The organism is Pseudomonas sp. Leaf127, from assembly GCF_001423155.1.
Taxonomy (GTDB): domain Bacteria; phylum Pseudomonadota; class Gammaproteobacteria; order Pseudomonadales; family Pseudomonadaceae; genus Aquipseudomonas; species Aquipseudomonas ovata.
Map to the genome: position 1 here is coordinate 690320 of NZ_LMOA01000023.1, position 115343 is coordinate 805662.

92 protein-coding genes, 1 tRNA gene and 4 pseudogenes (2 of these 97 running past the window's edge) are annotated in these 115343 nt (G+C 63.3%); 39 read left to right on the forward strand and 58 right to left on the reverse strand.

Annotated elements, in window-relative coordinates; genetic code table 11:
- The 4 genes from msrA to aceE form a co-directional block, all read right to left on the reverse strand.
- Positions 1–141 carry the 5' portion of a peptide-methionine (S)-S-oxide reductase MsrA gene (gene msrA, locus ASF84_RS24145; protein WP_056841392.1) on the reverse strand. The gene continues 507 nt to the left of window position 1, outside the view, so the window shows 141 of its 648 coding nt (coding positions 1–141); it begins with the start codon at positions 139–141; its stop codon lies beyond the left edge, outside the window.
- 100 nt (positions 142–241) lie between these two features.
- The gene (locus ASF84_RS24150; protein WP_056841522.1) at positions 242–2929 is read right to left on the reverse strand and encodes a putative bifunctional diguanylate cyclase/phosphodiesterase; all 2688 of its coding nucleotides are present in this window, start codon (positions 2927–2929) and stop codon (positions 242–244) included.
- Positions 2930–3326: 397 nt separating this feature from the next.
- Complete coding sequence (aceF, locus tag ASF84_RS24155; protein ID WP_056841393.1) at positions 3327–4973, reverse strand: dihydrolipoyllysine-residue acetyltransferase; 1647 nt, start codon at positions 4971–4973, stop codon at positions 3327–3329.
- A gap of 135 nt (positions 4974–5108) precedes the next feature.
- Entirely contained in the window at positions 5109–7754 is a 2646-nt protein-coding gene (gene aceE / locus ASF84_RS24160; RefSeq protein WP_056841394.1) for a pyruvate dehydrogenase (acetyl-transferring), homodimeric type, read from the reverse strand.
- A 381-nt stretch (positions 7755–8135) separates the two neighbouring features.
- Here aceE and glnE point away from each other — a divergent pair, with 381 nt between their 5' ends.
- From glnE to creD, 9 genes are all read left to right on the forward strand, one after another.
- Positions 8136–11090 (forward strand): bifunctional [glutamate--ammonia ligase]-adenylyl-L-tyrosine phosphorylase/[glutamate--ammonia-ligase] adenylyltransferase, encoded by a 2955-nt coding sequence (gene glnE, locus ASF84_RS24165; protein WP_056841395.1) that lies wholly within the window; start codon positions 8136–8138, stop codon positions 11088–11090.
- Positions 11091–11352: 262 nt separating this feature from the next.
- The gene (gene waaF / locus ASF84_RS24170; RefSeq protein WP_056841396.1) at positions 11353–12387 is read left to right on the forward strand and encodes a lipopolysaccharide heptosyltransferase II; all 1035 of its coding nucleotides are present in this window, start codon (positions 11353–11355) and stop codon (positions 12385–12387) included.
- A gap of 2 nt (positions 12388–12389) precedes the next feature.
- Entirely contained in the window at positions 12390–13454 is a 1065-nt protein-coding gene (gene waaC / locus ASF84_RS24175) for a lipopolysaccharide heptosyltransferase I (protein WP_056841397.1), read from the forward strand.
- Positions 13454–14578, forward strand: a complete 1125-nt coding sequence (locus tag ASF84_RS24180) for a glycosyltransferase family 4 protein (protein WP_056841398.1) — start codon at positions 13454–13456, stop codon at positions 14576–14578. Before waaC ends, ASF84_RS24180 begins: the two co-directional genes overlap by 1 nt.
- Positions 14575–15381, forward strand: a complete 807-nt coding sequence (gene rfaP, locus ASF84_RS24185; RefSeq protein ID WP_056841399.1) for a lipopolysaccharide core heptose(I) kinase RfaP — start codon at positions 14575–14577, stop codon at positions 15379–15381. The genes ASF84_RS24180 and rfaP overlap by 4 nt, the downstream gene beginning before the upstream one ends.
- Complete coding sequence (locus tag ASF84_RS24190) at positions 15381–16115, forward strand: lipopolysaccharide kinase InaA family protein (protein WP_056841400.1); 735 nt, start codon at positions 15381–15383, stop codon at positions 16113–16115. Before rfaP ends, ASF84_RS24190 begins: the two co-directional genes overlap by 1 nt.
- Positions 16112–16870, forward strand: a complete 759-nt coding sequence (locus tag ASF84_RS24195) for a lipopolysaccharide kinase InaA family protein (protein ID WP_056841401.1) — start codon at positions 16112–16114, stop codon at positions 16868–16870. The genes ASF84_RS24190 and ASF84_RS24195 overlap by 4 nt, the downstream gene beginning before the upstream one ends.
- Entirely contained in the window at positions 16870–18312 is a 1443-nt protein-coding gene (locus tag ASF84_RS24200) for a lipopolysaccharide kinase InaA family protein (protein WP_056841402.1), read from the forward strand. The genes ASF84_RS24195 and ASF84_RS24200 overlap by 1 nt, the downstream gene beginning before the upstream one ends.
- 124 nt (positions 18313–18436) lie before the next feature.
- Positions 18437–19840, forward strand: a complete 1404-nt coding sequence (gene creD / locus ASF84_RS24205) for a cell envelope integrity protein CreD (RefSeq protein WP_082481796.1) — start codon at positions 18437–18439, stop codon at positions 19838–19840.
- Positions 19841–19942: 102 nt separating this feature from the next.
- On the opposite strand, the gene ASF84_RS24210 is transcribed toward creD, so the two are convergent.
- The 7 genes from ASF84_RS24210 to ASF84_RS24240 all read right to left on the reverse strand — a co-directional run bounded on the left by ASF84_RS24210 (position 19943) and on the right by ASF84_RS24240 (position 26533).
- Positions 19943–20575: a glutathione S-transferase family protein gene (locus ASF84_RS24210; RefSeq protein ID WP_056841403.1), complete on the reverse strand. Its 633-nt coding sequence runs from the start codon at positions 20573–20575 to the stop codon at positions 19943–19945.
- 290 nt (positions 20576–20865) lie between these two features.
- Entirely contained in the window at positions 20866–21045 is a 180-nt protein-coding gene (locus ASF84_RS24215) for a hypothetical protein (RefSeq protein ID WP_056841404.1), read from the reverse strand.
- Positions 21042–22163 carry a PepSY-associated TM helix domain-containing protein gene (locus tag ASF84_RS24220; RefSeq protein WP_056841405.1) on the reverse strand — a complete coding sequence of 374 codons (1122 nt, stop codon included), beginning with the start codon at positions 22161–22163 and terminating at the stop codon, positions 21042–21044. Before ASF84_RS24220 ends, ASF84_RS24215 begins: the two co-directional genes overlap by 4 nt.
- A 92-nt stretch (positions 22164–22255) precedes the next feature.
- Entirely contained in the window at positions 22256–23248 is a 993-nt protein-coding gene (locus tag ASF84_RS24225; protein WP_056841523.1) for a FecR domain-containing protein, read from the reverse strand.
- A gap of 7 nt (positions 23249–23255) precedes the next feature.
- Positions 23256–23774, reverse strand: a complete 519-nt coding sequence (locus tag ASF84_RS24230; RefSeq protein WP_056841524.1) for an RNA polymerase sigma factor — start codon at positions 23772–23774, stop codon at positions 23256–23258.
- A 114-nt stretch (positions 23775–23888) separates the two neighbouring features.
- Entirely contained in the window at positions 23889–24602 is a 714-nt protein-coding gene (locus ASF84_RS24235; RefSeq protein ID WP_056841406.1) for a 3'-5' exonuclease, read from the reverse strand.
- Complete coding sequence (locus ASF84_RS24240) at positions 24599–26533, reverse strand: putative nucleotidyltransferase substrate binding domain-containing protein (protein ID WP_056841407.1); 1935 nt, start codon at positions 26531–26533, stop codon at positions 24599–24601. The genes ASF84_RS24235 and ASF84_RS24240 overlap by 4 nt, the downstream gene beginning before the upstream one ends.
- A gap of 190 nt (positions 26534–26723) precedes the next feature.
- Here ASF84_RS24240 and ASF84_RS24245 point away from each other — a divergent pair, with 190 nt between their 5' ends.
- Positions 26724–27170 (forward strand): response regulator, encoded by a 447-nt coding sequence (locus ASF84_RS24245; RefSeq protein ID WP_056841408.1) that lies wholly within the window; start codon positions 26724–26726, stop codon positions 27168–27170.
- 448 nt (positions 27171–27618) lie between these two features.
- On the opposite strand, the gene ASF84_RS24250 is transcribed toward ASF84_RS24245, so the two are convergent.
- Positions 27619–29796 carry a malate synthase G gene (locus ASF84_RS24250; protein WP_056841409.1) on the reverse strand — a complete coding sequence of 726 codons (2178 nt, stop codon included), beginning with the start codon at positions 29794–29796 and terminating at the stop codon, positions 27619–27621.
- 354 nt (positions 29797–30150) lie between these two features.
- Between ASF84_RS24250 and ASF84_RS24255 the strand changes: the two genes are divergently transcribed.
- Entirely contained in the window at positions 30151–30675 is a 525-nt protein-coding gene (locus ASF84_RS24255) for a glycine cleavage system protein R (protein WP_056841525.1), read from the forward strand.
- Between the two features lie 212 nt (positions 30676–30887).
- Here ASF84_RS24255 and rarD read toward each other — a convergent pair whose 3' ends face one another.
- The 5 genes from rarD to ASF84_RS24280 all read right to left on the reverse strand — a co-directional run bounded on the left by rarD (position 30888) and on the right by ASF84_RS24280 (position 36551).
- Entirely contained in the window at positions 30888–31775 is an 888-nt protein-coding gene (rarD, locus tag ASF84_RS24260; RefSeq protein ID WP_056841410.1) for an EamA family transporter RarD, read from the reverse strand.
- A 73-nt stretch (positions 31776–31848) separates the two neighbouring features.
- The gene (locus tag ASF84_RS24265) at positions 31849–32823 is read right to left on the reverse strand and encodes a serine/threonine protein kinase (RefSeq protein ID WP_056841411.1); all 975 of its coding nucleotides are present in this window, start codon (positions 32821–32823) and stop codon (positions 31849–31851) included.
- A gap of 204 nt (positions 32824–33027) precedes the next feature.
- Positions 33028–34929, reverse strand: coding sequence for a PhoX family protein (locus ASF84_RS24270; RefSeq protein ID WP_056841412.1), 1902 nt, complete (start codon positions 34927–34929; stop codon positions 33028–33030).
- Positions 34930–35011: 82 nt separating this feature from the next.
- Positions 35012–35776 carry a TOBE domain-containing protein gene (locus tag ASF84_RS24275; RefSeq protein WP_056841413.1) on the reverse strand — a complete coding sequence of 255 codons (765 nt, stop codon included), beginning with the start codon at positions 35774–35776 and terminating at the stop codon, positions 35012–35014.
- A gap of 40 nt (positions 35777–35816) precedes the next feature.
- The gene (locus ASF84_RS24280; RefSeq protein ID WP_056841414.1) at positions 35817–36551 is read right to left on the reverse strand and encodes a ComF family protein; all 735 of its coding nucleotides are present in this window, start codon (positions 36549–36551) and stop codon (positions 35817–35819) included.
- 112 nt (positions 36552–36663) lie between these two features.
- Here ASF84_RS24280 and bioB point away from each other — a divergent pair, with 112 nt between their 5' ends.
- The 10 genes from bioB (at position 36664) to ASF84_RS28760 (ending at position 47712) form a co-directional block, all read left to right on the forward strand.
- Positions 36664–37722 (forward strand): biotin synthase BioB, encoded by a 1059-nt coding sequence (gene bioB / locus ASF84_RS24285; RefSeq protein ID WP_056841415.1) that lies wholly within the window; start codon positions 36664–36666, stop codon positions 37720–37722.
- A 15-nt stretch (positions 37723–37737) separates the two neighbouring features.
- Positions 37738–38928, forward strand: a complete 1191-nt coding sequence (gene bioF, locus ASF84_RS24290) for an 8-amino-7-oxononanoate synthase (protein ID WP_056841416.1) — start codon at positions 37738–37740, stop codon at positions 38926–38928.
- Positions 38921–39652 (forward strand): alpha/beta fold hydrolase, encoded by a 732-nt coding sequence (locus tag ASF84_RS24295; RefSeq protein WP_056841417.1) that lies wholly within the window; start codon positions 38921–38923, stop codon positions 39650–39652. Before bioF ends, ASF84_RS24295 begins: the two co-directional genes overlap by 8 nt.
- Positions 39645–40457 (forward strand): malonyl-ACP O-methyltransferase BioC, encoded by an 813-nt coding sequence (gene bioC, locus ASF84_RS24300; RefSeq protein WP_056841418.1) that lies wholly within the window; start codon positions 39645–39647, stop codon positions 40455–40457. Before ASF84_RS24295 ends, bioC begins: the two co-directional genes overlap by 8 nt.
- Positions 40454–41143 (forward strand): dethiobiotin synthase, encoded by a 690-nt coding sequence (gene bioD, locus ASF84_RS24305; protein ID WP_056841419.1) that lies wholly within the window; start codon positions 40454–40456, stop codon positions 41141–41143. Before bioC ends, bioD begins: the two co-directional genes overlap by 4 nt.
- 137 nt (positions 41144–41280) lie before the next feature.
- Complete coding sequence (locus ASF84_RS24310) at positions 41281–41577, forward strand: hypothetical protein (protein ID WP_056841420.1); 297 nt, start codon at positions 41281–41283, stop codon at positions 41575–41577.
- 329 nt (positions 41578–41906) lie between these two features.
- A complete protein-coding gene (locus ASF84_RS24315; protein WP_056841421.1) occupies positions 41907–43712 on the forward strand; it encodes a phenylacyl-CoA dehydrogenase in 1806 nt (601 codons plus the stop codon).
- A 222-nt stretch (positions 43713–43934) separates the two neighbouring features.
- Positions 43935–45227: a GGDEF domain-containing protein gene (locus ASF84_RS24320; RefSeq protein WP_056841422.1), complete on the forward strand. Its 1293-nt coding sequence runs from the start codon at positions 43935–43937 to the stop codon at positions 45225–45227.
- Positions 45228–45423: 196 nt separating this feature from the next.
- A complete protein-coding gene (locus ASF84_RS24325; protein ID WP_056841423.1) occupies positions 45424–47202 on the forward strand; it encodes an acyl-CoA dehydrogenase C-terminal domain-containing protein in 1779 nt (592 codons plus the stop codon).
- 348 nt (positions 47203–47550) lie between these two features.
- Entirely contained in the window at positions 47551–47712 is a 162-nt protein-coding gene (locus ASF84_RS28760; RefSeq protein WP_082481798.1) for a YqaE/Pmp3 family membrane protein, read from the forward strand.
- A 15-nt stretch (positions 47713–47727) separates the two neighbouring features.
- On the opposite strand, the gene pqqD is transcribed toward ASF84_RS28760, so the two are convergent.
- The 7 genes from pqqD to ASF84_RS24360 form a co-directional block, all read right to left on the reverse strand.
- A complete protein-coding gene (gene pqqD, locus ASF84_RS24330; RefSeq protein ID WP_156684359.1) occupies positions 47728–48057 on the reverse strand; it encodes a pyrroloquinoline quinone biosynthesis peptide chaperone PqqD in 330 nt (109 codons plus the stop codon).
- A gap of 381 nt (positions 48058–48438) precedes the next feature.
- Entirely contained in the window at positions 48439–49224 is a 786-nt protein-coding gene (locus tag ASF84_RS24335; RefSeq protein ID WP_056841425.1) for a carbon-nitrogen hydrolase family protein, read from the reverse strand.
- A 12-nt stretch (positions 49225–49236) separates the two neighbouring features.
- Positions 49237–50916: a flavin monoamine oxidase family protein gene (locus tag ASF84_RS24340; RefSeq protein ID WP_056841426.1), complete on the reverse strand. Its 1680-nt coding sequence runs from the start codon at positions 50914–50916 to the stop codon at positions 49237–49239.
- Positions 50917–51063: 147 nt separating this feature from the next.
- Positions 51064–51531: an Lrp/AsnC family transcriptional regulator gene (locus ASF84_RS24345; RefSeq protein ID WP_056841427.1), complete on the reverse strand. Its 468-nt coding sequence runs from the start codon at positions 51529–51531 to the stop codon at positions 51064–51066.
- A gap of 42 nt (positions 51532–51573) precedes the next feature.
- Positions 51574–52485 (reverse strand): substrate-binding domain-containing protein, encoded by a 912-nt coding sequence (locus ASF84_RS24350; protein ID WP_056841428.1) that lies wholly within the window; start codon positions 52483–52485, stop codon positions 51574–51576.
- A gap of 108 nt (positions 52486–52593) precedes the next feature.
- Positions 52594–53652 (reverse strand): FUSC family protein, encoded by a 1059-nt coding sequence (locus ASF84_RS24355; RefSeq protein WP_056841429.1) that lies wholly within the window; start codon positions 53650–53652, stop codon positions 52594–52596.
- A gap of 161 nt (positions 53653–53813) precedes the next feature.
- Positions 53814–54689 (reverse strand): MBL fold metallo-hydrolase, encoded by an 876-nt coding sequence (locus ASF84_RS24360; RefSeq protein ID WP_056841430.1) that lies wholly within the window; start codon positions 54687–54689, stop codon positions 53814–53816.
- Positions 54690–54790: 101 nt separating this feature from the next.
- Between ASF84_RS24360 and ASF84_RS24365 the strand changes: the two genes are divergently transcribed.
- On the forward strand, positions 54791–55687 hold the full coding sequence (locus ASF84_RS24365; RefSeq protein ID WP_082481800.1) for a LysR family transcriptional regulator: 897 nt from the start codon (positions 54791–54793) through the stop codon (positions 55685–55687).
- A 41-nt stretch (positions 55688–55728) separates the two neighbouring features.
- Here ASF84_RS24365 and ASF84_RS24370 read toward each other — a convergent pair whose 3' ends face one another.
- The 12 genes and pseudogenes from ASF84_RS24370 to ASF84_RS24425 form a co-directional block, all read right to left on the reverse strand.
- Positions 55729–57012, reverse strand: coding sequence for a glycosyltransferase family 4 protein (locus ASF84_RS24370; protein ID WP_056841431.1), 1284 nt, complete (start codon positions 57010–57012; stop codon positions 55729–55731).
- A gap of 29 nt (positions 57013–57041) precedes the next feature.
- On the reverse strand, positions 57042–58130 hold the full coding sequence (locus tag ASF84_RS30350) for a calcium-binding protein (protein WP_056841432.1): 1089 nt from the start codon (positions 58128–58130) through the stop codon (positions 57042–57044).
- An 11-nt stretch (positions 58131–58141) separates the two neighbouring features.
- A pseudogene (locus tag ASF84_RS30355) lies at positions 58142–58591 on the reverse strand (calcium-binding protein); the annotation flags it as partial.
- A 23-nt stretch (positions 58592–58614) separates the two neighbouring features.
- Positions 58615–59582 (reverse strand): annotated as a pseudogene (locus ASF84_RS30360) (calcium-binding protein); the annotation flags it as partial.
- 4 nt (positions 59583–59586) lie between these two features.
- A complete protein-coding gene (locus tag ASF84_RS30020) occupies positions 59587–60495 on the reverse strand; it encodes a DUF4347 domain-containing protein (protein ID WP_056841435.1) in 909 nt (302 codons plus the stop codon).
- A 200-nt stretch (positions 60496–60695) separates the two neighbouring features.
- A complete protein-coding gene (locus ASF84_RS29315; protein ID WP_056841436.1) occupies positions 60696–65195 on the reverse strand; it encodes a beta strand repeat-containing protein in 4500 nt (1499 codons plus the stop codon).
- A 420-nt stretch (positions 65196–65615) separates the two neighbouring features.
- Positions 65616–66614, reverse strand: a complete 999-nt coding sequence (locus ASF84_RS24400; RefSeq protein WP_056841437.1) for an NADP-dependent oxidoreductase — start codon at positions 66612–66614, stop codon at positions 65616–65618.
- A 57-nt stretch (positions 66615–66671) separates the two neighbouring features.
- A complete protein-coding gene (locus ASF84_RS24405) occupies positions 66672–67454 on the reverse strand; it encodes an SDR family NAD(P)-dependent oxidoreductase (protein ID WP_056841438.1) in 783 nt (260 codons plus the stop codon).
- A gap of 48 nt (positions 67455–67502) precedes the next feature.
- Positions 67503–68603 (reverse strand): alkene reductase, encoded by a 1101-nt coding sequence (locus ASF84_RS24410; RefSeq protein ID WP_056841439.1) that lies wholly within the window; start codon positions 68601–68603, stop codon positions 67503–67505.
- 627 nt (positions 68604–69230) lie between these two features.
- On the reverse strand, positions 69231–69776 hold the full coding sequence (locus ASF84_RS24415; protein ID WP_056841440.1) for a hypothetical protein: 546 nt from the start codon (positions 69774–69776) through the stop codon (positions 69231–69233).
- 108 nt (positions 69777–69884) lie between these two features.
- Complete coding sequence (locus tag ASF84_RS24420) at positions 69885–70691, reverse strand: putative hydro-lyase (RefSeq protein ID WP_056841441.1); 807 nt, start codon at positions 70689–70691, stop codon at positions 69885–69887.
- A 123-nt stretch (positions 70692–70814) separates the two neighbouring features.
- Positions 70815–72050: an NRAMP family divalent metal transporter gene (locus ASF84_RS24425; RefSeq protein WP_056841442.1), complete on the reverse strand. Its 1236-nt coding sequence runs from the start codon at positions 72048–72050 to the stop codon at positions 70815–70817.
- 322 nt (positions 72051–72372) lie between these two features.
- Between ASF84_RS24425 and ASF84_RS24430 the strand changes: the two genes are divergently transcribed.
- Positions 72373–72978, forward strand: a complete 606-nt coding sequence (locus ASF84_RS24430; RefSeq protein WP_056841443.1) for a GntR family transcriptional regulator — start codon at positions 72373–72375, stop codon at positions 72976–72978.
- 11 nt (positions 72979–72989) lie between these two features.
- Here the strand turns inward: ASF84_RS24430 and ASF84_RS24435 are convergent, their stop codons facing one another.
- Positions 72990–74372, reverse strand: a complete 1383-nt coding sequence (locus ASF84_RS24435; RefSeq protein WP_056841444.1) for an MFS transporter — start codon at positions 74370–74372, stop codon at positions 72990–72992.
- Positions 74373–74647: 275 nt separating this feature from the next.
- A complete protein-coding gene (locus ASF84_RS24440; protein WP_156684364.1) occupies positions 74648–75160 on the reverse strand; it encodes a hypothetical protein in 513 nt (170 codons plus the stop codon).
- A gap of 196 nt (positions 75161–75356) precedes the next feature.
- On the opposite strand from ASF84_RS24440, the gene ASF84_RS24445 reads away from it, so the two are divergent.
- Positions 75357–75575 carry a helix-turn-helix domain-containing protein gene (locus tag ASF84_RS24445; RefSeq protein ID WP_330219674.1) on the forward strand — a complete coding sequence of 73 codons (219 nt, stop codon included), beginning with the start codon at positions 75357–75359 and terminating at the stop codon, positions 75573–75575.
- A gap of 337 nt (positions 75576–75912) precedes the next feature.
- Here the strand turns inward: ASF84_RS24445 and ASF84_RS24450 are convergent.
- The 6 genes and pseudogenes from ASF84_RS24450 to rpsU all read right to left on the reverse strand — a co-directional run.
- Positions 75913–76131: pseudogene (locus ASF84_RS24450) on the reverse strand (DUF4172 domain-containing protein); the annotation flags it as partial.
- Between the two features lie 162 nt (positions 76132–76293).
- Positions 76294–76370: transfer RNA gene (locus ASF84_RS24455), tRNA-Ile, on the reverse strand.
- A gap of 16 nt (positions 76371–76386) precedes the next feature.
- A pseudogene (locus ASF84_RS24460) lies at positions 76387–78123 on the reverse strand (putative bifunctional diguanylate cyclase/phosphodiesterase); the annotation flags it as partial.
- A gap of 263 nt (positions 78124–78386) precedes the next feature.
- Positions 78387–80228 carry an RNA polymerase sigma factor RpoD gene (rpoD, locus tag ASF84_RS24465; RefSeq protein ID WP_056841449.1) on the reverse strand — a complete coding sequence of 614 codons (1842 nt, stop codon included), beginning with the start codon at positions 80226–80228 and terminating at the stop codon, positions 78387–78389.
- 67 nt (positions 80229–80295) lie between these two features.
- Entirely contained in the window at positions 80296–82269 is a 1974-nt protein-coding gene (gene dnaG / locus ASF84_RS24470) for a DNA primase (protein WP_056841450.1), read from the reverse strand.
- Between the two features lie 397 nt (positions 82270–82666).
- Complete coding sequence (rpsU, locus tag ASF84_RS28795; RefSeq protein ID WP_002551877.1) at positions 82667–82882, reverse strand: 30S ribosomal protein S21; 216 nt, start codon at positions 82880–82882, stop codon at positions 82667–82669.
- Between the two features lie 199 nt (positions 82883–83081).
- On the opposite strand from rpsU, the gene tsaD reads away from it, so the two are divergent.
- Positions 83082–84107 carry a tRNA (adenosine(37)-N6)-threonylcarbamoyltransferase complex transferase subunit TsaD gene (tsaD, locus tag ASF84_RS24475; protein WP_056841527.1) on the forward strand — a complete coding sequence of 342 codons (1026 nt, stop codon included), beginning with the start codon at positions 83082–83084 and terminating at the stop codon, positions 84105–84107.
- Between the two features lie 45 nt (positions 84108–84152).
- Here tsaD and plsY read toward each other — a convergent pair whose 3' ends face one another.
- Positions 84153–84722 carry a glycerol-3-phosphate 1-O-acyltransferase PlsY gene (gene plsY, locus ASF84_RS24480; RefSeq protein ID WP_056841528.1) on the reverse strand — a complete coding sequence of 190 codons (570 nt, stop codon included), beginning with the start codon at positions 84720–84722 and terminating at the stop codon, positions 84153–84155.
- A 75-nt stretch (positions 84723–84797) separates the two neighbouring features.
- Here plsY and folB point away from each other — a divergent pair, with 75 nt between their 5' ends.
- Together folB and folK are read left to right on the forward strand one after the other, a co-directional pair.
- Positions 84798–85151: a dihydroneopterin aldolase gene (gene folB, locus ASF84_RS24485; RefSeq protein WP_056841451.1), complete on the forward strand. Its 354-nt coding sequence runs from the start codon at positions 84798–84800 to the stop codon at positions 85149–85151.
- Entirely contained in the window at positions 85142–85660 is a 519-nt protein-coding gene (folK, locus tag ASF84_RS24490) for a 2-amino-4-hydroxy-6-hydroxymethyldihydropteridine diphosphokinase (protein WP_056841452.1), read from the forward strand. The genes folB and folK overlap by 10 nt, the downstream gene beginning before the upstream one ends.
- Before the next feature lie 154 nt (positions 85661–85814).
- Here folK and ASF84_RS24495 read toward each other — a convergent pair whose 3' ends face one another.
- From ASF84_RS24495 to ASF84_RS24545, 11 genes are all read right to left on the reverse strand, one after another.
- Positions 85815–86978: a multifunctional CCA addition/repair protein gene (locus tag ASF84_RS24495; RefSeq protein WP_056841453.1), complete on the reverse strand. Its 1164-nt coding sequence runs from the start codon at positions 86976–86978 to the stop codon at positions 85815–85817.
- 74 nt (positions 86979–87052) lie between these two features.
- Positions 87053–88618: a SpoVR family protein gene (locus tag ASF84_RS24500; RefSeq protein WP_056841454.1), complete on the reverse strand. Its 1566-nt coding sequence runs from the start codon at positions 88616–88618 to the stop codon at positions 87053–87055.
- Positions 88615–89886 (reverse strand): YeaH/YhbH family protein, encoded by a 1272-nt coding sequence (locus ASF84_RS24505; RefSeq protein ID WP_056841455.1) that lies wholly within the window; start codon positions 89884–89886, stop codon positions 88615–88617. The genes ASF84_RS24500 and ASF84_RS24505 overlap by 4 nt, the downstream gene beginning before the upstream one ends.
- A gap of 156 nt (positions 89887–90042) precedes the next feature.
- The gene (locus tag ASF84_RS24510) at positions 90043–91965 is read right to left on the reverse strand and encodes a PrkA family serine protein kinase (protein ID WP_056841456.1); all 1923 of its coding nucleotides are present in this window, start codon (positions 91963–91965) and stop codon (positions 90043–90045) included.
- A gap of 287 nt (positions 91966–92252) precedes the next feature.
- Complete coding sequence (gene glpE / locus ASF84_RS24515) at positions 92253–92573, reverse strand: thiosulfate sulfurtransferase GlpE (RefSeq protein WP_056841457.1); 321 nt, start codon at positions 92571–92573, stop codon at positions 92253–92255.
- Between the two features lie 27 nt (positions 92574–92600).
- Complete coding sequence (locus ASF84_RS24520) at positions 92601–93461, reverse strand: symmetrical bis(5'-nucleosyl)-tetraphosphatase (protein WP_056841458.1); 861 nt, start codon at positions 93459–93461, stop codon at positions 92601–92603.
- Entirely contained in the window at positions 93461–93841 is a 381-nt protein-coding gene (apaG, locus tag ASF84_RS24525) for a Co2+/Mg2+ efflux protein ApaG (RefSeq protein ID WP_056841459.1), read from the reverse strand. Before apaG ends, ASF84_RS24520 begins: the two co-directional genes overlap by 1 nt.
- Before the next feature lie 105 nt (positions 93842–93946).
- Positions 93947–94753, reverse strand: a complete 807-nt coding sequence (gene rsmA, locus ASF84_RS24530) for a 16S rRNA (adenine(1518)-N(6)/adenine(1519)-N(6))-dimethyltransferase RsmA (RefSeq protein WP_056841460.1) — start codon at positions 94751–94753, stop codon at positions 93947–93949.
- Positions 94753–95739 (reverse strand): 4-hydroxythreonine-4-phosphate dehydrogenase PdxA, encoded by a 987-nt coding sequence (gene pdxA / locus ASF84_RS24535; RefSeq protein WP_056841461.1) that lies wholly within the window; start codon positions 95737–95739, stop codon positions 94753–94755. The genes rsmA and pdxA overlap by 1 nt, the downstream gene beginning before the upstream one ends.
- A complete protein-coding gene (locus ASF84_RS24540) occupies positions 95736–97058 on the reverse strand; it encodes a peptidylprolyl isomerase (RefSeq protein WP_056841462.1) in 1323 nt (440 codons plus the stop codon). The genes pdxA and ASF84_RS24540 overlap by 4 nt, the downstream gene beginning before the upstream one ends.
- Positions 97039–99810 (reverse strand): LPS-assembly protein LptD, encoded by a 2772-nt coding sequence (locus ASF84_RS24545; RefSeq protein WP_056841463.1) that lies wholly within the window; start codon positions 99808–99810, stop codon positions 97039–97041. Before ASF84_RS24545 ends, ASF84_RS24540 begins: the two co-directional genes overlap by 20 nt.
- A gap of 128 nt (positions 99811–99938) precedes the next feature.
- Here ASF84_RS24545 and ASF84_RS24550 point away from each other — a divergent pair, with 128 nt between their 5' ends.
- From ASF84_RS24550 to ASF84_RS24560, 3 genes are read left to right on the forward strand one after another with little or no spacing between them, the layout of a single operon-like run.
- Positions 99939–100964 carry an aminoglycoside phosphotransferase family protein gene (locus ASF84_RS24550; protein WP_056841464.1) on the forward strand — a complete coding sequence of 342 codons (1026 nt, stop codon included), beginning with the start codon at positions 99939–99941 and terminating at the stop codon, positions 100962–100964.
- 35 nt (positions 100965–100999) lie between these two features.
- Entirely contained in the window at positions 101000–101671 is a 672-nt protein-coding gene (murU, locus tag ASF84_RS24555; protein WP_056841465.1) for an N-acetylmuramate alpha-1-phosphate uridylyltransferase MurU, read from the forward strand.
- Positions 101671–102438, forward strand: a complete 768-nt coding sequence (locus ASF84_RS24560; protein ID WP_056841466.1) for a DnaJ domain-containing protein — start codon at positions 101671–101673, stop codon at positions 102436–102438. Before murU ends, ASF84_RS24560 begins: the two co-directional genes overlap by 1 nt.
- A 77-nt stretch (positions 102439–102515) precedes the next feature.
- Here the strand turns inward: ASF84_RS24560 and ASF84_RS24565 are convergent, their stop codons facing one another.
- A complete protein-coding gene (locus ASF84_RS24565; RefSeq protein WP_056841467.1) occupies positions 102516–103466 on the reverse strand; it encodes an alpha/beta hydrolase family protein in 951 nt (316 codons plus the stop codon).
- A 59-nt stretch (positions 103467–103525) separates the two neighbouring features.
- Here ASF84_RS24565 and ASF84_RS24570 point away from each other — a divergent pair, with 59 nt between their 5' ends.
- From ASF84_RS24570 to trpE, 9 genes are all read left to right on the forward strand, one after another.
- Complete coding sequence (locus ASF84_RS24570; RefSeq protein ID WP_442963084.1) at positions 103526–105565, forward strand: histidine kinase; 2040 nt, start codon at positions 103526–103528, stop codon at positions 105563–105565.
- A complete protein-coding gene (locus tag ASF84_RS24575; RefSeq protein WP_056841469.1) occupies positions 105562–106191 on the forward strand; it encodes a response regulator in 630 nt (209 codons plus the stop codon). The genes ASF84_RS24570 and ASF84_RS24575 overlap by 4 nt, the downstream gene beginning before the upstream one ends.
- Before the next feature lie 318 nt (positions 106192–106509).
- Positions 106510–107634, forward strand: coding sequence for an ABC transporter ATP-binding protein (locus ASF84_RS24580; RefSeq protein ID WP_056841470.1), 1125 nt, complete (start codon positions 106510–106512; stop codon positions 107632–107634).
- Positions 107635–107712: 78 nt separating this feature from the next.
- On the forward strand, positions 107713–108744 hold the full coding sequence (locus tag ASF84_RS24585) for a polyamine ABC transporter substrate-binding protein (RefSeq protein WP_056841471.1): 1032 nt from the start codon (positions 107713–107715) through the stop codon (positions 108742–108744).
- Between the two features lie 89 nt (positions 108745–108833).
- Positions 108834–110081, forward strand: coding sequence for an ABC transporter permease (locus tag ASF84_RS24590; protein WP_056841472.1), 1248 nt, complete (start codon positions 108834–108836; stop codon positions 110079–110081).
- An 11-nt stretch (positions 110082–110092) separates the two neighbouring features.
- The gene (locus ASF84_RS24595) at positions 110093–110917 is read left to right on the forward strand and encodes an ABC transporter permease (RefSeq protein WP_056841473.1); all 825 of its coding nucleotides are present in this window, start codon (positions 110093–110095) and stop codon (positions 110915–110917) included.
- A gap of 472 nt (positions 110918–111389) precedes the next feature.
- A complete protein-coding gene (gene rpe, locus ASF84_RS24600; protein WP_056841474.1) occupies positions 111390–112064 on the forward strand; it encodes a ribulose-phosphate 3-epimerase in 675 nt (224 codons plus the stop codon).
- Positions 112061–112879 carry a phosphoglycolate phosphatase gene (locus ASF84_RS24605; protein ID WP_056841475.1) on the forward strand — a complete coding sequence of 273 codons (819 nt, stop codon included), beginning with the start codon at positions 112061–112063 and terminating at the stop codon, positions 112877–112879. The genes rpe and ASF84_RS24605 overlap by 4 nt, the downstream gene beginning before the upstream one ends.
- 70 nt (positions 112880–112949) lie before the next feature.
- Positions 112950–114422 (forward strand): anthranilate synthase component I, encoded by a 1473-nt coding sequence (gene trpE, locus ASF84_RS24610; protein WP_056841476.1) that lies wholly within the window; start codon positions 112950–112952, stop codon positions 114420–114422.
- Between the two features lie 193 nt (positions 114423–114615).
- Here trpE and estP read toward each other — a convergent pair whose 3' ends face one another.
- A protein-coding gene (gene estP / locus ASF84_RS24615; RefSeq protein WP_056841477.1) for an esterase EstP crosses the window boundary here: on the reverse strand, positions 114616–115343 show its final stretch. It continues 1219 nt past the right edge of the window; the window shows 728 of its 1947 coding nt (coding positions 1220–1947); its start codon lies off the right edge, out of view — the gene reads right to left on this strand; it ends in the stop codon at positions 114616–114618.

Sequence of the window (115343 nt, forward strand, 5' to 3'; positions counted from 1 at the left end):
CATCGAGAACGGCCCCAGCAGCGGGTTGCCGTTCACATAGTGTGTATCAGGCACCTGGATCGGTGTTTCACGACCCGGCAGGGCCTGGTCGGCAGTAGGCAGTACGTTCTTGTTCACTAGAATTTCCGAGCGCAGGGTCATCGACCATATCCTCTGGAGGGGACGGGCCCTTGTGCAAACCGGGGCCGTCACAAAACGGACCGACAGTGTGCCTCAGTGCCAGTAAGCAGGGAAGAGCCGTTCAAACAGGCGGTTTGCGCGGGTAACGATTGAGCTGCTCGATCAGTTGTGAGCTGCTGATCGGCTTGTCGAAGAGATATCCCTGGCCCACATCGCAGCGATGGCGGCGCAGGAAGGCTAGTTGGGCGGCCGTCTCGATGCCTTCGGCCACGACCTTGAGCTTGAGGTTGTGCGCCATGGCGATGACCGCCGAGGTGATTTCCATGTCGCCTTCATCGTCGGGAATATCGCGAATGAAGCTGCGATCGATCTTGATCACGTCGATGGGAAACTTCTTCAGGTAGCTCAGCGACGAATAGCCGGTGCCGAAGTCGTCCATCGCCAGTGACAGGCCCAGGCGCTTGAGCGACTCCAGTTGCAGGCGCGTGTCCTCGGTGGCTTCCAGCAGCAGGCCCTCGGTCAGTTCCAGCTCCAGCAGGGCAGGATCCAGCGCTTCTTCCTTGAGGATCGCCGCAATGGCCGGCACCAGCTCCGGGTCGGAGAATTGCTTGGGCGAGACGTTGATCGCCACCTGCAAGTGCCCGAAGCCTGCAGCCGTCAGGGCCTTGCTCATCTGGCACGACTGGCGCACCACCCACTTGCCGATCGGAATGATCAGCCCGGTTTCTTCGGCCACGCTGATGAACTGGTCCGGGCGGATCATGCCCTTTTCCGGGTGGTTCCAGCGCAGCAGGGCTTCCAGGCCATTGAGGCGGCCGGTCAGCAGGCACAGCTTGGGCTGGTAGAAGACTTCCAGTTCGTTCTGCGCCAGGGCACGGCGCAGGTTGTTCTCGACGAACAGCTTGTAGCTGGCCTCGGCATTGAGGGCCTCGGTGAACACCTGCACCTGATGCTTGCCGTTGGCCTTGGCCTTGTGCAGGGCGAGCCCCGCGTTGCGCATCAGGGTCTGCGGGTCACGGCCATGCAGCGGCGCGCAGGCCAGGCCCACCGAGGCGGTTACGCTGATCAACTGGTTGTCGACAAACATGGGTTTGTCGAGGGTCGCCAGGACCTGGTTGGCGATGCTGTGCCCGGCCTCGGGGCCGGTCTGGTCGAGCAGCACGGCAAATTCGTTGCTGGCAAAGCGCGCCAGCACATCGGCCGGGCTCAGGGTGTTGCGCAAGCGCCGGGCCAGGCTGATCAGCAGTTTGTCGCCGGTCTGGTGGCCGAGGCTGTCATTGATGCGCTTGAAGTTGTCGATGTCGACCAGCAGCAGGCTCATGGGCGTGTCGCTGTCGCGGGCGAAGCGCTCGTCAAGGTGACGAATGAACGCCGGGCGGTTGCCCAGGCTGGTCAGGTTGTCAGTGTAGGCCAGGCGTTCGATACGCTGCTGGGCCAGCTTGTTCTGGGTGATGTCCTCATAGATGCCGATGTAATGGGTCAGCTCGCGGTCGTCGCCATACACCTTGGAGATCGACAACTGGCCCCAGTAAGGCTCCAGGTTCTTGCGCCGGCTCTTGAACTCGCCCTGCCAGCTGTTGCTGTTGGCCAGGCTCGAGTGGGCATCGAACAGGGTGCTGAGGTTTTCCAGCGCCGGCAGTTCCGACAGCTTGTGGCCATTGACCTCTTCGGCGCTGTACTGGGTGATCGCCGTGAAGCTGGGGTTGACGTACTCGACCAGGCCATTGCAGTCGACCAGCAGAAAGGCGTTGGCGCTTTGCTCGACGGCGCGCTGGAACAGGTGCAGGGCACTGGTGGCGGCACGGCGATTATGGTTGTTGATCACCTGGGCGAACTGATCGGCCAGCTCGCCGGCAAAGGCCACTTCGTCGGGCAACCACTGGCGCGCGGTGCCGCTCTGCTCCAGGCACAGGACCCCGACCAACTGGCCGTCGATGCGGATGCTGGCGTCCAGCAAGGCGCAGATGTCCCGGGCCTGCAAGGCTTCGAGCATCTCCAGAGTACGCGGGTCCTGGCGGATATCGTCGGCGTCGATGGCGCGACAATCCTGCAACGCGTTCAGGTAATCGGGGAACTGGCTCAGGTCGAGCGGTTCGGGCTGGCGATGCGCGTCGTTCTGGCGCACATATTCGGTCACCGGATGCAGGATATGGCCGTCCAGGTTCCAGATGCTGGCGCAGGCCACATCATAGATTTCGCAGGCGCTGCGGGTGATCAGCTGTGCCGCTTCGAGCAGGGCGTTGCCGGTGAAACGGTGGCGGGTCAGGCGCAGGATCAGCTCTTGCTGGGCACGGGCGCGCTCCAGGTGCGCCAGCTGGTCGCGCTGGGTGCGCTGGTTGACCTCAAGGGCCGCTTGCAGGCGCGAGTGTCGAATCTGCAGATCAGACTGGCCATCCGGCTCGCGGTCGGCATCCGGCCAGTCCAGCACCGTGAAGTAGCCACGCAACAGCTGGCGATTGTGCTGCTTGAACGCCTCGCCGGTTTCCAGCAGGCCCATGGGGCCGTGGCTGGTGTGCAAGGTATAGCGAATCAGGTAATGCGAAGCCTTGGTCAACTGCAACTGGATATCGTCATGCAGTCTATAGCGTGCTTCAGGTTCCATCAGGCTGGCGTAGGGCGAGCCGATCAGCGAGCACAGTTCGGTCGGCGGCAGGCCGAAGGCTTTTTCACAATTAGGATCGAGATACAGCAGCGCCCAATTGGCTTCGTTAAGCCGCTCGAAACGCAGCATGCCCAGGCGCGAAGGCACAGGCAATTGCGTCACTACCTCGGCTGCCGTTCTGCCGGCAGCATCGGTCTGGCTTTTCATGAACAAACTCGCTTCCGGAATACTGATCGCACGGGCACACCGCCCGGACTATTTTCGCGTGTGGCAAGGTTGCATGATGCCGCCCGGCCTTACAAGAGAGTGCACTGGCTTAATGCCATAAATGTAACGGCCGCAGGCATCCATTCTTGACTGTGCTGTGACAAGGTCGGACAAACGGGGTTCATGTGCCGACACGGTCTCTAATGTGTAGCTCATTGCTACGTTCATGCGTGTGACGCACGGCAGGTTTTGCGTAAAAAAACCGCACAGACGGTGGGTCGGTACGCAGCGCTCAACCGGCAGGCAAAAAAAGCCCCGCCAGGGGCGGGGTTGAGGTTTGAGCGCGGGCGCTCGCAATAGTGGCCGGCCCGCCTGTTGGCGAGCCGGCGCGTGTGGCTTACAGCAGGATGGTACGGATGTCGGCCAGCAGGTCGCTCAGGCGCTTGGTGAAGCGTGCCGCCGCGGCGCCGTTGATGACGCGGTGGTCGTAGGACAACGACAGCGGCAGCATCAGGCGCGGCTGGAAGGCCTTGCCGTCCCAGACCGGCTGGATCGTGGCCTTGGACACACCCAGGATTGCCACTTCCGGCGCGTTGACGATTGGCGTGAAGCCGGTGCCGCCAATGTGACCGAGGCTGGAGATGGTGAAGCAGGCGCCTTGCATGTCGTTGGCGGTCAGCTTCTTGTTACGCGCCTTCTCGGCCAGTGCAGCGGCTTCGGCAGCCAGTTGCAGCAGGCTCTTCTGGTCGACGTCGCGGATGACCGGGACCAGCAGGCCTTCCGGGGTGTCCACGGCAAAACCGATGTGCACGTACTTCTTGCGGATCACAGCCTTGCCGCTTGGTGCCAGCGAAGCGTTGAACTCCGGCAGTTCCTTGAGCAGGTGGGCGATCGATTTGAGCAGCAGTGGCAGCACGGTCAGCTTGACGCCGGCCTTTTCAGCCACGGCTTTCTGCGCGACGCGGAAGGCTTCCAGGTCGGTGATGTCGGCCTGGTCGAATTGCGTGACGTGCGGAATGTTCAGCCAGCTGCGGTGCAGGCCGGTGGCGCCCAGTTGCATCAGGCGGGTCATCGGCACTTCTTCGATTTCGCCGAAACGGCTGAAGTCGACTTCCGGGATCGGCTGGATGCCGGCACCGCCAGTTGCACCGGCAGCCGGCGCTTCCTTGGCCTTTTGCATCATGGCCTTGACGTATACCTGTACGTCTTCCTTGAGCACCCGGCCATGCGGGCCGCTGGCGCTGACAGCGCTCAACTCGACGCCGAACTCGCGGGCCAGCTGACGAACCGCGGGACCTGCATGGACCTTGGCGCCGTCCTTGGCCGGTGCGGCCGGAGCAGGGGCGGCTTCGGCTTTCGGTGCTGGCGCCGGTGCGGCGGCTTCAGCCTTGGCCGGTGCCGCAGCCTCGGCCTTGGCCGGAGCGGCAGCCGGTGCAGGCGCGGCAGCAGGGGCGGCGCCGGCGATTTTCAGGCGCAGGATCAGGTCACCGGTACCGACTTCCTGTTCCAGCTTGACTTCGACACTCTCGACCACGCCGGCAGCAGGCGATGGAATTTCCATGCTTGCCTTGTCGGATTCGAGGGTGATCAGCGACTGGTCGGCTTCGATGGTGTCGCCTGGCTTGACCAGCAGCTCGATGATCTTGGCCTTGCCCGACGAGCCGATGTCCGGCACATGGATGTCCTGGATGCTGGCAGCGGCCGCCGGAGCGGGTTCGGCTGCGGCTGGCGCGGCAGGTGCTTCGGCCGGTTTTGCGGCAGCAGCGGGGGCGGCAGCGGGGGCCGGCTCGGCGGCCGGGGCCGCGGCTTCGCCTTCGACTTCCAGCTCGAACAGCTCGTCGCCTTCTTTGAGGCGGTCGCCCAGCTTGACCTTCAGGGCCTTGATCACGCCACCCTTGGGTGCCGGGATTTCCATGCTCGCCTTGTCCGACTCGAGCGTCAGGACGCTCTGCTCGGCTTCGATGCGGTCACCGACCTTGACCATCAATTCAATGACTTCACCTTCACCGTTGCCGATGTCGGGTACGCGAATCAGCTCACTCACAATGTCTCTCCTTCGCAGAACCTGCTCTTGGCCTGTGGCGCCGGGCCTGTACGACGAAACAGCAGCGGATGCAGGTGGCGCATCAGCGGCTGTCTCGGGGTGCAGGCCCGTGCCAGGGGCGGTTCAGAGCGGGTCTTAGCAGTCCAGTGGGTTGCGTTTTTCCGGGTCGATGCCAAACCGGGCAATGGCTTCAGCCACGACTTTCGGTTCGATGTCGCCACGGTCGGCCAGGGCTTCCAGGGCGGCCAGCACCACGAAGTTGCGGTCCACTTCGAAGAAGTGACGCAGCTTGCGGCGGCTGTCGCTACGGCCGAAGCCGTCGGTGCCCAGCACCTTGTATTCCTTGGACGGGACCCACTGACGGATCTGGTCGGCGAACAGCTTCATGTAGTCGGTCGATGCGATCACAGGACCTTTACGGCCGCTCAGGCATTGCTCGACGTACGTCTGCTGAGGCTTCTGGCCCGGGTGCAGGCGGTTGGAGCGCTCGACTGCCAGGCCGTCGCGACGCAGTTCGTTGAAGCTGGTAACGCTCCAGACGTCGGCGCCGACGTTGAACTCTTCACGCAGGATCTTCGCCGCTTCACGCACTTCACGCAGGATGGTGCCCGAACCCAGCAGCTGGACGTGGTGCGCCGCCGCCTTGGTGTCTTCTTCGAGCAGGTACATGCCCTTGATGATGCCTTCCTCGACACCAACCGGAATGGCCGGCTGGGTGTAGGCTTCGTTCATCACGGTGATGTAGTAGAAGATGTCCTGTTGCTCTTCGGTCATCTTCTTCATGCCGTCCTGGATGATCACCGCCAGCTCGTAGCCGTAGGTTGGATCATAGGTGCGGCAGTTCGGCACGGTGGCGGCCAGGATGTGGCTATGACCGTCTTCGTGCTGCAGGCCTTCGCCGTTGAGCGTCGTCCGGCCGGCGGTGCCGCCGATCAGGAAGCCACGGGTACGGCTGTCGCCGGCCGCCCAGGCCAGGTCACCGATACGCTGAAAGCCGAACATCGAGTAGAAGATGTAGAACGGCAGCATCGGCTGGTTGTGGCTGGAGTACGAGGTACCGGCAGCAATGAACGACGACATGGCGCCGGCTTCGTTGATGCCTTCTTCGAGAATCTGGCCTTTCTTGTCTTCGCGGTAGAACATCACCTGGTCTTTATCGACCGGCTCGTAGAGCTGGCCGACCGAGGAGTAGATGCCCAGTTGGCGGAACATGCCTTCCATACCGAAGGTACGGGCTTCGTCCGGGATGATCGGGACGATGCGGTGGCCGATTTCCTTGTCCTTGACCAGTTGCGCCAGGATGCGCACGAAAGCCATGGTGGTGGAAATTTCGCGGTCGCCGGAACCGTCGAGGATCGCCTTGAGCGTTTCCAGCGGCGGGGTCGGGATGCTGAAGCTCTTGGCGCGACGCTGTGGCACGAAACCGCCCAGCGCAGTGCGGCGCTCGGCCAGGTAACGGGCTTCGGCGCTGCCTTCTTCCGGACGGTAGAACGGCAGTTTTTCCAGGTCGGCATCCTTGATCGGCACGTCGAAACGGTCGCGGAAGTGACGCAGGCTGTCGACGTCGACCTTCTTGGTGTTGTGCGCGGTGTTCTTGGCTTCGCCGGCACCGGTGCCATAACCCTTGATGGTCTTGGCCAGGATCACGGTCGGCTGGTCTTTGTGGTTGACCGCCTGGTGATACGCCGCATAGACCTTGTACGGGTCGTGGCCGCCACGGTTGAGCTTCCAGATCTCGTCGTCGGACAGGTCTTCGACCATGGCCTTGAGTTCAGGCGTATTGAAGAAGTGCTCGCGAACGAACGCTCCGTCCTTGGCCTTGTAGTTCTGGTACTCGCCGTCGATGACTTCGTCCATGCGGCGTTGCAGGGCACCGTTGGTGTCCTTGGCCAGCAGCGGATCCCAGAAGCGACCCCAGATGACCTTGTTGACGTTCCACTGGGCACCACGGAACACGCCTTCGAGTTCCTGGATGATCTTGGCGTTGCCGCGAACCGGGCCGTCGAGGCGCTGCAGGTTGCAGTTGATGACGAAGATCAGGTTGTCCAGCTTCTCGCGGCCGGCCAGGGCGATGGCGCCCAGCGATTCCGGCTCGTCGGTCTCGCCGTCGCCCAGGAAGCACCAGACTTTCTGCTTGCTGGCAGGAATGTAGCCACGGCTCTCCATGTACTTCATGAAGCGCGCCTGGTAGATCGCCTGGATCGGACCCAGACCCATCGAAACGGTCGGGAACTGCCAGAAGTCAGGCATCAGCCAGGGGTGTGGGTAGGACGACAGGCCATTGCCATCCACTTCCTGACGGAAGTTGTTCATCTTGTCTTCGCTGATCCGGCCTTCCAGGAAGGCACGGGCGTAGACGCCCGGCGAGGCGTGGCCCTGGAAGTAGATCAGGTCGCCGCCGTGTTCGTCGGTCGGGGCCTGGAAGAAATAGTTGAAGCCGATGTCATACAGCGTCGCACTGGAGGCGAAGCTGGAGATGTGGCCACCCAGATCCGGGTCGTTCAGGTTGGTCTTGACGACCATCGCCAGAGCGTTCCAGCGCACCAGCGAACGGATGCGGCGTTCCATGAACAGGTCGCCAGGCATGCGTGCTTCGTGCGTCACAGGAATGGTGTTGCGGTACGGCGTGGTGATGGCGTAGGGCAGTTGCGAGCCACTTCGTGTGGCCAGTTCGCCCATGCGGGTCATCAGGTAATGGGCACGGTCTTCGCCTTCTTTGTCGAGAACCGATTCCAGGGCGTCCAGCCACTCCTGGGTTTCGACGGGATCAAGGTCTTGCATGGCTTGCTCCAGAGCGGAAAGGCTTCCAGAATCGGACGCCTGAGTTCGCGACTGGCCTTGTGGGCAGTCGACATAAATTCTTGGATGGCCGGCGGTTGTGCCGGCGGCGTGTAGTTTTACTACAAATCGCCAACCATTTCAGCCTTCGGAATGATCCACCCAGTAGTAAAACTACAGAGAAAGGGGCAAAGCGCCTCTCTGATGTTGTGAAGTAAAACGCTACAGTTGCACGCGGATAAGCTTGCAAGGGCAGAGGCTGCCATTTTCTGCTAATAAAATGATTTTCTCAGCAATTTATTACTTTTGTTCGACAGCCGGTGCTGTCACTGCGATCTTGTATTCATGGCACATAGCCCGTTGTTCGCCGATCAAGGATAGACCATGAGCCTCCCTTTGCTGGCCGCGATTCCGGCCATCCTGCTGCCTGCGGTTACCCGTGCGCAACAGTCCTTTCATGCTGCCGTTACAGCGTTGTCCGAACCTGACCTGGCCCGCCTCCAGGCCTGGCCTGCCGAACGCAAGGCGGCTTTCGAGCGGGTGTGCGCGGCCAGCGATTTTGTCGCCGAACAGGTGGCCCGTGATCCGCAGATGCTGCTGGCCCTGGCCGACAGCGGTGAGCTGGAACGCAGCCTGGGCGCCGGGCAATTGCGCGAACAACTGGCCGAAGCGGTGTCGGCTGCCACGACCGAGGATGAACTGGGGCGTAATCTACGTCGCCAGCGTACACGCCAGCAAGTGCGCATTATCTGGCGCGACCTGACCCGCCAGGCCGACCTGGTCGAAACCTGCCGCGACCTCTCGGACCTGGCCGATGCCTGCATCGACCTGGCCTATCAATGGCTGTACACGCGCCATTGCCAGCAGTTCGGCACGCCCACCGGCCGGCGCAGCGGGCAGGCGCAGCACATGGTCATTCTCGGCATGGGCAAGCTGGGGGCGGTGGAGCTGAACCTGTCATCGGACATCGACCTGATCTTCGCCTACCCCGAAGGCGGCGAGACGGCCGGGGTCAAGCGTCCGCTGGATAATCAGGAGTTCTTCATTCGCCTGGGCCAGCGGCTGATCAAGGCCCTGGACCCGGTCACCGTCGATGGCTTTGTGTTTCGCGTCGACATGCGCCTGCGTCCCTATGGCTCGTCCGGGGCCCTGGTGCTGAGCTTCAATGCCCTGGAGCAGTATTACCAGGACCAGGGCCGCGACTGGGAACGCTACGCAATGATCAAGGCCCGCGTGGTCGGCGGCGACCAGGCCGCCGGCGCGCAGCTGCAAGAGATGCTGCGCCCGTTCGTGTACCGCCGTTACCTGGATTTTTCGGCTATCGAAGCGCTGCGCACCATGAAGCAGCTGATCCAGACCGAAGTACGGCGCAAGGGCATGGCCGAGAATATAAAGCTGGGCGCCGGCGGCATTCGTGAGGTCGAATTCATTGCCCAGGCCTTCCAGCTGATTCATGGCGGCCGCGACCTGAGCCTGCAGCAACGCTCGCTGTTCAAGGTGCTCAAGACCCTTGAAGGCCAGGGCTACCTGCCGGCGGCGGTAACCGACGAGCTGCGCGAAGGCTATGAGTTCTTGCGCTACACCGAGCATGCGATCCAGGCCATCGCCGACCGCCAGACCCAGATGCTGCCCGACAACGAAGCGGACCGGGCGCGCATTGCCTTCATGCTCGGTTTTGATGACTGGGCCCGCTTTCATGAGCAACTGATGCATTGGCGCGGCCGGGTGTCCTGGCACTTTCGCCAGGTGATTGCCGACCCTGATTCGGACCCCGACGACGAACAGGCCGACAGCGAAGTGGCGGTGGGCGGCGAGTGGCTGCCGTTATGGGAAGAATCCCAGGACGAAGAGGCCGCTTGCCGGCAGTTGCAGGAGGGCGGCTTTGTCGACGCCCCCAAGGCCCTCAAGTACCTGAACAACCTGCGCTCCAGCCCGCAACTGCGCTCGATGCAGCGGCTGGGCCGCGAGCGACTGGATGCCTTTATCCCGCGCCTGCTGGCCCAGGCGGTCGAGCACGACAATCCCGACCTGGTGCTGGAGCGCGTGCTGCCGCTGGTCGAGGCCGTGGCCCGGCGTTCGGCGTACCTGGTGCTGCTCACCGAAAACCCCGACGCCCTGCGCCGCCTGCTGACCCTGTGCGCGGCCAGCCCGTGGATTGCCGAGCAGATCGCCCGCTTCCCGTTGCTGCTCGACGAACTGCTCAACGAAGGCCGGCTGTTCAGCCCGCCCCAGGCACCGGAGTTGACCGCCGAGTTGCATGAACGGCTGATTCGCATCCCTGAAGACGACCTGGAACAGCAGATGGAGGCCCTGCGGCACTTCAAGCTGGCCCACGGCCTGCGCGTGGCGGCCTCGGAAATCAACGGCAGCCTGCCCTTGATGAAGGTCAGCGATTACCTGACCTGGCTGGCCGAGGCGATTCTGCAGCAAGTGCTGGCGCTGGCCTGGCGCCATACCGTGGCGCGCCACGGCACGCCGCTGCGCCCGGACGGTACGCCGTGCGATCCGGCGTTCGTGATTGTCGGCTACGGCAAGGTCGGCGGCATCGAGCTGGGCCATGGCTCGGACCTGGACCTGGTGTTCATCCACGACGGCGACCCGCAGGCCGAAACCTGCGGTCCCAAGCCGATTGATGGCGCGCAGTTCTTTACGCGGCTGGGGCAACGGATCATCCACCTGATCACGGCCCAGACCAACTCCGGCCAGTTATACGAGGTCGACATGCGTTTGCGGCCTTCGGGGGCTGCCGGTCTGCTGGTCAGTTCGGTCGGTGCCTTTGCCCGCTATCAGGAAAATGAAGCCTGGACCTGGGAGCACCAGGCGCTGGTGCGCGCCCGGGTGCTGGTCGGCAGCCAGGACGTGGGGACGGCATTCGAACAGGTGCGCGCCGGCGTGCTGGGTCGCGAGCGTGATCTCACCACCCTGCGCACCGAGGTCAGCGAGATGCGCGCCAAGATGCGTGACAACCTCGGCAGCAAGGCCACGGCGGCAGGCCGCGCCGCCAATGCGTTCGAGGCGGGCATGCCGTTCGACCTCAAGCAGGACGCCGGAGGTATCGTCGATATTGAATTTATGGTGCAATACGCGGCCCTGGCATGGTCGCGCGAACACCCGCAACTGCTGCGCCATACCGACAACATCCGCATTCTCGAGGGCCTTGAAGAGGCCCGATTGCTGCCCGGCGCCGATGCCGGCCTGCTGCGCGAAGCCTACAAGGCCTACCGCTCGGCGGCCCACCGCCAGGCACTGCAGAAGCAGGCCGGTGTGGTCGGTGGCGACCAGTTTCACGACCAGCGCCGCGAAGTGATGCGGATCTGGAGCGCGCTGGGGTTGAATTGATGGCTGGACGGGCAACTGGAACGCCTGTGCTGATGCCCGGGTGGTCCACGTTACCCAAGGATCGGCATGGGCTTGTGGGAGGGGGCTCTGCCCGTGACGGCTGCGTACCGGACACTGCAAGTGTGCCGGTCTGACGGGCCTCATCGCGAGCAGAGCTCCCTCCCACAGCTTGCGCACGCAATTTTATAGACAGGGAGGCGGCAGGGTCTGTGTTTGTAGCACGCAGCCTGTCCGGCCTCCCTGATCGTTTGTGGACTTGGCGATGAACATTTTGATCGTAGGACCCAGCTGGGTCGGGGACATGGTGATGGCGCAAACGCTGTTCCAGTGCCTGAAACAGCGTCATCCCGAATGCGCCATCGACGTCCTGGCCCCCGAGTGGAGCCGGCCGATCCTTGAGCGCATGCCCGAAGTGCGTGCCGCCCTGAGCTTTCCTCTGGGCCACGGCGTCCTGGAACTGGCGACCCGGCGGCGGATCGGCAAGTCCCTGGCCGGCCAGTACGACCAGGCCATCCTGCTGCCCAACTCGCTCAAATCCGCGCTGGTGCCCTTCTTTGCCGGTATTCCCAAACGCACCGGCTGGCGCGGCGAATTTCGCTATGGCCTGCTCAATGACGTAAGGCGCCTCGACAAGCAGCGTTACCCGCTGATGATCGAGCGCTTCATGGCCCTGGCCTACGACAAGGACGCCGAGCTGCCCAAGCCTTATCCAAGGCCGGACCTGCGCATCGACCCGACGACCCGTGAGGCGGCCCTGGCCCGTTTTGGCCTGAGCCTCGACCAGCCGGTGCTGGCCCTGTGCCCGGGCGCCGAGTTCGGCGAATCCAAGCGCTGGCCCAGCGAGCACTACGCCAAGGTGGCCGATGCCCTGATCCGCCAGGGCTGGCAGGTCTGGCTGTTCGGCTCGAAAAAGGACCATCCGGTGGGCGAAAGCATTCGCCAGGACCTGATCCCCGGGCTGCGCGAAGAAGTCACCAACCTGTGTGGCGAAACGTCATTGGCCGAGGCCATTGACCTGCTCTCATGTGCGCAATCGGTGGTCTCCAATGACTCTGGCCTGATGCATGTGGCGGCGGCGCTGAACCGGCCGCTGGTGGCGGTCTACGGCTCGACGTCGCCGGGTTTTACCCCGCCGCTGGCCGATGACGTGGAAGTCGTGCGCCTGGGCCTGGAATGCAGCCCGTGTTTTGACCGCACCTGCCGGTTCGGGCATTACAACTGCCTGCGCCTGCTTGAACCCGAGGCCGTGGTCCAGGCGCTGACGCGCCTGACCGGCACGCCGATAGAGGTGACCTGATCTTGCGGGTTCTGCTGATCAAGACCTCTTCGCTGGGCGATGTGATCCACACCCTGCCGGCGCTCACCGATGCGGCGCGGGCCTTGCCGGGCGTGCGTTTCGACTGGGTGGTCGAGGAAGGCTTTGCCGAGATTCCGACCTGGCACCCGGCGGTCGACACGGTGATCCCGGTGGCGATCCGCCGCTGGCGCAAGAACCTCTGGCAAACCTGGAAGAATGGCGAGTGGCAGGGCTTCAAGCACCGCCTGCGCGAGACCGCCTATGACGTGGTGATCGACGCCCAGGGCCTGTTCAAGAGCGCCTGGCTGACCCGCTACGTCAACGCCCCGGTGGCCGGGCTGGACCGTGACTCGGCCCGTGAGCCGGTGGCCAGCCGCTTCTATGACCGGCGCTACCCGGTCGCCCGGGGCCAGCATGCGGTCGAGCGCCTGCGCCAGTTGTTTGCCCAGGCGCTGGGCTATGAGCTGCCGGCCGGCCTGGGCGATTACGGCCTCAAGCCGTTGCAGGTGCCTGAGGCTGGCCTTGAACACCCCTACGTGCTGTTTCTGCACGGCACCACCTGGGCCACCAAGCACTGGCCGGAGCTGTACTGGCGGCAATTGGCCGAGCGTATGGCCGCCCGCGGCCTGGACGTGCGCCTGCCGTGGGGCAACCCGGAAGAAAAGGCCCGCGCCGAGCGCATCGCCGCAGGGCTGGACAACGCCCGGGTGTTGCCAAAACTCAACCTGGCCGGCGTCGCCCGGGTGCTGGCCGGGGCCCAGGCCTGCGTGGCGGTGGACACCGGCATCGGTCATCTGGCCGCGGCGCTGGATGTGCCGACCCTGTCGCTGTTCGGCCCGACCAATGCCGGGCTGACCGGTGCCTATGGCCGCTCGCAGGTGCACCTGGCCAGCGACTGGCCGGCCTGTGCGCCGTGCCTGCAAAAGAAATGCACCTACAACCCGACCCCCGACGACCAGTCGCGGTTCGACCTCAAGCGCGAGTGGCCGTTGTGCTTCACTCGCGTGAATCCCGAGCGAGTAGCGAGCCAGTTGGGCGCGCTGTTGCTGGCAAAGGAACCTGGCTGATGCAACTGGCTTTTGTCCTCTATAAATACTTTCCGTTTGGCGGCCTGCAACGCGACTTCATGCGCATTGCCCAGGAGTGCCAGGCGCGCGGTCACAGCATTCGTGTCTACACCCTGATCTGGGAAGGCGAGGTGCCGCCCGGCTTCGAGGTGCTGGTGGCGCCGGTCAAGGCCCTCTTCAACCACCGGCGCAACGAGAAACTCAGCGCCTGGATGGCGCAGGACCTGGCCCGCCGCCCGGTCGACCGGCTGATCGGCTTCAACAAGATGCCCGGCCTGGACGTCTATTACGCCGCCGATGGCTGCTTTGAAGACAAGGCGCAGAACCTGCGTCACTCGTTGTACCGCAAGTGGGGCCGCTACCGGCATTTCGCCGAATACGAGCGCGCGGTGTTTGCACCCCAGGCCCGGACCCAGGTGCTGATGATCTCCGAGGTGCAGCAACCGCTGTTCATCAAGCACTACCACACCCCGTTGTCGCGCTTTCACCTGTTGCCGCCCGGCATTTCCCAGGACCGTCGTGCGCCGGCCGACGCGCCGCAGATCCGCGCCGCGTTCCGCCAGGAATTCGGCCTGGGCGAGCGTGACCTGCTGCTGGTGCAGATCGGCTCCGGGTTCAAGACCAAGGGCGTGGACCGCAGCCTCAAGGCACTGGCTGCGCTGCCGGCCGAACTGAAAAAACGCACCCGGCTGTTTGTCATCGGCCAGGACGACCCCAAGGTCTTCCAGGTGCAGGCCAAGGCCCTGGGCCTGGGCGAACAGGTGACCTTCATGAAAGGCCGCAGCGACATCCCGCGCTTCCTGCTGGGGGCCGATGTCCTGATTCATCCAGCGTACAACGAAAACACCGGCACGGTGCTGCTTGAAGCGGCCGTCGCCGGGTTGCCGGTGCTGGTCAGCGCGGTGTGCGGCTATGCCCATTACATCAGTGAGGCCGATTGCGGCCGGGTGGCCGATGAGCCCTTCGAACAGGCGCAGTTCAACCGCTTGCTGGTAAACATGCTCGAAGACGACGCCGCCCGGCAGCGCTGGGCCCGCAATGGCCTGGCCTTTGCCGACAGCGCCGACCTGTACAGCATGCCGCAGCACGCGGCCGATGTGATTCTGGCGGAGCATGATCAATGAAGTTGTTTCTCGCTGAGCCCTTCAAGACGCTCTGGGCCGGGCGTGATGCCTTTGCCGAGGTCGAGCGCCTGCAGGGCCAGGTGTACCGCGAACTGGAAGGCCGGCGCACCTTGCGCACCGAGGTCGACGGACGCGGTTATTTCGTCAAGATCCACCGGGGCATCGGTTGGGGCGAGGTGGCCAAGAACCTGTTCAGCGCCAAGCTGCCGGTGCTGGGCGCCGGCCAGGAATGGAAAGCCATCGAGCGCCTGCACCAGGTCGGCGTGGCGACCATGACCGCCGTGGCCTATGGCGAGCGTGGTGGCAACCCGGCTGCCCAGCATTCGTTCATCATCACCGAAGAGCTGGCACCGACCCTGAGCCTGGAAGACATCAGTCTGAACTGGCGTGCCGAACCGCCCGAGCCACGCCTCAAGCGCGCGCTGATTGCCGAGGTGGCCAGCATGGTCGGCGGCATGCACCGTGCCGGAGTCAACCACCGCGACTGCTATATCTGCCATTTCCTGCTGCACACCGACAAGCCGGTCACGGCGGACGATTTCCGCCTGTCGGTCATCGATCTGCACCGCGCCCAGACCCGTCGGGTCATTACCCCGCGCTGGCGCAACAAGGACCTGGCGGCGCTGTATTTCTCGGCACTGGACATCGGCCTGACCCGGCGTGACACGCTGCGCTTTCTCAAGGGTTATTTCCGTCAGCCGCTGCGCCAGATCCTCAAGCAGGAAGCGGCTTTGTTGCGCTGGCTGGAGAAAAAGGCCGACAAGCTCTACCAGCGCAAACTGCGCTACGGAGACGCGCTCTGATGGCGGGCTGGACTCTGGCGCCCGAGTACGCAGCATTGGCAGAGGATTTCGGCAGCCTGGAAGCAGTGTTTGCCCTGCAGGGCGAGCGCCTGACCCGCGACCCGTTGTCCGAGGTGATCCGCGTCGAGCGCGGTGGTGTGCAGTATTACGTCAAGCGCTACCGCGGTGCCGGCAAGGGTTTGCGTCGCTACCTGGGCCGGCCACGGGTCAAGTCCGAGTGGCAGAACCTCAAGCGCTTTGCCAAGTGGGGCATTCCCACCGCCGATGTGGTGGCCTGGGGGCTGGAACGCAATGGCGCGGTGTACGAGCGCGGTGCGCTGATCACCCGCGAGTTGCCCAACACCGAAGACCTCTGGGTGCTGGCCCAGCGCAAGGACCCGCGCCTGGATGATCCGGCCTGGGTCGACGGTATCAGCCGGCAACTGGCGCGCTACACCCGTATCCTGCACGACCACCACTTCACCCATAACGATCTGAAGTGGCGCAACCTGCTGGTCGACGACCAGGCGCGGCTGTACCTGATCGACTGCCCGAACGGCACGTTCTGGTGGGGGTTTCTGTTGCGCTATCGCATCACCAAGGACCTGGCGTGCCTGGACAAGGTCGCCAAATACCAGCTGTCGGTTACCCAGCGACTGCGTTTCTACCTGCAATACCGCGAGCGTTCGCACCTCAATGCCGCTGACAAGAAGCGCATCCGCCATGTACTCAGCTTTTTCGAGGGCCGCGAATGAACCCGTTCATTGCCAGTGCCGAACAGGCACTGCTGGAGCGTCATGGCCTGACCGACTTCCAGGCGCTGTGGAACCTGGCGCTGGAGGCGGTGGACGAGCCCAACACCGGTCGTGGCGGCTGGAGCAGCGTGTTCCGGCTGGACCTGGAAGGCCAGGGCTTCTACCTCAAGCGCCAGAGCAACTACCTGACCCACACCCTGCACCGTCCGTTTGGCGAACCGTCGTTTTCCCGTGAGTTTCGCAACATCAGCCGTTATCGGCAGATGGGCATTCCGGCCTTGCAAGCGGTGTTCTATGGCGAGCGCAAGGTGAACGGCGAGCGCCAGGCCATCCTCATGACCCGTGCGCTGGATGGCTGGACTGACCTGGATGCGTTACTGCAGCGCTGGAGCGAACTGCCCCGGGACCGGCGCCTGGCAATCCTGCGGGCGTGCGGCCTGCTGGCGCGCACTCTGCACGGTGCCGGCCAGATTCATGGCTGCTTCTACCCCAAGCACATTTTTGTGCAGGCTCAGGGCGCAGCGTACAACGCGCAGTTGATCGACCTGGAGAAGACCCGGCCGTCGCTGTTCGGCCAGCGTGACCTGACCAAGGACCTGGAACCGTTGTTTCGCCGTGCGCCGATGTGGACCCCGGCCGAGCAGCGCGAACTGCTGGCGGCCTACCTGCTGGCACCGGTTGACGGCCCGGCGGTGGACGCCTGGCTGCTACGCTTGAGTCGACGCGGTAAACACAAGCAAAGAGAGAACCCTTGATGCGCCTAAGCGAACTCCAGAACGCCGGGCGTTCCCCGGCCTTGCCGCTGACCCTGACCCTGGCCGATGCAGCGGGCACCGCCGAACTGCAACTGCTGAGCCTGCTGCGCGTGCTGCCGGGCCAGCGTTATGTGGGTGCCGGCGTATGGCGCGGTCGCACCGTGCTGGCCAAGTTGCTGGTCGGACCCAAGGCTGCGCGGCACTTTCAGCGCGAGCGCGACGGTGTGCTGCTGCTGGCCGACCAGGGCATTACCACGCCGCTGTTGCTGGCGGATGGCTTGCAGGAAGGCGAGGGCGGCTGGCTATTGTTTGAACTGCTGGAAAATGCCCCGAGCCTGGGCCAGACCTGGGAAAAGGTGCAGCACCTGCCGGCCCTGGCCGATGAACAGCAGGCAGTGCTGGGTGAGGCGCTGACGGCGATCGGACAACTGCACCTCAAAGGCCTGTGGCAACAAGACCTGCATCTGGACAACCTGTTGCGCCATGGCGGCCGGTCGTACTGGATCGACGGCGCCGGTATTTGTGTCGAACAGCCCGGCCAGCCGTTGTCGCGGCAAAAGGTGCTGGAGAACCTCGGCGTGTTCTTTGCCCAGCTGCCCAAGCGTTTCGAGCCGTTTACCGAAGAGCTGCTGCTGCATTACCTGCTCAGCAATGGCGAACATGGCCTGCCCATGGAAGCGCTGCAAAAGCAGATCGACAAGGTGCGCCAGTGGCGCCTGAAGGATTTCCTGGCCAAGAGCGGGCGCGAATGCAGCCTGTTCAGCGTCGTCGACACTGCCTCGGGGTTCCAGGCCATCCGCCGCGAGGAGGTCGAGGCGATGCAGCCGGTGCTGGACCGGGCCGACGACCTGCTCGCCACCGGCCATCTGTACAAGACCGGCGGTGCGGCCAGTGTCGGACGGGTCGAGGTCCAGGGCCGGCCATTGGTGATCAAACGCTACAACATCAAGGGCTTCGGCCACTGGCTCAAGCGCTTCTGGCGCCCGAGCCGGGCCTGGCACTCCTGGCGCGAAGCCAACCGCCTGATGTTCCTCGACATCGCTACGCCCAGACCGCTGGCGGTGCGCGAGGAGCGGGTGCTGGGGTTGCGGCGCCGGGCCTGGCTGGTGACCGAATACATCGACGGTCCCGACCTGATCGAGCGCTTTGCGCCGTACGTCGACACCGCCGCAGTGCCCGAGGCCGAGCTGCAGGCGCTGGACACCCTGTTCGAGCAACTGCGCCGCGAGCGCATCAGCCACGGTGACCTCAAGGGCCACAACCTGTTCTGGCATCAGGGGCGCTGGGTACTGATCGACCTCGACGCCATGTGCCAGCACAGCTCACAGGCCGCCTTTGCCACGGCCTACGCCCGCGATCGCGAGCGTTTGCTGCGCAACTGGCCTGCCGACAGCGCCCTGTACCGGATGCTGGAACAGCGTATCGCGGCCACGGTGGAATAAGCAGGGATCTTCGATGCCTGACAGCTTGTCGGGCCGGATTTCCCCACACAATCTCCACATTCCTCCCATCATCGCTCCACACCGCGCCGGCAGACTTTCCCCATAGCAAACAGGGAGAGTCCCCATGAATCGAAGTCTGGCAATGAAACTGGGCACGATCGCGTTTTTGATCATGCTGTTGATGATTCCGCTGTTGATGATCGGCGGCCTGATCGGCGAGCGCCAGGCGCTGCGCGAGTCGGTGCTCGATGACATCGCGCGCAGCTCCAGCACCAGCCAGTCCCTCAGCGGACCGCTGGTGGTGGTGCCGTACCGCAAGACCGTGCGGGTGTGGAAGACCCATGAAAAAACCGCCGAGCGCTACCAGGACATCAGCCTGGAGCGCGGCTACCTGTTCTTCTTGCCGGAGCGTTTCGACCTCGATGGCAAGGTGCGCACCGAGGTGCGGGCCCGTGGGATCTACGAGGCGCGTCTGTTTCACGCCGACAGCCATATCAGCGGCCACTTCCAGTTGCCGGACCGGCTGGGCCTGGACGAGGATTTCGATGACTATGCCTTCGACCGTCCGTACCTGGCCATCGGCATCACGGATGTGCGCGGCATCGAAAATGCCCTGAAGCTGCAACTCAATGGCCAGGATCTGGATTTCGAGCCGGGCACGCGGGTCAGCCAGCTGGGCGAAGGCGTCAGCGCCAACCTGCCGATGCTCGATGGCAAGCAGGCGGTGCGCCTGGACTTTGGCTTCGACCTGAACCTGCAAGGCACCGGCAAGCTCAATGTCACGCCCATCGGCAAGAGCACCCGGGTGCATCTGACCGCCGACTGGCCACACCCCAGCTTCATCGGCAATTACCTGCCGACGCAGCGCGACGTCTCTGCCACAGGCTTTGATGCGACCTGGCAGACCACGTTCTTCTCCACCAACCTGGAGCAGGCGATGGACCAGTGCCTGAGCAGCAACGAGTGCCTGGAGCTGCAGAATCGCACGTTCGGCGTGAGCTTCATCGACCCGGTGGACCAGTACCTGAAAAGCGACCGCGCCATCAAATATGCGCTGCTGTTCATTGCCCTGACCTTTGCCGGCTTCTTTCTGTTCGAGGTGCTCAAGAGCATGGCGGTGCACCCGGTGCAGTACGCACTGGTCGGTGCGGCGCTGGCGCTGTTCTACCTGATGCTGTTGTCGTTGTCCGAGCACCTGGGATTCGCCAGGGCCTATGCGCTGTCGGCGGGGGCGTGTGTGCTGCTGATCGGCTTCTATGTCAGCCATGTGTTGCGCGGCGTCATCAAGGGGGTGGGGTTTGCTGCGGCGCTGGCCGCGTTGTATGGCCTGCTGTACGGGTTGCTCAGCGCCGAAGACTACGCCTTGCTGATGGGCTCGCTGTTGCTGTTCGGGTTGCTGGGGGTGTTCATGGTCCTGACCCGCAAGCTGGACTGGTACGCCATCGCACCGGGGATCACGGTTGCAGAGCTTGTGGGAGAAACCCCCGCCGCCGAACCGGCCGTCGTGGAGTCGGGAGCGCCGCAATGAGGGAGGAATCGCTGTTGCGCCAGGAGCAACGCCTGGCCCGGGACCTGCTGGTGCAACTGGTCAGCCTGCTGCCGGCACCGCCGCCGGCAGCAGGCCGCAGGCTCAGGCAGAGGGCTGGGTGGCCCGCATCGAAGGCCGCTGGTTGACCTCGAAGTACCAGTTGGCCAGGCGCGGGTAGCTGTTGCGCCAGTTGAGGTCGGGCTGGCGGAAGTCCAGGTAGCCCAAGGCGGCGGCCACGCTGATGGCGGCGACATCGAAGGGCGGTGCGCTCAGCTCGGTGATCGCCTCCTGGTCGAAGTAGCTCAGGGTGCGCTCGATCTTGCCCTGCTGGTTGTCCAGCCACAGCGGCCAGTGCAGTTCCTTGGGCCGCAGGGCGGTTTCGTAGCGGATCAACAGCGCGGCATCGAGCAGGGCATCGGCCAGTGACGCCAGGGTCAGGCGTCGCCAGCGGGCCGAACCTTCACGCGGGATCAGCGGATTGCCGACGTGCTGGTGGTCCAGGTAGTCGAGAATGACCCGGCTGTCATGGATGACATTGCCGTCTGCCAGGCGCAACGCCGGCAGCTTGCCGGCCGGGTTGTCATGGTTGAGTTCGGTGGAGGGATTGACCGGCGTCAGGACCGTCGGCTGCAACTGGACCCTGTCGAACTGGCCGGTTTCATGAAGCAGGATGACCACTTTGCGCACATACGGCGACGCCGGGTTGTAATGCAGGGTCATGGTGGGCGCTGACATGCGTGTTCCTCGATAGGGGCAGGCCCATAGACTAGTCAGCACCCGATGACTGCGCAATGTCTGTGCATGGGCGGCTTTGCCGCCGTAGGAGCGCGCTCTGCCGGAATGCCGGACCACCGCGACCGAGTGCGCAGCGCTCGCAAAATTGTCGAGACGCCAAAAAATCATGACTGCGAACGCATTAAGAATTGGCGAAACGCTGAAAACTTACGACTGCTACGCAGCCGGTCGCGGTGGTCCGGCATTCCGGCAAGCGCGCTCCTACGGCACGGGCAGTGCAGCCTATCCCGTCAGCGGCGTTTCAGCAGGCCGCGCAGGCTCAGGGCGGCGGCGATGCCCATGCCCAGCCACACCGGCATGTCCCACGCGCCATCGCCCAGCAGGGCGCAGAACAGGCCGATGGCGGTCAGCAGGCCGATCCAGGTCGGGGCCGCAAAGGTCTTCCACAGGGTCGAAGGCTTGCCGCTCATGCCGTCACCTGTGCACTTGCACGGCGGGCGCGGCGCTTGACCCACCACAGGTACAGCCCGCTGCCCAGCACGATAATCGTCAGCACATCCAGCGCCGCCCAGAGAATCTTCATCGGCAGGCCGCCGTAGTCGCCAAAGTGCAGCGGCTGCGACATGGCCAGGGCGTCCATGTACCAGGGCCGGGCGATCACGGCGGTGATCTGCAAGGTGCGGGCGTCGATCAACACCGGGGTCCACAGGTGCGAGGTCAGGTGCGTGCTGCCCTTCATGAACACCGCATAGTGGTGCTCGCTGGAAAACCGTGTGCCGGGAAAGGCAATGAAGTCCGGGGTCATGCCGGGCGTGGCGGCCTTGGCAATGGTGACCAGTTCATCGGCCGGGGCACGCCCGGTCAGCGGCGGGGCATCGCGATACGGCGCGATCATGCTGACCAGTGCGTCGTTGCGCCATGAACTGATCAACAGGTCGGCACAGGCGCTGATCACCCCGGTAATCCCTACCACCAGCACCCAGGTCAGGGTGACGATGCCGATCAGGTTATGCAGGTCGAGCCAGCGCGTGCGTGGCGACTTGTCGACCCGCACGCTGGCAAAGCCCAGCTTGCGCATGAACGGCGCATACAGCACGGTGCCGGACACGATCGCCACCACGAACAGCAGCCCCATGAACGCCAGCAGCAGCTTGCCGGGCAATTCGGCATACAGGTCCACATGCAGGCGCAGCATGACCATCATGAAGCCGCCGTTGGCCGAGGGCATCGGCAGGGCTTCGCCGGTGCGCGCATCCAGGGCGAAGGTGTGCGACAGGTTGGGTTCGGTGCCGGCGGTGGCTGCGGTGATGGCCATGACCCCGTCAGGTTCGTCTTCGTCCCAGCCGAAGTACTGCATGACCTCGCCGGGCCGATAGGCTTCGGCCGCCTCGACCAGCCGTTGCAGGTTCAGGTGCGGCGTGCCGGCCGGCATGTCGCGATAAGCGGGTGTGTCGCCCAGGGCGTGGTCGATTTCATGATGGAAAATCAGCGGCAGGCCGGTCAGGGCAAGCATCAGCAGAAACAGCGTGCAGATCAGGCTGCTCCAGGTGTGCACGAAGGACCAGCGGCGCACGGTATGGCTTTTCATGTGGGGTTCCGGCGGCGGGCGGGTCGCAGGTGAGGCGACCCTGAATGCTCCCTAGCCGTATGAAACGACAAAAGTGACAGGGCCGAGGTGTTTCAGGGTTTTACTGTGGCAGCACCCTTGGCGTCTTCACGCGGTTCGACGCGAGTCCACCACGGCGTGTGCTGTTCGATGCGCACCGGCAGGGTCGGCAGCAGCGCTTTGAGCGCCAGGTCAGTGTCGGCCAGCGGGAAGCTGCCGGTGATGCGCAGGTCGGCTACCCGGGCATCACTGCCCAGGTAGCCGGGCCGGTAGCGGCTCAGCTCGGCGAGCAGGTCGGCCAGGCGTACGTTGTCGACCACCAGCATGCCGCGTACCCAGGCGTCGCTGCCGGCCGGCAGGTTGAGCAGCGGTCCCAGCCCGTCGGCCTGGATCAACACCTGCTGGCCTTCGCGCAGCACCTGTTCGCCGCTCATGCGCTGCGGTTGTGCGGCCACCGCCGCTTGCAGCACGCTCAGGCGCGTGCCGGCGCTTTCACGGCGCACCAGAAAGCGCGTGCCCAGGGCGCGCATCTGGCCGTCACGGGTTTCGACGATGAACGGGCGCGGGTCGTCGTGGCTGGCGGTCTCGATCAGGATTTCACCGTCGCGCAGGATCACCCGGCGCTGTTGCCCGTCAAAGCGCACATCGATGGCGCTGTGCGTGTTGAGGCGCACCAGGGTGTTGTCGGCCAGGCGAATGCTGCGTTGCTCGCCGGTGGCGGTGCGCTGGTCGGCCAGCCAGTAGCCCAGGGGCAGGTAGCGGTCGCCGATGAACAGTGCCAGCCCCACCGCCAGGCACAGGCCGGCCAGGCCGCTGCCGAGCTTGCCGACCCGCCGGCGCAAGGCGGTGGGTGATTGCTGCAAGGCGCGGCGTGCCGGGCCTGCCGGCAGTTCGAAGCGCTGGTTGAGCAGGCCCAGCTGGCTCCAGGCCCGGGCGTGCTCTTCACTGGCGCCCAGCCAGCGGGCAAAGTCCTGGCGCTCGGCGGCATCCTCGGCGGTGCTGTCCAGGCTCAGTTGCCAGGCAATGGCCGCCTCCAGCACATGGGCCGGGACCGGACGCGAAGACAGGCTCATCTCAGGTCGGCTCGCCGTACAGGGCGACATAACACTGGCGCATGGCCTGGGCCAGGTACTGGCGGACCCTGGACACCGACACGCCGAGGCGCTCGGCGATTTCGGCATGGTTCAGGCCGTCCAGGCGGTTGTACAGGAAGGCGGCGCGGGCCTTGCTCGACAGCCTGGCGAGCATCGCATCGATGGCTTTCAGGTCTTCGAGAATCAGGTGCTGGTCTTGCGGCGAGGGATGCTCGGCCGGCGGCAGGTGCGCCAGCTCATCGAGCCAGGCCTGTTCCAGCGCGGCGCGGCGGAAGTGATCGAACAGCAGGCCCCGGGCCACAGCGGCAAGAAAGGCGCGCGGCTGCTGGGGCGCCTTGAGCTCGCTGCGCCCCAGCAGGCGCACGAAGGTGTCCTGGCTGAGGTCTTCGGCCCGCTGCGGGCAGGCGACGTTGCGCCGTAGCCAGCCCAGCAACCAGCCGCGATGATCGCGATACAACGCGCCGACAATCTCGCTGCGAGGGTTATGGACTGACGACACGAAAGGCCCCAAACAAGGATGCGTTAACTAACGAGAACGATTCGCGATTCTGTCAGAGCGCTATCGGGCTGGCAATCGACGTTTGTCGCCTGCCGGGGGCATTGCCGTCGTGGGTCAGAACGAAGGCGACTGCTTGCGTCGCCGCCATTGGCTCAAGGCCTGCTCCAGGCGCGCCGGGCTGTCGATCTGCTGGCGGCGGGCATGGCTGAACAGGATCAGTGCCAGTTCGGCGGTGACCAGGGCATCGGCGCTGGCGTGGTGGCGTTCTTCGGCGTGCAGGCCGAAATGTGCGGTCCAGTCGTCCAGCCCGGCCTGGCGCAGGTGCGCCTGCTCGCACAGCATCGGCGCCATCTCGGCCACATCCAGGAACGGATGCAGCAAGCGGTAGCCCAGGCTGTCCTTGAGCGCGCGGGTCAGCATGTGCTGGTCGAAGGGCGCATGAAAGGCCAGCACCGGGCTGTCGCCCAGAAAGGCCATGAAGTCCAGCAAGGCTTCGACCGGCTCGCAGCCAGCGGCGATGGCGCTGGGCGCCAGGCCGTGGATCAGCACGGCGGGGCTGACCTGATGGTCGACGCGCTGGATGGTGCATTCGAACTGCTGGCCCAGGTCGATGGCGCCGTCCTCGATGACCACCGCGCCAATCGACAGCACCTGGTCGCGGCTCATGTTCAGGCCGCTGGTCTCCAGGTCCAGTACCACCCAGCGCTGCTGGCGCAAGGGGTGCTCACCAAGTGCTGTGCAGGCCGGCAGGGCGGCCAGGCGCCGTTGCTGGTCTTCATCCAGCGGTGTTTTCTTGCTGCGTGGCCGCAGCCAGTGGAACAGGTTCATAGTTGGTATCGCAGGCTCAGGCTGGTTTGCAGGCGCTGGGCCTGGCGGAACGACTCGCGCAGGATACGCCGGTCCAGGTGGTTCAGGGTGTCGGGGTCGATCCGGTTGGAATACGGCAGGTTCTGCCGGCTCTGCAACTGGTGCTGCTGCATGCGTGTCTGCTGGATGAAGTGGTAGGCCTCTTCATAGGCGGCGCCGTCGAGCGGATCGATGACTTCACGCTCGACCAGCTGGCGCAGGCGCTCCAGGGTATTGATAGCCTCGATACCGTTGGCCAGCGCCAGCAGCCGGGCGCCGTCGACGAACGGGGTCAGGCCTTCGGTCTTGAGGTCCAGGGTGTCCTTGTCGCTGCCCTTGCGCGCCAGCACGAAATCCTTGAAACGCCCCACCGGCGGGCGATGGCGCAAGGCGTTGTCGGCCAGCATGCGCTGGAACAGGCGGTTGTCGGCCACCTGCCCGAGAATGCCACGGCGCAGGCTGTCGCCGCCGCTTTCCTCGCCCCAGACCACGCGCAGGTCGAAATAGATACTGGAGGCCAGCAGGTTTTCCGGGGTCGCTTCGCGGATAAAGGCCGAGAAGCGCCGCGCCCATTCACTGCGCGACAGGCACAGCTCCGGGTTGCCGGCCATGATATTGCCCTTGCACAGGGTAAAGCCGCACAGCGCCAGGCTCTGGTTGATGCGTTCGGCCATCGGCAGCAGGCGCTCGCGGATCTGGGCGGCTTGTCGGGCATCCTGGGCCTCGAACAGGATGCCGTTGTCCTGGTCGGTGTGCAGGGTCTGTTCGCGCCGGCCCTCACTGCCAAAGCACAACCAACTGAACGGCACGCCCGGGTCGCCCTGTTCTTCCAGGGTCAGCTCGATGACCCGGCACACGGTATGGTCGTTGAGCAGGGTGATGATCTGGGTGATCTGCGTCGACGAGGCGCCGTGGGCCAGCATGCGGTCGACCAGTTGCACGATGTCGCCGCGCAGGTGCACCAGCGCTTCGATGCGCGGCGCATTGCGAATGGTGCGCGCCAGGTGCACCAGGTCGACCCGTTGCAGAGAGAACAGGTCGCGCTCGGACACCACGCCACACAGCCGCCCGTCGCGCACCAGGCACACATGGGCAATGTGCCGGCCGGTCATGGCGATGGCGGCATCGAAGGCGCTGGCGTCGGGGCTCAGGTAGAACGGTGACGGGCTCATGAAGCGGGCAATCGGGTGGCTGAAGTCGGCGCTCACATCGGCGACGGCCTCGCGCAGGTCACGCAGAGTGAAGATGCCTTGCGGTGCCTGGTGCTCGTCGACAATCACGATGCTGCCGACCTGCTGTTCATGCATCAGCTTGACCGCTTCGCGCATCGGCGTCTCGGCGCTGCACATCACCGGGTGACGCATGGCCAGTTCGCCCAGCCGGGTATTGAGCGAGTATTGAGTACCCAGGGTCTGCGCCGCCTGTTGCTGGACCTGCAGGTTGACCTGCTCCAGCAGGCTGCTGACCCCGCGCAGGGCAAAGTCGCGAAAGCAGGTCGACAAGGCAAACAGCTTGATGAAGGCTGGCTTGTTCAGTTGCAGGCAAAAGGTGTCTTCGGCTGCCAGGTGTTCGGTGCGGGTGGCGCGCTCGCCCAGCAGGGCGGCCAGCGGAAAGCACTCGCCAGTGGTGATTTCAAAGGTGGTTTCAGTGCCACGCCTGGCCGAATGCGGACGCTCGCCCACCACCCGGCCTTGTTTGACAATGTAAAAGTGCTCCACGGGACCGTCGGCAGGCTTGATGATGCTGTCCTGTGCGGCATAGAAACGCAGCTGGCACTGTTCCACCAGGTACGCCAGGTGGGCGTTTTCCATCTGGTTGAACGGGGGGAATTTCTGCAGGAACTGCATGGTGCCGTGGATGTTCTGCAGCACCGCAGTTTTGCCTGCCTCGGTGAAGGCATCTGCTTTACTCATGACGTGTACCGCATTTTTTGTTATTGAAGGCCATGGTCGGCTGCTTGCCACCGGGTGCCCATTGGACGTAAGTCTTACCCAGGCGCAGAACCATGCCCTCGGTCGTTTTGCCAGGATGGCAGGCGCCTTACCGTGCTACAGGTTGTATTGAACGGCTGGTACAGTGAGTCCAGGCAATGATGAGATTCCCATGATCGACCACGACATTCTCAGCGACGAAGAGCGTGAGGCACTCAATGAAGTCATGCACGCCGCGCCCTGCAATGCACCACAGCGGGTGCTGATCGTCGATGACGACGCCGACTCGCGCGAGTTGCTGGCTGAAATCCTCAGCCTCAACGACCTCAGTTGCCTGACCGCCTCGGGGGTTGAAAGCGCCTTGCAGACCCTGCGCAACCACCCGTCGATCGGCCTGTTGATCACTGACCTGCGCATGGCCCCCAGCGACGGCCTGGAGCTGGTGCGCACCGTGCGCGACTCGACCCGCGCCGAACTGCCGATCATCATCGTCTCCGGCGACGCCAACGTGCGCGACGCCATCGATGCGATGCACCTGAGCGTGCTGGACTTTCTGCTCAAGCCCATCAATACCAAACAACTGGTCAAACTGGTCAAGCGCGAACTGGGGGTGGCTTGAAATCAGGCGGTATTCGTGGGAGCAACCAACGGTCGCGATTGCATCCTGCCAGCCGCCGGCGATATTGAATGTACCGGCCCTTTCGCGACCGCTGGTCGCTCCCACAGGATCCATGCCAGAGCTTGAACAGTGGCCAGACGCAAAACCCGTGGGAGCGACCAACGGTCGCGAATGCTATGTGACAGGCGCTGAATAAGGGTGACTGTACCAGCCCCTTGGTGCTGGACTTTCTGCTCAGGCCCATCAATACCAAACAACGGGTCAGGCGCGAACTGGGGGTGTTGTAGGAGCGCGCTTGCCCGCGACCGGCTGCGTTAGCAGTCGTAAAATTGTGGCGTTTCGCAGATTTTGCGGATGTATTAGCAGTCGTAAATTTTCAGCGTTTCCGAGAATTTACGACTGCTGCGCAGCCGGTCGCGGGCAAGCGCGCTCCTACACCCCCCCACCATCAGTTCATCTGGCGGGCCTTGAACTCACGGCGGCGGCGGTGCAGCACCGGCTCTGTGTAGCCGTTGGGCTGGCGGGTGCCTTCCAGCACCAGTTCGACCGCCGCCTGGAAGGCGATGTTGCTGTCGAAGTCCGGGGCCAGCGGGCGGTACAGCGGGTCGTTGGCGTTCTGCCGGTCGACCACCACGGCCATGCGTTGCAGGCTTTCCAGTACCTGCTCACGACTGACCACGCCATGACGCAGCCAGTTGGCCATGTGCTGGCTGGAGATGCGCAAGGTGGCGCGGTCTTCCATCAGGCCGATGTCGTTGATGTCCGGCACCTTCGAGCAGCCCACGCCCTGGTCGATCCAGCGCACCACGTAACCGAGGATGCCCTGGGCGTTGTTGTCCAGTTCGTTGCGCAGTTCTTCCGGCGTCCAGTCAGTGCTGGTGGCCAACGGGATAGTCAGGATGTCGTCCACCGAGGCCTGTTCGCGCGTGGCCAGCTCGGCCTGGCGGGCGAATACATCGACCGTGTGATAGTGCAGCGCGTGCAGCACCGCGGCAGTGGGCGAGGGCACCCAGGCCGTGTTGGCACCGGCCAGCGGGTGGGCGATCTTCTGTTCCAGCATCAGCGCCATCAGGTCGGGCATGGCCCACATGCCCTTGCCGATCTGGGCCCGGCCCTGCAGGCCGCAGCGCAGGCCGACGTCGACGTTGGCATTCTCGTAGGCACCGATCCATTTCTCGGCCTTCATCTGCGCCTTGCGCACCATGGGGCCGGCCTCCATCGAGGTGTGGATCTCGTCGCCGGTGCGGTCCAGGAAGCCGGTGTTGATGAACACCACCCGCTCGCTGGCGGCCTGGATGCAGGCCTTGAGGTTGACCGTGGTGCGCCGCTCCTCGTCCATGATGCCGACCTTGAGGGTGTTGCGGGTCAGGCCCAGCACCTGTTCGATGCGTTCGAACAGTTCATTGGTAAAGGCCACTTCTTCGGGACCGTGCATCTTCGGTTTGACGATGTACACCGAGCCGCTGCGGCTGTTGCTGCGCGAGGTATTACCCTTGAGGTTGTGCAGGGCTGCCAGGCTGGTCACCAGGCCGTCGAGAATGCCTTCGGGCACTTCGTTGCCGTGCTTGTCGAGGATGGCGTCGATGGTCATCAGGTGGCCCACGTTGCGGATGAACAGCAACGAGCGGCCATGCAGGGTGACTTCGCCACCGGCCGGGGTGGTGTAGCTGCGGTCCGGGTACAGGGTGCGGGTGAAGGTTTCGCCACCTTTGTTCACAGTCTCGGCCAGGTCGCCCTTCATCAGGCCCAGCCAGTTGCGGTAGACCAGGGTCTTGTCATCGGCGTCGACGGCCGCGATGGAGTCTTCGCAGTCCATGATGGTGGTCAGGGCGGCTTCGAGCAGGACATCCTTGATGCCGGCCGGGTCGGTCTGGCCGACCTGGCTGCCGGCGTCGATCTGGATTTCCAGGTGCAGGCCGTTGTGCTTGAGGAGGATGGCAATGGGCGCGGCGGCATCGCCCTGGAAACCGATCAGTTGGGCGTCATCGCGCAGGCCGGTCTGTTCACCGTCGTCGAGGGTGACGGCCAGCTTGCCGTCGACCACGGCATACGCGCTGGACCGGACATGCGAGCCATGGGCCAAGGGCACGGCCTGGTCGAGCAACTGACGGGCAAAGGCGATCACTTTGTCGCCACGCACCCGGTTGTAACCCTTGCCGCGCTCGGCGCCGCCTTCGTCACTGATGGCATCGGTGCCATAAAGTGCGTCATACAGCGAGCCCCAGCGGGCATTGGCGGCGTTGAGGGCAAAGCGGGCGTTCATCACCGGCACCACCAATTGCGGGCCGGCCATGCGAGCGATTTCGTCGTCGACATTCCGGGTGCTGATCTGCACCGCGTCAGGCTCGGGCAGCAGGTAGCCGATGTCCTGCAGGAACGCCTTGTAGGCGCTGGCATCAGCCGGGTTGCTGGCCTGCGCCTGGTGCCAGGCATCGATTTTGGCTTGAAGCGCGTCGCGCCTGGCCAGCAGGGCGCGGTTCTTGGGGGCCAGTTCATGAATCAGTGCATCCGCGCCGCTCCAGAAGGCCGCGGCCTCGACGCCGGCTCCAGGAACGGCCTCGTTCTGCACGAAATCGAACAGGACCTTGGCGACCCGCAGATCGCCGACTTGAACGTATTCAGTCATTGCCTTGCCTCACTCTGCTCAGCGGTGTTGCGCCCTTTTATTGCGGGCACATTTGATTGATTGTGGTATTTGTTGGGTGTGAAACCACTTATGTAGTGCGCGCAGAGGAATACTACATGATGATTTGACGGGTGAGAATGCGACTAAAATACGTCACCAAACGACCGCATGGTTCTGCCTGGTCATATAAGGCGCAGGCCTTGGTATCGTTCTGGCAGGGTATTGTCGAAATCCGGGCAAAACCGTACAGGAATCGTGCCGGACCGGTCTGACCAGTAAGCACGCTTGAAGGGTGCCCTATACTCATCGGCAGTCGACTGCATTGCCATCATCCAACACCAAGAGGAATTGCCTGTGAATCATCTGGTCGTCACCGTGGTTGCTCCCGACAAACCGGGGCAGGTCGAACGCATCGCCCACTGCATTGCCGAGCATGGCGGCAACTGGCTTGAGAGCCGCATGTCGCGCCTGGCCGGACAGTTTGCCGGCATCCTGCGCCTGAGCGTGCCCATCGAACAGCGCGATGCACTGGTCACGGCGCTGCACGAGCTGGCCACGCACGACATCCGCGTGCTGCTGGCCGAAGAATCAGAAGAGCCGACCCTCGCCTGGACGCCCATTCATATGGCACTGGTGGGCACTGACCGCCCCGGAATAGTGCGCGACATCACCCGCTTGCTGGCCGGGCAGGGCGTCAACGTCGAGCGGCTGGTCACTGAAGTGATGACCGCCCCCATGAGCGGCGAATGGCTGTTTCGTGCCGAAGCCGTATTGGGCGTGCCCGCCACCGTGACGCTGGACGATTTGCAGGCGCGGCTGGAAACGCTGGCGGATGATTTGATGGTGGAGCTGGAATTGCGGGAGGACCCGGCTGCTTGAGGTTATCCAGTCTTTCCCTGCACCTGCCTGTGGATAACCTGGGGAATCAACCCGCCAGGCCACGGCCTGCAAGGCGTGAAGCTTATTGGTTAAAAAACAGCCAGTTTCGCGGGCTTGTGCACAATTACCCTGCGCCTGCCTGTGGATAAGCTTGGGGTAGCTGCTTGCAGCCCTTGATGTATAAGGGTTGCAAGCTTTTGGTTGTTTTTTGATCAGGCTCTTTTGCGCATGTTGACCCAGGCATCGACGCTGTAGATGGCCAGTCCCGCCCAGATAAAGCAGAACGTTATCAGCGTGCTCGCCGCCAGGTGCTCGCCGTAGACGAACACGGCCAGCAGCATCACCAGCGTGGGACCGGTGTATTGCAGAAAGCCCAGCGTGGCGAAGGGCAGGTGCCGGGCAGCGGCGTTGAAGCACACCAGCGGCACCAGGGTGACGGGGCCGGCGGCGGCCAGCCAGAAGATCATCGAGCTGTGCAACACCTCCGGTTGCAGGCTCTGGGCCTGCGGGTTGAGCAACAGCCAGCCCAGGGCCAGCGGCACCAGCAGCCAGGTTTCCACGACCAGCCCCGGCAGCGCGGCCACCGGGGCCTTCTTGCGGATCAGCCCGTAGAAGCCGAAGGTCAGCGCCAGCGCCAGCGACACCCAGGGCAGGCTGCCGACCTGCCAGACCTGCTGGGCCACACCGGTGGCGGCCAGGGCCACGGCCAGCCACTGGATCGGGCGCAGCCGTTCGCCCAGCAGCAACATGCCAAGCAAGACGTTGATCAGCGGGTTGATGTAGTAGCCCAGGCTGGCTTCGAGCATGCGCCCGTTATTGACCGCCCAGACGTAGATCAGCCAGTTGCTGGCGATCAGCGTGCCGCTCAGGGCCAGGATGGCCAGGCGCTGGGGGTTGTCGCGCAGTTCCTTGAACCAGCCGGGGTGTTTCCACAGCATCAGCAGCAAGGAGCCGGCCAGGGCCGACCAGAGCGCGCGGTGGATGATGATTTCCACGGCCGGCACCGACTGCACGGCCTTGAAGTAGAGCGGGAACAGACCCCAGATGATGTAGGCGCTCAGGCCCAGGATTAATCCGCGCCGCGGATTGGCAGTGTGCATGGTGCTTCCTTGTACTGCTGTTTTTGTCAGTCCGGTCAACAGGTGTGGCGCCGCGTGTGCGGCGCGATAAAGGTCAGAACAGTTTCAGGGGTTCTTCCTGCAGGGCCGAGAGCTGTTCGCGCAGGGCCAGGATATGGTCGCCCCAATAACGCTCGCTGCCAAACCACGGAAAGCTGTGCGGGAACGCCGGGTCGTCCCAGCGTCGCGCCAGCCAGGCACTGTAATGCATCAGGCGCAGGGCGCGCAGCGGTTCGATCAGCGCCAGCTGGCGGGGTTCGAAGTCGTGGAATTCGTTGTAGCCGTCCATCAGCTCGGACAGTTGCCCCAGGCATTCCTGGCGATCACCCGCCAGCATCATCCAGATGTCCTGCACGGCAGGGCCCATGCGGCAGTCGTCCAGGTCGACGATATGGAACATCTCGTCGCGGCACATCATGTTGCCCGGGTGGCAGTCGCCGTGGATGCGGATATTGGTGTGCGGCGTGGCGGCGTAGGCATCTTCGATACGCTTGAGCAGGTCGCGGGCCACCGATTCGTAGGCCGGCAGCAGCGAGCGCGGGATGCAGTTGTTGTTCATCAGGTAGTTGAACGAGTCATGGCCGAAGTTCTGCACGGCCAGGGCTTCGCGGTGCTCGAAGTCGCGGCTGGCGCCGAGCCCATGCAGGCGGCCCAGCAACTGGCCGAGGCGATAGAGCTGGTCGAGATTGCCCGGCTCCGGGGCCCGCCCGCCACGCCGCGGGAACAGGGTGAAGCGAAAGCCGCCGTGCTCGAACAGAGTCTTGCCGTCGTGGACGATCGGCGCCACCACCGGCACCTCGATGCCTTCAAGTTCGGCGGTGAAGCGGTGTTCTTCCAGGATCGCCTCGTTGCTCCAGCGCTGCGGGCGATAGAACTTGGCGATCAAGGGTGCCTGATCTTCGATGCCGACCTGATAGACCCGATTCTCGTAACTGTTGAGCGCCAGGATGCGGGCGTCGCTGAGAAAGCCGATGCTTTCTACGGCGTCCAGCACCATGTCGGGGGTAAGGGCTGCGAAAGGATGGGACATGCGGTCTCCTGTACGCAACGAACCGTTGCGTCGACCGGCGATGGTAACGCAGAGCGTGCATCAGGTGCTGTTGTTCCGCTGTGACCGTAGGAGCGGCTTTAGCCGCGAACGCAAACGCTGCCGATGTGTGCCGTTCGCGGCTGAAGCGATTCGACGCCCGGCCCCTTCGCGACCGTTGGTCGCTCCCACAGGGGCCTTGAAGGGTCAGGCGCCGATCACACCGCCGTCCTCGCGGGTGATGACCATGACCGAGGAGCGTGGCTTGCCGCCGGGCAGGTGCTCGGGGAAGGTCGAACCGCCGTTTTCGCCGGGGTGCTGCAGGCCGACGAACATCGTCTTGTAGTCCGGGGCGAAGCTGATGCCGGTGACTTCGCAGCCGACCGGGCCGACCATGAAACGGCGGATCTCGCCGCTGTGCGGGTCGGCGCAGAGCATCTGATTGTTGCCCATGCCGGCAAAGTCGCCCTTGTTGCTGGAGTCGCCGTCGGTCTGGATCCACAAGCGCCCGGCGGCGTCGAAGCTCAGGCCGTCGGGGCTGTTGAACAGGTTGGCGGCGTTGATATTGGCCGAGCCGGCCTGCGGGGTGCCGGGGTGCACGACCGGGTTGCCGGCGACCACGAACAGGTCCCATTCGAAGCTCATGGCCGAGGCATTGTCGTCGGTCTCGCGCCAGCGCAGGATCTGGCCGTACTGGTTTTTCGCCCGTGGGTTGGGGCCGCCGACCGGTTGCCCGTCGTCGCCGCGCTTGATGTTGTTGGTCAGGGTGCAATACACCTGACCGTCCTTGGGGCTGACCACGATCCATTCCGGGCGGTCCATGCGCGTGGCCTTGACCACACTGGCCGCCAGGCGGGCATGGATCAGCACTTCGGCCTGGTTGTTGAACCCGGCCGCTGCGTCCAGGCCGTTCTTGCCGTGGGTCAGTTCGACCCAGCGTCCCTGGCCCTTGGGGCGGTCAGGGTTGTTGTCGCCGCCATCGAACTGCGCCACATACAGCGTGCCGTGGTCGAGCAGGTCGCGGTTGGCCTTGGGGTTGGCGGTGTCGATCTTGTCGCGGCTGATGAACTTGTAGATGAACTCGCCGCGTTCGTCGTCGCCCATGTACACCACGGCGCGCCCGCCCTTGGTCTGGGCCAGGGCGGCGTTCTCGTGCTTGAAGCGGCCCAGTGCGGTGCGCTTGACCGGCGTGGATTTGGGATCGAACGGGTCGATTTCCACCACCCAGCCGTGGCGATTGACCTCGTTGGGGTTCTTCGCCACGTCAAAGCGGGCATCAAACGGGTGCCAGCCAATCTCCTTGCTGGCCGCCACCACGCCGTAGCGTTTCAGGCCGACATCGAAGGCTTGCTGCGGGTCGCTGCTGCCGAAGCAATCGGTGAAGTTCTCTTCACACGTCAGGTAGGTGCCCCATGGGGTCTTGCCGTTGGCGCAGTTCTGGAACGTGCCCAGGGCATGGCGACCGCTGCTGTCGGCGGCGGTCTTGAGCCAGTCGTGGCCGGCGGCCGGGCCGCTCAGGGTGATGGGCGTATTGCCGTGGATGCGCCGGTTGAAGCGTGAGCCCTGAACGAACTGCCACTGACCGTTCTGGCGTGCGATCTCGATCACCGAGACGCCCTCGGCGGCCAGCGCCTTGCGCACCTCTTCAAGCGACTGCGGCGCCTGGCCGTGTGCGTAGAGGTAGCGGTAGTTGGTGTATTCGTTGTTGATCGCCAGCAGGGCGCGGTCCGGATGACCAGGCATCGGGAACAGGCTCATGCCGTCGTTGTTGTCGCCGAACTGCACCTCCTGGGCTTCGGCGCTGCCATTGCCACTCGGGTCGAAGGCCGGTCCGTCAGCCTGCAGGGGCTGGCCCCAACTGATCAGCACCGAAGCGCGATAGCCCGGCGGCAGGCTGACGCTGTCGGCGGTGGCCGTGGCAATGCCGTCAAACCCCAGCAGGGTGCGGTTGGCCTCGCTGACGCCGGTGGCCAGGGCGGTACGGCTGAGCAGGTCACCGCCCAGAAACAGCGCCGCGCCGCACAGGGCACCAGCACCGATGAAGCTGCGGCGGGTCAGGCCGACCAGGTTTTCCAGGTCGGTAGGCTGATGTTCTTTTAATAGTTTCATCGTCACGGCTCCCACGGATGTGGCAGCCACATTAAGTGACCGTGATGACGAAATTGTGTCGGCGCGATGACATCCTGTGCGCTCAGACGACCGTGCCCAGCAACACATGTGAAGGCGCGAACTGCACCTGCACCGCGCTGCCGCCACCGAGCCCCAGCGCCGCGAGCTGTCCGGGCATGGCTTGCGCACACAGGGTCTGGCCGTTGGGCAGCGCAATGCGCACTTCGCAGGGACCGTGTTCGGCGTCCAGCAGGGTGTCGATCTTGCCGTACAGGCTGTTGTGGTCCGGGCAGGGGGGCTGGTCCGCCGGCAGCAGTTGCAGCCAGCCGGCCTTGATCAGCGCGACCACTTCTACCTCTGGCTCAAGGTCCAGGCGCAGGCGGCTGTCATGGGTGATCTGTGCGTCGACCAACTGCCCGCCGGCCAGCGCCAGGTGCACCGTGTCGTTGTTGCCCTGGCGGGTAATGCGCTGGATGCGCCCGAGCAACTGATTGCGTGCACTGGTGCGCAGGGTCAGGCGGCTGAGCAGGTCGAAGTCGGCATCGCTTTCGGCCGCGTCCAGCACCTGGGCCTGCAGGGCTTGCAGGCGCTGATAGAGGCGCAGGACACGTTCGCCCTCGGTCGACAGGTTGGCGCCGCCACCGCCGCGCCCGCCGACGCTACGCTCGACCAGCGGGCGCTGCGCCAGGTTATTGAGCTCGTCGATGGCGTCCCAGGCGGCCTTGTAGCTCAGGCCTGCGCTTTTGGCGGCGCGGGTGATCGAGCCTTGCTCGGCAATGTGTTGCAGCAGGGCAAGGCGCTGCGGGCGGCGCACCATGTATTGGCTCAGTGAGGGCGGTAGCGGCATGACGGGCAGTCGAGGAGGGATGATGCGCCTGAGTCTACCCTCAATCCTGCGGGGCGGGCGTGCGCGCCAGGCAGTAGATGTCGACCCGTCGCGCCCCGGCTTGGATCAGCAGGCGTGCCAGCGCCTGGGCGGTGGTGCCGGTGGTCAGCACATCGTCGACCACGGCCAGGTGCTGGTCGCGTACGGCCGTGCTGTCGTGCACGGAGAAGGCGCCGGCCAGGTTGTGCTTGCGGGCCTTGGCATCCAGCCCTTGCTGCGATGGCGTTTCGCGTATACGCAGCAATTGGCGTTCATCCACCGGTATCTGCAGTGTTTGTCCCAGCCAGCCGGCCAGCATCGCCGCCTGGTTGAAGCCACGCTGGCGCAGGCGCAGACGGGCCAGTGGCACGGGCAACAAGGCGTCGGGACGTGGCAGGTCTTCATCGAAACGATGCTGCAGGTACTGCCCCATCAGGTCGGCGAGCAGGCGGCCCAACGGCCATTGGCCCTGGTGCTTGAAGCGGGTGATCAGCCGGTCGACCACAAAGCGGTATTCCCACGGCGCAATCACCTGGCTGAAGGCCGGCGGCCGCAGGCGGCAATCGATGCAGTGGCGATCAATGTCCGGCAGCGGCACGGCGCAGCACTGGCATTGGGCGCCCAGCCACGGCAGCTCGGCCTCACAGGGCACACACAAGGGCAGGTCGGTGTCGCTGGGCTCGTCACACAGCAAACAGAATCGTTTGTTTTTTAACCAGATGTAAACCTGATCATGTTCTCGTGGTTGACAAGGCATGGCCGTTCCTTAACTATGCCGAAATTCAAGCCGAACAACCGCGTCGCGCCTGTGGTCTTTGCGCTCCTGTGCGGTGTTCTTCAACTGTCAGATTCCAACAAGGAGCCGCCCGATGAGCGCCAGCACCACCGCTACCTTGCGTCACGACTGGACTTTAGCCGAGGTCAGGGCACTGTTTGTGCAGCCTTTCAATGACCTGTTGTTTCAGGCGCAGACGGTGCATCGCGCTCATTTCGACGCCAACCGCGTGCAGGTCTCGACCCTGCTGTCGATCAAGACCGGCGCCTGCCCCGAAGACTGCAAGTACTGCCCGCAGTCGGGCCACTACAACACCGGCCTGGACAAGCAGAAGCTGCTTGAAGTGCAAAAGGTGCTGGAGGAAGCCGCCCGCGCCAAGGCCATCGGCTCCACACGGTTCTGCATGGGCGCGGCCTGGAAGCATCCGTCGGCCAAGGACATGCCCTACGTGCTGGAGATGGTCAAGGGCGTGAAGGCGCTGGGCCTGGAGACCTGCATGACCCTGGGCCGGCTCGATCAGGAGCAGACCGAGGCGCTGGCCTCGGCAGGCCTGGATTACTACAACCACAACCTCGATACGTCGCCGGAGTTCTACGGCAGCATCATCACGACCCGCACCTACAGCGAGCGGCTGCAGACCCTGGCGTATGTGCGTGAGTCGGGGATGAAGATCTGCTCGGGCGGCATCCTGGGCATGGGCGAGTCGCTCGACGACCGCGCCGGCCTGCTGATCCAGTTGGCCAACCTGCCCGAACACCCCGAGTCGGTGCCGATCAACATGCTGGTCAAGGTCGCCGGCACGCCACTGGAAAATGCCGAGGACGTCGACCCGTTCGACTTCATCCGCATGCTGGCCGTGGCGCGCATCCTGATGCCGCAATCGCATGTGCGGCTGTCGGCCGGTCGCGAGGCCATGAACGAGCAGATGCAGGCCCTGGCGTTCTTCGCCGGTGCCAACTCGATCTTCTACGGTGAAAAACTGCTGACCACCGCCAACCCGCAGGCCGACAAGGACATGCTGCTGTTCAAGCGCCTGGGCATCCAGCCCGAGGCCGGGCAGGACCACGCCGATGACGTGCACCAGGCGGCCATCGAGCAGGCGCTGGTCGAACAGCAAAGCAGTGCGATGTTCTACAACGCCGTTTCGGCCTGAACACGCGAGGTCAGCATGGCTTTCGATCTTCAGGCGCGCCTCGAGGCCCGTCGCGCCGCCCAGTTGTACCGTCAGCGCCCGTTGCTGCAGAGCCCGCAAGGGCCGCTGGCGGTGGTCGACGGGCAGCCGTTGCTGACCTTTTGCAACAACGATTACCTGGGGCTGGCCAACCATCCGCAGGTGGTGGCCGCCTGGCAGGCCGGCGCCGAGCGCTGGGGCGTGGGCGGCGGGGCATCACACCTGGTGATCGGTCACAGCGGGCCGCACCATGACCTGGAGCTGGCGCTGGCCGAATTCACCGGGCGCCCACGGGCACTGTTGTTCTCCAATGGCTACATGGCCAACCTGGGCACGGTCACGGCGCTGGTCGGGCAGGGCGATACGGTGCTCGAAGACCGCCTCAACCATGCCTCGCTGCTCGATGCCGGCCTGCTCAGCGGGGCGCGCTTCAGCCGCTACCTGCACAACGATGCCGCCAGCCTGCAAAGCCGGCTGGCCAAGGCGGCGGGCGACAGCCTGGTGGTGACCGACGGGGTGTTCAGCATGGACGGCGACATCGCCGACCTGCCGGCCCTGGCCCGTACCGCAAAAAGCCGGGGCGCCTGGCTGATGGTCGACGATGCCCACGGTTTCGGTGCGCTGGGGGCCAATGGCGGCGGCAGTGTCGAGCACTTCGGCCTGGGGCTGGATGACGTGCCGGTGCTGATCGGCACCCTGGGCAAGGCCTTTGGTACGTCGGGAGCCTTTGTGGCCGGCAGCGACGACTTGATCGAGACGCTGATCCAGTTCGCCCGGCCCTACATCTACACCACCAGCCAACCGCCGGCGCTGGCCTGCGCGACGCTCAAGAGCCTTGAACTGCTGCGCAGCGAGTCGTGGCGGCGCGAGCATCTGGACGCGCTGATCAGCCAGTTTCGCCACGGCGCCGGGCAGATCGGATTGCAATTGATGGACAGTTTCACGCCCATCCAGCCGATCCTGATTGGCGATGCCGGGCGTGCTGTGCGCCTTTCGCAGCTGTTGCGCGAGCATGGTCTGCTGGTGAGCGCCATCCGCCCGCCCACTGTGCCGGCCGGCAGCGCCCGCTTGCGGGTCACGCTGAGCGCCGCCCACACGCACGAACAGGTTCAGCTACTGTTGGAGGCACTGGCGCAATGCTGGCCACTGCTGGGTGTGGATGAATCGGTGGAGTCGACGCATGCGTAATCGTCTGGTGCTGTTACCCGGCTGGGGCCTGGGTGTGTCGCCGCTGGAGCCCTTGGCCGCCGCCTTGCGTGAGCGGGATGCGCATCTGAAGGTCGAGATCGAGCCTTTGCCGCAACCGGGCACGCATGATGTGCAGGCCTGGCTCGATGACCTGGACGCCCGGTTGCCAGAGAACACCTGGCTGGGCGGCTGGTCACTGGGCGGCATGCTCGCGGCCGAACTGGCCGCCCGGCGCGGCGAGCGTTGTTGCGGCTTGCTGACCCTGGCCAGCAACACCTGTTTTGTGCAGCGCGGTGCCTGGCCACAGGCCATGTCCGAGGCGGACTTTGCCGCGTTTCTGGCCGGCTGCGAGCAGGACCCGCCAGCAACCCTCAAGCGCTTCGGCCTGCTGTGCAGCCAGGGCGCTGAAGACCCGCGTGGGTTGTCGCGCCAGCTCGGCGCCGGCCTGCCGGTCGTAGCGCCGCAGGTGCTGCTCGATGGCTTGCGGGTGCTTGAACAACTCGACACCCGCCAGGCCTTGCAGGACTACCGAGGGCCCCAACTGCATGTGTTTGCCGGGCGCGATGCCCTGGTTCCGGCGCAGGTCGCCGGTGACTTGCTGGAACTGCTGCCGGATGTCGAAACGGGCCTGATCGAACAGGCCAGTCATGCCTTTATCCTGGAAAGCCCGCACAGCGTGGCGGCGACGATCCGGACTTTTCTATGTGGAGCGGGTGATGACTGATCTTTCTGGCATACCGCTGCCGGGCGGCTTGCCGGCCAAGCGGCAGGTGGCGGCGTCGTTTTCCCGCGCAGCGGCCAGCTACGACAGCGTGGCCGACTTGCAGCGTGCGGTGGGTCAGCATCTGTTGGCACAACTGCCGGCTGATCTGAACCCGGCGCGCTGGCTGGACCTGGGCTGTGGCACCGGGCATTTCAGCCGCGTGCTGGGGCCGCGTTTCGCCGCGGCACAAGGCCTGGCGCTGGACCTGGCCGAAGGCATGCTGCGCCACGCGCAACCGCAGGGCGGGGCGCAGCATTTCGTGGCCGGTGATGCCGAGAGCCTGCCGTTGCAGGACCAGTGCCTGGACCTGGTGTTTTCCAGCCTGGCGGTGCAGTGGTGTGCCCATTTTGCCGCCGTACTCAACGAGGCGCGTCGGGTCTTGCGCCCGGGTGGCGTGTTTGCCTTCTCCAGCCTGTGTGTCGGTACGCTGGATGAGTTGCGTCGCAGTTGGCAGCAGGTCGACGGCCGGGTGCATGTCAATCGCTTCCGTGAACCGCAGGCTTATCGGCAACTGTCCGAAGCCTGCGGACTGCGTATCCGCAGCCTGGAGGTGCGCCCGCATGTGCTGCATTACCCCGATGTGCGCAGCCTGACCCACGAACTCAAGGCCCTGGGGGCACACAACCTCAATCCGGGGCGGGCCACCGGCCTGACTGGCCGCGAGCGTATTCGCACGCTGGTGCAGGCGTATGAAGCCTTTCGCCAACCGCAGGGTTTGCCGGCCACTTATCAGGCGATCTATGTCGTGCTGGAAAAACAGTCATGAGCGCTGCCTTTTTCATTGCCGGGACCGACACCGACATCGGCAAGACCACCGTGGCCGCCGGCCTGCTGTACGCGGCCCGGCGGGCGGGCCTGAGTACGGCGGCCGGCAAGCCGGTGGCCTCCGGCTGCGAGCCGACCGCCAACGGGCTGCGCAACGCCGACGCGCTGGCCTTGCTGGCGCAGTGCACCACGGCGTTGACCTATGAAGAGGTCAATCCCTTTGCCCTGGCGCCGGCCATTGCCCCGCACCTGGCCGCGCGGGAAGCCGGGCTGGACCTGGGCGTGGCCAATCTGCTGGCGCCGATGCAGCGCCTGCTGGCGCGTCAGGCCGGTTTTACCCTGATCGAGGGCGCGGGTGGCTGGCGGGTGCCGCTCAGTAGCGACGAGCATCTGTCTGATCTGGCAATTGCCCTGCAGTTGCCGGTCGTCCTGGTGGTCGGCGTGCGCCTGGGCTGCATCAGCCATGCGCTGCTGACGGCCGAGGCGATTGCCCGCGACGGCCTGGTGCTGGCCGGCTGGGTGGCCAATATCGTCGATGCCCAGACCTCGCGGCTTGAGGCCAACCTGGCAACCTTGACCGAACAATTGCCGGCCCCTTGCCTGGGACAGGTGCCGCGACTGTTACAGCCTGTTGCTGAAAGCGTGGCCCAATACCTGACGGTTGCGCCGCTGCTGGCGCTCAGGTGACTGATATCAAAGGCGCTTTGCCGCTTGATCAAGATTCAGCCTATGGTCGGGCATGATGCCATTAGTCTTTTTGTTGGGCATTTTGCCGCTATCCCTGTTTCAATAGGCCTTGCTTCCTATGAGCTGAGGACTGGCTTATGCAAATTTCCATGAACAACACGCTGTATCCAGGCCTGAGCGCAATCCAGGTCGGGCAGAACCGTGTCGATCAGGCGGCCTCTCAGATCGCCAGTAACAGCATCGAAGTGTCTGGCCGCAGCCAGTCCTCCGACTTCCAGCTGGAAAACCTGCGTTCGGTCGACCGCAGCCAGCGTTCCGACCTGCCGGCCAACATCGTTGAGCTGGAAGCTGGCAAGTTCCAGGTCGAGGCAGGCGTCGCGGCACAGCGCGCCAGCAGTGAAGCGCTCGGTACGCTGATTGACACCTATGCCTGATCCCTTCAGGTGGCTTTACCTCTGACGCCGTGCCCTTGAGCACGGCGTTGTCGTTTCTGCGCGTAGCGCTGTTTCAGTGCCGCAACCGGCGGCCCCTCGACTAGACTCCTTCAATAACCTCTGCTCTGGCCCCAGGCCACGGCCTGTAAGGCCTTGCGCCGGTTCGGGACCAGCGGTGGGCAATGCGCTATTGACAAGGTCCGGGTGTAAACGTAAGTTTCAAACATCTGTTTGATCGGTAGGCGCAGTAAGCGCCAAAAGCGTTGAAAGTGTTCCCATCACGACCGATCAGTCATTCATACGGGATTCACCAGCAGAGGTTACAAGCTATGCCTGACTACAAGGCCCCCTTGCGTGATATTCGTTTCGTGCGTGATGAGCTGCTGGGTTATGAAGCCCATTACCAGAGCCTGCCGGCCTGCCAGGACGCCACGCCCGACATGGTCGATGCCATCCTGGAAGAGGGTGCGCGTTTCTGTGAGCAGGTACTGGCCCCGCTCAATCGCGTCGGCGACATCGAAGGCTGCCAATGGAGCGAGGCGGGCGTGAAGACGCCGACCGGCTTCAAGCAGGCCTACAAGCAATTCGTCGAAGGCGGCTGGCCGAGCCTGGCCCATGATGTCGAGCACGGCGGCCAGGGTTTGCCCGAGTCGCTGGGGCTGGCCATCAGCGAACTGGTCGGCGAGGCCAACTGGTCGTGGGGCATGTACCCCGGCCTGTCGCATGGCGCGATGAACACCATTTCCGAGCACGGCACGCCCGAGCAGCAGGAAACCTACCTGACCAGGCTGGTGTCCGGCGAGTGGACTGGCACCATGTGCCTGACCGAGTCGCACTGCGGCACCGACCTTGGCATGCTGCGCACCCGCGCCGAGCCCCAGGCCGATGGCTCCTACAAGGTCAGCGGCACCAAGATCTTCATTTCCGCCGGCGAACACGACATGGCCGATAACATCGTCCACATCGTGCTGGCCCGCCTGCCGGATGCACCGGCCGGCACCAAGGGCATTTCGCTGTTCATCGTGCCCAAGTTCCTGCCCGACGCCCAGGGTGGCCTCGGTGAGCGCAACGCGGTGGCCTGTGGCTCGCTCGAGCACAAGATGGGCATTCACGGCAACGCCACGTGCGTGATGAACTTCGACGGCGCCACCGGTTTTCTGATCGGCCCGCCGAACAAGGGCCTGAACTGCATGTTCACCTTCATGAACACCGCTCGCCTGGGCACTGCGCTGCAAGGCCTGGCCCATGCCGAGGTGGCGTTCCAGGGTGGCCTGCAATACGCCCGCGACCGCTTGCAGATGCGCTCGCTGACCGGCCCCAAGGCCCCGGACAAGGCCGCTGACCCGATCATCGTGCACCCTGATGTGCGGCGCATGCTGCTGACCATGAAGGCCTTTGCCGAAGGCACCCGGGCCATGGTGTATTTCACGGCCAAACAGGTCGACATCGTCAAGTACAGCCAGGACGAAGAGCAGCGCAAGGCCGCCGACGCGCTGCTGGCCTTCATGACCCCGATCGCCAAGGCGTTCATGACCGAGGTCGGCTTTGAAGCCGCCAACCACGGTGTGCAGATCTATGGCGGCCACGGCTTCATCGCCGAGTGGGGCATGGAGCAGAACGTACGCGACAGCCGTATCTCGATGCTCTACGAGGGCACCACCGGCATCCAGGCCCTCGACCTGCTGGGCCGCAAGGTGCTGATGACCCAGGGCGAGGCGCTCAAGGGCTTCACCCGGATTGTCCACAAGTTCTGCCAGGCCAACGAGGGCAATGAAGCCATCGCCGCGTTCACCGCGCCGCTGGCAGCGTTGAACAAGGAATGGGGCGAGCTGACCATGAAGGTCGGCATGGCGGCCATGAAAGACCGTGAAGAAGTGGGCGCGGCCTCCGTGGATTACCTGATGTTCTCGGGCTATGCATGCCTGGCCTACTTCTGGGCCGACATGGCACGTGCGGCGGCGCAGAAACTGGCCGAAGGCACCTCGGAGCAGGCGTTCTACACGGCCAAGCTGCAGACGGCGCGCTTCTACTACGAGCGCATCCTGCCCCGTACCCGCACCCATGCGGCGGCCATCGTGTCGGGCGCGGCCAACCTGATGGACATGAAAGAAGAAGACTTCGGCCTGGGTTACTGATCGGCCGGACCTTTGATAGTGCGCAGGAGCGGCCGGGGTCGTGCCGTTCCTGCGTCATGCTGTTGAATACCCCTCCTTTATCCCTCGATCAATGTTTCCCGATTCCTGCCGTTACAGAAATTAGTTGGCTATTTAGTTCCTACTGAATGCATTACTAACCCAGCAAAGGCACAATGCCATTATGCAGGGCCATTTTCTGATGCCGAGTAGGAGACATCCCCCTTGTTGCGTCCATCTGCTGCACGACTGAGTCATTTCCTGCCTGCCGGCATTCTGTTCCTGGGCGGCCTGGCAGCGGCCTATGTCAAAGACCTGAGTGTCTTCTTCACCTCGCTGTTCAATGTTCTGCCGACCCTGGTGCTGCTGCTGGGTGGTGCGTATTGCGCGGTGTATCGCCGCCAGCGTGAGCTGGCCTTGATGGTCACGGTGTACATCGCCTATTACCTGCTCGACACCCAGACCGACTTCTACCGGGACAATGGCGTGGTGCGTGAAGACGCCGCCGTGGTGTTCCACCTGATGTGCCTGCTGTTGCCGTTGATGTTCGGCCTGTATGCCGCCTGGGAAGAGCGTACCCACCTGTTCCAGGACCTGGTGGCGCGGCTGGCGGTGTTGCTGCTGGTCGCAGGCGTGGCACTGGGGCTGGAACAGAGCTATCCGGTGGAGGTGCAGAACTGGCTGGCCGACATTCGCTGGCCGTTGCTGCACGGTTCGTGGATGAGCCTGATCCAGCTCTCCTATGTCATGTTCCTGATCGCTTTCGGCGTATTGACCTGGCAGTACCTGAACAAGCCGCGCCCGTTGCACGCCGCCCAACTGGTCGGGCTGCTGGGCCTGTTCTGGGCCTTGCCCAAGACGTTCATCCTGCCGTTCACGCTGAACATCATGTGCAGCCAGGTCATGTTGATGATTGCCGCCGCCGTGGCGCAGGAGGCCTATCAGATGGCCTTTCGTGACGAGCTGACCGGGCTGCCGGGGCGCCGTGCCCTCAACGAGCGGTTGCAGCGGCTGGGGCGCAACTATGTGCTGGCAATGAGTGACGTGGATCACTTCAAGAAATTCAACGACACCCATGGCCACGATGTCGGCGACCAGGTGCTGCGCCTGGTGGCCAGCAAGTTGTCGAAAATCAGCCAGGGCGGTGGCAAGGCCTATCGGTATGGCGGTGAAGAGTTTGCCATCGTGTTTTCCGGCAAGACGCTGGAAGAATGTATGCCGCATCTGGAAATGGTCCGCGAAACCATCGCCAACTATCAGATCCAGTTGCGCAATCCCGATAACCGTCCGGAAGATGACCAGCAGGGCAGGCTGCGCCGGGGATCGGCACAGGCGGGCAGTGTGTCGGTCACGATCAGCATCGGTGTGGCCGATCGTCAGCCTGAACAGCGCACTGCCGATGAAGTACTCAAGGTCGCCGACCAGGCGCTGTATGCCGCCAAAGGCGCCGGCCGCAATTGTGTGGTGGCACATGGGCAACCTCAGAAGCGCTCAATGCGTACCGCCGACGCGATATAGGCCGGGCCTGCGAGCCTTCAAGGAGAAAAAGCGCATTACTAATGGCGGTGACCGGGACTGACTTTATAGTCACAAGCGGACCCTATGTGTCGCATTAGTTGTTCGGATACACTCGGATCTTTCATTGCCTGGCCCGGCCAATGGCAGGTCCGGTTTCATCCGTTGCGTCTTTAGCTTCCCGTTCACGAGGTATGCCATGGCTGACTACAAAGCGCCGTTGCGCGATATGCGCTTCGTTCTGAATGAAGTGTTCGAGGTCTCCCGACTCTGGGCCCGGCTGCCGGCCCTGGCCGAGGTGGTCGACACCGAAACGGTCGATGCCATCCTTGAAGAAGCCGGCAAGGTCACCAGCAAGAGCATTGCGCCCCTCAGCCGCAGCGGCGATGAAGAGGGCTGCCACTGGAACGACACGGTGGTCACCACCCCGAGCGGTTTCCCTGAGGCGTATCGCACCTATGCCGAAGGCGGCTGGGTGGGCGTGGGCGGCAACCCCGAGTTCGGCGGCATGGGCATGCCCAAGGTGGTGGGCGCGCTGGTCGAGGAAATGCTCAACTCCGCCAGCCTGGCCTTCGGCCTGTACCCGATGCTGACCTCCGGCGCCTGCGTGTCGCTCAACAACCACGCCACCGAGGCCCTCAAGGCCACTTACCTGCCCAATATGTATGCCGGCACCTGGTGTGGCTCGATGTGCCTGACCGAAGCACATGCCGGCACTGACCTGGGGATTATCCGTACCCGCGCCGAACCCCGGGCCGATGGTGTCTACACGATCAGCGGCAGCAAGATCTTTATCACAGGTGGCGAGCACGACCTGGCCGAGAACATCATTCACCTGGTCCTGGCCAAGCTGCCCGATGCGCCAGCCGGCCCCAAGGGCATCTCGCTGTTTCTGGTGCCCAAGTTCCTGGTCAACGATGACGGCAGCCTGGGCGAGCGCAACGCTGTCAGTTGCGGCTCCATCGAACACAAGATGGGCATCCAGGCGTCGGCCACCTGCGTGATGAATTTCGACGGTGCCGTGGGGTATCTGGTCGGCGAGCCGAACAAGGGCCTGGCGGCGATGTTCACCATGATGAACTACGAGCGCCTGGGGGTCGGCATCCAGGGGTTGGCGTCCGGCGAGCGCTCCTACCAGAACGCCATCGACTACGCCCGCGAACGCCTGCAAAGCCGGGCGCCGACCGGTGCGCAGCAACGCGATAAAGTTGCCGATCCGATCATCGTGCACCCCGATGTGCGGCGCATGCTGCTGACCATGAAAGCCTTGAACGAGGGCGGCCGGGCGTTTACCGCCTATGTCGCGCTGCAGCTGGACATCGCCAAGTACAGCGAAGACACAGACGAGCGCCAGCGCGCCGACGCCCTGGTGGCGCTGCTGACCCCGGTGGCCAAGGCCTTCCTGACCGACCTGGGCCTGGAAATCACCGTTCATGGCCAGCAGGTGCTGGGCGGGCATGGTTACATTCGTGAATGGGGCCAGGAGCAACTGGTGCGTGACGTGCGCATCACCCAGATCTACGAAGGCACCAACGGCATCCAGGCGCTGGACCTGGTGGGGCGCAAGATCGTCGGCTCGCAGGGGCAGTGGTACCGGTTGTTTTCCGATGAAGTGCGTCAGTTCATCGACGCCGCCGACAGCCGGTTGGCCGAATTCGTCGAGCCCCTGCGCAGCGCGCTGGACACGCTCGATGAACTGACCGGGTTGATCCTCGAACGCGCGCAGCAGAACCCCAACGAAATCGGCGCGGCCTCTGTGGAGTACCTGCATCAGTTCGGTTACACCGCCTATGCCTGGATGTGGGCGCGCATGGCCGGCGCAGCGCTGGGCAAAGAGGCCCAGGATGAGTTCTACGCCAGCAAACTGGGCACTGCGCGGTTCTACTTTGCCCGCCTGTTGCCGCGCATCCATTCGCTGGATGCCTCGGTGCGCGCAGGCAGTGAATCGTTGTATCTGCTGGAGGCTTCGCAATTCTGACGGCGCGTATCAGACGTGTAAGCCAATGCTTACACGTCGTGGTGGCAAATCACCTCTTCCACAAAAATGGATCCAAAGATAATCTTGCTTCCAAGGACGTCGCGCAGGATGCGCAACCAGAATAACAGGGACACGTAGGGAAGCCTGCCAGGATGGCGGGAAGAAACGGATGTCAGGGAAACAGTCTGGAAAACCCCGCTTCGGCGGGGTTTTCTTTGTGTGCGGGTTTTTCCCGCAGGCTCCAGGGCAGACAACTGATGGCGGTCTGCCAGAAGTCATGGAACCCCTGCAGTGGCCCAGGGTCGATTGAGCACAGGCTACAAAAGCCTTTCAATCAGGAGCTGACCCATGGACATTCTTCGCATCATCATCGCTATTCTGCTGCCGCCCCTGGGTGTGTTCATGCAAGTGGGCTTCGCCGGTGCCTTCTGGCTCAATATCCTGCTGACCCTGCTGGGCTATTTCCCCGGCATCATCCACGCCGTCTATATCATCGCCAGTCGCAAATAACCGTTTCGCGGCGGGTCAGGCCCGATAGCGTTCGGGCCTGTCCGGACTGAGTTCGATCCATTGCAACTGTTGGGCACGGCCGATGAAGTTATCCACATCGGTGCCCATTTCCGGCAGGTTGGGGTAGTTGGCGTGCAAGGTGTCGATGATCTGCTGGACAGTGCGCTGGCCATCGACCAGCTCGCTTATCCACGTTGTGATGTCATCGAGCTGCACGTTGCCGCCAGGGCGTATGTGCAACAGACGGCCCTGGCCGTCCTCACCCACTTCCAGGGTGCAGTCAAAGTGCCAGTGCGGGATGAGGGTGCGATCAAGCCTGAGGTGGTGCGGATGACCCAGTTTCATGGTGATGTCCTCTGCCAGACAGGTGGCCCGCTCAAATGCGGACGGGCAGGCACTGCAACCCTCGACGGCGGTCACGCAAAACGGATTGCCGGCCTTCCTGCAAAGTGTAGTGCTGTCTTGCAATCACGCGACGGCTTTCATCAAACACAAAATAACTGACTGCTTCATTAGCTATTGAATTCACCCTTGTAGGAGCGCGCTTGCCCGCGACCGAGTGCGTAGCGCTCGTAAAATTTCGGAAACGCCACAAATTTCTGAGTGTGAACACGTCTAAAATCTGCGAAACGCTGAAAATTTACGACTGCTAACGCAGCCGGTCGCGGGCAGAGCGCGCTCCTACACCGGTCCCGTGCTTGCTGCGCGACAGCGTGCCGCCTTGGCTCATCGATACAACGCAGCACGACGATCGCCCAGATAGTCATTAAGTGCCTTGGCGTCCTCGATCCGCTGGGCCTGAACATCGGCAATCAGCAATTGCTCTTCTTGCCCCGCCAGTGCGGGACGGCTGCCGTCCGGGCCATTCAGGCTGCTCAGGCCGCAATAGTGCACCGTGTCTTCCTGCCCGCAGTAATTGACGTAGGCCAGGTAGCACTGGTTCTCGAAGGCCCGGGCGCGCACGGTCACCTCACAGACAAAATCGAACGGCACCATGTTGGCGGTCGGCACCACGATCAGCCCGGCGCCGGCCAGGGCCAGGCGGCGTACGGCTTCGGGAAACTCGACGTCGTAGCAGATCAACAGCCCCAGCCGCCAGCCATCAAGTTCGATCAGCGGAAACTGATCGTCGCCTGCGCTGAACATGTTTTTGTCCAGATCCCCGAACAGGTGGGTCTTGCGGTAGTTGCCCAGGCGGTTGCCATGGGCGTCGATCAGTTGCGCGGCGTTGTACAGCCGGCCGTCTTCGCCGCGCTCGGGGTAGCCATAGGCAATGGCGACGCCGGTGTGCCGAGCGATCCTGGCAATCTGCCGCGCCGCCTCACCCTCGGCGGGCTGCGCCAGGCGCTGCACAGCGGCCGCGCCGATGTTGTAGCCGGTCAGGAACATCTCCGGGCACACCAGCAACTGCGCGCCTTGCTGTGCGGCAGCTTCGGCCTGGCGGGCCAGGCGCGCCAGGTTGGCGTCGATGTCCAGCGGCAGCGGCGGGCATTGATACAGGGCGATACGCATGACACCTCCGGGTTATTCAGGCAGGGCGATCGGGCCAAGTTCGTCGAACACATCGCCCGGGCCCGGGTTGTCCGCATGGGTGCGGCCGCCAAACTGGGTCATGATGCCCCAGACCGCATTGAGCGAGGTCTGCACTGCACCTTCGACCCAGGCCGGCGTCCAGGAAATATCATCGCCGGCCAGGAACATGCCGCGCTGCTCGCTGGGCAGGCCCTGTTGCATGAAATGCGCGTACATGCGCTGGTTGTAGCGATAGTGCCCCGGCAGTGCGCCTTTGAAGGCACCGAGAAAATGCGGGTCCGCCTCCCATGAAATGGTGATCGGGTCGCCGATGATATGGCTGGCGATGTCGACCTTGGGATAGATCTTCTTCAGGGCATCCAGGGCCAGGCGCACGCGTTTTTCGGTGGGTTGCGGCAGCATTTTCAGCGCATCGCTCATCCAGGCATACGACAGGCAGATGACCCCCGGTTTGTCGTCGCCGTTGTCGAACAGGTAGGTGCCGCGGGTCAGGCGGTCGGTCAGGGTCATGCTCATCAGGTCGCGGCCGGTTTCCGGGTCCTTGTCCTTCCAGAACGGCCGGTCGACCATGACGAAAGTCTTGGATGACTGCATGTAGCGGGTGCGGTCCAGGGCCATCCACATCTTTTGCGAGAACAGCGATTCCTCGCACTCGATCTGTGTGGTCAGCAGCCAGCTCTGGCAGGTGGTCAGCACCGCCGCGTAGTGACCTACATTGCCCCAATTGTCGGTCACGGCCAGTTGGCCGTCGGCGGCACGGGCGATGCGCTTGACGCCAGTGCGCGGGGCGCCGAGGTGCAAAGACGCCAGGCTGGTGCCGGCCGGCCAGTGAGCGCAACGTTCGGGTGCATGACGCCAGATACCCAGCGGCACCTGCTGCACGCCGCCAACGATCAGGTGCTGGTTTTCATCGCAGTTGGTCATGACTACGCGAAAGATTTCCAGCATCGAGTTGGGGAAGTCCGAGTCCCAGCCACCGGTGCCGAAACCGACCTGGCCGAACACTTCGCGGTGGTAGAACGACAGTTTGGCGAAGGCCTTGGAGGTGGCGACGAAGTCGTAGAAGGTGCGGTCGTCCCACAGCGGCACCAGCTCGTTCCACAAGGCCTTCAGTTGCTTGACGTCGCGGTCGCGGATCGCCTGCTGGATCGCGGCGAACTGCGAACCGGCTTCCAGCGCATCGGCCCAGGCGTCGGCCACCTCCTGGAACAGGGCCGGCAGGTCGCTGAGGCTTTGCGCGTAGTAAGTGTTGCCTTCCAGGTCAACCACCGTGCTGCCGCTGGCCGGGGTCAGCGGGTTGGGAAACGGCTGGGTGTCCAGGCCGAGCTTGTCGACGTAATGGAAAAACGCCGTCGACGAGGCAGGGAAACGCATGCCCCCCAGTTCGGCGACGATGCCCTCGGCGCCCTCGAAGGCTTGCGAGCGCAACCGACCGCCCATTTGCGAGGCCTCGTAGACCACCGGTTTCAGCCCCAGCTTCATCAACTCATAGGCAGCCACCATGCCGGCAATGCCGGCGCCGACGATGGCCACTTCACGGCCGTGCTGTTCGACCGGAATGCTGCCCAATCCTGCCGGGTGCGTGATCCAGTCGTCGAAGGCAAAGGGGAAATCCGGGCCATACATGGTGATCGGCTTTTGAACGTCTGCGCGGTGGCGAGTGTGTTTCATGTCTGACGGCCCTGGTCGACTGCGGGTTCGGTTAGGCAACAGTCTAGGCAGGGATGCGTACGTTAATAAGACACAATATGTCGTCGATGTGTTGAAGACTGCGTCAATATGACGAGTGAGACAGGCGATATGACGAAGTCGTCTGCATCAGCCTGGTTGGCTGCGGTCGATCTTGCTGCTGAGGATGATCGAGGTGGTGGTTTTTTCCACGCCCTCGACACTGCCGATCAGGTCGAGCAACTGGTCGAGCTGTTCCGGCGACTCGGTGCGCAGCCAGGCCACGTAGTCGAACTCGCCACTGACGGCGCACAGTTGCTGGACCTGGGGCAGCACGCTGAGCCGGCGCAACACTTCCTTGCCCGAGCGCGGCTGCACGGTAATCCCGACATAGGCTTGCAGGCCGCCATCGGCCACCCGCTGGCCGAGGCGTACGCCGTAGCCGGTGATAATGCGGGTCTTTTCCAGCCGCGCCAGGCGCGAAGTCACCGTGGTGCGCGCAATACCCAACTGCCGGGCCAGCACCGCCACGCTTTCACGCGCGTTCAGTTGCAGGGCGGCGATCAGCTGGCGGTCGATTTCATCGAGAACGGGGGGGCGGGTGGTGGACAAGGGCATCTCCTGACAGGGCCGCTGCATGGTAGGAGATTAAACGCGCTCCTACGGGCGTACGAACTGTTGGTAGTTTTCGGCGGTGACGAGCTGGGTTGGTAGCCAGACATCGCCCTGGATGGGCTGTTTGTTGACCAGGGCCAGGGCGGTGTCGACGGCCTTGGCGCCCATGGCCACCGGGTCACGGAACACGCTGACGGTGAGCATCTTGCTCTTGATCGCCATCAGGCCGTCGGGGGTGCCGTCGATGCCACCGACCAGCACGTTCGACTGCCCGGCGGACTTGAGCGCCATGGCCGCACCGATGCCCATCTCGTCGTTGTTGGACGCCACGGCGTCGATCTTCTCGCCCGACACCACCCAGCTGTTCATGATGTTCATGCCCTGGTCACGCTGCCAGTCGCCGCTCTGTTGCTCGACCACCTTGATGTCCGGGAACTGCCCCAGCACATCCTTGACGCCATCAGTGCGCTTGCGCGTGTCGCTGTGCGCCAGGCGCCCGAGAATGATCGCCAGGTTGCCTTTGCCGTTCATTTTCTCGGCCAGGTACTGCATCTGCATGCGCCCGATGGCACGCTCGTCGGTGCCGACAAAGACCACGCCTTCGGGCAGGGTGTCGACCTCGGGACGGCTGTTGACGTACACCAGCGCAATGCCGGCCTCACGGACCTTGGCGGTGATGCGCTGGGTGGCGGCGGTGTCGGCCGGGTTGACGATGATGGCGTCGACCTTCTGGTTAATGAAGCTCTCGACCTGGCTGAGCTGGCGACCGACATCGCTGGCCGAGTCCTCGACCTGCAGGCGCACGCCGTCAGGCGACTTTTTGGCCTGGTCCTGCATGGCGCCGACCAGGTAGGAAATGTAGTTGTCGAGGTTGCCGACCGTGACGCCAATCCGCAGCTCTGCGTGCGCGGCCATCGACATGACCAGCGCGCAGGCACCGAGCAAGACTCGTTTCATGATGTGATCCTGTCCTTGTTATTGTTCGAATCAAAGATGGGATCGACGGTAGTGGAAGATAAATTCCGAATCAATATTGAATCAAAAAATATTTTCCACTTTTGCGTGTCACAGCTTCCAGCGCCGTGACGTCTTGTCCAGCCGGGCCTGTAATTGTTCCAGCGTCTGCGCCAGTTGCCGGGTCATCAGCCGGTAGCCGGTTACCTCGGCCGGAATCGGCGTGGCGGCGGCGGGCTCGAACGTGCGCTTGAGGTGTTCTGTGGCGCCTGTCTGCAGGGCACGCGCCATGCCTAGCAGGCGTCGGCGGTTCTGGCGGTAATCGGCGTCGAGTGCAGCCTTGAGGGCCGGCTCGGGATTGGCCGGGCGGCTGTTGGCGAGAATCTCCAGCAGGCTCAGGCTCAGGCACATGCGGAACTGGCTCTGGATGGTGTCCAGTTCGACCATGGAAATCTTCACTTCCTTGGACACTGACGGCAGCAGCGAGCGCAGTTGTAGCATGGTGGCGTTGAGGCTGGCAGCGAGTTTCAGGTGCTCGTCGGCGGTCACCGACTGGTCCTGGCTGATGCGCCCGTAGACCTTGGCGCAATCACGCAGGCCGCTGGCCAGGTTGTAGCGCCAGGAAAACACGGCGTACAGCGGCAGCGCGAAAGAGAACGCCAACGCCAGGACGATCCCAATCAGGATGTCCACGGTACGCCACAGGCCGTCGCTGATCGGGTTGATGCCGTGGCCGGCCACCACGAACAGGGTGATGGCCGACAGCAGCGCCGTGTAGCCACCCTTGCCGATGGCGTGGTAGGCGAAGAAACCGCACATCACCGACATCAGGCAATAGGTCAGCAAGGACATTTCCAGATAGCCCTGCTGCACCACCACCAGCAGCCCCAGGCCTGCGCCAATCAAGGTGCCGTAGGCGCGCTCGACCGACTTCTTGCGGATATTGCCGTGGTGCTGCAGGCCGCCGATCACGATCAGCATGGTCACCGAGGCCCACTCGCCGTGGGGCAGGTTCAGGCCGCTGGTCAGCAGGATCGACACCAGCAAGCCGACCGAAATGCGCGCCGCATGAATCAGCCGGGCATGACGATAACGACGATACGGGTCCAGCAAGGGCCGCAGCACAGGGCGCAGCCAGGAAGGGATGGAAGCGGGGCGGGTTGTGAACATGCGTGGGCGTACCGTCGGCTGAGGAAAACACAGTAGGCCATAACCGCAAAGGTTTGTGGCGCTGGCCTACGGGCTTAATGGACAGCGCCAACCGGAAAAGGATCAGGCCCGGCGTGCTCAGAACCTGCTGCCGGTTTGATCGACAGGTACGTGGGGCATGATTACCAGGCCATCTCGCCCTTGGCCACTTTGGCGCTCAGTTCCAGGCTGGACTCTTCGCCCAGGCCTGGGTAACGCACCTTCATGGCGTCGATCAAGGCCTTGGCGTCCTTGCTGCGCGCCGTTTCCTGGTCGAAGGCGCGGATATAGTCGGCGGTGAAGGCCGGTGACTCGGCGCTGGTACGCGGCCCTGGCAGGGCGTGGCCCGGCACGATGACCGAGGGCTTGAGGCTTTCGATTCTGGCCAGGGTGCCCAGCCAGTCCTGATGCGATTGGGCGCTCTGGGTGTCGGCCATCCAGACATGCTGATTGTTGGCCAGGACCACGCCACCGACCACGGCCTTGAGCGAAGGAATCCACACGAAGCTGCGATCAGGCTGCGGTCCGTCCAGGCCGACGACTTCCAGCGCCTGGCCTTCGAGCTCAAGGCGATTGCCCTTGAGCACCTTGGGCACGATGAGCCGGCGCGGTGCATCGGCCCCCAGTTTGGGACCCCAGTAGGCCAGCTTGTCCTTCATGGTGTGCTGGATGTGCTCGACGGTGGGCGCGCTGGCCAGGACCTCGACGTCGGGGAAGGCGTCGACCAGCGTATCCAGGCCGAAGTAATAGTCCGGATCGCCGTGGCTGATGTAGATGCGCTTGAGCGGTTTGCCACTGCGTTTCACCTTCTCCACCAGTTTCTCGGCCTGGCCCTTGCCGAACTGGGCATCGATCAGCAGGGATTCATGCTCACCGGTGACCAGCACCGAGGACACCGGAAAAATGGCGTCATGGCCCGGATTGTAAGCGTCCAGGGTCAAGGGTGGCGCGGCCAGGGCGCTGGCGCTCAGGCTCAGGGCCAGGCTGGCAAGCAGGGTGGAAACCAGGGGCGTCGACATGGCGGACTCCAATACAGGGGGGAGTGCAGACGATAGTGGCTGGAATCGATAAGAAAAATGCTAGATTCCCGGCATGTTTGTTGCGAAAAGCGGACGAATGAATGGACCGGATGTTGGCCATGCAGGTGTTTGTCACCGTGGTGGAATGTGGCAGCCAGACGGCGGCGGCTGAAAAGCTCGGGTTATCACGCCCGGTGGTTTCACGTTGCCTGCAGGATCTGGAGGCCTGGCTGGGCGGGCGTGTATTGCACCGCACCACGCGCCGGCTGGCGCTGACCAGCATTGGCAGCGAGGTGCTGCCCAAGTGCCGGCGCGTGCTGGAACAGGCGGCGGATATCCAGGCCAGTGTCGCCCGGCCCGAGGATGAGCCACGCGGGCAGGTACGCGTCACGGCCAGCACCTCGTTCGGCCAGGCCCGGTTGACGGCGGCGGTGGCGGCGTTCGTGGTGCGCTATCCGAGGGTCAAGGTCGACCTGCAGTTGCTCGATCGCACGGTCAACCTGGTCGAGGAGGGCATCGACCTGGCGATCCGCATCAGCGACGAGATCGACCCGCAACTGATCGCCCGGCGCCTGGCCCGCTGCGACTCGCATGTCTGTGCCTCGCCGCAATACCTCAAGCTGCACGGCACACCAACCCGGCCTGAAGACCTGGAGCTGCATAACTGCCTGACCCATGCCTACCACGACACGGCCCTGTGGCGTTTCGAGCGCGATGGCGAGCCACTGGCGGTGCGTGTCAGTGGCACGATCAGCAGCAACGATGCCGTGGCCTTGATGCAGGCGGTGCTCAACCATGCCGGCATCGGCTTGCTGCCGGCCTACCTGGTGGCGCCGCTGATCCGCAGCGGGCATCTGGCGGCGTTGCTGCCTGACTGCCAGCCGACCAGCCTGGGTATTCACGCCGTGTATGCCTCGCGCAAGCACATGCCGGTGGCGCTGCGGGCGTTGCTGGATTTTCTGGTCGAGTGGTTTGCCGGCGTGCAGGACTGGACGTAGGGCACCGCGCCGCCTTGGCGCGCCAAGGCGGCGCTACGATCTTACGGGGCCTGTAGCGGTCTGGGCGCCGGCGTTGTGTGGTATGGCAGGTCCGGTGTGCGGGGGCGGCGCAACAGGTCGAGCATCCTTGGCAGGCAGACGCGCTTGAGGTCGTAGCGCTCGACGATGGTCTGGCGCGCCTGCTCGCGCAGTGCCTGGTAGCGGGCCGGGTCGGCCAGTGCTGCGGCAACCGTGTCGGCCAGGCGCCGGGCGTCGAAGAAGTCGACCAGCAGGCCATTGTGGGCGTGCTCGATGACTTCCGTGACCGGCGGGGTATCGGAGGCCACCAGCAGGCAGCCGGCGGCCATCGCTTCGAGCATCGACCACGACAGCACGAAAGGGTAGGTCAGGTAGACGTGCGCCGCCGAGACCTGGAGGATCTTCAGGTAGTCGGTATACGGCACCTGGCCCACGAAAAATACTCGCTGCCAGTCGACCTGGTCCTGTAGCTCGGCGCAGTAACGCTGCCGCCAGGACTGGCCTTCGGGCAGGCGCTCGCCGTAGCTGACGCGGTCGCCACCGACAATGATCACCCGCACCCCGGGCCGCAGGGCCAGCAGCCCGGGCAGGCTGCGCATGAAGGTATGGAAGCCGCGGTAGGGTTCCAGGTTGCGGGCAATGTAGGTCACGACCTCATCGCCTGCCGTAAAGCGCTGGCCATTGATCTCGACCCAGGCCGCCGGCTCGGGTCTGACGACCTGGGTATCGATGCCTTCGTGAATCACCTCGATCTTGTGCTGCAGCTCGGTCGGGTAGCGCGATTGCTGCCAGCCGGTGGGCGAAATGCCCTGGTCGCAGCCGACCAGGCTGTGCAGCTGCGTGCTGTTCTTGAGCCGCACGCGCAGGCGGTCGTCCAGAGTCGCAGGAAATTGCGGGTCGAAGCCGACATCGCCGCCCGTGCCGTGGTAGTAGTACTCGAAGTACTGAATCAGGCGCGCCTGGGGAAAGACATCCTTGAGAAACAACCCTTCGCCCCACCCGGGGTGGGCGACGATGACATCGGGCTGCCAGCCTTCTTCATCGCGCAGCTTGAGCAGCAGCCGCACCACCGTCTGTCCACGACGCACATGCCCTTCGAAGTCTTGCAGATAGTGGTGAGTCTGTTTCTGGCCACCCGCGCCACGCTGGTAGCCCAACAGGCGAATGCGCGGATGCAACGCACTTCGTGCCTGAAGGTTGGCGGCCTCGCCAAGGGCGATGACCTGGTTGTCCGGATCATCGGCCAGCGCCTTGGCGACGTGGCGAAACTGGCCGGGGAAGTTCTGGTGGATAAAGAGATAACGCATCGAACAGGCCCCGGCCCGGTACAAGTCAGTCAGAGAATTAGATCGGCCGTGCTCAAGGCGGTCACGCCGACCAGTTGGATCGAGAACTCGGCCTCGGCATCGGCGTCGATGTTGCCATAGAGCACCTGCGCCTTGTTGTCGAAATACAGATCACCCACCGACGCGAAGCGACCGCTGAACGCCGCACCCGTGATCAGCGAGTCGAAGGCGTCATTGGTGCTGGTCGCGGTATTGGCATCGAGGGTCGACAGGTCGATCTTGTCCTGGCCACGCACAAAGTCCGAGATCACATCCCGCGTGATGCTGGCAAGGCCGGTGTCGGTCACCGCATTGAAGTCGAAGAGGTCATTGCCGGCACCGCCTACCAGCGTGTCCTTGCCGCCGCCACCGATCAGGGTGTCATTGCCGCTGCCACCTGACAGGTTATCGTTGCCCAGCCCGCCATTGAGCACGTTCTTGCCGCTGGAGCCGCTGAGGATATTGTTGAGGCTGTTGCCAACGAGGTTGGCGGCGGCGCTGGTGTCGATACGGCCGCTCTCGACGTTGGCCGACAAGGTAAAAGTGCTGGCCGTGGAGCGAACGGTGTCGGTGCCTTCGCCGGCTTTCTCGATGACCACATCGCCGGCGTTGTCGACGTAGTAGGTGTCGTTGCCGGTGCCGCCGGTCATGGAGTCCGCGCCCCAGCTGCCGTCGAGGGTGTCATTGCCTGCGCCGCCGTCGAGGACGTCCACGCCCAGGCCGCCGGTGAGGACGTCGGCATTGGTCGTGCCTTCGATTTTCAGAGGGTTGAAGTTATGGGCGTTGACGGCGGTGGCCAGGACGTTTTGCAGGGTCATCGCGGTGTGCCAGGCGTACTTCGTGCCAGCAGCCCCGTCTTCGTCGTACTGGAGTTCGGTGTGCTTGCCGTTCTGCACCAGGCGCAAGTAGCCGTTGGCGGCGCTCATCGGGTTACCGCCCTGGTAGCCGCGGCCGTTGGCGGCGCTGTGGTCGAGCAGTGTGCTGACGTCGATCAGGTCACCGCCGGCGCCAGTGGCGAAGTCGGTGATGGTGAGGCGATAGGCGCTACTGCCTGATATGAATTCATAGGTATCACGGCCTGCACCGCCTGTTGCAATCATGACGTCATCGNTATTTCTACTTGTCGAATCAGGTCACCGCCGGCGCCGGTGGCGAAGTCGGTGATGGTGAGGCGATAGGCGCTACTGCCTGATATGAATTCATAGGTRTCMCKGCCTGCACCGCCTGTTGCAATCATGACGTCATCGTTTCCAGCCCAGCTTACGTTGTAGCTCTTTATCCTGTCGTCACCGTCGCCACCGAATACGCGAGCGGTCTGAGCACGATCGTTGTCGTAGAGCCAGACTGAAAAAGTATCGTTACCACTGCCGCCGAGCAAAGTGTCGTTACCCTGGCCGCCAGAGACGGACAACGTGTCATCACCAGCACCACCATCAATACTGTCATTTCCAGCATTACCATCCAGACGGTCATTGCCAGCACCACCGAAAATGGTGTCGTTACCCGATCCTCCTTCGATGTAGTCACCACCCCACAGGTCTGTCTCATCACCGCCTTCTATCCGGTCATTACCCCCACTGCCGNCTTACGTTGTAGCTCTTTATCCTGTCGTCACCGTCGCCACCGAATACGCGAGCGGTCTGAGCACGATCGTTGTCGTAGAGCCAGACTGAAAAAGTATCGTTACCACTGCCGCCGAGCAAGGTGTCGTTACCCTGGCCGCCAGAGACGGACAACGTGTCATCACCAGCACCACCATCAATACTGTCATTTCCAGCATTACCATCCAGGCGGTCACTGCCAGCGCCCCCCAAAATGGTGTCGTTACCCGATCCTCCTTCGATGTAGTCACCACCCCACAGGTCTGTCTCATCACCGCCTTCTATCCGGTCATTACCCCCACTGCCGGTAATCGTATCGTTACCTGCACCACCCAGAAGGGTGTCGTTGAAATAGCTTCCGGCAAGCAGTTCAGAATTGCTTGTACCTGACACTTTTAAKCCCGGCACTGCGGAGCCATCGGGCTTTATGCCGTTATTAAAGTTGTCAGCGGTCAATCGGGTCGCCAATACGTTCTGGAACGTCACTGCTGTGTACCAAGCGTATTGGTTGCCGGCCGCAAGGGTGTCGTTGAAATAGCTTCCGGCAAGCAGTTCAGAATTGCTTGTACCTGACACTTTTAATCCCGGCACTGCGGAGCCATCCGGCTTTATGCCGTTATTAAAGTTGTCAGCGGTCAATCGGGTCGCCAATACGTTCTGGAACGTCACTGCTGTGTACCAAGCGTATTGGTTGCCGGCCGCRCCATCTTCGTCGTACTGGAGTTCGGTGTGCTTGCCGTTCTGCACCAGGCGCAGGTAGCCGTTGGCGGYGCTCATCGGGTTGCCGCCCTGGTAGCCGCGGCCGTTGGCGGCGCTGTGGTCGAGCAGTGTGCTGACGTCGATCAGGTCACCGCCGGCGCCGGTGGCGAAGTCGGTGATGGTGAGGCGATAGGCGCTACTGCCTGATATGAATTCATAGGTRTCMCKGCCTGCACCGCCTGTTGCAATCATGACGTCATCGGCTTACGTTGTAGCTCTTTATCCTGTCGTCACCGTCGCCACCGAATACGCGAGCGGTCTGAGCACGATCGTTGTCGTAGAGCCAGACTGAAAAAGTATCGTTACCACTGCCGCCGAGCAARGTGTCGTTACCCTGGCCGCCAGAGACGGACAACGTGTCATCACCAGCACCACCATCAATGCTGTCATTCCCGGCATTACCATCCAGACGGTCATTGCCAGCACCACCGAAAATGGTGTCGTTACCCGGTCCGCCCTGAATGTAATCCCCGCCCCACAAGCCGGTTTCATCACCGCCCTCGATCCGGTCATTACCCCCACTACCGGTAATCGTATCGCTGCCGGCTCCCCCCCGAATCGTGTCATCCCCCACTGAGCCTTCCAGCGTGTCGTTTCCTGCCGTCCCCACCAGTACCCCAAGGCTTGCCGTCAATGACGACAGGTCGTACCCCTTGGCCTCGACCACGCCGGCCTTCACTTCCAGCACCGAATCCGCCTGGGCACCCGAACGATCATCACTGGCCGCCACATCCGCGCCGGTGAGGTGGGCCAGGGCGTTGACGAAGCTGACGCCGGCCTCGCCCTGCGCCACATCGCACCCGTAGAGCAGGAGGTCGCCATCGGCGGCCAGGCTGGCGCCGATCGCCTTGAGGGGCGCCTGGTACTGGCCGAGGTTGCCGGCCTTGAGCACGGTGCTGCCCAGGTACAACGCCCCGGCCGCGCCGTGGCTGATGACCTGCACCGAGTCGAGCCCGGCGTAGCCTTCCAGTCCCTTGTGCATCTGGTTGACACCGTCCTGGCGCGCATCGAGCAGGTACCAGCGGGTATCGGCGCTGAAGCCGGCAATCAGGGTTTCGTAGCCGGCGACGCGGCTATCGATGAAGACAACATTATTGATGGTCATGGTCCAGCATTCCCTGGAGGACGGAAGGGGGAGAAAGCGTGGCCGGCAAAGGAGAGGAGTCGGCCGGTGATGGCATTGTGCCGGTTGCTCGTGAGCTTGCCAATCGGGCCTTTGATCAGGCGTGAGTAGGACCACGTGAGGGCAAAAAAAATGGCCTGTACCTTGCGGTACAAGCCATCTTCAATCGGCCTGTCAGCCGGTTACAGGATGAAGTCCGCCGCCACCAGGGTGTTGATTCCGGTGAGTGCAATGGCGAACTCGGCATCGCCGTCGGCATCGGTGTTGCCGTACAGCACGCCTGCCGCCAGCTTGAGCTGGCCGGCGGTGGTGAACGCCGCCGTGGACCCGATCAGCGTGCCGATAAAGGCATCGTTGGCCGTGGTCGCGGTGTTGGCATCGAGTGTCGACAAATCGATACGGTCGCCCTTGGCGAAGTCGGTGATGATGTCCCACGTGGCACTGGTGGTGCCCATCTCTGACAACGAATTGAAGTCGAACACATCGTTGCCTGCCCCGCCCGACAGCACGTCCTTGCCGGCGCCGCCGACCAGCGTGTCATTGCCGGTATGGCCTTCGAGCGTATCGTTGCCGGCGCCGCCGATCAGCATGTCGTTGCCTTCCCAGCCCAGCAGGCGGTTGGCGGCGGCATTGCCGGTCAGGGTGTTGGCCAGGGCGTTGCCGGCCCCGCTGGTGCCGAGGGTGCCGGTCAGGATCAGGTTCTCGACGTTGTTGGCCAGTTTGTGGCTGACGGCGGCATACACCAGGTCAGTGCCTTGGCCGGCGGTTTCCACGACCTTGTCCAGTGCGTTGTCGACGTAGTAGGTGTCATTGCCGGCACCGCCACTCATGACATCGGCACCGGCCTTGCCGTCGAGGATGTTGTTGTAGTTGTTGCCGGTCAGGGTGTTGGCCGAGGCATTGCCGGTGCCCTTGAGCACGGTGGCGAGGTTGGCCAGCGACAGGTTTTCCAGGCCGGCCGCCAGGGTGTAGTTGTTCAGTGAGGCAATCACGCTGTCCACGCCTGTGGTGTCGGTGATCACATCGCCTGCGTTGTCGACGTAATAGGTGTCGTTGCCGTCGCCACCATTGAGCACGTCGGCGCCGGCCCCGCCATTGAGCGTGTCGTTGCCGGCCAGGCCGTAGAGGACGTTATTGAACTCGTTGCCGGTCAGGCGGTTGTTGTCGGTATTGCCCACGGCATTGAGGGCTGTCGATACGCCGGCCTGCAGGGTCAGGTTTTCAATGTTATAGAGGCTGTCGGTGGTCGAGACGCCGCTGACATAACCGCCCAGGGACGTGTTCAAGGTGGTGATGACGGTGTCGTTGCCGGCGTTCGAGTCTTCGCGAACATAGTCGGACGTGGAGTCGACGTAGTAGGTGTCGTTGCCAGCGCCGCCGACCATAGAGTCATTGCCGGTGCCACCGTTGAGGGTGTCGTTGCCGGCGCCACCCTCCAGCGAGTCATTGCCGGCCGCGCCCAGCAAACTGTTATTGAGCTCGTTGCCGGTGATGAGGTTGGCCAGGTCGTTACCGATGCCATTGAGCGCAGCGCCGGTCAGTTGCAGGTGTTCGACGTTCGCCGTGAGGGTGTAGGAAGCCAGCGAGGAGCGCACGATGTCGGTGCCTTCGCCGGCATTTTCCACCACGCGGTCGCCTGCGCCATTGACCAGGTACACGTCGTCGCCCGTACCGCCCACCATCGAGTCGTTGCCGCTGCCGCCATCCAGCGTGTCGTTGCCCGCGCCGCCCACCAGGGTGTCGTTGGAGACAAAGCTGCTGATATTGATCGGCAGCGAGGCGCTGACCATGGTGCCGGTCGACGACATGGTCATCAGCTTGGCGGTGATCTGGTCGGTGCCGCTGGCGCCGAGGGTAATGGCCGCCGATTCGAAGCGCAGGCCCAGTGGCGTTATGGTGAAGCTGTCGGAACCGATCAGGTCGATCAGCGTGCCGTTGCGGTACACCTCGACCCAGGCGCCGTCGGCCAGTGCCAGCACCGAGGTGTTGAGCAAGGTGGTGTCGAGGTCTTCGGGGTTGGTGACGATGATCGCCGAATTGTTGTCGATGCCGTCATCGAGCAGGTCGAGCGGGTTTTCCGAGGCGCCGTCGCCCATGCCGATGGCGCGGATCGAGGTGCCGTCGGTGCCCAGCTGACGAATCAGGTTAGCGGTGTCGATGTAGCTGGTGCCATCGGTCGGTGCGCCATCGGACAGGAAAAACACGATGTTTTTTCCCGAACCCAGCGACGACAGGTAGCTCTGGGTCTGTTGCAGGGCCGCGTTGTAGGCCGTGCCGCCGCCGGCCTTGAGTTGCAGCAGCTGGTCGTACAGGTCGACCCGGCCGTTGGCATTGTTGTCGGTGCCCGGGTTACCGTTGTAGAGCACCTCGGCGGTGTCATCGAACTGGATCAGCGAGACGTTGGCCTGGCCGCCCAGGCCGCTGGCAATGATGGTGTCATTGAGCTTCTTGACCGAGGCAATGGCGGCATCGAGCACCGAGTTGCTGTAGTTGTCGCCGTTCAGGTCGCCGACATCGGTGGTGCCCTGGAAGGTGCTGGTCATGCTGCCGGAGTGGTCGACCACATAGACAATGTTGACGCCGGTGTTGCCCAGGCTTACGCCGCTGATGTTGCCGGTGATCTTGACCGTGCCGTTGGCTTGTTCGGGGGCGGAAATGGTCAGCGCCACGACCTGGCCATCGACGATGGCTTCGCCGGAGCTGATAGCGTTCTCGGCGCTGCCGCTGTCGCCCACCAGCAGGTCGTTGCCATCGCCGCCGACCAGACTGTCGTTGCCACCACCACCGAGCAGGGTGTCGTCGCCGGCTGCGCCGGAAATCGTGTTGTTGGCCATGTTGCCGACAATACGGTTGGCCAGGGCGTTGCCGGTCATGCCGGCGGCACTGCCAAGCATGACGCCGTTTTCAATGTTGGCGCCCAGCGTGTGGCCCGACAGGGCCGTGCGCACGGTGTCGACGCCGCCGCCGGCGGCCTCGCTGATCACGTCACCGGCCGCCAGCACATAGGTGTCGTTGCCGGCGCCACCGGCCATGGTGTCGGCACCGGCGCCGCCGTCCAGCCAGTTATCGGACGCATTGCCGGTCAGCTTGTTGGCCAGTGCATTGCCGATGCCTTTGTAGGCGGTGCCTTGCAACACCAGGTTCTCGACGTTATTGCCCAGCGTGTAGTTGAGGCTGGCGTAGACCGTGTCGGTGCCACCGGTGGCAAGCACAGCATTGGTTTCGGTGACCACATCGCCAGCCTGGTCGACATAATAGCTGTCGTTGCCGTCGCCGCCATTGAGGCTGTCGGCACCGGCGCCGCCGTCCAGGGTGTCGTTGCCTGCGCCGCCGTTCAGGAGGTTCTTGCCGGCATTGCCGGTCAGCTTGTTGGCGCCGGTATTGCCCGTACCGTTGATATTGCCGGCCCCGGTCAGCACCAGGTTTTCCAGGTTGGCCGCCAGGGTCCAGGACACGTTGGCCTGTACGGTGTCGGTGCCTTCGTTGACCTTTTCGGTGATCACATCGCCGGCCCCGACGATGTAGGTGTCGTTGCCCAGCCCGCCGATGAGCGTGTTGGCGCCAGCGTGGGTGCTGCCATTGAGCACGTTGTTGGCGGTGTTGCCGGTGGCCGTCAGCCCGGCGGCGGTGCCGGTCAGGGTGATGTTTTCCAGGTAAGGCTGGGCGGCAATGGAGTAACTGATGCTGGAAATGACCGTGTCGGTGCCTTCGTTGGCATTCTCGGTGATCACATCGCCCGCCGCGTTGACGTGGTAGGTGTCGTTGCCGACGCCACCGGCCATGGTGTCATTGCCGGCGCCACCGTTGAGGGTGTCGTTGCCGGCCATGCCGAACAGCTTGTTGGCCGCGCTGTTGCCTGTGATCAGGTTGTCGCGCGCATTGCCGGTGCCGTTGATGGCAGCGGTGCCGGTCAGGGTCAGGTTCAGGCCGTAGCTGGGCAGGGTGGTGGTGGCGGCCGCGCTGATGTCCTTGGTGAAGTTGACCAGCCCGTTCAGTTCGGCTGCCGTCACGCCGGTGAGGTAGGCATTGTTGCTCAGGTTGGCCAGCGAGTTGCCGATTGTCTTGGCCGCCGCGGTGTCGCCGGACAACGCATAGAAATGCATGATCACCTGGGTCTGGCCGGCCGCCAGGTTCAGGTTGTATGAAGTCACTTGCTGGTCTGCGGACGTGGAGCTGACAGCACCAGGGGAACCGGCGCCGCCCGAAACGATATGGGTCAGTGTCGGGTAGCTGGTATTGGAGGCGCTGCCATAGGCCGCCCAGTCATCGGCGGCGGTGCGTGTGGTGTCGCCGCTGGAGGTCGCCAGGGTCTTGGTGCTGCTGTCGTAGTAGAGATCGTCCTTGAGGTCGATCTTCACGGCCTTGGCCGTGGTGCCGGTGTTGGTCACGATTTCCAGCATGCGCACGTAGCCATCGGCCACGAACGTCTTGCGCTCCACCGAAATGCCCGCCGAGGTATTGGCACCGGTCACGCTGTGGGTGTTGGTGCCCGCCGTCGCTGTCGCCCAGTTCAGGTAGGTGGTGCTGCTGGAGCCTGCGACGTACACCGACAACGAGGTGTTATCCAGGGCATCCTGGGTGGACGTGCTGCCAGGCAGGTACTTGCCTCGGGCATCATTAAGGTTGCCGTTGCTGTCGATGAACCAGATATTGCCGAGTGCATCCGTATAGTTGAGAGACACGTCCGTTCCCTTGCATGAAAAAGTGATGGCGTTGGTTTTTTTCGGTGACACAGCGTGTCAGGCGCGGGCTACGCCTTGATGACGTGCTGGCGTCAGCCGTATTCGGTAGGAAAGTCGCGGGGGGAAAGCAATGACAGGTCGGGCTCGACACACCGGGTGTGCGTCGAGGCGGCACAGGCGTAGAGGCCGGCCGTGCGGTTGCCAATCAAAACGAGATGCCTGAAAGACATGGTCCAGCCTTCCCTGACGGACAAAATGGGCAGCGTAATGTGTACAGAACAGACACATTTGCGAACAAATGGCATTGTGCCCGTTGCCCGCGAACTTGCCAATCAGGCGCGTAGAAGGTTTGTGATGCAGTGCTGGAAAAGAGACGCGCCTGGTCGGTAGAGACCGGCCAGGCGCGCGCCAGGCGGCTCGTCACATGAGCGTGACGACGACCTTGCCCTTGGCGCGGCCTTGCTCGACCAGGCGCAAGGCGTCGGCCGTGGCGGCGAAGGGGAAGGTGCGGTCGATGACCGGCCTGATCACACCGGACTCGACCAATGCGGTGATTTCGCGCAATTGCGCGCCATCGGCCCGCATGAACACAAAGGCATAGTGCACGCCCTTTTTACGGGCCTTGCGGCGGATGCCGAAACTCAACAGGCGCATGGCCTGCTGCAGCCCCCAGGACAACCCTTGTGCCTGGGCAAACGCCGGGGTGGGCGGCCCCGAAATGGAGATCAACTGGCCGCCGGGCTTGAGCACGCTGAGCGATTGCTCAAGCACCTTGCTGTCCAGGCTGTTGAGCACCACGTCATAACCACTGAGCACGTGGGCAAAATCCTGCTGGGTGTAGTCAATGACCACGTCCGCCCCCAGTGCCTTGACCCACTCGACATTGGCGGTGCTGGTAGTGGTTGCGACAAAGGCGCCCAGGTGCTTGGCCAACTGGATGGCCACCGTGCCGACGCCGCCTGAACCGGCATGAATCAACACTTTCTGGCCTTTCTTCAGGCGCGCGGTTTCCACCAGCACCTGCCAGGCGGTCAGCGCCACCAAGGGCAAGGACGCCGCCTGCACCATGTCGAGGTTGTGCGGTTTCAGCGCCAGCGCCTGTTCATGCACCGCGATCCGTTCGGCGAACGTGCCGATGCGGTCTTGCGGTGGGCGTGCGTAGACTTCATCGCCCGGTTTGAAGCGCTGCACGGCCGGGCCCGTGTCCACCACCACCCCGGCCAGGTCGTTGCCCAGAGCCTGCGGCAATGCATACGGCAGGATCAACTTGAACTCGCCGGTGCGAATCTTCGCGTCCAGCAGGTTGACGCTGGCGGCATGCACCTGAACCAGCACATCGTGCGGTCCCACCGCAGGCTCGGGCACCTCATTGAAACTGCCGCTGTGCTTGCCATAGCGATCGATTGAAAAGGCTTTCATGGGGAGCGGTCCTGGTTGCCAAGGGGCGGAGTGGGTGGCGGGCAGGCCAGGCCGGTGTCAGGCCCGATAACGCTCGGCCACCTCGGCCTGGCGGATGTCACCGAGCAAGGCCTGGCGGGCGCCCTGCAAGGCTTCCCAGCGAGCGGCGTCCTGCAAGGGCGGAATGGTCACCGTTTCCCGGCGATCGAAACCGACCAGCGCGGCATCGACCAGGTCGTCGACTTCCATGATCTCGGCAATGGTGTTGATGTCGTAACCGCCCCGTTCCCAGATGGCGGTGCGCGTGGCTGCCGGCAGCACCGCTTGCACATAGACGCCTTTGGGGGCCAGTTCCAGGCTCAGTCCCTGGGACAGGAACAGCACGAATGCCTTGGTCGCGCCGTACACCGACATGCCGAACTCGGGTGCCAGGCCCACCACCGAACCGATATTGATGATCGCACCTTCACCGGCCTGTACCAGGCGCGGCGCAACGGCGCTGGCCAGGCGCACCAGGGCCGTGGTGTTGAGCGCAACCAGCTGCGCGATGCTCTCGGTGCTCTGCTCGATGAACGTACCGGACTGGGCCGCACCGGCATTGTTGATCAGGATGCCGATGCGGAGGTCTTCACGCAGGCGCGTTTCGACAGCCGCCAGGTCGCCTGACTGGGTGAGGTCGGCCTGCAGTACATCGACGTTCACCTTGTGCTCGTCGCGCAAGCGGGTGGCCAGGGCGTCCAGTTTGGCCTGGTCGCGGGCAACCAGCACCAGATCGTGACCGCGCTGGGCAAAGCGTGCGGCGTAGGTGGCGCCAATGCCGATGGAGGCGCCGGTAATCAGAACAGCAGGGCGAGCAGTCATGAGGTCGTTCTCTTGAGAAAAGATGGGTCAGTGTGGGAGGCGGGCGGCTTAGCCTTGGCGGGCATCGGTGTGGGCCAGCGCCGGGTAGTCGATGTACCCCTCTGCGCCGCCGCCATACAGGGTGGCGGGGTTGAAATCTGCCAGCGGTGCGCCGGCTTGCAGGCGTGCTACCAGGTCCGGGTTGGCAATGAACGGCCGCCCGAATGCGACCAGGTCGGTCTGGTTATCGCGCAGGCGGGCGTTGGCCAGGTTCAGGTCATAACCGTTGTTGGCCAGGTAGGTGCCCTTGAAACGCTGGCGCAGCGCATCGAAATCGAAAGGCGCCACATCGCGTGGGCCGCCGGTCGCGCCTTCGACCACATGCAGATAGACGATGCCCAGGGTATTGAGCTGGTCGACGAGGTAGTCGTATTGCGCTTGCGGCTCGTGGCTGGAAATACCGTTGGCCGGCGAGACGGGCGAGATACGCACGCCGGTACGCTCGGCACCGATCTCGGCCACGACAGCGGCTGTCACTTCCAGCAATAGGCGGGCGCGGTTTGCAACCGAACCGCCATAGGCGTCGGTGCGCACATTGGCGCCGTCCTTGATGAACTGCTCCAGCAGGTAACCGTTGGCACCGTGGACCTCGACACCATCGAACCCGGCGGCCATGGCGTTGGCGGCGGCCTGGCGGAAATCGTTGACGAGGCCAGGTAACTCATCAATGTCCAGCGCCCGAGGGGCCGAGGCATCCACGAAGGTGTTGTTGACGAACACCTTGGTCGCCGCCGGCAGGGCCGAGGGGGCAACGGGGGCAGCGCCTCCGGGCTGCAGGTCGACATGCGAAACCCGGCCCACGTGCCACAGCTGCAGGAAAATCCGCCCGCCCTGGGCATGCACCGCCTCGGTAACTGCGCGCCAGCCCTCGATCTGTGCCTGGGTGTAGATGCCCGGTGTGTCCTGATAGCCCTGGCCCTGCTGCGACACTTGCGTGGCCTCGGCAATCAACAGCCCGGCCGAGGCGCGCTGGCTGTAATAGGTGGCGGCGAACTCGCTGGGGACAAAGCCTGCGCCGGCCCGGTTGCGTGTCAGCGGGGCCAGGACCGCGCGGTTGGACAGCGTCAGGGCGCCAAGGGTGTAGGGGGTAAACAGATTCCGGTCGGTCATGAGGGGGGTGTTTCCATGCCAGTGGGTGAAAGACGGCTGCGCCAGATGGAGGGGGGTGTGAGCGCGTTGAATTAGGATGATGTTCAAAATCTAAACTGTCAATGGTTTTGATTATGACCAAAATCTAAATTCGGAGGGGCGGCCCGGTATCACACAGCACACAGGGGTGTAGGAGCGCGCTTGCCCGCGACCGGCTGCGTCAGCAGTCGTAAATTTGCAGCGTTTCACAAATTTTTCGGTCATTAGCTGCAGATTTTCAGCGTTTTGGAGATTTTGCGAGCGCTACGCACTCGGTCGCGGTGGTCCGGCATCCCGGCAAGCGCGCTCCTACCTGGCGTTGAACGCTATGGCCAGTAACGCCAGTGGATTATTTGTGTTTGATGAGAGGTGAGCAGGGCTGGGGAGGGCTGAGGAACCAGCCATCATTACACAGCACACAAGGGGGCGGTGTAGGAGCGCGCTTGCCCGCGACCGAGTGCGCAGCGCTCGCAAAATCTGCGAAACGCCACAGATTTACGATTGTTAACCCGTCAGGGATCTATGAAACGCCACAAATTTACGACTGCTAACGCAGCCGGTCGCGGGCAAGCGCGCTCCTACCTGGCGGTGAATGCCAAAGCCGGTCAATCAGCGGGGTGGGGTGGGGGGTTGCAGGTACTCGATGACGGCGGCGAGGGCGGGCAGTGGCGGGGCCTGCCTGGTGGCCTGCGTGGCCGGGCACCAGGGGTAGCTCAGCCCTTGCAACCAGTCCATCACAGGCGCCAGTTCTGCGGCCGGGATGACCTGCATGGTTTCGATCTGGATCGTCAGGTGAGTCACATGCTCCGACCGTGGATCAAACTGCCAGTGGTATTCACCGCACCCCACGCGCACTTCACCCGTTTGCTTGTCCGACATGCCCACGAACCATTTGCAGGTATGGGCCGGCGCGTCTGCCACAGGCGGCTCACCGACGCAGAAGGTGTAGATGTTTTCGTACGTCTGGTTGAAGCGGCGCACCAGTGTCTCGGCAATGGCTGCTCGGTCTTCAAGGTGAGCGGGGAATGAAATGGCGTCCGTACGAACAACCATTTCCACGCGGGCCTCAGGCGTGAACGCCTGGCGCAAGAGGTCGGGGCGGTTTCCATCCTTGCCCAGGATGTAGTTTTCGATGGCGTGGCGAGGGGTTGGCATGCAGTTCACAGTCCTGTGTGGCCGTTCGGTGGTGGGGTGCAGCGTTGAGACGCACAGGCGCTTTCAGGCTGAGCGTCAGAAAGCGCATGCAAGGCCTCTAAAGGAGCCCTAGACGTGATAGGTGCTGTCAGGCACATCAGTGATAAACATATAGCCGGGTGCATGGGTGATGGCAAACGGCACCCCGGAGGCGGCGACCGCGGCTTGCGGCGTTACGCCACAGGCCCAGAACACCGGCACTTCACCGGGTTCGATGCGCACCGCGTCGCCGTAGTCGGGGCGGCTCAGGTCCTGGATGCCCAGCAATTCGGGTTCACCGATGTGCACGGGCGCGCCATGCACCGACGGGTAGCGTCCGGAAATACCACTGGCCTCGGCCACACGATGAGCCGGGATCGGGCGCATCGACACCACCATTTCGCCTTGCAGGCGACCGGCCGGACGACAGGCACGGTTGGTGCGGTACATCGGCACGTTGCTGCCATCAGCAATATGCCGCACTTCGATGCCGGCTTCCTGCAACGCCGTCTCGAAGGTGAAACTGCAGCCAATCAGAAAAGCCACCATGTCGTCGTGTTCGGCCCAGGCCCGGGTGGCGTCGGTGACTTCCTCCGCCAATTTGCCATCACGCCAGACGCGGTACAGGGGAATGTCGGTGCGCAGGTCGGCGCCCTCGGCCAGCACCGTGTGCGGACTGCCGGCATCGGTGACGTCGAGGATCGGGCAGGCCTTGGGGTTGCGTTGGGCGTAAAGCAGAAAATCATAGGCCCAGTCGCGCGGCAGGGCGATCAGGTTGGCCTGGGTCATGCCTGGCGCGATGCCGGCGGTAGGCGTGACCAGACCGTCGCGGTAGGCCGTGCGCGCCTCCTGTGCCGCAGCAATGGCCGCTTGACGGGCGCGTTCGAAAGCATTCATGAGGGATCTCCGGTAGCGGTTGCAAGGGCATGGCGCCTGGGGTGCCAGACGCGGTTTACAGGCCATCTCGAACGCGGCAGGGTTGTGGCCGTGAGCGTCGCTTGAGACAGCCAGAATTGGCAGTCAGACCACGTTGAGAAAGGCGAAGATCGGACCGACCGATTTGGCCGCCATGTACCAGGTCAGGGCACAGGTAATGGCGCCCAGCACCAGCAGCCAGCGTGGGTAGTGGTAGTTATTCATGAGGTCGGCCCGGCGCCAGCCCACATAGACAAAGATGCTCAGGCCGAGCGGCAGGATCAGGCCATTGAAGCCGCCGGCAAACACCAGCAGCGCCGCCGGGGCAGTGCCGAGCGAGAGGTAGATCAGCAGCGACAGGGTGATGAACACTACGGTTGCCCGGTTGCGACTGCGCTCATCCAGGGACGGGCGGAACACGGTGATGAACGACATCGAGGTGTACGCCGCGCCGATCACGCTGGTGATGGCCGCCGCCCACAGGATCAGGCCGAAGGCGCGCAAGCCGAATTGTCCTGCCGCCGCCTGGAACGCCTGGGCGGCCGGGTTGGCGCCCTTGCCCGACAGGTCAATGACCACGCCGCTGGCCACCACGCCCAGAATCGCCAGGAACAAGACGTAGCGCATGATGCCGGTGACCAGAATGCCGCTCAGTGCTGCACGCGTGACCTCTTTCATATGTTCTTCGCCGACCAGGCCGCGATCCAGCAGGCGGTGGGCGCCGGCATAGGTGATGTAGCCGCCGACCGTGCCGCCAACGATGGTGGTGATGGTGGCGAAGTTGATCTGGTCAGGCCATACCGTCTGGCGCAACGCCTCGCCGAGCGGCGGATTGGAAGCGTAGGCGACGAACACGGTAAGCCCGATCATCAGCAGGCCCAGCACCACGATCATGCGATCGACGGCCAGCCCGGCCCGGTGCGAAAGGAAGATGCCGATGCCGGCCAGGGCGCTCAAGGCTCCGCCCCATTTCGGATCGAGCCCCAACAAGGCGTTGAGCCCCATGCCGGCCCCGGCAATATTACCGACGTTGAAGACCAGGCCACCGAAGATCACCAGCACCGCCAGCAGGTAGCCGCTGCCGGGAATGGCCGCGTTGGCCAGATCGGAAGCGCGCATGCGGGTCAGGCTGACGATGCGCCAGACATTCAGTTGCACCACGAAGTCGATCAGGATCGACGCCAGGATGCCGAATGCGAACGCAGCGCCCATGGTGGTGGTGAATGTGGCGGTCTGGGTGATGAAGCCCGGGCCGATGGCCGAGGTGGCCATCAGAAAGATGGCCCCGATTAAGGAGGAGCGGCGTGACTGGACGAACTCACTGGTGGTCTGGGCTTGCATGGAACACTCCTCGCGTCTGGATAGGGTCTGCAGGGTGTAACGCAATCACTGTGCCATATAGGGCTAAATGCGCTCGGTTGTTGATTCCAGATGGTTTTATTGTTCAACAATGATGATTGATGTATGGGTTAATGTGCACCAGATTGTTACTCAGATACCCTGTGATGCTACTTATTGAAGCACCCTGCGCTTCTTTCTTGTCCCCCAGACCAGGCTCTGGTGGAATATCGCCGCCTCTTCGCCCTCGGGAACCTTCATGAACGACCACGCGCCGCCCCCTCCCCGCACCCTGGGCGAGACCATCACCCAGGAGATTCGCCGAATGCTGGTCGAAGGCGAACTCGCGCCTGGCCAGCGCTTGTCGGAGGCCGCCTTGGCCGAAAGCCTGGAGATCTCGCGCAATACCTTGCGAGAGGCGTTCCGGGTGCTGACGCGCGAAGGCCTGCTCAAGCATGAACCCAACCGCGGCGTCACCGTCATCGAGCCCGACATGGCGTCGATCATCGACATCTACAGGGTCCGCCGTTTCATCGAGTGCAAGGCGATAGGCCAGGGGTATCCCCAGCACCCTGGCGCGCTGCACATGCGCCAGGCCGTCGAGCTGGGCCAGCGTGCCCGTGAAGCCAAGGACTGGGTAGCGGTCGGCACGGCCAACATGATCTTCCACAAGTCCATTGTCGAACTCGCGGACAGTCCACGGCTGGTGATGTTTTACCAGCAGATCTCGGCCGAGCTGCGCCTGGCCTTTGGCTTGCTCGATGACCCGCAATTCATCCACCTGCCGTTTCTCGACATGAACGCTGCGATTCTCGCGTGCGTTGAAGAGGGCCGTGCAGAGGACGCGGCTGCCATGCTTGAGGCATATCTGGTGCAGTCGGAGCGCACGGTGCTGGCCGCCTATGCGCGCAGTACCAGTCGTCAGGCGTAAGGCCTGCTTCGTCAGGCTTTCTTCAGCGCGGCAAGCAGCAGGGCCAGCACCGCCAGGCCCGCTGCGGCCATGAAGGTTACACGGAACGCGTGGCCGATGACCGGTGCCGGACTCTCGGCCAGGCCATGCTGGCCCAGCACCGAGGCAAACAGCAGGGGCGGCAGGGAGGCGCCTGCAATGAGCCCGAGATTGCGCGACAACCCCAGCAGCCCGGCCAACAGGCCCCGGTGCTCAGGGTCGGCCTGGACCATCACCACGGTGTTGTTGGCAGCCAGGAACAGTTGAAAGCCCGGGGTCATCAACAACAAGGCCATCACGTAGCCCCGGACACCGGCCAGGGGCGCCAGCGTGGCAAAGGCGGCCAGGCCCACGAGGGTGAGCAGCAGGCCGGCCATCAATGCCCGGTCTGCGCCAAAGCGATCCACGGCCCGCCCCGCCGGCACGCCTGACAGCGCCGCGGCGATCGGCCCTGCGGCCATCACCAGGCCGGTTTCAGCATCGCTCAGGCCAAGCCCGAACGACAGGAAAAACGGGCCGACCACCAGCGTGGCCATCATGAGCATTCCCACCAGCAGGTTCATCGACAGTGAAAGGGCGATCACGCGGCCACGCACCAAGGCCACGGGAACAAGCGGGTTGGCGACGGTCAGTTCGGTGCGGATGAACATCAGCAGCGCCACGGCGGCCAGCGTCATCAGCATCCAGGGCTGAACCCTCACACCCAGCTGCCCACCGGCCGCAGACAGCCCCAGGCCGGCCAGCGCCGTCGACAGCCAGAAGCTGCCCGCCCAATCGATACGGCTGGCAGAAGGACCGGTGCTTTCGGCCTTGAGCAGGCCGCTCAGGAGCAGTGCCAGCAGGCCGGCGCCACACAAGGTCAACAGCGTGAACACAGAACGCCAGCCATACACACCGACCAGTGCGCCGCCCAGCGCCGGCCCCAATGCCGTTCCTACGGCGGACAGGGTGCCAAGCAACCCCATCGCCGCACCCAACCGCTCTTTGGCCACCAACGCCTTGGCCATGGACAGCGGCAACGACATCAGAATCGCCGCCCCCAGGCCCTGCACCACACGGCCCGTGATCAGCCAGCCCAAGCCAGGGGCCAATGCGCAACTGGCAGAGGCCAGGGTAAACAGCGCAACGCCAACGACGAGCACACGGTGGTTGCCATAGACATCACCCAGGCGCGCGACCACCACGATGGCCGCCGTGACCGTCAGCAGGTAGGACAACACCACCCACTGCAGCGCCTGCACGTCTGTCGAAAAGGCCCTGGCCAGGCTGGGCAGCGCCACGGTAGCGATACTGATGCCCAGCGCCGCCAGCATGATCGAGCCGGCCAGTGCAGCGATCAGCAGGGTGTTCTGCAAGCGAGATGAGGGGGTTTGCATGGGCGACTCCTGGCCGTTTCAAAGGGCGATGAGTCACTGTGCGGGTTCAAGTGGACTTGAGGTCAAGCCGCCGATAATCATGGCCTTGGTACCGCCGCAAGGCGGTACGCTGTCGCGCAGCAAAAAGGATCGAAGGAGCACGCTTGCCGGAATGCCGGAATGCCGGAATGCCGGAATGCCGGACCATCGCGACCGAGTGCGTAGTGCTCGCAAGATCTGCGAAACGCCACACATTTACGACTGCTGGCGCAGCCGGTCGCCGGCAGAGCGGGCTCCTACGAGATCTGCGCACGTATCTGCGTCGCCGTCTTGTCTCGGGTTTCCACTTTTGTCCCCAAGGCCTGAACCCGGACAATTTCCGCCTCGGTCAGCCCAAGACGACGAAGCCCATCAACCCACCGCTGCAAACGCACCGGTGCGGTGTCACTGGCGTTAGGCCCCGTATGCAGGCAGGTGCGACACCTGTCCTCGGGGAACGGCTTGCTGGCCCAAGTGCCTGGCCGGCGATATTCGAACAGCCCGCAATCGCAGCGGCACACCCAGACCGTGCCTTTGCCCGAACGGCTTGGACGGCACCAGGCAATCGCGGTCATGCGACCACGCCGTTTGCCGGTGTGATCGGCGGCGTTTTCGGGGCGAGGGGAGAGGTTGGGCAAGCGGTCGAAGGTGAGTGCGGTTGTGGCGTCGCTCATGGTTGCCATCCCTGGCTGGTTGATGAGGTCGGGGGTGTGGGCTTTCTTTGGGCAAGCCGATCCCGTTGACGGCTGAGCGTCGTTTTGAGTTTTCATGGTGTGGTCTGCTGGTTTGTGGGTTAAAGATGCTGGCTGCGCTCAGGTGAGATGAACAGAGCATGCAGGCGTGATCACGGAGGTCGTGTCGGGGGCGAGCTGTGTTCTGGTAATCTCTGGCGAAAGCTTATTTGAGTAAGGTTCCTTTGTTGGAACCTGTCAACAGGGAAATCTGAGAGTGGATCTGCCAGCAAAGATGAAAGCCATCCGTGCACGGGAAGGGCTCACGCAAGGGGAGTTTTGCGAGGTGGTAGGAATCAGCATCAGTAGCTGGAAGAAGTATGAGGCGGGGATTACCGAGATGGGATTGCAGCCTTTTTTGAAGGTTGCCAATCACGAGCGGTTCAGGAAGTACGCGCTTTGGCTTACGACGGGGGAGGCGGCGATTGAGTGTGGACAGGTGAGTCCGCTTTGATTGGAGCAAACGTAAGGTAAGGGTGTTTATTGTGCTTGCCGGGGCATGAGCCGATTGGCCGGTCTGTTCGGCTTGCGTTTACCCGGGCTGGAACTGCAGGGGATAGAAGCTTGCTCGGCTGAAAGTCCACGGGGCCAGTAAAACCGAAGTATCTACTGGGTCTGTGCCGCCGCCATCGCCGGCAAGCCGCCTCCCACATGGATCGCGTATTCAGGGGCATAGGCAGCGCTCGCCGTTGCAGCGGGTCGTTCAGATGAAATTTACCTGTTTCTGATTGACGCTGAACCTGTGGGAGGGGGCTCTGCCCGCGATAGCGTCAGTGAATCCAGTGCATCTGCTGCGTTTGCACCCCGGCAGTCGCGGGCAGTGAAGCGCGCACCGAGCCGACATTCAATGGTTCACCTTCGATAGCCGACGAGGTGACGATGTTCTCCGGCATGGCCTGCAGGCCACCCTGTGCATGGATGCAGGCACGCAGCAGCGAGGCAAACTGTTCAGCTTGCCAGGTGAAGTGCGGCCATTCGGGGTTTTGCCAGATCCATAAGGGGGAACTCATTACGCTTGCTCAGGTGTGAGCCGATTAGCCAGTCTATTCGGCTCACGGCCTAATGAGAGCCGCCTCCCACATTGGGTTTTGTGACGCGGGGATGGGCAAGGCTGTTTTGCCGAATCTTGCGCAAGAAAAAGGCCAGCTCGAAGGCTGGCCTTTTCTCTGATCTGGTGGGCCCACACGGACTCGAACCGTGGACCAAAGGATTATGAGTCCTCTGCTCTAACCAACTGAGCTATAGGCCCTTTTGCAGGTCGCGGATTATAACGGGGGTTGCCCGGCTGTGCTATCTGAAAAATCCGAAAGGCGTGTACGAAGGTACTTTTCCTCAAATTCCTTTGCCGGCAGCGCCGGGCTGAGCAGGTGGCCTTGCAGGTGCTGGCAGCCGGCGGCTTGCAGCCAGTGTTGCTGTTCCAGGGTTTCGACGCCTTTGGCCACCACGGTCAGTTGCAGGCTGCGGCCCAGGGCGATGATGGCGTGGACGATGGCGGTTTCGTGTGCCGCGTCGGGCAGGCCGCGGGTGAAGGCGCGGTCGATCTTCAGGGCGTGCAGCGGCAGGCGCTTGAGGTAGCCCAACGAGGAATAGCCGGTGCCGAAGCTGTCGATGGCCAGCTGGATGCCCAGTTGCCTGAGCGCGTTGAGCACGTTCAGGGTGTGCTCGGTCTGGCCCATGATGCAGTGTTCGGTGATTTCCAGTTGCAGGCTGCCCGGTGTCAGTTGGTAATCGGCCAGCCGTTGCTGCATGCGCTCAACCCACTGTGGCTGGCGCAGCTGGGCGCCGGTGACGTTGATCGACAGCGGCCCGAAGGCCGGGGCGTGCTGGCGCCATTGCTGCAACTGGCGGCAGGCGTTTTCCAGTACCCAGTCACCGATGGCCAGCAGGCTGCCGCTTTCTTCGGCCAGGGCGATGAAGTGTTCGGGCGGGACTTCGCCGAGGCGGGGGTGGTGCCAGCGCAGCAGCGCTTCGGCGCCGACCAGGCGTTGTTCCGGCAGGCTGAACACGGGCTGGTAGTGCAGGCTGAGCTGGTTGCGCTCCAGGGCATGGCGTAATTCGCGCTCCAGCGTCAGGCGTTCGCCCAGCCGGGTGCCGAGGTCGCAGGTGTAGGCTTCGATGCGGTTGCGGCCCTTGGCCTTGGAGCGATACATGGCGGCGTCGGCGTGCTTGATCAGTGTGGCGGCGTCCAGGCCGTCCTCGGGGAACAGGCAGCTCCCTATGCTGGTGTGCACGATCAACCGGTGTTCGCCGGCCTGCAGTGGTGTGTTGAAGCTGCCCAGCAGTTTGCGCGCGATGCTGTGGGCATCGCTGGGGTGTGCAAGGCCCGGCAAAAGAATGACGAATTCGTCGCCACCCAGGCGCGCCACGGTGTCGATGTCGCGCAGGTGGTCCTTGAGCCGCTGGGCGATGGCCTTGAGCAGCAGGTCGCCGGTGGCATGACCGAGGCTGTCGTTGATGTGTTTGAAACGGTCGAGGTCGAGAAACAGCACGGCGCCCAGGCTGCCGGTTTCCTGGCTGTGTTGCAGCGCCTTGTGCAGGCGTGTTTCGAACAGCAGGCGGTTGGGCAGGCCGGTCAGCGGGTCGTGGTGGGCCTGGTGGTCCAGGCGGGCGTGGGCGTGCTTGAGGCTGGAGATGTCGGCAAGCAGCGCCACGAAGTGCGAGCACTTGCCGTTATTGTCGCGCACGGCGCTGACAGTCAGCCAGCAGGGCCAGAGGTCGCCGTTCTTGCGCCGGTTGCAGACCTCGCCCTGCCAGTGGCCTTCGGCGTTGAGGCGGTGCCAGAGCGCGGCGTAGAAGGCGCTGTCGTGCTGGCCGGAGGCGAGCAGGCGCGGGGTCTTGCCGAGCGCGTCCTGTTCGCTGTAGCCGGTGATGTGGCTGAAGGCGTGGTTGATGACATGGATGCGTTGCCGGGCGTCGGTAATCATCACGCCGATATGGGTGTGTTCGATGGCCAGGCTGGCCCAGTGGCGCTTGTGCGCGCTGGCATGGCTATCGATGAGGTCGGGCATTAATCCATGCATGGGGCTCACTTTCATGTTGGCGCGGGCTGATGGCGGCATCAGCGGGCCGGCTACAACAGGAAACCGGAGCGAAGCGGGCGATTTTTTACACCCGTTGCGTACACAGTTGTAGGTCAGATTCGGCGAGCGTGCAGGGTAAATGACGGCTGGAAGGTGCGGGGCAGGGCATACGGGCTGAAAAAAAGTGCCGGGGCCTTAAACGCAAAACCCCCGGCAGGCCGGGGGTTGTGTTCAAGCGCTGAAGCTTATTCGTCCAGGAACGAGCGCAGGTGCTCGCTACGGGTCGGGTGACGCAGCTTGCGCAGCGCCTTGGCTTCGATCTGACGGATACGCTCACGGGTCACGTCGAACTGCTTGCCGACTTCTTCCAGCGTATGGTCGGTATTCATGTCGATACCGAAGCGCATGCGCAGGACCTTGGCTTCGCGGGCGGTGAGACCCGACAGCACTTCGCGGGTGGCTTCCTTGAGGCTCTCGACCGTCGCGACGTCAATCGGCGACTGCATGGTGGAGTCCTCGATGAAGTCGCCCAGGTGCGAATCTTCGTCGTCGCCGATCGGGGTTTCCATGGAGATCGGCTCTTTGGCGATCTTCAGTACCTTGCGGATCTTGTCCTCAGGCATTTCCATGCGCTCGCCCAGCTCTTCCGGGGTCGGTTCGCGACCCATTTCCTGCAGCATCTGCCGGGAAATACGGTTGAGCTTGTTGATCGTCTCGATCATGTGCACCGGAATACGGATGGTGCGCGCCTGGTCGGCAATCGACCGGGTGATGGCCTGACGGATCCACCAGGTGGCGTAGGTCGAGAACTTGTAGCCACGGCGGTATTCGAACTTGTCCACCGCCTTCATCAGGCCGATGTTGCCTTCCTGGATGAGGTCGAGAAATTGCAGGCCGCGGTTGGTGTACTTCTTGGCGATGGAGATCACCAGACGCAGGTTGGCCTCGACCATTTCCTTCTTGGCGCGGCGGGCCTTGGCCTCGCCGATGGACATGCGACGGTTGATGTCCTTGATTTCAGCGACGGTCAGACCGGATTCTTCTTCCAGGTCGCGCAGCTTCTGCTGGCAACGCTGAATGTCAGGCTGGAAGCGCACGATGGCTTCGGCGTGCTTGCTCTTGCCCTTGGCCAGCGAGTCGGTCCAGCTCAGGTCGACTTCGTTGCCCGGGAACTGGCGCAGGAACTCGGCACGCGGCATGCGGGCATCACGCACACACAACTGCATGATGGCGCGTTCCTGGGCACGCAGGCGCTCCAGGGCGCCACGAACGCGCTCGACCAGCACTTCGAACTGCTTGGGCACCAGCTTGATCGGCATGAACAGGTCGCCCAAGGCCTGCATCTGGGCGATGGCGTCCTTGTCGTTGCGACCTTTTTTCAGGGCCTTGAGGGTGATTGCCAGTTGATCGGCCACCGCCCCAAAGCGCTGCTGGGCCAGGACCGGGTCCGGACCGCTTTCGACTTCGTCTTCGTCGTCGGTGCTGTCGGCCTCTTCCTCGTCGTCGTCACCGGCGGCCTTGGCCACTTTCTCGTCGATCGGCGGGGGGACTTCAGCCGGCGGCGCGATGCCGTCGTCCGGATCGATATAGCCGCTGAGGACGTCCGACAGACGGCCGCCTTCGGTGACAACACGGTTGTATTCGGACAGGATGTAGTCGACGGTGCCAGGGAAGTGGGAGATCGCCCCCATCACTTCGCGGATGCCCTCTTCGATACGCTTGGCGATTTCGATTTCGCCTTCACGGGTCAGAAGCTCGACCGTGCCCATTTCACGCATGTACATGCGCACCGGATCGGTGGTACGACCGATGTCGGTTTCGACCGCCGCCAACGCTGCGGCCGCTTCTTCAGCGGCGGCCTCGTCGGTGTCGGTGTCGGCCAACATCAGGGCGTCTGCATCCGGAGCACTCTCGTGGACCGGGATCCCCATGTCGTTGATCATGCGGATGATGTCTTCCACCTGCTCGGGATCTGAAATATCCTCAGGCAAATGGTCGTTGACCTCTGCGTAAGTCAGATACTTCTGCTCACGACCCAGGGTGATCAACTCTTTGATACGAGACTGCTGTTGCGCTTTTCCGGACATAACACCCTATCCACTGAAGGTCTTGGCGGGCAAAAAACAAGCCGAGGATTATACCCGAGCTAGGACCTCACGCGCCAGTTGAGGTCGGGTTTTGTGTCTGCTGTTTACGGCAGAGCAAGCTTAAGAGCTGGGTTTTTTCGTCTGCAGTCAGCCCTGTCTGCTTTTCTTTGGTAATCAAACGGTCGAGGCTTCGCTCGCGTTGGCGGGCGGTTAACCTAGTTATAGTGTCGAAAAACTGTTGTTCAAGGTTGCCGGCTTCGATCAGCCATTCCTTTTCGGCCAGCGCCCTGAGCAAGCGGCCCTGTTCGGTGCCATGCCAGCGCGCTATCAACTGTAACGACCGCAACCCCGGATTCTTTTGCCGGGCTTCGATCAAAGCCACCAGAAGCTGGGTCGGCAGGTTCTCTTCATCGGCAAACTGGCTGGCATTGTCGACCTTTTCAGCCAGCTCCGGGTGATGCAGCAGGGTCCGCAGCGCGGTCTGCATCGGTTGCTCGACGGACACCGGCGTACGCGGCTGCCGGGGTTCGAAGTCGCGACGCGGGCCCTTCTTGTCCCACGGCTTCTTGTCCCATTGTTGCTTGCCCTGACGGCCGGCCGGGCCAGCGCTTTTCGGCGGCGTCCACTGTGGGGGCTCGTCGAAGCCCTGATAATCGCCGGCCGGCGGCGGATAGTCGGCAAAGTCGGGCATGCCGTCATAGTCGGCATGCCCGCCCTGGCTGGCCGGTGCCGGCGCGCTTTGCGCCAGCTGGCTCATGGCCTCGCCACTCAGGCCGGTGATCTCGCTCAGGCGCTGGCGCATCAGGGTCCGCAGGTTGGCGCCGGGGACCTTTTCGATCAGGGGCGCTGCCAGTGTGGCCAGGTGGGCCTTGCCTTCCAGTGAGCGCGGGTCGGCCTCAAGGGATAACTGTTCAAAAAAGTAATCGGCCAGCGGCTGGGCATGCTGGTTGATGCGCGCCTTGAAGGCGTCGGTGCCTTCCGAGCGCACCAGCGTGTCCGGGTCTTCGCCTTCGGGCAGAAACAGAAAGCGCGCACGGCGTCCGTCCTGCAGGCTCGACAAGGTCGCTTCCAGGGCGCGCCAGGCGGCATTACGGCCGGCCTGGTCGCCGTCAAAACAGAACAACACGCTGGGCACCACGCGAAACAGCCGCTTGAGGTGTTCTTCGCTGGTGGCCGTGCCCAAGGTGGCAACGGCATTGCGCAGGCCTTGTTGGGCCAGGGCAATGACGTCCATGTAGCCTTCGACAACGATGATCTCGTCAAGGTTGCGATTGAATTTGCGCGCCTCGAACAGGCCGTACAGCTCCTGGCCCTTGTGGAACACCGGTGTTTCAGGCGAGTTCAGGTACTTGGGCTTGTCGTCACCCAGTACCCGTCCGCCAAAGGCAATCACCCGGCCACGGCTGTCGCGGATCGGGAACATCACCCGGTCGCGGAAGCGGTCGTAGCGCTTGCCGGTCTCGGTGTTCTCGATCAGCAGGCCGGCGTCGATCATCACCTTTTGCTGCAGGGTATCGCTGCTCAGGTGCTTGTACAGGTTGTCCCAGCCCGGCGGGGCAAAGCCCAGGCCGAAATCGCGAGCGATTTCGCCGGACAGGCCGCGGCCCTTGAGGTAGTCCACGGCGGCCTTGCGCGCCGGGTGGTTCTTGAGCGCCTGACGATAGAATTCGGCGGCTGCCTCCAGCAGTGGATACAGCGGCGAATCGGTGGGCTGGCGGGCCTTCTGGCCGCGTCCGCCTTGCTCGCGCGGCACTTCCATGCCGGCGGCCTTGGCCAGTTCCTCGACCGCCTGGGGGAAATCCAGGTTGTCGTGGTCCATGATGAAGCCCAGGGCGTTGCCGCCGGCACCACAACCGAAGCAGTAGTAGAACTGCTTGTCGGGGCTGACGCTGAACGACGGGGTCTTCTCCTTGTGGAACGGGCAGCAGGCGACGTGGTTCTTGCCGGCTTTCTTGAGTTGCACGCGCGAGCTCACCACATCGACGATGTCGGTGCGGTTCAGCAGGTCGTCAATGAAACTCTGGGGGATCAGCCCGGCCATGGCGTTCTCGTCAGGCGCAATGCGATGAGTCAGTATGGGTCATTGTCGTGCATCCGTGGCGTCTGTCTGTCCAGGGTCCGTTAGGGCCTGGCAACGCAAGGGTGTGCAGCATGAGTGGTGCAATGTCGTCGGCAAACCGGTTGCGCGGCGGTGTCCTGCTTGAATTTCGGTTGAAAGGGTCAAGGCAGGTCTTTCATGCACGCTGATCCGCGCTCTGGGGGGAGGCGAATAATGTGGCCCGTGAAACAGGCAGGGTTGTGTTGACGGAGCGCCCTGGGCGAGCAAGCGCTTTGGGCGGTCTCTGTCAATGAAACATGCAGCGTGTAGCGTGAACTGCAAATGCCGACAGCCCGGCTTTGGGCCGGGCAAGGCATTCGCTTGCGACGTCAGTCTGTAATCAGTACAGACGAACGGCGCGGCGCTGTTCGCGCTGAACTTTCTTGGCGTGACGCTTCACAGCAGCTGCTGCTTTGCGCTTACGCTCAGAAGTTGGTTTTTCATAGAATTCGCGGCTACGAACCTCAGCCAGAACACCGGCTTTTTCGCAGGAGCGCTTGAAACGACGCAGAGCTACGTCGAAGGGTTCGTTCTCTTTAACTTTGACGGCTGGCATCCAGAGCTACCTTCATTCATTACCGGGGTCAACGTTTCGTGCAAAAACGCACTGAAATACGTCGGTTTTTAAGGGTTGCGGATGTTACCCCTTCGCGAAGCGGAATGCAAAGCCTCTGATCGAAAAGGGTTGGCCGGCGTCATGAGCGGCGACTATGATGCGCGCCTTCGAATCCGCCCCCCTGACAAAGGCGCACCCTATGCTAGTACTGGGACTGGAAACTTCCTGCGACGAAACCGGCGTTGCGCTTTACGACAGTGAAGACGGCCTTCTGGCCGATGCGCTGTTCAGTCAGATCGACCTGCACCGCGCGTATGGCGGTGTGGTGCCCGAGCTGGCTTCACGCGATCACGTCAAGCGCATGCTGCCGTTGATTCGCCAGGCGCTGGCCGAGGCCGACCGGGTCGCCACCGACATTGATGCCATCGCGTACACAGCCGGCCCCGGCCTGGTCGGGGCCTTGCTGGTCGGGGCTTCCTGCGCCCAGGCGCTGGCCTTTGCCTGGGACATCCCGGCGCTGGGCGTGCACCACATGGAAGGGCATTTGCTGGCCCCCATGCTGGAGGCGCAACCGCCCGAATTTCCGTTCGTCGCTTTGTTGGTGTCCGGCGGCCATACCCAGCTGGTGCGCGTCGATGGCATCGGTCAGTACGAAGTGCTGGGCGAGACCCTGGACGATGCGGCCGGTGAAGCGTTCGACAAGACCGCCAAGATGATGGGCCTGCGCTATCCCGGCGGTCCGGAGATTTCCCGACTGGCGGTCGACGGAGTGCCGGGACGCTTTGTGTTCCCCAAGCCGATGACGGATCGACCAGGCCTGGATTTCAGTTTCAGCGGCCTCAAGACTGCAGCGCTCAATGCCTGGCAGCAGTGCCAGGCGTCTGGCGACGACAGCGAGCAAACCCGTTGCGACATCGCGCTGGCCTTCCAGCATGCCGTGGTGGAGACTCTGACCATCAAATGCAAGCGCGCCCTCAAGCAGGCCGGCCTCAACAGCCTGGTGATCGCCGGTGGCGTGAGTGCCAACAAGGCGTTGCGTGTGTCGCTTGAGGCCATGCTGGGGCAGTTACAGGGTCAGGTGTATTACGCCCGCCCCGAATTCTGCACCGACAACGGGGCGATGATTGCCTACGCCGGCTGCCAGCGGTTGCTGGCAGGGCAGAAAGAAGGGTTGGCCATCAGTGTTCAGGCCCGTTGGCCGATGGAACAGTTGCCGGCCATTTAAGCGCTGATCATGGCGCGAATGGTTGCGAACAGGACGGCATCCTCTTTAGAAGTGCCGTTCGCGTCCAGACAACAGGTCGCGCAGGTTGCTGCGATGACGCCAGACGATCAGCAGGGTCAGGATACTCACCGGCAGCAATGCCCGGGGCTCCTGCCAGGCCAGCAATGGCAGGGTCAGCGGGGTGGCAATCAGGGCGGCCAGTGAGCTGGTGCGGGTCAGGTAGGCGGTCAGTGCCCAGATGGCAATGGCCAGGGCGGCTGCAGGAGGGTACAGGCCCAGTAGCATGCCGGCAGCCGTGGCCACGCCCTTGCCACCGCGAAACTTGAAGTACAGCGGCAGCATGTGGCCGATCACGGCACTGACGCCTATCCAGGCCTGGTCCTGGTGGCCAAGGCCATAGGCGTTGGCCACCAGGACCGGCACCAGGCCTTTGCAAAGGTCGCCCAGCAGCGTCAGGATGGCGAGTTTCTTGCCGGCCAGGCGCAGCATATTGGTGGCGCCGGCATTGCCCGAGCCACTGTGACGTGGGTCAGGGGTGCCGGTGAACTGGCTGAGCAAGATGGCAAAGGACAGTGAACCGAGCAGGTAGGCGAAGATCACCAGTAACCAAAACATGCTGACCATTCCGGGCTAGGATGCCTTTGATTCTAACGGCGCATCGCGCCCTTGTCGTGCAGTGGAGAGTAGTGCTTGGACAGAGTGTTCATCGAGGGGCTGGAAGTCGAGACGGTGATCGGCGCCTATGACTGGGAGCGTGGCATTCGCCAGTGCCTGCGCCTGGACCTGAGTTTTGCTTGGGATAACCGGCCGGCGGCGGCCGGTGACGACCTGGGCAAGGCGCTCGATTACGCCAGTGTCAGCGAGCGCATCCAGGCCTTTGCGGCGCAAACGCAGTTCCAGTTGGTGGAAACCTTTGCCGAGCGACTGGCCGAGGTGCTGATGCAGGAATTCCATATCCCCTGGCTGCATATCAAACTGACCAAGCCCGGCGCAGTCGCTGCCGCCAAGGGCGTGGGTGTGGAGATCGAGCGCGGATGTCGCTAACCCGGATTTTCCTGGGGCTGGGCAGCAATATCGATCGCGAAAAGCACCTGCAGGCAGGGCTTGAAGCACTCGATGGTTTGTTACTCGACCTGCACTGCTCGCCGGTATTCGAAAGCCACCCGGTGGGCATCAAGAGTGGTCCGTTCTTCAATCTGGTGGTCTCGGCCCTGACCGACCTGCCATTGATGGCGCTGGACCGACGCTTGAAGTTCATCGAGGCCGACAACGGCCGCTATGCGCCGGATCGCAAGGGCCTGCCGCTGGACATCGATGTGCTGCTGTACGGCGAGCAGGTGGGCACCTTCGATGGCCTGGTGCTGCCGCGTTCTGAAATTCTCAGGAATGCCTTTGTGTTGCGGCCCCTGGCGCTGATTGCGCCAGAGTGCCTGCACCCAGGCGTGGGCGAGTCGTTTGCCGACCTGTGGGCCCATGCGCAGATCGACCAGCAACTGTGGCCAGTGGCATTCCAGTGGCGCGGCCAGGACCTGACCCCGCCGGGGTTGTTGTAGGAGCGCGCTTGCCCGCGACCGGCTGCGTAGCAGTCGTAAATTTGTGGCGTTTCATAGATCTTGAACACGTCCACAGTCCAGCATTTGTGGCGTTGCACAAATTTTGCGAGCGCTGCGCACTCGGTCGCGGGCAAGCGCGCTCCTACGGGGGCGTCTATCGGTTAAGTGCGGTATCCGCCTTGTAGGCCTGCAAGGCGTGCAGGCGTGCGTCCTTGAGGGCGTTGCCCAGGTTCTGGCCCTTGAGGCCCTTTTCCAGCAGCGGCTGCACAGGCACCGTGCGGGCGGCGTTGGCGGCACCTTGCAGGTAAGCGGCCTGTTGATAAAGCTGATCCTCACAGCCTGGGCGCGCGCGGGCGTCCATCTCGCAGGCGGCAATGAACTCCTCAAAGCGTTGCGGGCGGCGATAGACGTCGAAGCTGTGCAGCAGCTCCAGCAGGACCGATGGCTCAAGCGTCAGGGCCTGGTGCCCGTGAGCCAGGTGCTGGCCGACCAGTTGCGCCAGTTCCTGGCATTCACGCGGGGCGCGAAAGCGCTCATTGATCGCCTTGATCGAGGCCTGGTTCAGGTCGTGCAGCAGGCCGGCCCAGCGCACGCTCAAGGGTTGCTGGTGCCTGGCACTCAGGTGAAGGGTGGTCAGGGCATGCTCGCCGGTGTCGGTTGCAGGGGCGGATTCGCCAAACAACGCTTCGATTTCCGGCATCAATTCTTTCAGCGCGCCGCATTCATGCAGTACACGAATGAATACATCTGGACGTTCTTCCATCAAGGCGCGGGAGATTTCCTTCCAGCAGCGCTCGGGCGTCAAGGCCTTGAGTTCGCCGGACTCGCTGAGCTGGCGCATCAGCGCCAGGGTCTCGGGCGCCACGCTGAAACCGCGCGGCGCATAGCGAGCGGCAAAGCGGGCCACGCGCAGCACCCTGAGGGGGTCTTCGGCAAATGCCGGTGATACGTGACGCAAGATGCGCGCTTCAAGATCATGCTGGCCGCCGTAGGGGTCGGTCAGGTTGCCGTCCTTGTCTTCGGCAATGGCATTGATGGTCAGGTCGCGGCGGATCAGGTCCTGCTCCAGTGTCACTTCGGGGCTGGCATGAAAAACGAAGCCGCCATAGCCGACCCCGCTTTTGCGTTCGGTGCGTGCCAGTGCGTATTCCTCACCTGTCAGCGGGTGAAGAAACACCGGGAAGTCGGTGCCGACCGGGCGATAGCCCTTGACCAGCATTTCATCGCCGGTGGCGCCGACCACGACCCAGTCGATGTCGGTGACCGGTTGCCCCAGAAGGCGGTCGCGTACGGCGCCGCCCACTTTATAAATCTGCATAAAAAACCTCCGTAAGCGCGACAGGATAAACCTTGCGATGCCTGCGGAGGCTAAAACTGCATGAAGAATGCGGGTCAGAGGTGGTGAACCACCCCCATGTCGAGCCGTGGATAGTCGCCGTCGGCGTGCTCACCCCGGGGCGGAACGTGATGGGTCTTGACCAGTTGATCGCCTTGCAGGCTTTCAAGGTGCACGTCGAAGCCCCAGAGGCGGTGCAGGTGCTTGAGCACCTCTTCGGTGGACTCGCCCAGCGGTTTGCGGTTGTGCTGCTGGTGGCGCAGGGTGAGCGAGCGGTCGCCGCGGCGGTCGATGCTGTAGATCTGTACGTTGGGTTCGCGGTTGCCCAGGTTGTACTGGGCCGACAGGGTTTCACGCACCGTGCGGTAACCCGCTTCGTCATGGATGGCCGGCACCAGCAGTTCGTCTTTCTGGTCATCGTCCATGATGCTGAACAGCTTAAGGTCACGAATGACCTTGGGCGACAGGTACTGGAGGATGAAGCTTTCGTCCTTGAAGCTGCTCATGGCGAACTTGATCGTGCTCAGCCAGTCGCTGCCGGCGATGTCGGGGAACCAGTGGCGGTCTTCGTCGGTGGGATGCTCGCAGATGCGGCGGATGTCCTGGAACATCGAAAAGCCCAGGGTATAGGGGTTGATGCCGCTGTAGTAGGGACTGTCGAAGCCGGGCTGGTAGATCACGCTGGTGTGCGACTGGATGAATTCGAACATGAAGCCGTCGGTCACCAGGCCCTCGTCGTAGAGGTCGTTCATCAGCGTGTAGTGCCAGAAGGTCGCCCAGCCTTCGTTCATCACCTGGGTCTGGCGCTGCGGGTAGAAGTACTGGGCGATCTTGCGCACGATGCGCACCACCTCGCGCTGCCAGGGCTCCAGCAGCGGGGCGTGTTTCTCGATGAAGTACAGGATGTTTTCCTGCGGCTCTGCCGGAAAGCGGGCGTTGTCTTCCTTGCTGCCTTTGCCGGCGCTTTTCGGGATGGTGCGCCACAGGTCATTGATCTGCCGCTGCAGGTGTTCTTCGCGATCCTTCTGCCGGCGGCGCTCTTCTTCGGCGGAAATCGGGTAGGGGCGCTTGTAGCGGTCCACGCCGTAGTTCATCAGGGCGTGGCAGGAGTCGATCAGGTCTTCCACGGCGTCGATGCCGTGGCGTTCTTCACACTGGGTGATGTACTGCTTGGCGAACACCAGGTAATCGATGATCGAGCTGGCGTCGGTCCAGGTACGGAACAGGTAGTTGCCCTTGAAGAAGCTGTTGTGCCCATAGCAGGCGTGCGCCACCACCAGTGCCTGCATGCACATGGTGTTTTCTTCCATCAGGTAGGCGATGCACGGGTCGGAGTTGATGACGATCTCGTAGGCCAGGCCCATCTGCCCGCGGGAGTAGGATTTTTCGGTGCTCAGGAACTGCTTGCCGTAGGACCAGTGGTGATAGCCCAGCGGCATGCCGACCGAGGCGTAGGCATCCATCATCTGTTCAGCGGTAATGACCTCGATCTGATTGGGATAGGTGTCCAGGGCATAGCGCTCGGCGATGCGGCTGATTTCGCGGTCGTACGCCTGGATCAGTTCAAAGGTCCACTCTGACCCGGTGGAGAGGGGCTGGCGTTTCTGGTCTCTGGCGGTCATGTGGCTAACCTGCGCTGGAAGAGTTCTCGGAATACCGGGTAGATGTCACCGGAAGACACCAGCTGCTGCTGGGCAAAGGTGTCAGCGAATTGCTCACCGATGCGCTCGTATTCGAACCACAGGGCCTGGTGCTCGCGCGGGGTGATTTCGACATAGGTGTAGTACTGCACGAACGGCATGATCTGCTTGGTCAGGATCTCGCGGCAGATCGGCGAGTCGTCGTTCCAGTTGTCGCCATCGGAGGCCTGCGCGGCATAGATATTCCAGTCGTTGGCCGGATAGCGCTCGGCCATGATCTCCTGCATCAGTTTCAGGGCGCTGGAGACGATGGTGCCGCCGGTTTCGCGTGAATAGAAAAACTCTTCTTCGTCGACTTCCCGGGCGCTGGTGTGGTGGCGAATGAACACGACTTCGATCTTGTCGTAGTTTCGCTTGAGAAACAGGTACAGCAGGATGAAGAAGCGCTTGGCGACATCCTTGGTGGCCTGGGTCATGGAGCCGGAAACGTCCATCAGGCAGAACATGACCGCCTTGGAGCTGGGGTTGGGTTGCTTGACCAGAAGGTTGTACTTGAGGTCGAAGGTGTCCAGGTAGGGCACACGACGAATGCGCGCCTTGAGGCGCTCGATTTCGCCTTCCAGTTCCTGGATATCGCCGAAGTTGTCCGGTTCTTCACGCTTGATGCGCTCAAGTTCTGCCGTGGCCTCGCGCAGCTTGGCGCGGCTGCTGCCCGACAGTGCGATGCGCCGGGCATGGGCCGAGCGCAGGGTGCGGATGATGTTGATGCGCGAGGGGTTGCCCTCGTTGCTGATGCCGGCGCGTACCGTTTTGAAGGTGTCGGTGCCGACCAGGTTGCGCTTGACCAGGTTGGGCAGCTCCAGGTCCTCGAACATGAATTCGAGAAACTCTTCCTGGGTGATCTGGAACACGAACTCGTCCATGCCTTCGCCGGAGTTGCTCGCCTTGCCAGGCCCTTTGCCGCCTCCGCCGCCTTGTGGGCGAGGGATGCGCTCACCGGTGGTGAATTCCTTGTTGCCGGGATGGACTACGGTCTGCTTGCCTCCGCGGCCATGATGCAGGACCGGCTCGTCGATGTCGCGGCCGGGGATGCTGATCTGCTCGCCGTGCTCCATATCGGTAATGGAACGCCGGCCGACGGCTTCTTCCACCGCCTTCTTGATGTGATCACGGTAGCGCCGCAAAAAACGCTGGCGATTCACCGTGCTTTTGTTCTTGCCATTGAGGCGTCGGTCGATCACATAGCTCATAAGGGCCCCTTCGGGGAGCTGCTAGCTCCAAGCTACAAGCTGCAAGTTTGACTATCGAAACGCCGGCTTCATGGGCGCACCAATCGGCGTGTTGCCCTCGATACAAGGCAACACGCTGATCGACTTGCCGCTTGAAGCTTGCCGCTTGTCGCTGCCTTACTGCGATTTGCGTACGCGCAGGTACCATTCGGAGAGTAGACGCACCTGTTTGTCGGTGTAGCCCCGTTCGACCATCCTGGTGACGAAGTCGTTGTGCTTCTGCTGGTCTTCCTTGCTGGCCTTGGCATTGAAACTGATGACCGGCAACAGGTCCTCGGTGTTGGAGAACATTTTCTTCTCGATCACCACCCGCAGTTTCTCGTAGCTCAGCCAGGTCGGGTTCTTGCCGTTGTTGTTGGCCCGGGCGCGCAGCACGAAATTGACGATTTCGTTGCGGAAGTCCTTCGGATTGCTGATGCCGGCCGGTTTCTCGATTTTCTCGAGCTCTTCGTTCAGGGCCACCCGGTTGAGGATCTCGCCGGTTTCCGGGTCGCGGTATTCCTGATCCTGAATCCAGAAATCGGCGTACAGCACGTAGCGGTCGAAAATGTTCTGCCCGTATTCGCTGTAGGACTCCAGGTACGCGGTCTGGATCTCCTTGCCGATGAACTCGATATAGCGCGGTGCCAGGTACTCCTTGATGAAGCGCAGGTAGCGCTCGCGGGTCTCGGCCGGGAATTGTTCCTGCTCGATCTGCTGTTCCAGCACATACAGCAGGTGCACCGGGTTGGCGGCGATTTCGTGCGGGTCGAAGTTGAAGACCTTGGAGAGGATCTTGAACGCAAAGCGGGTCGACAGACCGGTCATGCCCTCGTCGACACCGGCACTGTCGCGGTATTCCTGGATCGACTTGGCCTTGGGATCGGTGTCCTTGAGGTTTTCGCCGTCGTACACGCGCATCTTGGAGTAGATATTGGAGTTGTCCGGCTCCTTGAGACGCGACAGCGTGGTGAACTGCGCCAGCATCTTCAGGGTGTCGGGCGCGCAGTGGGCCTTGGACAGCGAGCTGTTGATCAGCAGTTTTTCATAGATCTTGATCTCATCGCTGACACGCAGGCAGTACGGCACCTTGACGATGTAGATCCGGTCGATGAAGGCCTCGTTGTTCTTGTTGTTGCGGAAGGTGTGCCACTCCGATTCGTTGGAGTGCGCCAGCAGGATGCCGGTGAACGGAATGGCGCCCAGGCCCTCGGTGCTGTTGTAGTTGCCTTCCTGGGTGGCGGTGAGCAAGGGGTGCAGGACCTTGATCGGCGCCTTGAACATCTCGACAAATTCCATCAGGCCCTGGTTGGCCCGGCACAGTGCGCCCGAGTAGCTGTAGGCGTCCGCGTCGTTCTGCGGGAATTCTTCGAGCTTGCGGATATCGACCTTGCCCACCAGTGCCGAAATGTCCTGGTTGTTCTCGTCGCCGGGTTCGGTCTTGGCCACCGCGATCTGGTTGAGGATCGAAGGGTAGAGCTTGACCACCTTGAACTGGCTGATATCACCGCCGAACTCGGCCAGGCGCTTGGTGGCCCAGGGCGACATGATGGTGCTGAGATAGCGTCGCGAGATGCCGAAGTCTTCTTCGAGGATGTCGCCATCCTCGGCGGCGTTGAACAGGCCCAGTGGCGACTCGAAGACCGGCGAGCCCTTGATGGCGTAAAACGGGACCTTCTGGATCAGTTGCTTGAGTTTTTCAGCCAGGGAGGATTTACCGCCCCCTACCGGGCCAAGCAGATAGAGGATCTGTTTCTTTTCCTCCAGGCCCTGGGCGGCATGGCGGAAATACGAAACGATCTGCTCGATGCACTCTTCCATGCCATGGAAATCCGCAAAGGCCGGGTAGCGGCGGATGACCTTGTTGGAAAAGATTCGCGACAACCGCGGGTTGACGGACGTGTCCACCAACTCGGGTTCTCCTATGGCCAGCAACAGGCGTTCTGCTGCAGAGGCATAGGCGCTTCGGTCACGTTTGCAGAGCTCAAGGTACTCCTGTAGTGAGAGCTCTTCCTGGCGTGTGGTTTCGAAGCGTTGTTGGAAGTGGCTAAAAATACTCATGACGTCACCTCGCTCGATACGTTGAGCCGGCGGCGGATCGTCAGTCGATGCTGGCAGCAGCTGAGTATCCAGATGCCGTTACCCCCCAAACACCATGAAAGTAACTACCGATGACCCACGCGCCGGTGTACCGGCTCTCCCCTGATTACGGATGGCCTGTGGGTAAGAATAGATGGCTTTCGGGAAGATAAAGAAGGGATGTGAAAATAGTCTGCGCAACCGTTCATCGGATTCAGGCTCAAACCCGCGCCGTACGCGGCTTGAGCCTGGATGAAATTTTTTTGTACTCAGCCTTGCGTGGTGTCATCGGGGTAAGTGGCGCGCCACAGCTCGAAACCGCCGTCGAGGCTGTACACCTCCGAGAAACCCTGGCCCACCAGATAGGCTGCCGCGCTCTGGCTGGAGTTGCCGTGGTAGCAGACCACGACCAGGGGCTTGTCGAGGTCGGCCTGGGCGATGAAGTCGGCGATCGAATGGTTGTCCAGGTGCCGCGAGCCGCTGATGTGCTGGTTGGCAAAGGTCTGCGGGTCGCGGATGTCGACCAGCACGGCACCCTGTTCGCGCAGGGCATGGGCCTGGTCGGGGGCGATGCGTTTGAAGTCGGTCATGCTGAAAACTCCTGGGCTGAATATGGATCAGGCGGGTTGAGCGCCGGTCGGGCGCCGGTCAGCGGCCCGGCCATCGGGGGTGCAATTGCAGTGGTGGCGTTGCAGGGTGTCGACATTGAGCAGCGTCATGCTGCCACCCCAGACACAACCGCTGTCCAGGGCGAAGACGCCGGGCTCGTCGCAACGGCCTTCAAGGGCGGCCCAGTGACCGAAGATGATCTTCAGGTCGCGGGTCTTGCGCTGCGGGTGGCTGAACCAGGGCGCATAGCCGGGCATGGCGGTCTCGATGCCTTCCTTGCCCTTGAGGTCCAGCCGGCCATCGCTGGTGCAGAAGCGCATGCGGGTGAAATAGTTGGTGATGACCCGCAGGCGAGTGGTGCCTTGCAGGTCGTTATCCCACCGCGCAGGTTCGTTGCCGTACATGTTGTTCAGGAAACGCTCGTACAGCTTGTCGTCCTGCAGCGCCTGCTCGACTTCGCCGGCCAGCTTCAGGGCCTTTTTCAGCGACCACTGGGGCGGGATGCCGGCATGGGTCATGGCGATATTGCGCTCGGCGTCGTAGTGCATCAGTTTCTGCCGGCGCAGCCAGTCGAGCAATACCGGGCAGTCGGGTGCCTCGATGATCTCGCGCAAGGTGTCGGATTTCTTCAGGCGCTCGACGTGTCGGGAGGCGGCCAGCAGGTGCAGGTCGTGATTGCCCAGCACGCAGGTCAGCGAGTCGCGGATGCCGTACAGAAAGCGCAGGGTCTCCAGCGATTGCGGACCCCGGTTGATCAGGTCGCCGACCAGCCACAGGCGATCAGTGCCTGGGGTGAAGCGGACCTCGTCCAGCAGACACTTGAGCGGTTCCAGGCAACCCTGCAGGTCGCCGACGGCGTACACCGCCATCAGTGCAGGGCGCCCGGCACGGCCAGGCGGAAGGGCGCGATGATGGCGTCGAAGCGTTTGCCGTCCTCGGCCAGCATCTGATAGCTGCCCTGCATGTTGCCGACCCTGGTGGGCATGACCGTGCCGCTGCTGTAAGTGTGGCTCTGGCCGGCGGCAATCAACGGTTGCTGGCCGACCACGCCGTCGCCGCGCACTTCTTCGACCTGGCCGTTGCCGTCGGTGATGACCCAGTGACGCGACAGCAACCTGGCCGGCAGCTCGCCGTTGTTGTGCACGGTGATGGTGTAGGCGAAGGCGAAGCGGTCGTGCTCTGGGCTCGATTGTTCGGCGAGATAGCGCGTAACGACGCTGACATCAACCTGATAACGGGAATCGGACATGCGGAAGGCCTTGAAATCGAAAGCGGAAAGGACGCAAGCACCGGCTCAGTCTAGGCCATCCAGGAACAATCATTGAACATGACGTTTTCCGGATGACCTGGCCGGTCATTGAACGGGGGGCTTTTCGCTGAGCTGGTCCGCCAGCCGGACAAACGCAGCAAGGTCAAGCTGTTCAGGGCGCAGGCTGCCGTCCACGCCAGCAGCCTCGATCTCGTCGCTGGTCAGCAGCAGCTTGAGGGTGTTGCGCAGGGTCTTGCGTCGCTGGTTGAACGCTTCGCGCACCACGCGCTCGAGCAGGCGATGATCCTTGGCCGGGTGCGGCAGGGTTTCGTGTGGCACCAGGCGCACGATGGCCGAGTCGACCTTGGGCGGCGGATTGAACGCGCCGGGCCCTACGTTGAACAGGTGTTCCACGCGGCAGTGGTACTGGACCATGATCGACAGGCGACCCCAGTCACCGCCACCGGGGCCGGCCGCCAGGCGCTCGACCACTTCCTTTTGCAGCATGAAGTGCATGTCGCGGATCAGGCCGGCATTGCTCAGCAGGTGGAAGATCAGCGGCGTCGAGATGTTGTAGGGCAGGTTGCCGACCACGCGCAGGCTGTTGGGTGCGGCATTCAGGCTGGTGAAGTCGAACTTGAGGGCGTCGCCCTGGTGCAGGCTGAAGTTCGGCTTGCCGGCGAACTGGCTGTTGAGGATCGGGATCAGGTCCTTGTCCAGTTCAACCACGTCCAGCTGGGCGCCACTGCCCAGCAAGCCTTCGGTCAGGGCGCCCTGGCCCGGGCCGATTTCCAGCAGGCGGTCTTCGGGGCGGGCGCGGATGGCGCGCAGGATGCGGTCGATGACGCCGGCGTCGTGCAGGAAGTTCTGGCCGAAACGCTTGCGCGCCCGGTGTTGGTATTGCTCGGTCATTAGGGGGTCTCGGCCATCTGGTAGGCGGTTTGCAGGGCGACCTGCAGGCTGCCGGTATCGACCTTGCCGGTACCGGCCAGGTCCAGTGCGGTGCCGTGGTCGACCGAGGTGCGGACGATCGGCAGGCCCAGGGTCACATTGACCGCCGCGCCAAAGCCCTTGTACTTGAGTACCGGCAGGCCCTGGTCGTGATACATCGCCAGCACCGCGTCGCAGTGCTCCAGGTATTTGGGGGTAAACAGAGTGTCGGCGGGCAACGGGCCGCGCAGGTCCAGGCCTTCGCCGCGCAGACGCTCCAGGGTGGGTTCGATGATGTCGATTTCTTCGCGGCCCAAGTGCCCGCTTTCGCCGGCGTGGGGATTCAGCCCGCAGACCAGGATGCGCGGGTGCCGGATGCCGAACTTGCCGACCAGATCGGCGTGCAGGATGCGGGTGACACGCTCCAGGCGCTCGGCGGTGATGGCGTCGGCCACCTCGCGCAGCGGCAGGTGCGTGGTTACCAGCGCCACGCGCAGGTCACCGGTGGCCAGCATCATGACCACCTGTTCGGTGTGGGTCAGTTCGGCCAGAAATTCGGTGTGCCCGGAAAAGGCGATGCCGCCTTCGTTGATCACGCCCTTGTGCACCGGGGCGGTGATCATGCCGGCGAACTGTCCGTCCAGGCAGCCTTTGCCTGCACGGGTCAGGGTCTGCAGCACAAAGGCCGCATTGGCCTTGTCCAGTGTGCCGGCCACCACGGGCGCCTGCAACGGCGTGTCCCAGACATACAGGCTGCCGGCCGGTGCCGGCACCTCCGGAAAGGCATCCGGGCCGACCGGCAGCAGGTCGACGGCCACGCCCAGTTGCACGGCCCGCTCAAGGAGCAGGTCGTGGCTGGTAATGGCGATCAGGGGGTGTGGCTGGGGCTGCGCGGCGAGCAGCAGGCACAGGTCAGGACCTATGCCGGCCGGTTCGCCGGGCGTCAGTGCGAAACGCCTGGGCTTCACTGGGGTGCCTGGGCGGCGCCAGGAAGCTTGATTTCGACGTAGGCTTCGTCACGGATCTGACGCAGCCAGGTTTGCAGCTCTTCATCGTACTTGCGGTTGCGCAGCACGGTCAGGGCTTGCTGGTCACGCGCCTGGGTGGTGGTGTCGGTGGCCCGACGACCCAGCACTTCCAGGATATGCCAGCCGTAGTTGGTCTTGAACGGCTTGGACAATACGCCTTGTGGCGTCTCGTTCATGGCTTCGCGGAATTCCGGCACCAGCGAGTTGGGGTCGACCCAGTTCAGGTCGCCGCCATTGAGTGCCGAGCCCGGGTCTTCCGAGAAGCTCTTCGCCAGGTCGGCGAAGTTGTCGCCGTTCTGGATGCGCTCGTACAGCTTGGTCGCCAGGCGCTGGGTCTCGGCTTCGCTGCGGATCTCGCTCGGCTTGATCAGGATGTGGCGTACATGCACTTCGTCGCGCATCTGTGCCTGGCCCTGGCCACCGCGTTTTTCCAGCAGCTTGAGGATGATGAAACCGCCGGGCGTGCGCGCTGGAGGGGTGACATCGCCTACCGGCATGGAACTGAGCAGGTCGCCGAACGGCGGTGGCAGCTGAGCTGCTTTGCGCCAGCCCATGTCACCGCCGTCCAGGGCGCTTTCGCTGGCCGAACGCGCGACGGCGATCTGGGCGAAGTCAGCGCCTTTTTTCAGCTGGTTGTAGATGTCCTGGGCCTGGCTGGCCGCTTTCTGGATCTCGCTGGACGATGCGCTGTCCGAGGTCGGGATCAGGATATTGGCCAGGTGGAACTCTTCGGACAGCTGCGCCTTGCCCATGTCCGAGGCCAGGAAGTTCTTCACTTCCTGTTCGGTGACCTGGATGCGCTCGGCCACGCGACGCTGGCGCACACGGCTGATGATCATCTCGCGACGCACCTGCTCGCGGGCATCGTCATACGACAGGCCGTCATGGGCCAGCGCAGCACGGAACTGGGCCAGGCTCATGCCGTTGCGCTGGGCAATGGTTTCCAGCGCCTGGTTGAGTTCTTCGTCACCGATACGAATGCCGGAACGATCGCCCATCTGCAGTTGCAGGTTTTCCAGGATCAGGCGATCCAGGACCTGGCTTTGCAGCGCTTCGGCAGGCGGTGTGCCGCCGCCGCGCTTGGCGATGGTCTGCTGGACTTCGCGCACGCGCTGGTCCATCTGGCTTTTCATAATGACATCGTTATCGACGATGGCCACTACGCTGTCCAGCGGCTGGACGGCCGCGTGGACCGCACCGCTCAGGAGAAGCGCGCCCAGCATCAGCGGGCGCAGGCCGTTACAAAGCTTTGTCTTCACGTTCACGATAACCTTGAATGCCGTTGTCGAGGAAACTCTCTACCTTGGCGCCAGTCACGCCACCGAGGCCCTTCAACACAATTTGTAGGAATACGCCGCGGTCGCCTTTTTCGTTCTGAGGCGCTTCCTGGCTGTATTCGTCGTAGTCGACCCAGTAGCGGCTGACCAGGCGCAGTTTCCAGCAGCAGCTGTCGTACTCGAAACCACCGAAGGCTTCCAGGGTGCGGGCGCGGTTGTAGTCATACTGCCAGCGGCTGATCAGGCTCCACTGCGGCACGATCGGCCAGATGACCGAGAAGTCGTGCTGCTGGATCTTGTAGTAGTCCTTCACGTAGCCAGGCTGGCCAGGGGTGCCGTAGTCACCGCCGCCCACGCTCCACTTGCCGGAGGTCTGGTCATAGCGCACCACGTCGTTACGGTAGCGGTAGCCGACGTTGATGATCTTGCCCGGGTTGTCCTCAGGCTGGTAATGGAACATCGCGCTGCCGGAGCGGGTGCTGTGGCTGTCCGGGTCCCAGTTGAAATCGGAGTTCAGGCGCCAGTCGCGGTTGAAGCGGAACTCGTATTCCATGCCGATGGGCGAGACATTGGCCCGCGCATCGTCGCGGTCAGCGAAGACCACGCCGGGCAGTTGCACCTTGCGATCTTCGAAGTACAGGGCCTGGCCGATGCTGAAGCGCTGGCGCTCGAAGCCGTTTTCCTCGATCCAGCGGTTGGTCACGCCCAGCGACAGCTTGTTCTCGTCGCCGATACGGTCGGAGCCGACGAAGCGGTTGTCGCGAAACAGCGAGGCGTAGTTGAAGGTGGTTTCCGAGCTGTCGAACACCGGGATGTCGTTCTGGTCCTTCTCCGGTACATAGAGATAGAACAGGCGCGGCTCCAGGGTCTGACGGTAATCCTTGCCGAACCACTGGGTATCACGGTCGAAGTACAGGCCGCTGTCGACGCTGAAGATCGGCACGCTGCGGTTCTGGCTGCTCTTGTAATCCTCGCCGGCGAGCAAGGTGCTCTGGCCCCGGCCATCCAGATCCAGGTCGTACTGCGTATAGACGTACTTGAGCTTGGGCGTCAGGAAGCCGTAGGTCGAATTCATCGGCAGGCTGATCGACGGCGCCAGGTTCAGGCGGTCGCCGTTGGCACGTGCCAGGCCCTGGACGTTGTTGTCCAGGCGCGGGCTGACATTGCCGTCTTCATCGACAAAGCTGCCATTGCGCAGGTCACGGTCGAAACGCACCAGCTCGGTCTGATAGTCGAACTTCAGGCCACCCGGGTTGTACGGCAGGGTGCCGTCCAGGGTCAACTGCGGCAGGCGGTTGTACGGCGTGATGTTGGCCACGGTCGCCAGCTTGTAAGCCTGGGCATTGAGCCGGGCGGTGTAGCTGTCGCCACGCCAGGTCACGGAGCCCTGCTGGTTGATGAAGTCGGTCTTGGAGATGCCGATCTGGTCGGTCTGCAGGTCCTGGAAGTAGTACGGGTCGCTGATGTCGGTGTAGTCCACCTGGGTCATCAGGCGCGAGTCCAGGCCGCCCTTGTGCTGCCAGTTGAGCATCCAGCGCGTCTTGTCGTAATCGCTCTGCAGCTTGCGATCATCGTTCTCGTCGTTGAGGTACGCGCCGCCGAACTGGCCTTCGCTGCTCTTGGTGAGGTAGCGGAATTCGCCTTCCATCAACAGGCCGCGCTTGGTCATGTAGCGCGGGTAGAGCGTGGCGTCGTAGTTGGGCGCCAGGTTGAAGTAGTACGGGGTGACCAGCATGAAGCCGGTGTCGCTGCCGCTGGCGATGGTCGGCGGCAGGAAGCCCGACTGGCGACGGTCGTCGATCGGGAAGTAGATATACGGCGTGTAGAGTACCGGTATGTCCTTGACCCGCAGGGTGACGTTGGTCGCGGTGCCGAAACCGGTGGCCGGGTTCAGCGTGATGTTGTTGCCCTTGAGCGACCAGGCGTTGTTGCCCGGCTCGCAGGAGGTGTAGGTACCGTCCTTGAGGCGGATGATCGCGTTTTCGGCGCGCTTGGCGTACAGCGCGTTGCCGCGGATGTTCGACTTGTGCAGCACGTACTCGGCGTTGTCGACCTGGGCCTCGCCGGTGTCGAGTTGCACCTCGGCGCGGTCGCCGACGATCAGGGCACCCTTGTCGCGCAGGCGCACGTCACCATTGAGCTCGCCACGGTTCTCGGCCTGGTGCAGGGAAGCCTCCTGGGCCTGGACCTGCATGCTGCCCTGGCGGATGACCACGTCACCGGCCAGGGTCGCAATCTGTTCTTCCTGCTGGTAGCGCGAGGCCTTGGCACCGATGAACATCGGCGACTCGTCCATGGGCGTGGTGTCGTCCATGCCGGGGCGCAGTGGCTCGACATAGGCACCGGAGCAGTAAGGCGCGGTTTCGGCCAACTGGGCGGCACTGAGCTGTTCACGCGGCACCCAGTCGAGGTGACTGTAGTCGGCGCTGCGCGACTTGAGGCCCTTGCCCTTGGCTTCGGTGACCAGCACGGGACGTTGCCCGGACTCGGTCGACGAGGCGCCGCCTGCGTCCTGCGAGCCTTCGGTTCCGGCCGTGCCGCTGTGCACCGGACGAGGCGGCAACTGCGCTTCGCTGGATTTCGGCGCGCAGTTCCAGGCTCCCGAAGCAGACACTGAACAGTCATACTGTTCGGCGGCAACCGCGAACGGAATGGCCAGGGGTTGCATCGCCAGCAGACTGCCGGTTACCAGCAACGGAAATTTTTTACGAAACGCGGGGGATTTCAATGCCATCTTATTAGTCCGGGCTTCCTGCGCGCCATCTGCCCGCGGGGGGCCGCACGCCTTTCGATGGGCTGAAAAAGATCCCGGATCATAAAGCATGACCCGCTTGACGGCTAGGGCCGTCGGAGACCCTTGTAATGCAAGACCACGATATACGCTTGAAAAAACTCCAGGTTTGGCTCGATGAGCAATTGCCAGCGCTGTTTGCGCGCCAGAACTGGGGCGCCGTGCCCGCGGCCACATTGACCGCCGCCAGCAGCGACGCCAGTTTTCGGCGTTACTTTCGCTGGGAAGGCGCCGGGCGCACGCTGATCGTCATGGATGCCCCGCCGCCGCAGGAAAACTGCCGGCCTTTCGTGGACATTGCACACCTGTTGGCCACCCGTGGCATCAATGTACCGGTGATCCACGCCCAGGACCTGGAACAGGGCTTTCTGCTGCTCAACGACCTGGGTCGGCAGACGTACCTGGACGTGATCCATGCCGAGAACGCCGACGCGCTGTTCAGCGACGCCATCGATGCCTTGATCGCCTATCAGCAATTGCCGATGGAGGCGCCCTTGCCCAGCTACGACGTGGCGTTGCTGCGCCGCGAGCTGGAGCTGTTTCCCGAGTGGTACGTGCAGCGTCATCTGGGCCTGGCGTTGAGCCCGGAACAGCAAGCGCTCTGGCAGCAAGCCAGCAGCCTGTTGATCGACAGCGCCCTGGCCCAGCCCAAGGTCTTGGTGCACCGTGACTTCATGCCCCGCAACCTGATGCTCAGCGAGCCGAACCCGGGCGTGCTGGATTTTCAGGATGCGGTGTATGGGCCGGTCACCTACGACATCACGTGCCTGTTCAAGGATGCCTTCCTGAGCTGGCCCGAGGCGCGGGTGGCGCAATGGCAGAAGCAGTACTGGGATCAGGCGCGGGACGCCGGTATCGCCGTGCAGGCCGACTTCGCCGAATTCCAGCGTGCCAGTGACCTGATGGGCGTGCAGCGTCACCTGAAGGTCATCGGTATCTTCGCGCGCATCTGTCACCGCGACGGCAAGCCGCGTTACCTGGGCGACGTGCCGCGCTTCTTCTCTTATATAGAAACCGTGCTGGCCCGGCGTCCGGAGCTGGCCGTGCTGGGGCAGCTGTTGAGCAGCCTGGAGCAGGCTGTCGAGGTGCCGGCCTGAGGGCCGCACCGTTTACCTGATTTCATGAGGCTTGAATGAAAGCGATGATTCTCGCCGCCGGCAAAGGCGAGCGTATGCGTCCGTTGACGCTGACTACACCCAAGCCGCTGGTGCGCGTTGCCGGTGTACCGTTGATCGAGTACCACCTCAAGGCCTTGCAGGCGGCAGGTTTCGAGGAGGTGGTGATCAACCATGCCTGGCTGGGGCAACAGGTCGAAGACCATCTGGGCGATGGCCGGCGCTTTGGCCTGAGTATCCGTTATTCGCCCGAGGGCGAGCCGCTGGAAACCGGTGGCGGGATCTTTCGTGCCTTGCCGCTGCTGGGCGATCAGCCGTTCGTGGTGATCAGCGCCGATGTCTGGACCGACTACGACTTCGCCCGGCTGCGCAGGCCGCTGGCGGCTCAGGCGCACCTGGTGATGATCGATAACCCGGCGCATCACCCCACAGGCGACTTTGCGCTGGTGAGCGGTCAGGTGCGTGATGATGACGCGGCCGCGCCGCGCCTGACCTACAGCGGCCTCTCGATTCTGGACCCCGGGCTGTTTGCAGGCTGCGAGCCCGGAGCCTTCAAGCTGGCCACCCTGTTGCGCCAGGCCATGCGCCAGGGGCAGGTGAGCGGCGAGCATTTCGAGGGTCGCTGGGTGGACGTGGGGACTCATGAGCGGCTGGCCGAGGTCGAGCGCTTGCTGGCGGAGCCCCACTGATGTTGTGGCCGGGCACCTTGATCGGGGCGGGCGTCGGTTATGCGGTGGCCAGTATTCCAGGCGCGTTGCTCGGCACACTGTTGGGGCAGGTGGTGGACCGGCGCCTGCAACTGCGCAACTGGCAGCAGTTGCGCGAGCGGCTGGGCGGCCGGGCGGCCATTGGCGACGATGAACTGCCGTTCGTCTTGCTCGGCCGGCTGGCCAAGAGCAACGGGCGGGTGCTGCCGGTGCATATTCATCAGGCGCGGGTGCACATGAAGGTGCTGGGGCTGGACGAGCCTGCGCGTGCGCGGGCGGTGGCCGCCTTCAATCGGGGGCGTGACGGGCGTGAAGGCTTGCGCGGTTACCTGCGTTATTGGCGCGCTGACTCCGTGGCCGGGGAGGCGCTGCTGCAGGCCTGTTGGCGCATGGCCTGGGCCGACGGCAAGGTGACGCCCATCGAGCGCGAGCTGATCGGCACCTGGGGGCAGTGGCTGGGCTGGTCGCCGGCCAGGATCGATGCGCTGGGCGCCGAGCATGACCCGCTCAAGCCCCAGGCTCCTGCCATTGCCGATGGTTACCGCGGTGCCCTGTCGTTGCTGGGCGTGCAGGCCGACGCCGAGCCCCAGGCAATCAAGCGCGCCTACCGGCGCTTGCTCAGCCGTCATCACCCGGACAAGCTGACCGGCGCCGGGGCCAGCGCCGCAAGCGTGCGCGAAGCCACCGAAAAGACGCGTGAGCTGCACAGCGCCTATGCGCTGATCAAGGCCCGGCGCGGGTTCCGGTAGGCGCAGGCCCGGCCGGCCCGAATCTACGGCGGGGCCTTCGCGGCTAAAGCCGCTCCTACGGCTGTTCCTGGAGGGTGTTATTCAGCCTGCACCCAGCCGCGGATGCGGCGGAAGATCTGTTCCTGTTCGGCTTCGGCATTGCCGGCGATGTCGACCAGGCCGATCTGGGTATAGCCCGGGCCCTTGGTGCGCTTGCTGGTTTGCAGGCGTTGCTCGGCATTGCCGCCCTGGCGGTTCTTGTAGACGAAGTCGGCGGTCTTGACCTTGAGGTTCGGGATCAGCTCCAGCAGTGAAGGCACGGCATCCTGCGGCTCGCGTGCGGCCACCAGCACCAGCTTCTGGACTTTGGCATCGGCGCGCTCGTTGGCAAAACGGGTGGCCCAGTACGCGCCACTGTTGTGGCCGAGCAACACGATGCTGCGCGCCTTGTTCTGCAGGGCAAAGGCAATTGCGCTGTCGATGCGGGCAAAGATCTGCTCGGCTTCGGCCTGCGCCAGTGCCCGATTGGCGGCTGCCTGGTTGGCCACTGCGTCGGGGGGCGGGCTGGCGGCGTCCGGGCTGGCTTCGCTGGTGGCGTCCTTGGCGGGCGCAGCCGCGTCGGGCGCGGGCTCGGTTTCGCGGGCCAGCAACGCCGGGTCCTGGGTGTCGGGCAGTGGCAGGCTCAGGGTGGCCCAGCCTATATCGGGAAATTTGCGCCGCAACGGGCCCACGACTTGCGGCCAGTCGGCTGATTCGCCGGCACCGGCGACGATGATCACCGCGCCTTGCGGATCGTCGCTGTTGGCGGGTTGCCACAGGGCCAGAAACGGCGTGTCGCCAGCTTGCAACTGCTGCAGGTCCTGGGCGGGCAGGCGCCGTTCCAGGGCCTGGGCCTCTTCCTGCTCGCGTGACAGCAGCGGCGGACGCTCGACCGGCGTGTCCGCTGCAGGCGTTGCGGGTGCCGTATCGGCAGCCACCGCTGGCAGGGTCTGGGTCAGGCTCAATGACAGCAGTAATGCAGGAAACATTGCGCGAAGGGTCAAGGACATCGGATATTCCAGATCAGAATCCGTGCTGGCGATTTGATCAGTGCCGGCAAGGGTGGCGAATGAGCAGTGCAACAGATGAGAAGCATGCCTTGATGATAGCGGTTGTACGTGGACTTTTTATCGGCAGCCTGGCGGCGCTCTTGATGCTGGTCGCCGTCGGGGCCCGGGCCGAACAGGCGCAGTCCTCGGTGCAGATGAGCCTTGGCCAGGAGCAACGGCGCTGGCTCGACCAGCATGGGCCTTTGCGCGTCGGTGTGGTGCTGCGTGCGCCTTATGCGCAGTTCGATCAGCGCCTGCAGCAGTTGTCGGGGGCCAACATCGACCTGATGAATGCGGTGGCGTCGGCGCTGAAGGCCGATTTGTCATGGCGCACCTACACCGACCAGGCGGCGCTGGAAAAGGCGCTGGTCGCCGGCGAGCTGGACCTGGCGCCCGGCCTGATGCAGACCCCGGCCGGGCTGCGCCTGTGGCTGTTTTCCGACCCTTATCTACGGGTGTCGCAACTGCTGGTGGGCGAGCGCGACGGTGGCGGCACGGTCGACCTGGAAACCCTCGACTCATTGTCGCGGGTGGTGGTGCGCATGCCCGGTGCCACGGCCGATTACCTGCGCACCAATTTTCCGCACCTGAACCTGCAAGGCGTGCCGCTGGAGCGCCAGGCGTTGCAACTGCTGCTCAGCCAGCAGGCGCGTTATGCCGTTGTCGATGAAGCACAACTGAGCCGGTTGTTTCGCGAGCCGGAGTTCGCCGGGCTGGCCATTGTCGGCGACATCGGCCTGCCGCAGTTGCTGCGCATTGCCTCGCGTCGTGATGCGCCGGAGCTGGCGGCCATGCTCGGCGACGCCTTGCTGGCGATCCCGGCCAAGGAACTGGACCAGTTGCATGCGCGCTGGATGCCGCTGACCTCGTCACGTTTCAGCGAGTCGACGGCGTTGTGGAAGAACCTGTGCCTGTTGTTGCTGGTGATGCTCCTGGCTTGCCTGGCGATTGTCATCTGGCAGCGGCGCATGCAGCAGACCCTGGAGCAGCAGTTGCTGGATGCGCGTGAGGACATTGCCCGGCGCCTGGCGGGCGAGGAGGCGTTGCGCCTGGCGCAGTTTTCCATCGACCAGAGCACGGTCGGCATTTTGTGGGTCAACTGGGACAGCCGGGTGCGCTATGCCAACCGGGCCGCTGAAGCCATGCTCGGTTATCCGCAAGGCGCGGTGGTCGACCGACCGCTGATTGACTTCGAACCCGGCCTGCACATGGATCGCTGGCTGAACCTGTGGCGCAATGCACGTTCCAGCGAAGATGGCCCCCAGGTGTTCGAGACCAATTGCCTGCGCGCCGACGGCAGCAGGCTGCCCACCGATGTGTCGCTGAGTTTCCTGCGTTTTCGTGACGCCGAATACCTGGTGGTGTTTCTCAGCGATGTCAGCGAGCGGCGTCGGGCCCATGAGCAGTTGCGCGAACTGTCGGCGCACCTGGAAAGCGTGCGCGAGGAAGAAAAGGCCCGTATTGCCCGCGAGGTGCATGACGAGCTGGGCCAGATGCTGACCGTGCTCAAGCTGGAGACGTCGATGTGCGAGCTGGCCTATGCCGACCTCGATCCGGGGTTGAGTGACCGGCTCAACAGCATGAAACGCCTGATTGCGCAGCTGTTCCAGCTGGTGCGCGATGTGGCCACGGCCCTGCGGCCGCCGATTCTGGACGCCGGCATTGCGTCGGCCATCGAATGGCAGGCCCGGCGGTTCGAGGAGCGCACGCAGATTCCTTGCCTGGTGCTGGTGCCCGACAACCTGCCGGCGCTCAGCGATGCCCGGGCGATCGGCCTGTTCCGTATCCTGCAAGAGGCGCTGACCAACGTCATGCGCCACGCGGCGGCGCATTCGGTTCAGATCAGCCTGACCCTGGCCGATAACCTGGTGTGCCTGAGCATTGCCGATGATGGCCAGGGTTTTGATCCGCTGGCCGCGCGCCCCACTTCGTTCGGGCTGGTGGGCATGCGCGAGCGGGTGCTGATGCTCGGTGGCCGGCTGGAGCTGGACAGCGAGCCGGGCGAGGGCACGGCCCTGCATATTTATATTCCATTGGATCCGGTAGGAGTGAGCGCGTGATTCGTGTCCTGGTAGCTGAAGATCACACCATTGTGCGCGAGGGCATCAAGCAGCTCATCGGCCTGGCCAAGGACCTGCAAGTGGTGGGCGAGGCGTGCAATGGCGAGCAGTTGCTCGAGACCTTGCGCCATGTGCCCTGCGAGGTGGTGCTGCTGGACATCTCGATGCCCGGCGTCAACGGCCTGGAGGCCATCCCGCGTATCCGCGCCCTGAGCAACCCGCCGGCCATTCTGGTGCTGTCGATGCACGACGAGGCGCAGATGGCGGCGCGGGCGCTGAAGGTCGGTGCGGCCGGCTATGCCACCAAGGACAGCGACCCTGCGCTGCTGCTGACCGCGATTCGCCGCGTGGCCGCCGGTGGGCGCTATATCGATCCGGACCTGGCCGACCGCATGGTGTTCGAAGTGGGGCTCACGGATAACCGGCCGCTGCATTCACTGTTGTCGGAGCGCGAGTTTTCGGTGTTCGAACGCCTGGCCCAAGGCGCCAACGTCAACGACATCGCCCAGCAACTGGGCTTGAGCAGCAAGACCATCAGCACCCACAAGGCGCGCCTGATGCAGAAGCTGAACATTCATTCGCTGGCGGACCTGGTGAAATATGCCATGGAGCACAAGCTGCTCTGAACGGGCGACATGCCTGATTGCGACATGCCTGATCTCTGGGGTAGGAGCGCGCTTGCCCGCGACCGGCTGCGTTAGCAGTCGTAAAATAGTGGCGTTTCCGAGATCTTTGCGAGCGCTTCGCACTCGGTCGCGGGCAAGCGCGCTCCTACGGGCCGTGCCGGGGGGGGGTGGGGGGTGTCCAATTGCGTCATCGGTGTAGGGCGATCCCTACACGCACCCTTCCAGTGCGCCTAGGCCAATCTCTCCCGGCGCCCGATTTGCGCGGGCTGCGGCCTGCACTAGGCTTGAGCCCACGCAGACATAACAAAGGTGTGGGCAATGAGCGACGTCGATTCAAGCGCTGGAACCAATGACGTTCTGGTCAGCTTTCGTGGTGTACAAAAAAGCTACGACGGCGAATCGCTGATCGTCAAAGACCTGAACCTGGACATTCGCAAGGGCGAGTTCCTGACCCTGCTCGGTCCGTCCGGCTCGGGCAAGACCACCAGCCTGATGATGCTGGCCGGTTTCGAGACCCCCACCGCCGGGCAGATCCTGCTGGGTGGCCGGGCCATCAACAACGTGCCGCCGCACAAGCGCGACATCGGCATGGTGTTCCAGAACTACGCCTTGTTCCCGCACATGACCGTGGCCGAGAACCTGGCGTTCCCGCTGACGGTGCGGGGCCTGAGCAAGACCGACGTCGGTGAGAAGGTCAAGCGTGCGCTGGGCATGGTCCAGCTCGACGCCTTTGCCCATCGTTATCCGGCACAAATGTCCGGCGGCCAGCAGCAGCGCGTGGCCCTGGCGCGGGCGCTGGTGTTCGAGCCGCAACTGGTGCTGATGGACGAGCCGCTGGGCGCCCTCGACAAGCAATTGCGCGAACACATGCAGATGGAAATCAAGCACCTGCACCAGCGCCTGGGCGTGACCGTGGTCTATGTGACCCACGATCAGGGCGAAGCCCTGACCATGTCGGACCGGGTGGCGGTGTTCCACCAGGGCGAGATCCAGCAGATCGACGCCCCGCGCATCCTGTACGAAGCGCCGAAGAACACGTTCGTGGCCAACTTCATTGGCGAGAACAACCGTCTCAATGGCCGGCTGGTCAGCCAGCAAGGCGAGCACTGCGTGGTCGAGCTGGGCCGTGGCGAGCAGGTCCAGGCGCTGGCGGTCAATGTCGGGCGCAACGGTGATCCGGTGACGTTGTCGATTCGCCCCGAGCGCATCAGCCTCAACGGTCACAGCGAACATTGCGCCAACCGCTTCTCGGGCCGTGTAGCCGAGTTCATCTACCTGGGCGACCACGTCCGGGTGCGTATGGAAGTGGCCGGCAAGACCGACTTCTTCGTTAAACAACCGATTGCCGAACTCGACCCTGCCATGCGCGTGGGCGATGTCGTGCCGATCGGCTGGCAGACCGAGCACGCCCGCGCGCTCGACCCGCTGCAGCAAGTGCAATAAGGCATCGCTTAACCTTCAGAGACGGAACAATCGTCCTACTCATTGCTAAACCAACACTGCCCGTGGAGAGAAGAATAAATGCTCAAACCATTGAAGTTCACCGCTATTACGCTGGGGATGATGTGTGCAGCGCACGCCATGGCAACCGACCTGACTGTCATTTCCTTCGGTGGCGCCAACAAGGCAGCCCAGGAAAAGGCGTTCTATGCCCCGTGGGAAAAGGCGGGCAACGGCAAGATCATCGCCGGTGAGTACAACGGTGAAATGGCCAAGGTCAAGACCATGGTCGACACCAAGAGCGTCTCGTGGGACCTGGTCGAAGTCGAGTCGCCCGAGCTGTCGCGCGGCTGTGACGAAGACATGTTCGAAGAGCTCGACCCTGCGCTGTTCGGCAAGAAGGAAGATTTCGTACCCGGTGCCCTGAGCACCTGCGGCGCGGGCTTCTTCGTGTGGTCCACCGTGCTGGCCTATAACGCCGACAAGGTCACCACCGCACCGACCAGCTGGGCCGATTTCTGGGACACCAAGAAATTCCCCGGCAAGCGCGGCCTGCGCAAGGGCGCCAAGTACACCCTGGAATTCGCCCTGATGGCCGACGGCGTGGCCCCGGCCGACGTCTACAAGGTGCTGGCCAGCAAGGACGGTCAGGACCGCGCCTTCAAGAAGCTCGACGAACTCAAGCCGAACATCCAGTGGTGGGAAGCCGGTGCCCAGCCGCCGCAGTACCTGGCCTCGGGTGACGTGGTCATGAGCTCGGCCTACAACGGCCGCATCGCTGCCGTGCAGAAAGAAAGCAACCTGAAAGTGGTGTGGAACGGCGGCGTGTACGACTTCGATGCCTGGGCGATCCCGAAGGGCTCGAAAAATGCGGAAGCGGCGAAGAAGTTCATCGCCTACACCCTGCAGCCCGGCCAGCAGAAGATCTACTCGGAAAACATCGCCTACGGCCCGGCCAACACCCAGGCGGTACCGTTGCTGGACAAGAACATCCTGAGCGACATGCCGACCACACCGGAAAACATCAAGAACCAGGTGCAGATGAACGTCGCGTTCTGGACCGACAACGGCGAGTCCCTGGAGCAGCGTTTCACTGCCTGGGCTGCCAAGTAAGCGCCTGACCCTGCCTCGGACCGAGGGGCGTTCCGGCAATGGAACGCTTCTCTCGTCACACGCCTTGTTCAAAGATTTCCGGAGTTCCTATGGCCACCGCCGTGCCCCTGCCTGAAGGCGCCAGCCCCACTCTCAAGCAACGTCTGGCCCGTGCCGAGCGGGTCAACCGCTTCAAGGCTCAGGCATTGATCGCGCCGTTGGTTATTTTTCTGTTGCTGGTCTTTCTGGTGCCCATTGCCGCGCTGCTGTTCAAGAGCGTGAACAACCCGGAAGTGGTCAACGCCTTGCCGACCACCATCGTCGAGGTGCAGAAATGGGATGGCAAGGGCCTGCCGCCAGAGGCCGCATACGTGGCCCTGAGCCGCGACCTGGCCGATGCCCGCAAGAATTCGACCCTGGGCGACTTGTCCAAACGCCTGAACATGGAGTTGGCCGGCTACCGCAGCCTGCTGACCAAGACCGCACGGGCCTTGCCGCTGCCGGCGGAACCGGCCTCTTATAAAGACGCGCTCGAAGCCATGGATGAACGCTGGGGCGACCCGGCCTACTGGCAGGCGATCCGTCGCAACACCAGCAGCATCACCCCCTATTACCTGCTGGCCTCGGTCGACCATCGCATCGACGATGTCGGTGAAGTGGCCGCGGCCTCGCCTGACCAGGCGATCTACCTGGACATCTTTGCCCGCACCTTCTGGATGGGCCTGGTGATCACCGTCATCTGCCTGGTGCTGGCGTACCCGCTGGCCTACCTGCTGGCCAGCCTGCCGGCGCGGCAGAGCAACCTGTTGATGATCCTGGTGCTGTTGCCGTTCTGGACCTCGATCCTGGTGCGGGTCGCCGCCTGGATCGTGTTGTTGCAATCGAGCGGGCTGATCAACAGTGCGCTGCTGGCGATGGGCATCATCGATAAACCGCTGGAGCTGGTCTTCAACCGGGTCGGGGTCTACATCTCGATGGTGCACATCATGCTGCCGTTCATGATCCTGCCGATCTACAGCGTGATGAAGAACATTTCGCCCAGCTACATGCGCGCGGCGATTTCCCTGGGTTGCCATCCGTTCGCCAGCTTCTGGCGGGTGTATTTCCCGCAGACTTACGCCGGCATCGGTGCCGGTTGCCTGCTGGTGTTCATCCTGTCGATCGGCTACTACATCACGCCGGCGCTGCTGGGCAGCCCGAACGATCAGATGGTCAGCTATTTCGTGGCCTTCTACACCAACACCAGCATCAACTGGGGCATGGCCACGGCATTGGGCGGCCTGCTGCTGTTGGCGACCATCGTGCTGTACCTGATCTATAGCTGGCTGGTCGGCGCCAGCCGCCTGCGCCTGAGCTGAGGAGAATCATCATGCTGAGCCCTTACACCTCGCCCATCGAGCGAATCTGGTACTACGCCTTGCGCATCATCTGCGCGCTGGTGCTGCTGTTTCTGGTACTGCCGGTCCTGGTGATCATACCGCTGTCGTTCAACTCCGGCAGTTTCCTGGTCTACCCGCTGCAAGGGTTCTCGATGCAGTGGTACGAGAATTTCTTTCAGTCGGCCGAGTGGATGCGGGCGCTGAAGAACAGCATGATCGTCGCCCCGGCGGCGACCTTCCTGGCCATGGTGTTCGGCACCCTGGCCTCGATCGGCCTGACGCGCGGCAATTTTCCCGGCAAGGCGCTGGTGATGGCGCTGGTGATCTCGCCAATGGTGGTGCCGGTGGTGATCGTCGGTGTGGCCAGTTATCTGTTTTTTGCCCCGCTGGGGCTGGGTAACAGCTACACCTCATTGATCCTGGTGCATGCGGTGCTGGGCGTACCGTTCGTGATCATCACCGTGTCGGCAACCCTGCAGGGCTTCAACCATAACCTGGTGCGGGCCGCTGCCAGCCTGGGCGCTTCGCCACTGACGGCGTTTCGCCGGGTGACCCTGCCATTGATTGCGCCGGGGGTGATCAGCGGTGCGCTGTTTGCCTTTGCCACCTCGTTCGACGAAGTGGTGGTGACCCTGTTCCTGGCCGGTCCCGAGCAGGCCACGCTGCCACGGCAGATGTTCAGCGGCATTCGCGAGAACCTCAGCCCGACCATCGCCGCGGCGGCGACCTTGCTGATCGCCTTTTCGGTGGTGCTATTGCTGGTGCTGGAATGGCTGCGCGGACGCAGCGAGAAACTGCGGGTGCAGGCGGAATAGGGCCGCCGCATCCCCCCGATCTGTAGGAGATCATCCTGTGCCACTGGCAAGCAAACATGGACCCGGTGTAGGAGCGCGCTTGCCCGCGACCGGCTGCGTTAGCAGTCGTAAAATTGTGGCGTTTCCGAGATTTCTGCGAGCGCTTCGCACTCGGTCGCCGGCAAGCTGTTGCGGTCTAATGATTCTGGACCATGATGTAGGAGCTCTGCCCGCGACCGGCTGCGTTAGCAGTCGTAAATTTTCAGCGTTTAATCAATTTTGCGAGCGCTTCGCACTCGGTCGCCGGCAAGCGGGCTCCTACAGGTGTGAATTTTATAGCCAAGAAAATCAATAAGTTACTTTGTGTTTGAATGAGGGCGGTTTCAACCGCGAGGGGCGCAACGCCATTCCCGTCTGAAGCCGGTGCTGCGCAATATTGCGAAACGTTAGCGTACAATGCGCGCCACCGTGATTCAGTCCAGACAGGTGCGCCATGCAGCCCTTCGTTATTGCTCCATCAATCCTTTCCGCCGATTTCGCCCGTCTGGGCGAGGAAGTCGACACCGTGCTGGCCGCCGGTGCCGACTTTGTCCACTTCGATGTCATGGACAACCACTACGTCCCCAACCTGACCATCGGTCCGATGGTCTGCGCGGCGCTGCGCAAGTACGGCGTGACGGCGCCCATCGATGTGCACCTGATGGTCAGTCCGGTGGATCGCATCATCGGCGACTTCGTCGAAGCGGGCGCCACCTACATCACCTTTCACCCCGAGGCCACCCAGCACGTCGATCGTTCGCTGCAACTGATCCGTGACGGCGGCTGCAAGGCCGGCCTGGTGTTCAACCCGGCGACCCCGCTGAACCTGCTCGAATACGTCATGGACAAGGTCGACATGATCCTGCTCATGAGCGTCAACCCGGGCTTTGGCGGGCAGAAGTTCATCCCCGGCACCCTGGACAAGCTGCGCCAGGCCCGTGCGCTGATCGAGGCCTCGGGTCGCGAGATTCGCCTGGAGATCGACGGCGGCGTGAACGTGCAGAACATTCGTGACATCGCCGCTGCCGGAGCCGACACCTTCGTCGCCGGCTCGGCAATCTTCAACACCCCTGACTACAAGCAGGTGATCGATAAAATGCGCAGTGAGCTGGCGGCCGCCCGCTCATGAGCAGCCTTGAGCAGCTCTTTGGCGACCAGTTGCCCAGGCTGATCATGTTCGATCTGGACGGCACCCTGGTCGACTCGGTGCCTGATCTGGCCGTGGCCGTCGACACGATGCTGCTGGCCCTGGGTCGCCCGGCGGCCGGTCTCGAGGCGGTCCGCGCCTGGGTCGGCAATGGCGCACCGGTGCTGGTGCGCCGCGCCCTGGCGGGCGATCTGGAGCACAGTGGCGTCGATGACGCGCTGGCCGAGCGGGGCCTGGAGCTGTTCATGCAAGCCTACGCCGAGAAGCACGAATTCACCGTGGTCTACCCTGGCGTGCGCGAAACCCTCAAGTGGTTGCAGAAAAAGGGCGTGGAAATGGCCCTGATCACCAACAAGCCCGAGCGCTTCATCGCGCCGTTGCTGGATGAGATGAAGCTGGGGCGGTTTTTTCGCTGGATTATTGGTGGCGACACCCTGCCGCAGAAAAAGCCTGACCCGGCCGCCTTGCTGTTCGTGATGAAAATGGCCGGTGTACCGCCGGCCCAGGCGCTGTTCGTGGGCGACTCGCGCAGTGATGTGCAGGCGGCCAAGGCCGCGGGTGTGGCGTGTGTAGGCTTGAGCTATGGCTATAACCATGGGCGGCCGATTGCCGAAGAATCACCGACGCTGGTGCTGGATGATTTGCGCAAGCTGATTCCCGGTTGCCTGGATCAGGGCGCTGAGATACTGTTGCCGCACATCGAACGCCCCTCCCATAGAGATTCCATCGTGGTGGTCACTCACAAACTCTGGATGAAAGTCATCAAGGCCCTGGCCCGCTGGCGCTGGCGCGCCTGACTTTTGCTCCGGCCGCCTGCGGCCCGTTTGCCTGACTGACCGTTTTTATCCTCAAACCACGAGGCGACTCATGAACCGTGAAGAATTCCTGCGTTTGGCCGCTGAAGGCTACAACCGCATCCCGCTGGCCATCGACACCCTGGCCGACTTCGATACGCCGCTGTCGATCTACCTGAAACTGGCCGACCAGCCCAACTCCTATCTGCTGGAGTCGGTGCAGGGCGGCGAGAAATGGGGTCGTTACTCGATCATCGGCCTGCCGTGCCGTACCGTGTTGCGTGTGCATGGCTATCAGGTCAGCGTGACGTGCGATGGCATCGAGACCGAAAGCCTGCAGGTCGAAGACCCGCTGGCCTTCGTCGAAACCTTCAAGGCCCGCTACAACGTGCCGACCCTGCCGGGGCTGCCGCGCTTCAACGGTGGCCTGGTGGGCTATTTCGGCTATGACTGCGTGCGCTATGTCGAGAAACGCCTGGCCAACTGTCCGAACCCCGACCCGCTGGGCGTGCCGGACATCCTGCTGATGGTGTCGGACGCGGTGGTGGTGTTCGACAACCTGGCCGGCAAGATGCACGCCATCGTGCTGGCCGACCCGTCGCAGCCGCAGGCCTACGAGCAGGGCCTGGCGCAGCTCGACGAACTGATGGACAAGCTGCGCCAGCCGCTCACGCCGCGCCGTGGCCTGGACCTGACGCGGCCACCGGCCAGCGAGCCGGCGTTCCGTTCCAGCTTTACCCAGGACGATTACGAGCGGGCGGTGGACACCGTCAAGCAGTACATCCTGGCGGGTGATGTGATGCAGGTGGTGCCGTCGCAACGGATGTCCATCGATTTCAAGGCCGCGCCCATCGACCTGTACCGCGCGCTGCGTTGCTTCAACCCGACGCCGTACATGTACTTCTTCAACTTCGGCGACTTCCATGTGGTCGGCAGTTCACCGGAGGTGCTGGTGCGTGTCGAGGACAACCTGGTCACCGTCCGCCCCATTGCCGGCACCCGTCCACGCGGGGCGACCGAAGAAGCCGACCGTGCGCTGGAAGAAGACCTGCTGTCCGATGACAAGGAAATCGCCGAGCACCTGATGCTCATCGACCTTGGCCGCAACGACACCGGCCGGGTGTCGGAAATCGGCTCGGTGAAACTGACCGAGAAGATGGTCATCGAGCGTTATTCCAACGTCATGCACATCGTCTCCAACGTCACCGGCCAGTTGAAAAGCGGGCTGACGGCCATGGACGCCTTGCGTGCCATCCTGCCGGCGGGCACCTTGTCGGGTGCGCCGAAGATCCGTGCGATGGAAATCATCGACGAGCTGGAGCCGGTCAAGCGTGGCGTCTATGGCGGCGCCGTGGGTTACATGGCCTGGAACGGCAACATGGACACCGCCATCGCCATTCGCACGGCGGTGATCAAGGACGGCGAGTTGCATGTGCAGGCCGGTGGCGGCATCGTCGCCGATTCGGTGCCGGCCTTGGAATGGGAAGAGACCATCAACAAGCGCCGCGCCATGTTCCGCGCCGTGGCGCTGGCCGAGCAGTCATAAGCAACTGCCGGCCTGTAGGAGCGCGCTTGCCCGCGACCGGCTGCGCTAGCAGTCGTAAATTTTCAGCGTTTCATAGATCCCTGATGGGTTAGCAGGCGTAATTTTGTGGCGTTTCTCAGATTTTGCGAGCGCTTCGCACTCGGTCGCGGGCAGAGCGCGCTCCTACTGAGATGTACCGGTACCTACGTCGTCATCAAAAATCCAGGCTTATGTCGAGGTTGACTCCTTGCTGGGTCAGCGCGTCGTTCTTGCGCCAGGTGTAGCCGGCGCGCAGGTTGAGGTCGCGGGTCAGTTGCTGGCTCAGGCCGAGGCTGGCGCGGTTGAGGTTGCGCTGTGGGGCATAGCCTTGCAAGGCAAAGTCGAGCGACGGCAGGCTGTTGAGGGCCAGGCGCACCGGCCGGGCATCGGTCTCGAATTCACGTTCGTGGGCGAATTCGCCAGACACCTGGGTGGCCGGCGCAAGCTGCCATTTGCCCAGCAGGCCAGCACCCAGCCGGCGCGAGGTGCGCTGCTGGTCGTCGACGCTCAGTGCGCTCGAGCTCTGGCCGCGTTCACGGTAGCCATCGACGCTGACCCTGGCCTGGTCGGCGCTGATGAACGGCGACAGGTGCCACGCGCGATGGCCGCCGGAGAGGTCATGGCCCAGCCGCGCACTCCACGCCCACAGATGGCCGTCGGTATCGCCTTTTTCCTGCCGTTCGCTGATGCCCAGGGCGAACCGGCGCTCGGCCTTGTCGTAATCCAGTTGCCCGACGGAGGCCGATATGTCCGCCCACCACTGACGGGCCTGATACTGCATGAAAATGCTGGCAATGTAGCTGCCCAGCCGGTAGTGCGAGTCCTGTTCGCCGGCCTTGAGGCTCTGCCGGTAGGCGCCCGCCACGAACCCGGTACGCCAGTGTTCGGCCAGGCGATAGCTGC

Coding starts and splice junctions, on each gene's coding strand:
- bioF (WP_056841416.1), top strand. CDS start 37,738: ATGGCTTTCGATCTTCAGGCGCGCCTCGAGGCCCGTCGCGCCGCCCAG.
- ASF84_RS24295 (WP_056841417.1), top strand. CDS start 38,921: ATGCGTAATCGTCTGGTGCTGTTACCCGGCTGGGGCCTGGGTGTGTCG.
- apaG (WP_056841459.1), bottom strand. CDS start 93,841: ATGTCCGATTCCCGTTATCAGGTTGATGTCAGCGTCGTTACGCGCTAT.
- ASF84_RS24520 (WP_056841458.1), bottom strand. CDS start 93,461: ATGGCGGTGTACGCCGTCGGCGACCTGCAGGGTTGCCTGGAACCGCTC.
- tsaD (WP_056841527.1), top strand. CDS start 83,082: ATGCTAGTACTGGGACTGGAAACTTCCTGCGACGAAACCGGCGTTGCG.
- ASF84_RS24340 (WP_056841426.1), bottom strand. CDS start 50,916: ATGAAACACACTCGCCACCGCGCAGACGTTCAAAAGCCGATCACCATG.
- rarD (WP_056841410.1), bottom strand. CDS start 31,775: ATGCACACTGCCAATCCGCGGCGCGGATTAATCCTGGGCCTGAGCGCC.
- rpe (WP_056841474.1), top strand. CDS start 111,390: ATGCAGCCCTTCGTTATTGCTCCATCAATCCTTTCCGCCGATTTCGCC.
- ASF84_RS24210 (WP_056841403.1), bottom strand. CDS start 20,575: ATGTCAGCGCCCACCATGACCCTGCATTACAACCCGGCGTCGCCGTAT.
- ASF84_RS24245 (WP_056841408.1), top strand. CDS start 26,724: ATGATCGACCACGACATTCTCAGCGACGAAGAGCGTGAGGCACTCAAT.
- glnE (WP_056841395.1), top strand. CDS start 8,136: ATGAGCCTCCCTTTGCTGGCCGCGATTCCGGCCATCCTGCTGCCTGCG.
- ASF84_RS24335 (WP_056841425.1), bottom strand. CDS start 49,224: ATGCGTATCGCCCTGTATCAATGCCCGCCGCTGCCGCTGGACATCGAC.
- trpE (WP_056841476.1), top strand. CDS start 112,950: ATGAACCGTGAAGAATTCCTGCGTTTGGCCGCTGAAGGCTACAACCGC.
- ASF84_RS24265 (WP_056841411.1), bottom strand. CDS start 32,823: ATGTCCCATCCTTTCGCAGCCCTTACCCCCGACATGGTGCTGGACGCC.
- rpsU (WP_002551877.1), bottom strand. CDS start 82,882: ATGCCAGCCGTCAAAGTTAAAGAGAACGAACCCTTCGACGTAGCTCTG.
- ASF84_RS24275 (WP_056841413.1), bottom strand. CDS start 35,776: ATGCCGCTACCGCCCTCACTGAGCCAATACATGGTGCGCCGCCCGCAG.
- ASF84_RS24355 (WP_056841429.1), bottom strand. CDS start 53,652: ATGTTCACAACCCGCCCCGCTTCCATCCCTTCCTGGCTGCGCCCTGTG.
- ASF84_RS24605 (WP_056841475.1), top strand. CDS start 112,061: ATGAGCAGCCTTGAGCAGCTCTTTGGCGACCAGTTGCCCAGGCTGATC.
- ASF84_RS24235 (WP_056841406.1), bottom strand. CDS start 24,602: ATGAACCTGTTCCACTGGCTGCGGCCACGCAGCAAGAAAACACCGCTG.
- dnaG (WP_056841450.1), bottom strand. CDS start 82,269: ATGGCCGGGCTGATCCCCCAGAGTTTCATTGACGACCTGCTGAACCGC.
- ASF84_RS24510 (WP_056841456.1), bottom strand. CDS start 91,965: ATGAGTATTTTTAGCCACTTCCAACAACGCTTCGAAACCACACGCCAG.
- rfaP (WP_056841399.1), top strand. CDS start 14,575: ATGAAGTTGTTTCTCGCTGAGCCCTTCAAGACGCTCTGGGCCGGGCGT.
- ASF84_RS24435 (WP_056841444.1), bottom strand. CDS start 74,372: ATGCAAACCCCCTCATCTCGCTTGCAGAACACCCTGCTGATCGCTGCA.
- ASF84_RS24595 (WP_056841473.1), top strand. CDS start 110,093: ATGCTGAGCCCTTACACCTCGCCCATCGAGCGAATCTGGTACTACGCC.
- ASF84_RS24350 (WP_056841428.1), bottom strand. CDS start 52,485: ATGAAACGAGTCTTGCTCGGTGCCTGCGCGCTGGTCATGTCGATGGCC.
- ASF84_RS24430 (WP_056841443.1), top strand. CDS start 72,373: ATGCTGGTCGAAGGCGAACTCGCGCCTGGCCAGCGCTTGTCGGAGGCC.
- ASF84_RS24420 (WP_056841441.1), bottom strand. CDS start 70,691: ATGAATGCTTTCGAACGCGCCCGTCAAGCGGCCATTGCTGCGGCACAG.
- glpE (WP_056841457.1), bottom strand. CDS start 92,573: ATGACCGACTTCAAACGCATCGCCCCCGACCAGGCCCATGCCCTGCGC.
- bioD (WP_056841419.1), top strand. CDS start 40,454: ATGAGCGCTGCCTTTTTCATTGCCGGGACCGACACCGACATCGGCAAG.
- ASF84_RS24505 (WP_056841455.1), bottom strand. CDS start 89,886: ATGAGCTATGTGATCGACCGACGCCTCAATGGCAAGAACAAAAGCACG.
- ASF84_RS24190 (WP_056841400.1), top strand. CDS start 15,381: ATGGCGGGCTGGACTCTGGCGCCCGAGTACGCAGCATTGGCAGAGGAT.
- aceE (WP_056841394.1), bottom strand. CDS start 7,754: ATGCAAGACCTTGATCCCGTCGAAACCCAGGAGTGGCTGGACGCCCTG.
- ASF84_RS24445 (WP_330219674.1), top strand. CDS start 75,357: ATGAAAGCCATCCGTGCACGGGAAGGGCTCACGCAAGGGGAGTTTTGC.
- ASF84_RS24325 (WP_056841423.1), top strand. CDS start 45,424: ATGGCTGACTACAAAGCGCCGTTGCGCGATATGCGCTTCGTTCTGAAT.
- ASF84_RS24415 (WP_056841440.1), bottom strand. CDS start 69,776: ATGCCAACCCCTCGCCACGCCATCGAAAACTACATCCTGGGCAAGGAT.
- plsY (WP_056841528.1), bottom strand. CDS start 84,722: ATGTTTTGGTTACTGGTGATCTTCGCCTACCTGCTCGGTTCACTGTCC.
- bioC (WP_056841418.1), top strand. CDS start 39,645: ATGACTGATCTTTCTGGCATACCGCTGCCGGGCGGCTTGCCGGCCAAG.
- ASF84_RS24400 (WP_056841437.1), bottom strand. CDS start 66,614: ATGAAAGCCTTTTCAATCGATCGCTATGGCAAGCACAGCGGCAGTTTC.
- ASF84_RS24570 (WP_442963084.1), top strand. CDS start 103,526: ATGAGCAGTGCAACAGATGAGAAGCATGCCTTGATGATAGCGGTTGTA.
- ASF84_RS24215 (WP_056841404.1), bottom strand. CDS start 21,045: ATGAGCGGCAAGCCTTCGACCCTGTGGAAGACCTTTGCGGCCCCGACC.
- ASF84_RS24580 (WP_056841470.1), top strand. CDS start 106,510: ATGAGCGACGTCGATTCAAGCGCTGGAACCAATGACGTTCTGGTCAGC.
- rsmA (WP_056841460.1), bottom strand. CDS start 94,753: ATGACCGAGCAATACCAACACCGGGCGCGCAAGCGTTTCGGCCAGAAC.
- creD (WP_082481796.1), top strand. CDS start 18,437: ATGAATCGAAGTCTGGCAATGAAACTGGGCACGATCGCGTTTTTGATC.
- ASF84_RS24200 (WP_056841402.1), top strand. CDS start 16,870: ATGCGCCTAAGCGAACTCCAGAACGCCGGGCGTTCCCCGGCCTTGCCG.
- ASF84_RS24425 (WP_056841442.1), bottom strand. CDS start 72,050: ATGCAAGCCCAGACCACCAGTGAGTTCGTCCAGTCACGCCGCTCCTCC.
- waaF (WP_056841396.1), top strand. CDS start 11,353: ATGAACATTTTGATCGTAGGACCCAGCTGGGTCGGGGACATGGTGATG.
- ASF84_RS30350 (WP_056841432.1), bottom strand. CDS start 58,130: ATGATTGCAACAGGCGGTGCAGGCCGTGATACCTATGAATTCATATCA.
- ASF84_RS24250 (WP_056841409.1), bottom strand. CDS start 29,796: ATGACTGAATACGTTCAAGTCGGCGATCTGCGGGTCGCCAAGGTCCTG.
- rpoD (WP_056841449.1), bottom strand. CDS start 80,228: ATGTCCGGAAAAGCGCAACAGCAGTCTCGTATCAAAGAGTTGATCACC.
- pqqD (WP_156684359.1), bottom strand. CDS start 48,057: ATGAAACTGGGTCATCCGCACCACCTCAGGCTTGATCGCACCCTCATC.
- ASF84_RS24405 (WP_056841438.1), bottom strand. CDS start 67,454: ATGACTGCTCGCCCTGCTGTTCTGATTACCGGCGCCTCCATCGGCATT.
- ASF84_RS24565 (WP_056841467.1), bottom strand. CDS start 103,466: ATGTCCTTGACCCTTCGCGCAATGTTTCCTGCATTACTGCTGTCATTG.
- ASF84_RS24550 (WP_056841464.1), top strand. CDS start 99,939: ATGCAAGACCACGATATACGCTTGAAAAAACTCCAGGTTTGGCTCGAT.
- folK (WP_056841452.1), top strand. CDS start 85,142: ATGTCGCTAACCCGGATTTTCCTGGGGCTGGGCAGCAATATCGATCGC.
- ASF84_RS24495 (WP_056841453.1), bottom strand. CDS start 86,978: ATGCAGATTTATAAAGTGGGCGGCGCCGTACGCGACCGCCTTCTGGGG.
- ASF84_RS24360 (WP_056841430.1), bottom strand. CDS start 54,689: ATGTCGACGCCCCTGGTTTCCACCCTGCTTGCCAGCCTGGCCCTGAGC.
- ASF84_RS24500 (WP_056841454.1), bottom strand. CDS start 88,618: ATGACCGCCAGAGACCAGAAACGCCAGCCCCTCTCCACCGGGTCAGAG.
- ASF84_RS24270 (WP_056841412.1), bottom strand. CDS start 34,929: ATGAAACTATTAAAAGAACATCAGCCTACCGACCTGGAAAACCTGGTC.
- ASF84_RS24365 (WP_082481800.1), top strand. CDS start 54,791: ATGGACCGGATGTTGGCCATGCAGGTGTTTGTCACCGTGGTGGAATGT.
- ASF84_RS24150 (WP_056841522.1), bottom strand. CDS start 2,929: ATGAAAAGCCAGACCGATGCTGCCGGCAGAACGGCAGCCGAGGTAGTG.
- ASF84_RS24590 (WP_056841472.1), top strand. CDS start 108,834: ATGGCCACCGCCGTGCCCCTGCCTGAAGGCGCCAGCCCCACTCTCAAG.
- ASF84_RS24560 (WP_056841466.1), top strand. CDS start 101,671: ATGTTGTGGCCGGGCACCTTGATCGGGGCGGGCGTCGGTTATGCGGTG.
- ASF84_RS24220 (WP_056841405.1), bottom strand. CDS start 22,163: ATGAAAAGCCATACCGTGCGCCGCTGGTCCTTCGTGCACACCTGGAGC.
- ASF84_RS24180 (WP_056841398.1), top strand. CDS start 13,454: ATGCAACTGGCTTTTGTCCTCTATAAATACTTTCCGTTTGGCGGCCTG.
- bioB (WP_056841415.1), top strand. CDS start 36,664: ATGAGCGCCAGCACCACCGCTACCTTGCGTCACGACTGGACTTTAGCC.
- ASF84_RS24315 (WP_056841421.1), top strand. CDS start 41,907: ATGCCTGACTACAAGGCCCCCTTGCGTGATATTCGTTTCGTGCGTGAT.
- ASF84_RS24195 (WP_056841401.1), top strand. CDS start 16,112: ATGAACCCGTTCATTGCCAGTGCCGAACAGGCACTGCTGGAGCGTCAT.
- ASF84_RS24440 (WP_156684364.1), bottom strand. CDS start 75,160: ATGAAAACTCAAAACGACGCTCAGCCGTCAACGGGATCGGCTTGCCCA.
- ASF84_RS24310 (WP_056841420.1), top strand. CDS start 41,281: ATGCAAATTTCCATGAACAACACGCTGTATCCAGGCCTGAGCGCAATC.
- ASF84_RS24410 (WP_056841439.1), bottom strand. CDS start 68,603: ATGACCGACCGGAATCTGTTTACCCCCTACACCCTTGGCGCCCTGACG.
- ASF84_RS28760 (WP_082481798.1), top strand. CDS start 47,551: ATGGACATTCTTCGCATCATCATCGCTATTCTGCTGCCGCCCCTGGGT.
- murU (WP_056841465.1), top strand. CDS start 101,000: ATGAAAGCGATGATTCTCGCCGCCGGCAAAGGCGAGCGTATGCGTCCG.
- ASF84_RS24370 (WP_056841431.1), bottom strand. CDS start 57,012: ATGCGTTATCTCTTTATCCACCAGAACTTCCCCGGCCAGTTTCGCCAC.
- ASF84_RS24585 (WP_056841471.1), top strand. CDS start 107,713: ATGCTCAAACCATTGAAGTTCACCGCTATTACGCTGGGGATGATGTGT.
- ASF84_RS24345 (WP_056841427.1), bottom strand. CDS start 51,531: ATGCCCTTGTCCACCACCCGCCCCCCCGTTCTCGATGAAATCGACCGC.
- ASF84_RS24240 (WP_056841407.1), bottom strand. CDS start 26,533: ATGAGTAAAGCAGATGCCTTCACCGAGGCAGGCAAAACTGCGGTGCTG.
- ASF84_RS24280 (WP_056841414.1), bottom strand. CDS start 36,551: ATGCCTTGTCAACCACGAGAACATGATCAGGTTTACATCTGGTTAAAA.
- ASF84_RS24545 (WP_056841463.1), bottom strand. CDS start 99,810: ATGGCATTGAAATCCCCCGCGTTTCGTAAAAAATTTCCGTTGCTGGTA.